The following is a 115,343-nucleotide window of genomic DNA, read 5'->3' as shown; positions in this document are numbered from 1 at the left end:
AATATTATATTTTGAATCGTACATGTTTTTTATATATTTGCCAAGATTTGAAAGCCCAAACTCATGCTTAAACCTATAGTACTCACATTATTTGCCTTATTCGGAATCTCCTCAACTACTGCAAATGCTCAATCTATTGCACAAGAAGTAGGAATTATATTCGGCCCCGTATCTTTTCAGTCTGATTATGGACAAAGACACAATTTTAAAACCAATGTCGGAAATACCGGATTTGGTGTAGGAATTGTTCACTTTATCAATTTTTCGGCCAACAATAACCGGGAACATTTTTTTTCTGAACATTTCAAAGTCAGATCGGAATTGTCATTCAACAAAACTGATTTAAAACATTTTGGAGAAGCAGTTGACAGAACTCCGCCTAAAATAACAACAGAACAACTTAAAGCCATGACCGGCAGTTCTACTTTGTTAAATCTTGGTACCCAACTGGAATTTTCTCCTTTTATGAAAATACATGATTTCGAAAATACGGTCGGCAGCTTTAGTCCTTACGTAAGTTTAGGAGTTCAGGTTAGTTATTATTCAACAAAATCTGAATCATCATTAGGGACTTTAGGAACTACGCAAGCCACGTATCCAAAATACTTAACGCCCTCAGATGGTCGTGCCTTTGGATTTTCTACAGAAACCGGCGTTGTTTTATCTGTTGTAACCGGTGTAGGTGTTCACTACAAATTGGCAGAAATGAGCGATTTAATGTTCGATATCCGTTATCAGGGTTTTAGCTCTGACTGGGTTGACGGATTAAATCCTAACAAAGATCTTTACAAAGAAAACAAATCGAACGATTCACAAGTATGGTTTAACGTAGGTTATATCTACTATCTGGAGTTCTAGAATTGACAAAATAATTTATAAACAAAACCCCAACTCTTTCGAATTGGGGTTTTGTTTTTTTATGCTAATGCCTGCTCTAAATCGGCTATTAAATCTTCTGCATCTTCAATTCCAACACTTAATCGAACTAAGTCATCAGTGATACCTACCTCAGCTCTTTTATCCGCAGGAATAGAGGCGTGTGTCATTAAAGCAGGGTGATTTGCCAATGATTCTACTCCACCCAATGATTCGGCCAGGGTAAAAACTTTAAGTTTTTCCAAAAATTCAACTGAATCTTCTTTTTTACCTGAATTGAAAGTAAAAGAAACCATTCCTCCAAAAGCCTTCATCTGTTTTTTGGCAATCTCATGAAAAGGATGGCTTGGTAGTCCGGGATAGTAAACTGTTTTAATTTTTGGATGTTTCGTTAAGTACTCCACTACTTTTTCCCCATTTTCGCAATGCCTTTGTACTCTTAATGAAAGCGTCTTAATTCCTCTTAAAACCAAAAAGCTGTCCATCGGTCCAAGTGTCGCTCCGGTTGCGAATTGCTGAAAGTGCAATTGTTCACCCAAAGCTTCATCCTTTACAATCAGGGCGCCGGCAATAACGTCAGAGTGTCCTCCCAGATATTTTGTAGCAGAATGCATCACGATATCAGCACCCAGATCAAGAGGTTTTTGCAAGTAAGGTGTTGCAAAAGTATTGTCTACGGCCAACCAGATTTTACGTTCTTTGGTGATTTTTGAAATTTCCTGAATATCGGCCAGTTTCATTAACGGATTTGTTGGTGTTTCAACCCAAATCAATTTTGTATTCTCATTGATCAATGACTTCAGTTTTTCAATATTAGTCATATCCACAAAGTGAAACTTAATGCCTGAATCTTTATAAATTCTCGAGAACATTCTATAGGTTCCGCCATATAAATCATCCATCGCGATTACTTCATCTCCGGCTTTGAATCCTCTCAAAATACAATCTGTCGCTGCCAGACCAGAGGAGAAAGCCAGTCCGCGGGTACCATTTTCAATACTCGCCAAAGCATTTTCCAAAGCCGTACGGGTAGGATTTGCTGCCCTGCTGTATTCATAATCGCCCAATGGCTGTCCCGGACTCGTCTGAATATAAGTTGAAGTTTGATAAACAGGAGGCATAACAGCTCCTGTACTTGGATCATGATGCTGACCACCATGTATTACTTTCGTATTGAATTTCATATAGTTACGTTTTTTAAACCAAATTTAACAGTACAAATTTACCGTTTAATTTATTTTAATCCAGCCACAACTCCTTACCTTTGTATATAATTAACACTTTTAGACATGAAACAGTATACTTTTTTAGTCTTTTTGTTTCTGATATGCATTAGTTGTAACAAAGAGCTTTCATTTGAAAATGAAACATTTGAAAAAAAAACCACCCTGCCCTGCGATAAAGACTGCCCTTCTATTTACATGGATATTCCAATTGCAAAAAATAGTAAAATCGTTGCAGACAGCATCAATAAAAAAATATATTCGACTGTAAAGGAAATTGTCTATTTTGAAGAGACACCATTAAAGTCCTCCGACTACAATACCTTAGCTTCGTCATTTATTGCTTCATATGAAGAAATGCATAAAAAATTTCCGAGTGAAACGTTCGGCTGGGAAGCTAAAATTGTTGGTAATATCGAATTTCAGTCGGAACAGATTCTGAATATAAAAATCGATCATTATACTTTTACAGGAGGCGCTCACGGGTATCAGGGGTTCCGCTCTTTATTGTTCAATCCTAAAACCGGTAAGGCAATTTTTAACGATCAGATTTTTAAGAATTCAAAACAATTTAAGGCTTTCGCCGAAAAAGAATTCCGGGCCAAATACAATATACCGGAGAAAGCCAATATCAATGCCACCGGACTAATGTTCGAAAACGACCAGTTTCAGCTGCCGCAGAATATTTTTTATACCGAAGAAGGATTGCTCTTGTATTACAACTCTTATGAAGCCGCTTCTTATGCAGAAGGAGCAAAGGAAATCCTGTTCCCCTACGATAAAGTCAGGGCCTATTTACGCTATCAATAAAATTAGTTGCTTCGGGCTGCTGTAATTTTGAATCTTACTACTGAACATCATATTTCATTTTCCTTAAAATTCGCAAGGCTTCTTTAAAAGATAAATAAACTTGCCCAAAAGGTTTTAAAAGCACTTTTGAGTCTATTAATCTTTGCCTGGCATCTTCAAAACCATTCAGATAACAAATCATAAAAGTAGACGGCAGATTTTCCAAATCGAACATTTCGCGTTCCGAAAGCGTAAATCCTTTTTGCAATTTCTGAAGCAATGCCACATTCGAATTGTAAATATGATACAACATTCGCCTGTTGAATTCCGGTGGCTGAAAAAGCATTTTGCGGTCAATCTTATAATAGCCGTTATCAAAAAACCGAATCGTTTGTTCCTCCAAAGGATAATAACTCGTTTTATCGTTCAGTCCTAACGGAACATATTCGGTAATGGTAAAACTATCGTCGTCAAAAACAATGGTAACTACATCCAGAGCCGAATAAAAAAGTTTAATCTGTTCGTTGATCAGTTCGATATCCACACGGGATAAAAAGGTTTTATCCCTTGATTTTTTGGGAACTCCCGCCCAGCAGATCACAAACAATTCCTTAAAAACATTGTATTTAGGCGACATGTCTTTGTGCCTGAAATTCATAAAATCAATAACGCCGTCCAGGGTATACTGAATACTGTTTCGGGAACTGTTTTCGATTCCAATAACCGTTTCCGTGTTCTGATAATTCTTTTCAATCTCCCCTTCAACAGGAACCGAATTACTGCCACGCCTCACAAAAACACTATTGGCCACAATGGTATGTATTCCTTTCTTGAAATACGATATTTTATTTTTGGGTTTAATGGTTACCAGACCGATCACTCTATCTTTCGGAAGATTTGGAAAAGGCACATTCTCGTACTGGATTTTAGGCGGGTTTTCTAAAAAAGCATTCACCAGATTCTGAATCCGGCTGTCATCAAAGAAATCATCCCCGACAATTTCATTATCCTGATCTTCAACACCCACGACAATATAGGAATTGTTGGTAGGGTTTGAATTGGATAAGGCACAAATGTGTTTCAGAAACTTGCCCTTTCCTTCACGGGTATGCAGATTCAACTGTCTTTTTTTGTCATAAAAACTGCTCTCGTCATTATGAGCGAGTAAATTTTTTATTAAAAGACGTTTGTTGATCATTTAATTAGACTTCTTAGAGGTTAGATTTTTAGACTTCTTAGACATTCGACTTCTTAAATTTTTAGCTTTAACAATTTTAAATCCCGCTGTCTAAGCTAGTCTAAAATCTAAGAAGTCCAATGTCAAATAATCTAAATATTCTTCTTGACAATTGTTGCCGAGGCTTGCGCCGTCGGATATACAATTAAATCCGCAATGTTTACATGGTATTTTCTCGAAACCACAAAATGAATAATATCCGCAATATCTTCCGCTTGTAAAGCGTCCAAACCTTTATAAACATTCGACGCTCTATCTGCATCGCCTTTAAAACGAACTTCACTAAATTCGGTCTCGACCATTCCCGGATGAATTGCTCCTACTCTAATTCCGTATGGATTCAAGTCCATTCGCATTCCGTTATTAATAGCATCAACAGCATGTTTTGAGGCGCAATAAACATTTCCATTCGGATAAACTTCTTTACCCGCAATAGAACCGATATTGATAATATGTCCCGCTTTTCTTTCGATCATTTGTGGAATAATAGCCTTTGAAACATACAAAAGTCCTTTCACATTAATATCGATCATAGCATCCCAATCGTCAGTATTTCCATTTTGAATTGGATCCAGACCATGAGCATTTCCGGCATTATTAATTAAAACATCTATTTGCGAAAATTCTGCTGGCAATGATTTTATAGCTGAAAAAACTGTCTCTTTATCACGAACATCAAAGGACAAAGAGTGTACTTCCGTAAAAGCCGAAAGTTCTTTTTCAAGTTCTGCCAAACGCTCTTTACGTCTTCCGCAAAGGATAATTTTATAGTTATTTTTTGCCATTATTTGCGCGGTTGCTTTTCCAATTCCGCTGGTGGCCCCAGTAATTAAAACTGTTTTTTTCATGCTGATTTTTTTATTTTTTTTCACACCAATAGAAGCTGAATACTGAATACTGCTACTGAAAACTACGCTACATCATCGCCCATACTTTCTGTCCAGATGGCAAACCAGTCTTCTTTATCCATTTCCAGTTCGACTGCTTTCATCAGGGATTGAATTCTGGCAACATTTACCGTTCCTGCAATCGGAATAACTTTAGCCGGATGTTTCAGAATCCAGGAAAGTAAAAGCGTATCCGAACCGAAATGGTATTTTTCTACTAAAGTCGAAAGCAATTTTTTCAGACGACGTGTTTTTTTCGTATCCTCCCTAAAGACAGTACCAAGCGGATTCCATGACAATGGTCTTATTCCGTGTGTCTGCATATAATCCAGACTTCCGTCCGTCATAGGATCAAAATGTGTTGCCGAAAACTGAACCTGATTGTAACTTACTTCTGTTTTCTGGCGAATTAATTCCGTTTGTGAATTTGTAAAATTAGAAAGTCCAAAATCTATAATCTTCCCTTCCGCTTTTAATTTTTCAACCGCTTCAGCAATTTCATCAGCCTCCATTAACGGACTTGGCCTATGGAGTAAAAAAACATCCACATAGTCAGTTTTTAATTTTTTCAGGGATTCTTCAACAGACCATACAATATAGTCCTTAGAATAGTCATAATATTTGATTTTGTTCTCCGGACGATTTTCAGCAATCATCTGGATTCCGCATTTGGTGATAAGCTGTAATTTTTCGCGTGCAATTTTACTGTTGTGAAAAGCTTTTCCAAAGTCGGCTTCTGTGGTATAAGATCCGTAAATGTCGGCGTGATCAAAAGTGGTGATTTTATTTTCGATACAGATTTGTATCATGTTTTCCATTTCTTTAGGTGTAAGGTTTTTATCCCATACTCCCCAATTCATAGTACCTGAAATTATAGGCGATAATGTTGTTTTGCTCATGGTAATATTGCGTTATTTTTGGTATTAAATATGCTTTTCTAAAGCATAATCACCAAAGTTCTTAAAAATATAAAAATAGATTCACAATTCGTCCTTAAAATTAGGTCATTGGTCGAAGTTTTAACCATTCTTTAACATCTTACTTCTCAAAAAATATTCAATTTGCACTCTCAAAAGTTAGGCACATAAATCAACGTCTTAAAAAGGTTTTAAAAATATCTATATGGAAGAAAATACAACGACTTTAGACATTAGAGCGATAAATGAAAAAATTGAAAGAGAAAGTGCTTTTATAGACCTTCTTACAATGGAAATGAACAAAGTTATTGTGGGCCAGAAACACATGGTCGAACGTTTATTAATTGGTCTTTTAGGACAGGGGCACATTTTACTGGAAGGTGTTCCGGGACTGGCCAAAACTTTAGCCATTAATACTTTGTCACAAGCTGTTCAGGGTTCTTTCAGCCGTATTCAGTTTACACCTGACTTATTACCTGCCGATGTAGTCGGAACAATGATTTACAACATTAAAGCAAACGAATTCTCAATCAAAAAGGGGCCAATCTTCGCTAATTTCGTCCTTGCCGATGAGATCAACCGTGCTCCGGCGAAAGTTCAGTCAGCACTTTTGGAAGCGATGCAGGAAAAACAAGTTACTATTGGCGATACTACTTTCAAACTGGACCGTCCGTTTTTAGTACTTGCTACTCAAAACCCTGTGGAGCAGGAAGGAACCTACCAGCTTCCTGAAGCTCAGGTCGATCGTTTTATGTTGAAAACGGTAATTGACTACCCGAAAATTGATGAAGAACGTTTTGTAATTCGTCAAAACTTAAAAGGAAGTTACGAAAAAGTAAATCCGGTTGTTTCAGTGGAACAAATTCTGCGCGCGCAGGAAGCTGTCCGTGAAGTTTACATGGATGAAAAAATCGAAAAATATATCCTGGATATCATCTTTGCAACCCGTTATCCGGAAAAATACAAACTGGCAGACTTAAAACCTCTTATTAGTTTTGGAGCATCACCGCGTGGAAGTATCAATTTAGCCAATGCGGCAAAATGTTACGCTTTCATCAAACGTCGCGGTTATGTAATTCCCGAAGATGTTCGTGCTGTTGTGCATGATGTTTTACGTCACAGAGTTGGAATCACTTACGAGGCTGAAGCCGAAAACATTACTTCTGTAGACATTATCAACAAAATTGTAAACGAGATTGAAGTACCTTAAAATTTGTTTAATGTTTCAGGTTTAAGGTTGTTGTAAAACGAACCTGAAACTTGAAACTTTTAAACTTTAAACAAATAAAATGGATACAAAAGAGCTTTTAAAAAAAGTACGAAAGATAGAGATCAAAACCAAAAGACTGAGTAATCATATCTTTTCGGGAGAATACCACTCTTCTTTTAAAGGGCGTGGAATGACTTTTAGCGAAGTGCGTCAATACCAGTACGGCGATGATATCCGTAACATCGACTGGAATGTGACTGCGCGATATAACGAAGCTCACGTAAAAGTTTTTGAAGAAGAACGAGAGCTGACCATGGTTTTAATGGTTGACATTTCGGGTTCTGAAGGTTTCGGATCAAAGAGTCAGTTTAAAAAAGACATCGTAACCGAAATAGCGGCAACGATGGCTTTTTCGGCTACACAAAATAACGACAAGATTGGTTTAATCCTTTTTTCAGACAATGTAGAATTGTATATTCCTCCTAAAAAAGGACGTTCACACGTTTTAAGAATCATTCGTGAATTGATCGAATTTGAACCGAAAAGTCAGAAAACAGATATTGCAGCTGCTTTAAAATTTTTATCAGGAACTCAGAAAAAGAAAGCGATTGTTTTTGTAATTTCTGATTTCATGTCTGAAAATTACGAGCAGACTTTAAAAATTGCTTCAAAAAAACACGATATTACAGGAGTTCGTGTTTACGACATCCGAGAAGAAAAAATCCCGAATTTAGGAATGGTCAGCATGCTTGACGCAGAAACCGGAAAGGTGCAACTGGTGGACACCGGATCAAAATCGGTGCGAATGAATTACGAAAAGCATTATCAGGAAAGAGTCAATTATTTCAAAGATATTTTCAGCAAATCCGGAGCTGGTGTCGTAAATACAAGAGTCGACGAAAATTACGTGACCAAATTGCTGGGGTATTTCAAGTCAAGATAATTTTAGATTATTCGGCTTCTTAGATTGTTAGAATATTAGATTTTAAAATATAAATATCCAAAATAAAATCCGCTTCAATTTGTGTCATCCGCGTACCATTTTTAAGCAATCATTTTAGAATAAAATCTGAAATTAAAAAAATCAAATGAAATTAAAGTTTTACATCTTTTTATTTTTACTTTCCTCTGCTATTTTTGCCCAGCAAAAACAAGTGGAGACGAGCATTGATACCACAAAAAACAAAATTGGGGCTGAGTTTAAACTGACGCTGAAAACGGTAGTAAGTTCGAAATCAAAAGTTGTTTTTCCTCAACTAAAAACCATTGGTCCTTTAGAAGTAATTCAATCGTATCCAATTGATACGGTTAAGAAAAATGACACTTATGAGCTTATCAAAAAATACGGTTTAACACAATTTGATTCCGGAAAATATACCATTCCGGGTGTTAAGATTCTGATTGACAAAAAACCTTTTTTATCTGATTCCATCCGTGTTGAAGTGGCCAATGTCAAAGTGGATACTTTGCAGCAAAAAATGTACGACATCAAAGATATTACTGCCGGAGACAGCGGTATTAGCGAATGGTGGCTTTACCTTTTACTGGCAGTTGTGATTATCGGATTTGGTGCTTTTGTGTATTGGTTTGTAAAAAAACGCCAACAGAAAAAAATCGAAGAAGAAGTTTATAAGACACCTATCGAAAAGGCCACCAGCTTACTGAACAATCTGGAACAGAAAGAACTGGTTCAGAAAGGTGAAATTAAAGAATATTATAGTGAACTGACTGATATTGCCCGTAATTATATTGAAGAAGCGATTCACATTCCGGCAATGGAAAGCACCACTTCCGAATTGATACAGGCTATAAGAACGGCTTCTACGAAGAAGAAAATGGCTTTAACACCTGAAACCGTTGAAAACCTGGAGCGAGTTTTACGTCAGGCCGATTTAGTAAAATTTGCAAAATCCAAACCTTTGGATTTTGAAATTACAGAGGATCGAAATAAAATACAAAAAGTAATCCTAACGCTGGATAACGCGATTCCGACAGAAGTTCCGAACGAAGAAGACGAACTACTGAATGAGGCGCAAAGACAAAAGCAAATCAAGATTCAGTTACGAAAAAAACGCAACAAACGCATTGCAATTGCCATAGGATCCGTTTTTCTTTTACTGGCCCTTACAACCGCGGTTTTCATTGCAAATAAAGGCTTCACTTATGTGAAAGACACTATTTTAATGAATCCGACCAAGCGACTTTTAGAAGGGGAATGGGTAAAAAGCGAGTACGGAAATCCTGGTGTTTTAATTGAAACTCCAAAAGTTCTAAAACGTATGGACGCCCAAAAAGTGCTGCCAAAAGAGACAATGGCCCTGATTAAGGAAATGCAGCTTTTTACATACGGAAGCATGATGGACAATTTCTTCATTACGGTTTCTACCAGTAAATTCAAAAAACCTGTGGAGCTGGATTTAGCTAAAACTTTAGAAGGTTCTTTAAAAGTAATTGAAGCTCAGGGCGGACAAAATATAATTGTGAAACAAGAAGATTTCCAGACCAACGAAGGGGTTCAGGGATTAAAAGGCTACGGAACAATGACCATCTTAAACCCTCTTGACAAAACAAGTACAAAAGCATATTATGAAATTTTGCTTTTCAAACAAGACCAGGGTTTACAGCAAATCATGATTTTACATGAAGAAGGTGATTCATATGCAAACGATATCACAACGCGGATTTTAAATTCTGTTGAACTTAGAAAAGCAAGTAACTAATGAGTAAGATAACTTTTTTAAATCCGGAATTTTTTTGGTTGTTTTTATTAATTCCAATGGCAATCATTTGGTTTTTACTAAAACGCAACCAGCAATCAGCTACCCTGAAAATGAGTTCAACACAGGGTTTTAAAAATAGTGAGTCACTATTGACAAAACTAAAACCGTGTTTGTATGTTTTCAGGACGATTGCCTTATCTTCTCTGATTATCGCACTGGCGAGACCAAGAACAGTAGACATCAGCAATCAGACGAAAACAACAAAGGGAATTGATATTGTGATGGCAATCGACGTATCGGGAAGTATGCTGGCCAAGGATTTAAAGCCAAACCGTATGGAAGCTTTAAAAAGAGTAGCTGCAGATTTCGTTGAAGAAAGACCAAATGACAGGATCGGACTGGTGCTTTATGCTTCGGAAGCGTATACCAAAACACCCGTTACAAGTGACAAAGCCATAATCTTAGAAGCCATAAAAGGAATTAAATACGATACGGCTTTACAGGACGGAACCGGAATTGGAATGGGACTGGCCACCGCCGTAAACCGACTTAAAGACAGTAAAGCAAAAAGCCGTGTTATTATCCTGATGACGGATGGTGTAAACAACGCCGGTTTTATTGAACCGGAAACAGCTGCCGATATCGCAAAACAATACGGAATAAAAGTATATACCATTGGTATTGGAAGTAACGGAATGGCAGAATCGCCATACGCCTACGGACCAAACGGAGGTTTTTTGTTTAAAATGCAAAAAGTAGAAATCGACGAGCAGCTAATGAAAAACATTGCACGAAAAACCGACGGAACGTATTTCAGAGCAACAAGCAATGACCGATTAGCGCAAATTTACAGTGCGATAAATAAACTGGAAACAACGGAAATCCAGGAATTGAAGTTTTATGATTACGATGAAAAATACAGAGGTTTTGTTTTACTCGCAGCATTTTTATTACTGCTGGAAATTGGTTTAAGAAATACAGTTTACAGAAGCTTCATTTGATTTTGCAAATCAAAAAAATTCAATTTTAAATTCCAAATTCCAATTTGAATTGGATTTAAAAATTGAAGACAAAGGCAAAAAGTTGGAATTTGGAATTTATCCCCGCAAAGATGGGGATTGGAATTTTAAAAATTATATGGAATTAGACGAAAAAAAATATTTATACCTTTTATTCTTACTGCCGGTTGTGGTGTGTATTTTTCTTTTCAATATGTATTGGAAAAGAAAAAAACAACGTGAATTCGGTGATCTGGAAATAGTAAAAAAACTGAGCCCGGAAAGTTCTGTTTTCAAACCTGTATTAAAAATATCAGTAATGCTTCTGGCGCTGGCATTTTTAATTATCGGATTGGTGAATCCGAAGATTGGAACCAAAATGGAAACCGTAAAACGTGAAGGTATTGATATTGTTTTTGCCGTTGACGTTTCTAAAAGTATGCTGGCCGAAGATGTGGCACCAAGCCGTTTAGATAAAAGTAAGCAATTGGTTTCTCAGATCATCAACAACCTGGGAAGCGACAGAATCGGAATTGTGGCCTATGCTGGCAGTGCTTTCCCTGTTTTGCCGATTACAACAGATTACAGTGTTGCCAAAATGTTCCTGCAAAGTATGACTCCAGATATGGTTTCCTCACAGGGAACTTCGCTTGACGAGGCCATCCGCTTATCGGCTACTTATTTTGATGAAAAAAGCAAAACCAGTAAATTACTGATCCTGATTTCTGACGGGGAAGACCATTCTGAAGGAGCTTCTGCCGCTGCTGAAGAAGCCAATAAACTGGGAATGAAAATCATTACCATTGGTGTTGGAACTGAAAAAGGAGGAACTATTCCGCTGAAAGAAAACGGAGTGGTCAAAAACTACCAGAAAGATCAAAACGGAGCAACTGTCATTACCAGACTAAACCAGGAAGGATTAAAGAGCATTGCAAAAGCTACAAAAGGCGGTTATGTGTATGGCGGAAATACTAAGGAAGTTTTAGAATATGTGAAAAATGCCCTGAACAACATTCAGAAAACCGAATTTGAAGCCACGCAAATGGCCGATTTTCAGTCGCAATTTCAATGGTTTATCGGCTTTGCATTCCTGTTATTGTTTTTGGATATTTTCCTTTTAGAAAGAAAAACAAGCTGGATAAAAGAGTTGAATTTATTTAACGAAAAGAAATAAGACCGTTGTCGGTCAATTGAACGAATTTTTCTCCGAAATAAAGCATTTTAATTATTTCTCGTTTTGAAAAATTCAAATAAAAAAACAACCTGATGAGTGATAATTGGTGTCATTCGTGACAAATAAAAAATTAGAATGAAAAATTTACTTCTTTATATTTTACTAACGTTTTCCTTAGCCGTTTCGGCTCAGGAGAAAGACAAGACATTGCCTGATGCCAATGAAGAATATAAGCAGAATAAATTTGTTGACGCTGAAGCAAATTACAGAATTTCGGAATCAAAATTCCCAAGACGCGGTGTTGCTTCTTATAATTTAGGGAATACCATCTACAGGCAAAACCAGGCTTCTGAAGCGAAGCTTGCTTACGCTAAAGCGATAAAAAATGCTAAAACCAGACCTGATAAACATAAAGCCTATCACAATTTAGGGAATGTTTTCATGAAAGAGAAAGATTATACGCAGGCGGTGGAAGCTTACAAACAAGCGTTGCGTAATGACCCAACTGATGATGAAACGCGTTACAACTATGCATACGCCAAACAAAAACTAAAAGAAAATCCTCCGAAAAACGATAAAAACAAAGACAAGAATAAGGACAAAGACAAGGATAAAAATAAAGATAAGGACAAGGATAAAGATAAAAACAAGGATAAGGACAAAGACAAAGATAAAAAAGACGACAAAGGCGATAAAGACAAGGATAAGAAAGACGGTAAAAACGATCCGAAGAAAGATGACAAATCAGACAATAAAGGAGAGCCAAAACCAATGCCGGGAGGAATTTCAAAAGAACGCGTTCAGAATTTATTAGACGCTGTCAATAACGAAGAAAAGAAAATTCAGGATAAAGTTAACGCACAAAAAGTAAAAGGAAATCCTAAAAAAACAGAAAAAGACTGGTAGTTCTTTTTGGTTTAGTCCTTTAAATGTTCATTTGTAAAATCGAATAATATCTATTAAACAAAAGAACCAATAAACGATTAAACAGTTAAACAAACAACGATTAAACAACAAAATGAAGAGATATTTAATTCTATTACTATTCACTTTTCAGGGGCTTATGGCTCAGGTTCAATTTGAAGCCAAAGTAACTAAAACTACCCTTGGGGTAAATGAAAGACTTCGAATTGACTTTATCATGAATGTTGATGGAGATAATTTTGAACAACCTGCATTTGAGGGATTCAGGGTTGTGGCAGGACCAAGTCAGCAGGTTAGTCAATCCTGGATAAACGGACGCAGTTCTTTTCAGAAAGCATACTCTTATATTTTACAGCCTGTACAAAAAGGAACTGTTACGATCAGACAGGCCTCTATAGAATTTAACGGGCAGGTCTACAAAACAGCCCCGATACGAATTGTGGTTACCAATGCTGTTGCCCAGGAAAGAGATCCTAACGACAGACCGCAGGGAGCCGGAAGTGAGACACTGGATCTTGTTGCAGAAATTTCAAAAACCAACCCGTACCTGAATGAACCCATTACAGTGGTTTATAAATTATACTTCAATAATATCGGCGTTACCGGTTTTAAAGAACTGGCAAAACCAAAGTACAATGATTTCTGGAATCAAAATATAGATATCAGACAGCTGACTACAGAAGAAGGAACTCATAATGGACAACGATGTTATTTTGTAATCCTGAAAAAGACCATTTTATATCCGCAGAAATCAGGAAGACTTACGATTGAGCCACTTTCATTAGATATTGGGGTACAATTGCCGACCAACCGTCGTGACATGTTTGGTCAGATGATATTATCAGAAGACAACAAAATCGTTTCGGCCGGTGCTAAAACAATCAATGTAAAACCACTTCCTGAGACTGGCAAACCTGAAGGTTTCAGTGGTGCGGTAGGTAAATTCAATTTTACCGTTACACCTTCCAAAACGACACTGAAAAACGGGGAAAGTCTGGACTTATTTGTAAGTGCAACCGGATCCGGAAATATGAAATTATTTACCTTGCCAAAACCGGTGGTGCCAAATGCATTAGAAATGTATGATCCGGTACATGACGAAAAAGTAACAACTTCATTGTCGGGAATGTCGGGAAGAATTTCAGATAAGTATACTATTATTCCGCAGTATAAAGGAAAATATGCCATAAAGCCAATGCAGTTCTCTTATTTCGATCTGAGTACAGGCTCTTATAAAACCATTACTTCCAAAGAAATTATGGTTGATGTCCTGGACGGTCCATTGCAGGCCGAGGCAAATACGTCTGCAAACGCATCAAAAAATGTGATAGCGAAAACAGAACAATTCAAGTATATCAGAACTAAAACAACATTGGTTTCGATAGCTAAAAATGATTTCTACGGTTCAAATCTGTATTACGGACTGTTGTTACTGCCTTTTATAATTCTCCCGATTATTATTCTGGCTAAGAAGAAAAAAGAAGCAATCGACAGCGATGTGACCGGAAACAGAATCAGAATGAACAATAAACTGGCTAAGAAATATTTATCTGAAGCGAAAAAACAGCTTACTAATAAAGAGCCGTTTTACATTGCACTGGAAAAAGCGATGCACAATTTCCTGAAAGCAAAATTGCATATTGAAACTTCAGAGATGAGCAAAGACAATATCCGTGAATTGCTATTATCCAGAAATGCCAATCCGGAAACCGTTCAGAGTTTTATCGATTTAACTGAAAACTGTGAGTTTGCCCGTTATGCTCCGGCATCGAGTGCATCAATTCAGCAGGACTATGACAAGGCAGTTCTGATTATTTCCGAACTGGAAAAGCAGATTATCTAACCGCAAAGTTCGCAAAGTTAAAATTTTACAAACCAGGAAAATGAAAAATATACTATATCTCTTTTTATTAATCTCTCAGGTTTTCTTTGCTCAAAGCAGCTTTGAAAAAGGGAATGATTTCTACCAAAATGGAAAATATCAGCAGGCCATTGCCGAATATGAAAACATCATTAAAGAAGACAAACAGCAATCAGCAGAGCTGTATTACAATCTGGGAAATTGTTATTACAAACTCAATAAGGTTGCCCCTTCCATATACAATTACGAGAAGGCTTTGGTTCTAAAGCCCGGTGATCCGCAAACTTTAAACAATTTAAAATTCGCCAAAAAACTAACAATTGATGAAATAAAAGAAGTTCCAAAAGTTGGCTTTGCCAAACTGATCCAGAACTTCACGGGAATTTTTGACTATAATACCTGGGCAAAGATTTCTGTTGCCATTTCTTTTGTTTTTTTACTGAGCTTTATTGGCTATTATTTCTCCCAGCTTACCCTTTCTAAAAGAATTTATTTCATCGGAATGTTTGTTCTTTTGTTAGCTTTACTTTTAAGTGTTGCTGCCGGAATGTCCGAAAAAGATCATTTTGATAACGATCGCCCGGCTATTGTTTTTGCTGAAATCAGCGAAGTGAGAAGTGAACCGCAAAAAGCAGGTTCCGCAATTATTTTATTACACGAAGGTGCAAAAGTCTACGTAATTGAAACATTGGAAAAATGGAAAAAAATTGAATTAACAGACGGTACTGAAGGCTGGATTGATGGTTCGACGGTCAAAGAAGTAAAATAATAAGATTATCTTTTAAAATTCCAAAACCTAAATTCCAAATTCCAATCCTGGAATTTGGGTTTTGTTTTTTGGAATTTGGAATTTGAAACTTCGGACTTAAAATCAGAACGAATACGTTTTCTCCGGTGTCACACAATAATCCAGTTTTATATCTAACTCGAAAACATCCTCAATTTCGTTTTCAGCCTCAAAAAAAGAAAGACCTATTTTGATGGTTTCCGGTTTGCATTCTGCTAAGAATTTATCGTAGAAACCTTTTCCGTAACCCACACGATTTCCCAACAAATCAAAAGCTAAAAGCGGTACAAAAACAACTTCAATCATTTCTGAAGCAACCGGTAATCCGTTTACAGGTTCGGGAATATTATATTCGTTTTTCTTTATTTTAGTATTGTCCGTCAGTAAAAAATGGGACATGCCGCGGGTTTCAAAGTCACTTTTAGAAACCACAATTTCCTTATCCTTTCCTGAAAGCAAGTGCAGGATATATTCGGTATTGATTTCTTTTTGCTCTTCAATAGGAAGAAAAACATGATAATACGTTTTATTCCAAATCGGGAGTTGTAGTAAATTATTGGCTACAGCAAGACTCTTTTCTTCGATGTCATCGGAAGAAAGTGCTTTCCTGAGATTTTTGTAGTATACTCGTAGTTCTTTTTTATTCGTCGGCATTTTCAGGGGCATTTTTAGACATATGATAAATCGCATCTCCTTCATAAACGATAGGCGAATGATTGGCATTAATCACAAAACCATCGTGTGGCGCTTTTACTTTTTGTTCAAATTTACCAAACGGATCTGTAATTATGGCCAGAATAGTCCCTTTGGTTACAAATCGGCTGATCATATTAAAATCATGCAGCAAACCGGAACACTTGGCCCTTAGCCAAACCGAGTTTTTAATATAAATGGACGGATCTTCTGCTTCCTCAACAACCTGTTTCGGGTCAAGCATATCAAGATAATTCAACAAACGTTTTACTCCCAAAACGGCTTCATTTGCAATTTCGTTGTTGATATCCAATGATTTTCCTCCTTCAAAGAGCAGCATTTTTACGTTTGCCTTTTCAGATGTATTTCTAAAAGAACCATTAATATTTTTAGAATATAATGTAAACGGGGCATTAAAAACATCTGCCAAAAGTTTCAGTTCCGGATTATTTTCGGTGATTCTGATCTGAGGCGCATTAAATCTGCTGGCACCGCCGGCGTGAAAATCCACTGCATAATCTAAAATAGGCAGGATTTCAGCAACAATATGAAAAGCAAAACGGCTGGCCAGAGAACCTTTTTTGCTTCCGGGAAAAACGCGGTTCAAATCTCTTCCGTCCGGAAACTCCCTGGATTTATTTACAAAACCATAAATATTAATAATCGGAATACAAATAATGGTTCCCCGGGTTGGCCTGTTGATTTTTTTGCTAATAAGCTGACGTACAATCTCAATTCCGTTTATTTCGTCTCCGTGAATTCCGGCGGAGAACAAAACTACCGGGCCTTCTGCTTTGGAACGACGCACAATAACAGGAATATTAAGCTTCGTAGTGGTATGCAATCTGGCAATTTCAACGTTTATGGTTCTATTTTCTCCCGGCAAAATCGATTCGCCAAAAATAATCATGGGTTTGTTATTTTTCATATAGAATTATAAAATCTAAATATAGAAATTATTCTTTTGATTTCGTAAATTTGAAACTAAATCACTGTTAAGCTTACCTGCAAAACCAGAATCGTTTTCAAAAAAGCTTTTTCAGTCTCTTCAGAAACAAAACAGAATGTCAAAACCGTCTTTAGAACTTCAAATTCAAACCTTGCCGGACAATCCCGGTGTGTATCAATATTATGATAAAGACGATAAAATATTGTATGTCGGAAAAGCAAAAAACTTAAAAAAGAGAGTCTCTTCCTACTTCAATAAAATTCATGACACGAGAAAAACAAATGTTCTCGTCAGGAAAATCGTAACCATAAAACACATTGTTGTCCCTACTGAAAGCGATGCACTTTTACTGGAAAACAACTTAATCAAAACATTGCAGCCGCGCTATAATGTTTTGTTACGTGACGACAAAAGTTACCCGTGGATCTGCATTAAAAGAGAACCTTTTTCCAGAATATTTTCAACACGTAGAATGGTCAAAGACGGCTCGGAATACTTCGGTCCTTATACCAGTTTCAAAACCGTACATACCATTCTGGATTTAATCAAAGAATTGTATCCGCTTCGTACGTGTAATTACGACTTAAGCCAGTCCAATATCAATTCAGGAAAATTTAAAGTTTGCCTTGAATACCATATCGGGAATTGCAAAGGGCCTTGCGAAGGTTTGGAATCCCTGGAAGATTACCAGAAACAAGTCGATGCGATCCGCGAAATCCTGAAAGGAAATTTCAAGGAAAGCATGAAAGACTTCAAGCGTTTAATGAATAAATATGCTCAGGATTTACATTTTGAAGAAGCCCAGAAAATAAAAGAAAAAATTGAAGTCCTCGAAAACTATCAGTCGCGATCCACTATTGTAAATCCAAAAATTACAAATATCGACGTATTTTCGATTGTATCGGATGAAAGCGCTGCCTACGTCAACTTTCTACAGATTTCACACGGATCAATTATACGTTCACATACTTTAGAAATAAAGAAAAAACTGGATGAAAGCGACGAAGAATTACTCGAACTTGCGATAATAGAGCTTCGGGAACGTTTTCATTTATTGTCAAAAGAAATTATTGTTCCGTTTGAAATTGATCTGGGAGAAAATATCAAAACAACGGTTCCGCAGCTTGGGGACAAAAAACAGATACTGGACTTATCGATTCGAAACGCCAAATTTTATCGAATAGAACAACTCAAACAACTGCAGATTGTAGATCCCGACCGCCACACCAATCGTATTATGGCGCAAATGCAAAAAGATCTTAGACTGCCTGTTGAGCCACGCCATATAGAATGTTTTGACAACTCGAACATTCAGGGAACAAATCCCGTTGCGGCCTGTGTTGTTTTTAAAGACGGGAAAGCCAGCAAAAAAGATTATCGCCATTTTAACGTAAAAACGGTTGAGGGCCCGGATGATTTTGCGTCCATGACCGAAATCGTTTATCGCCGTTACAAAAGGTTATTAGACGAAAAAGAACCTTTGCCGCAGCTTATTATCATTGATGGTGGAAAGGGACAATTATCTGCTGCCCTAAAAAGTATAGACGAATTGGGGCTGCGCGGTAAAATTGCCATCATCGGAATTGCAAAACGTCTCGAAGAGTTATTTTATCCCGGAGATTCGATTCCGTTATACCTCGATAAAAAATCAGAAACATTAAAAGTAATCCAGCAGTTGCGAAATGAAGCGCATCGCTTTGGTATTACTTTTCATCGTGATAAACGCAGCAAGGCAGCATTAAACTCCTCTGTGGAAAGTATTCCGGGAATTGGGGAAAAAACAATGCTTACCTTAATCCAACATTTCAAAAGTGTGAAAAGACTGAAACTGGCATCCGAAAAAGAAATATCCGATGTTGTAGGCCCATCCAAAGCAAAAAAAATAGTCACTTTTTACCATAACAATCAATCCTAATCAGATGAGAGTATTTTATTTAAGCCTTATCCTATTCTTTTCATTTCAGTGTTACAGCCAGAAAAATATTGACTTCTCTCAAAAAGACAAAACACAAATAAAAATTAAGATAAGCAATGATTTTGAAAAACTGGAAATTACCAATTCTAAAAATAAGCAAACCCAAATTATAGATCATCTCGGAACTTCTATTACCGGCAAAGAGACGCATTTTGTGACAGAAGATTATAATTTTGACGGTTACACAGATTTTGCAGCCTACAGAACCGATGACGGAATGGGCGTTTATACGATCTACCAGATATTTATTTACAATCCGGCAAACGGACTATTCAGGGAATTAAAAATACCCGATAATGCTGCCCCTGAATGCGATGAATTCTGCGATGTACAAATAAATAAAAAAACAAAAACACTTCAATCCGGCTGCCGGGGCGGTGCAAGATGGCATACTGACATTTGGAAATTTGACAAAAACAAAAATCTGATCTTATTAAAGAAATAATGTTATTAAAAACAAAATTGACCTGTATAGTTCAATAATATTTCCGACTTTTACAAAACAAACCAGCTATTTTTATGAGCCTTATTCAGCTGTCCTTTAAAGATATACAATCAAAAGGATTTTTTCTCTCCAAGTTTTCTATTTCCACCTGGGGCGTAAACGCATATGTTGTACTATTTGCTATACTGTTCTCATTAAATTCATTTTCCCAGGATAAAAAACAAGACAGTGTAAGAAGGCCAAAAATTGGCCTGGTTTTAAGTGGCGGAGGTGCAAAAGGATTTGCTCATATTGGTGTTCTGAAAGTTTTGGAAGAAGCCGGAATAAAAATAGATTATATCGGCGGAACCAGCATGGGATCTGTTATTGGCGGACTTTACGCTTCCGGTTACAATGCTTCACAGATTGATTCTATTTTTAAAAAAACCAATTTCGACGAATTAATAAACGATTACATTCCGCGTTCCTCAAAAAACTTTTACGGCAAAAAAAATGATGAGCTGTATGCTATCGTTTTACCTTTCAGTAATTTCAGAATTGGTATTCCGGAAGCCCTTTCAAAAGGAATGTACAATTATAATTTATTGAGCAGCCTGACCCGAAATGTGCGTCATGTTCGTGATTTCAACAAATTACCTACTCCGTTTTTGTGTATTGGAACCAATATAGAAACAGGAGAAGAAGTTTTGCTTAATAAAGGTAATCTTGTCCAGGCCATGATGGCGAGTGCGGCGTTCCCGTCGTTGTTTACTCCTGTAGAAATTGATGGAAAATTACTGGTTGACGGCGGAGTTGTAAACAACTATCCGATAAAAGAAGTTCGGAACCTTGGTGCCGATATCATCATTGGTGTCGATGTACAGGATGATTTATTAAATCGAAAAGGGCTTAAAAATGCTACCCGGATATTGGTGCAGATCACCAATCTGCAGTCGATTGATAAAATGAAAAGCAAGATAAAAGATACTGATGTTTACATAAAACCGGACATTCGTGATTACGGTGTCATTTCATTTGATAAAGGGGAAGAAATAATCCGTAAAGGAGAAGAAGCTGCCTTTGCCGTTTATGAGAAAATAAAATCACTGACTGATGAAGATCATTTTTATAAAAAGCCGAAATTAAAAATAAGCACGGATACAATTGAGATTAAAAAAATCAACAGCGATCCGTTAGACAATTATACCCGTGAATATATTCGTGGTAAACTCCGTTTCAAACCCGGAAGCACCATAACGTATGAGGACCTGAAAACCGGAATAAACAATCTGAACGCCACGCAAAACTTTAGCACCATATCCTATTGCCTGCAGCCTGATGGAAAACAGGACAACTTAGACCTGGTATTACAGGAAAATCCAACACAGACTTTTTTAAAACTCGGATTGCATTATGACGGGCTTTACAAAAGTGGAATTTTATTAAACCTTACCCACAAAAAAACTTTCTTAAAAAATGATATTACCTCACTTGATATTATTTTAGGTGATAATTTCAGATACGATTTCAATTATTATGTAGAAAATGGTTTTAACATAAGCTTTGGGTTTCAGTCCAAATTAAGTCAGTTTAACCGTAACGTTACCACCAACATCAGTAATTTAGAAACTGAAAATGTAAACCTTATAAATGTTGACTTTTTAGATTTGACCAATCAGGCCTATTTCCAGACCATTTTTGTACAAAAATTTCTTATGGGCGGCGGTCTGGAATACAAATTTCTGAAAATAGATTCTCCAACACTTTCCAACGAGGAGAATATTATCGAGAGAAGCAGCTATTTCAGTGTTTTTGGTTATTTAAAATACGATTCCTTCGACAGCAAAAGTTTTCCGCGTTCGGGATTGTATTTTTCATCCGGTTTACAAACCTATCTGGCTTCATCGGATTATACCAAACAATTCAGGCCTTTCTCTGTTGCGAAGGCCGAAATTGCATTTGCAAACAAACTTTTCAGAAGGGCAACATTCAAAGTTGGAGCCGACGCAGGATTTAATATTGGCAGCGACAGCGTTCCGTTTTTTAATTTTCTGCTGGGAGGATATGGTTACAGTAAAATAAATAACTTCAATTATTTTTACGGATATGACTTTTTAAGTATTGCCGGAAACAGCTACATTAAATCAGACATTACGCTGGATTATGAAATTTTTAAAAAAAATCACGTCAATATATCAGCTAATTACGCCAATCTTGGTGATGACATCTTTACCACAGTAGACTGGATCTCAATGCCTAAATATTCTGGGTATGCGGTAGGCTACGGACTGGAAACTATTATTGGGCCAATTGAGGTGAAGCATTCCTGGTCTCCGGAAATGTCGAAAAGTTTTACCTGGTTTAGTATCGGATTTTTATTTTAATTTGTAATTTAAATCAATAAAAATTACGACATTTGTTATAATGAAAACAAAATGGACAGGTTTATTGGAGTATCTTCAATTTCTCATCAAGAGAAACCCGGAGTAATGCTTTCGAATTGAATAATTAGCCAACTTAGAAAATGAGCTGATTATCTGTTCACAATTTACATTTTCTAATTATCTAATTTATAAATTATCTAATTGAAAAGCCATGCCATTATATCATAAACTTGGAGATTTTCCTCAAAAAAGACACACCCAGTTCGAGAAACCAAACGGAGGTTTTTATTACGAACAATTATTTGGAACCGAAGGTTTCCACGGACATTCCTCATTGTCGTATCATGTTCACAGACCTACGCAGGTTAAGGAAATTATAAACTCCTATTCTGTTGAACCTAAAATCGCAATCGGAAAAAATATAAAATCATTATTATTCAAAGGTTTTGAACTAAAACCGGAGAATGACTTTTTAGACAGCCGCAAAGCAATGATGGTCAACAAAGACTGTATTATTGGTTTGGCAGCGCCTAAGGAATCGCTTCGAAATTATTTCTACAAAAATGCCGATGCCGACGAAATGCTTTTTATTCATAAAGGAAAAGGAAAATTACGCACGATGCTGGGCAACATTCCTTTTGAATACGGTGATTACCTGATTATTCCAAGAGGAATTATCTACCAGATCGAATTTGAAACAACAGAAAACAGACTCTTTTATGTTGAATCGTATTCTCCTTTTTACACGCCAAAACGGTACAAAAACCAGTCCGGTCAGCATTTAGAGCATTCTCCGTTTTGTGAGCGCGATTTTATTCTGCCAAACGAACTGGAAACGCACGATGAAAAAGGTGATTTTTTAATTAAAATCAAAAAGGAAGGAATGATTCACGAAGTAGTTTACGCCACACATCCCTTTGATGTCGTTGGCTGGGACGGCTACAATTTCCCATACGGATTCTCGATTCACAATTTCGAACCTATCACCGGACGCGTGCATCAGCCGCCACCGGTACACCAGACTTTCGAAACGGCAACTTTTGTCGTTTGTTCGTTCTGCCCAAGACTTTACGATTATCATCCGAAAGCGATTCCGGCCCCTTATAACCACAGCAACATTGATTCAGACGAAGTGCTGTATTATGTTGACGGTGATTTTATGAGCCGTAATAATATAGAGCAGGGACATATTACTTTACATCCAAAAGGAATTCCGCACGGCCCGGCACCCGGTGCCATGGAACGCAGTATTGGTCATAAAGAAACCCAGGAATTAGCCGTAATGGTGGATACTTTTCGTCCGCTTATGGTCACGGAAGAAGCCATGGGTCTTGATGATGGACAGTATTACAAATCCTGGACGGAGTAATTAGTGTCCTGATCTAACCGCAAAGTCCGCAAGGATTTTACGCAAAGATCGCGATGAGTACTTAGCGAACCTTGCGAAATCCTTCGCGATCGTTGCGGTTAAAAAAAAAACTTAAACAACACTTCGGTTCATCAAATAAACGATTAACCGATTAAACAAATAAACATCATGTCAAAAGAAGTAAAATCAGTAGAATACGGATTAGAAAAAATCTTCGAAGGAGCACAGGATTTCCTTCCGTTATTAGGAACAGACTATGTAGAATTCTATGTAGGAAATGCAAAACAATCGGCACATTACTACAAAACCGCTTTCGGATATCAGTCATTAGCTTATGCAGGATTGGAAACCGGGGTAAAAGACAAAGCCTCTTATGTGTTGAAACAGGACAAAATCAGAATTGTGCTGACTACGCCATTAACGCAGGATTCACCAATTCACGAGCATCTTAAAAAACACGGTGACGGTGTAAAAGTGGCAGCCCTTTGGGTTGAAGATGCGAGAAGTGCTTACGAAGAAACAATGAAACGCGGCGCCCGTTCTTTTATGGAGCCCACTGTAGAATCGGATGAATTTGGAGAAGTTGTTCGTTCGGGAATTTACACGTACGGAGAAACGGTTCATATTTTTGTAGAAAGAAAAAATTACAACGGTGTTTTCTTACCGGGTTACAAAGAATGGAAATCAGATTACAATCCGGAACCAACAGGATTGAAATATATTGATCACATGGTCGGAAATGTAGGCTGGAATGAAATGAACACCTGGGTAAAATTTTACGAAGAAGTTATGGGCTTCGTCAATTTCCTTTCATTTGATGACAAACAAATCAACACCGAATACTCAGCTTTGATGAGTAAGGTAATGTCTAATGGTAACGGAAGAATCAAATTTCCAATCAATGAACCGGCAGAAGGCAAGAAAAAATCACAAATTGAAGAATATCTGGATTTTTACGGAGGACCCGGAATTCAGCACATTGCCATTGCAACCGATGATATTATCAAAACCGTTTCAGATTTAAAATCGAGAGGTGTTGAATTTTTATCCGCTCCGCCTCACACTTACTATCAGGCAATTCCTGAAAGATTAGGGGTTCATATGGACATGATGAAAGAAGATTTAAACGAAATTGAAAAATTAGCGATCATGGTCGATGCCGACGAAGATGGTTACTTATTACAAATATTTACAAAGCCGGTTCAGGACAGACCGACATTATTCTTCGAAATTATTCAAAGAATGGGGGCAAAAGGATTCGGTGCAGGGAACTTTAAAGCGCTTTTTGAGTCCATTGAGAGAGAACAGGAATTGAGAGGAACTCTATAAAATCGCATTATTTTTACATTATGTAGAAAAATTCTCTGTAAAACAATGCTTTTTATGCAAATGATATGTTAAACTCACTTTTTGCTATTTATTTTTTGAACTTTGTATCTATCTTTGCACTCGCAAATCAGGAAGGGGTGGTTTCCTTCCGAATTGATATAAATTTCATAATTTATAGTTTTTTGGTTAGTTAATAGCATAAAAACTCAGTCATTATTTGACTGAGTTTTTTTGTTTTAGTAACTTTTGGAACAAAATTTGTCATTATCTTTATATATATAACTGTCAAAATTGTCCTATGAAAAAAATTGTCCTACTCCTTATAATCCTCACGACCCTTGGTTTTGATTCATTTAAAGAAGATGCATTCGATGTAGGCGAGTACTTTAAATTTCGAATTCATTACGGAATTGTAAATGCCGGGTATGCAACACTGGAGGTAAAAGATGCTACAATAAATAATAAAAAAGTTTTTCATGCAGTCGGAAAAGGCTACACGACCGGTATGTCAAAATTTTTCTTTAAAGTGGAAGATTTATACGAAAGTTACTTCGACAAACAAAACGGAAACCCCTATCGTTATATTAGAAAAATTAACGAAGGCGGTTATACCAAGAATCAGGAAGGTATTTTTAACCCCTCTGAAAACAGAGTTTTAGTCAAAGATTACAAACGTAAAACAGAGAAAACAATTATTCTTACAGACAATGTACAAGATATTGTTTCCTCTTTTTATTACTTGAGAAACCATCCTAATATCGACAAACTAAAATCAGGAGAATCGATCACGATTGATATGTTTTTTGATGAAGAAATCACAAAATTTAAGTTAAAATATGTAGGTCTTCAGGATATTACAACTAAATTTGGAACCGTTTCTACAATGGTCTTCAAACCATTGGTACAAACAGGAAGAGTCTTTAAAGAAAAAGAAAGTTTAACCATCTGGATAACAGACGACGACAACAAAGTTCCTGTCAGAATAAAAGCAGATCTTGCCGTAGGATCCCTAAAAGCAGATCTTGATGAATACAAAGGATTAAAAAATCCATTTAAAGTAAAAAAATAATGAACACCACAGATAACTCTGAATCAATCCTAAAAGAAATTGACCTTAAATTTCAAGCCATAAATCAAAAAACTGACGTGCAGCTTGAAGGCTTACTTTGGTCAAAACCAATTACCTATTGGGATTATATTCAGACGGATGCTCTTTTAAACCTGCAAATACAACGAACTACGCTTCCTGACGAAATGGTGTTTATCATGTACCATCAGGTGAATGAACTGATTTTTAAAATGATTCTTTGGGAAATTGATCAGATTGCTGATACCGAAAATATTCAGGTTGATTTTTTCAGTGAAAGATTATCCCGAATTACGCGTTATTTCGACATGCTGACCAATTCATTCAGTATTATGGAAAACGGAATGGAAGTCGACCAATACATGAAATTCAGAAACACCCTGACTCCGGCCAGTGGTTTTCAGAGTGCCCAATACCGGCTGATTGAATTTGCTTCTACAGATGTTATTAATCTGACAGACCGCAGATACAAAGCAGATTTTGACGAGAATACCCCTTTAGAAACCAGTTTCGAGCATTTGTACTGGCAGGCTGCGGGAAAAGATTATCACACCGGAAAAAAATCATACTTACTTCAGGAGTTCGAAAACAAATATAAAGAGCAGTTTTTACGTCAGATCAGCACATTCAAGACAAAAAATATCTGGCAGAAATTTACACAGTTACCCGAAATAGATCAATTGAATGAAGAATTGATTAAAGCAATGCGTCATTACGACCATACTGTAAATATTACCTGGGTGATGCAGCACCTCAATACTGCAAGAAAATACATCTTAGAAAGCGGAAAAGGAAATGGTGAAGCCACCGGAGGAAGTGACTGGCAAAAATATATGCATCCAAAATACCAAAGACGCATCTTTTTTCCTAAATTGTGGACCGAAGAAGAATTGTCCAATTGGGGAAACGAAACCATCGTTTAATTTCTCAGTAAAAATTTAAGAGTTTGAAAAAAGCAGTTGTAATTGTTATAATATTGTTTTCAATATTTTCATGTAAAAAAACAGAAGAAAAAGTCGAAACCAAAATTACCAAACCAAAAACTAAAAAAGTAGAATTTGGTTTTAATTACGCAGATTTTAATGTCTTACAGGACACTATACAAAAAGGAGATTCTTTCGGATCCATCTTTCAAAGTCAGAATATTGGCGACAAAAAAGTGTATGATATTGTAGAACAGGTAAAAGATTCTTTTGATGTCAGATCTATTCGCTACAACAAACCCTATACTTTACTCCGATCAAAAAATAAAACCAATAAACTTGAGGTTTTTATTTACCAGCCCGATGCACTAACGTATTATGTAGTCGACTTCAGGGATAGTATCGCTAAGGCTTACAAAAAAGTAAAACCGGTTACCTTTAAACGTAAAATTATTGGCGGTGTTTTAAAAAGTTCGTTATCTGAAACTTTAGGAAACGAAAGCGTGGAAACCGCACTTGCCAACAGAATCACCAAAGTTTTTTCCTGGTCTATTGACTTTTTTAAACTTAAAAAAGGAGACCGTTACGGACTAATTTTCACGGAACGGTTTATAAACAATAAAGTGTATGACGGGGTGGAAGATCTTGAAGCGGCATTTTTTGAATATAAAGGAAAAATCATTTATGCTTTCCCGTTTGAAAAAGATTCCCTTTCCGGAAAAATAGAATATTACGATGATCAGGGAAGAACGCTGAAAAACTTTTTCCTAAAAACACCGATCAAATTCAGCCGAATCACTTCCCGTTTTACGATGAACCGATTTCATCCTGTACAGCATACCTGGAAAGCACATAAAGGAACCGATTATGCTGCTCCTACCGGAACGCCAATTTCAACAACTGCATCAGGAGTTGTAGAAGCTACCGGATACACTGCAGGAAACGGAAATTTTGTAAAGGTAAAACACAACGGCACCTACTCTACTCAATATTTACATATGTCCAGAATTTTAGTACGACGCGGCCAACGTGTGACACAAGGACAAAAAATAGGACTGGTAGGAAGCACCGGATTAGCATCAGGCCCTCATGTTTGTTACCGTTTCTGGAAAAACGGAGTTCAGGTAGATGCCCTCAGACTTAATCTGCCAACCGGAGAATCTTTAGGAGGAAATGACAGAACGCGTTTCTTACATCAAATTGAACCTTTGAAAAGAGAACTCGACAGTATCGGGAATTTATAAAAATTTTATTCAACGAAAAATTCGACATCCTGCTATTTGCAAAACTTTTTCCTGAACTCGGAAGGATTCATGCCTTTATGTTTTCTGAAAACCTTATTCAAATGACTTTCATCTGAAAAATGAAGTTCGTCTGCAATTTCATTAATACGCATGTCACTATTCAGAAGTCTGGCCTCGATTAATCTTAATTTGTAATTCGCGATATATTCCTGCAGCGTTTCACCTGTTTGTTTCTTAAAATATTTCCCCAAATAATGGAGTGATATATTAAAATGCCCACTTATTCTATCTGACTTTAATTCTTTTGGATTAAAAATATTCTCCTGAATATAATGCAATATCTCCAGAACCATTTCGCCTGTACTTTCCTTAATATTCTTTGGTAATTTCAAAGCAATATTCCTGGCAACAACAGTAATAATTGTATTTACGATCTGCTCTGTTATCTTCTGATGGTAAATTTGCTGATTGAGCTGTTCGCTTATTATACTTTCAATAAGCAATGCGATCAATGGTTTGTCGATTTTATTTTTCAGGATACAGCCTGGGCGATGACTTGCATTTTGCAGAATATATTCCATTCGCAAAACGGTTTCCGCCTGTCCATTCTGAGAATTTGTTTTAATATAATATTCGTTAAAACGAAGAAAAAAGAATTTCGTCGGAGTCAGAATTTCAAACGAATGAACATCTTGCGGCGTAACGAGAAACAGATTCCCTTTTTGGTATTGAAATTTATTATTGTTAATAATCTGGATTCCAGTTCCATCAACAACATAAATCAATTCAAAGAAATTGTTTTTCCGTTCTATTTTCGGAAACTGTTCGAATTCTTTAAAATCTACTTCAAAAGGAAGATATAAGTTTTTATCGTTCATCCTGCTAAAATACAATTTTACTGCCGAAAAGTACAATTTTCAATGAAGGTTAACCCGCTAATTTTGTCTCAGATAACAAGTTAAAAATCATAAAATGAAAATACTTTTAATTGGAGCAAATGGCGAAATCGGCCAGATTCTAAAACCGGCATTTACAAAAAATCACGAAATTATTTCTGCCGGAAGAAATAGTGGTGATTTTAGAATCGATGTATCTGACATCGATTCTATTGAAAAAATATTCAAAGAAATTAAAGACATCGATGCCTGCATTTGCGTCGCGGGTGATTGTTATACAGGAGATTTACTTTCGCTTGACGAAGAAAAATTAAACATTGGCATTAAAAATAAACTTTTAGGACAAGTTAATCTGGTTTTAATCGGGCAAAAATATTTAAACGACAACGGATCATTCACATTGACATCAGGAAAAATGGCTGACAAACCGGTGAAAAACAATATCAGCAAAGCAATTGTAAATGGAGGAATAAACAGCTTTGTACTGGCAACTTCACTGGAACTGGAACGAGGCATTCGAATAAATGCAATAAGTCCGGGAAAAGTTTCAGATATCCCTGTCAGTGATTTGGTAGCTGCTTATTTAAAAAGTATCGAAACAACCATAAATGGAGAAATCATTAAAGTAAACTATTAAATTTTCAAAAATGAAAAAACTACAAACAGCAGTACTTATACTGCTCATTACAAATTCTGCCCTTTCTCAAAAAAATAAAAAAGAAGTGTACCCGGAAATTTTGGGCTCCTGGACATTGGTATCTGTTGAAAATATAAATCAGGATGGCAAAAAGACTTTTCCATACGGAACAGACCCCAGAGGAATATTATTTTTTGATGAAAAAGGAAATTACGCTATTCAGATTTATAAAAATGAACGTCCCAAAATAATATCAGGAGACAAAAACAAATGTACCCCCGAAGAAAACGCTTTGATTGTACAGGGAAGCAATACACATTTTGGTAAATTTGAAATTGATGAGGCCAACAAAACGATTATTTTTAAAATAAAAACAGCCTCATTTCCGAATTGGGAAAATGAGGAACAAAAAAGGTCTTTTACAAACAACAGCAACGAATTAAAATATGTTGTTACGAATACCACACAAGGTGGAAAATCAGTTACTGCTGAAGTTGTCTGGAAAAAATTACAATAAAATTACAGCTTTCCAGCTTTATAAAGCACAAAAACGTTTTCGCAACTATTTGTTATATAATCGTGAAGCAATACCCTATTAAAACTAATTTCAGTATTTTTGCGTTATAACCACTTTTATAATTAAACAACAAAATGGCTTTAAACACAACAAACCCAACCGGGACTGAAGCGTGGAAAAATCTGCAAAATCACTATAACGCAATTCACGAAACTACGATACAGGAATTATTTCAACAGGATAACGCGCGTGTTGAAAAATTCAATTTACAATGGAATGACTTTTTAGTAGACTATTCTAAAAACAACATTAGCCAGGAGACTATTTCCCTTTTATTGGAATTGGCCAATTCAATTGGATTAAAAAATGCAATTGCGGATTATTTCAACGGAGAGATCATTAACAAAACCGAAAACAGGGCTGTTTTACATACCGCTTTGCGTGCGCCCGAATCGTCAAACATTAAAGTTGACGGAGAAAATGTGATTCCGGAAGTTTATGAAGTAAAAAATAAAATCAAAAACTTCACTCAGGAAGTAATTTCAGGACAAAGAAAAGGTTTCACCGGAAAAGCATTTACCGATATCGTAAATATTGGTATCGGAGGTTCTGATCTTGGTCCGGTTATGGCGGTTGAAGCTTTACAATTCTACAAAAATCATTTAACTACACATTTCGTTTCCAATGTTGACGGAGATCACGTAAATGAAATCATTAAAAAATTAGATCCTGAAACAACCCTTTTTGTCATTGTTTCCAAAACTTTTACCACTCAGGAAACTTTAACCAATTCTGAAACGATTAAAGAATGGTTTTTAAAATCGGCAACTCAGGAAGACATTGCAAAACACTTTGTTGCTGTTTCGACCAACATTCAGAAAGTAACCGAATTCGGAATTAATCCCGACAACGTTTTCCCAATGTGGGATTGGGTTGGAGGAAGATTTTCGTTATGGAGTGCCGTTGGTTTGAGCATTGCACTGGCCGTTGGTTTTGATAATTATAATGAATTATTAAAAGGTGCCAATGAAATGGACGAACATTTCAAATCGACAGAGTTTGACGAAAACATTCCGGTGATTTTAGCCTTACTAAGCGTTTGGTATAATAATTTCTTTGGAGCCGAAAGTGAAGCCTTGATTCCCTACACACAATATTTACAAAAATTAGCACCGTATCTGCAACAGGCCTTTATGGAAAGCAACGGAAAAAGTGTTGGCCGTGACGGAAAACCGGTAAACTACCAAACAGGAACCATTATCTGGGGAGAACCGGGAACGAATTCCCAGCATGCTTTTTTCCAGCTGATTCATCAGGGCACAAAACTGATCCCGACAGACTTTATCGGATTTGTAAAACCATTGTATGGAAATGAAGACCATCACGATAAATTAATGTCCAACTTTTTTGCGCAAACTGAAGCTTTACTGCATGGAAAAACTGCTGCGCAGGTTCAGGCAGAATTCGAAAAACAAGGTCTTGCTCAGGAACAAGCTGCTTATTTACTGCCGTTTAAAGTTTTCACCGGAAACAAACCAACTAATACGATTCTGATTCAAAAACTGACTCCAAAAAGTTTAGGTTCCTTGATTGCCTTATACGAACATAAGATTTTTGTTCAGGGAATTATCTGGAATATCTTCAGTTTTGACCAATGGGGAGTAGAATTAGGAAAACAGCTGGCCAATTCTATTTTAGAAGAGATCAACACCAAAACAGTAAAAAATCATGATAGTTCAACTTCATTTTTACTGAATCATTTTTTGAAAAATAAATAATTTAATTTTTTCACAACATACTGAAACGTCTTAATTTAACACTAATTAAGGCGTTTTTTCGTATAAAGCACCTATTAAACCGGTATTAACCTGTATTATTTGAACGTTTAAGGCTACAATGCTATTAAGATTATTATGTTTTTAACAAAAAACATCACTGTAAATTCAACAAAATACCATTTTGTTTAGCATAAAAAAGAAAAATCATTTTAATGCGCAACGAATTAGGCAAAACTAGTTTTTCTTAACATTTTGATAACATTATCTGATTTTATTGTTATAATTTTGCCAAAAACAATAAACTAAATAAACAAATGAAGACAATGAAAAATTGGTTACTAACTGGACTATTGTTCATGATAGTTTCAACCGTATTTTCTCAAGGAAAAGTTACAGGTACTATTACCGATGCCTCAGGTGCAACTTTACCTGGTGCAAATGTAGCTGTTAAAGGTTCACCAACTGGAACTTCAACAGATTTCGATGGTAAATTTACAATCGATGCTAAAACTAGTACTGGAGAATTGGTTATTACCTATTTAGGATACGATTCCAAAACTTTACAATTTTCAGTTTCAAACGGTGGAACAACAAACTTAGGCGAAATCGTTTTGTCTGCTAATTCAAACGAATTAAGCGAGATTGTTGTAAAAAGCACTTTAGTAGATATTGCAAAAGACAGAAAAACTCCTGTAGCAGTATCAACAATAAGAGCTGCAGAAATTCAGCAAAAATTAGGAACTCAGGAATTTCCTGAAATCTTAAGAAATACTCCTTCTGTATATGTTACTAAAGCAGGTGGTGGATTTGGAGATTCCAGAATTAACATTCGTGGTTTTACCCAAAACAACATCGCTGTTATGATTAACGGTATGCCGGTTAACGATATGGAAAATGGTTCTGTTTACTGGAGTAACTGGGCTGGTTTATCTGATGTTACTTCTGCAATGCAGGTTCAAAGAGGTTTAGGAGCTTCAAAACTTTCTACTCCTTCTGTTGGAGGTACTATTAACATTGTTACTAAATCTTCTGATTTAAAAGAAGGCGGATCAGTTTCTTCTGGTTTTGGTAACGGAAGATATTTCAAAATTCAAGGATCTTACAATACTGGAAAATTAGATAACGGTCTGTCTGCATCTGTTTTATTATCTCAAACTATGGGTGACGGATATATTCAGGGAACAGATTTTGAAGGAAGTAATTATTATATTGCTTTAGGATATGCTAGTAAAAGTGATAAGCATAACTTTCAGTTAACTGTAACTGGTGCGCCGCAATGGCACAACCAAAGATCTACAGTATCTACGATTGCAACTTACCAAAAATATGGTACTATTCAAGATCCGAATACAAGATACAATCCAGATGCGGGATATTTGAATGGTGAAGCTTATAACATTAGAAAAAACTATTACCACAAACCTGTAGCATCTTTCAACTGGGATTATAAAATCAACGAAACAACTAAATTATCTTCTGTACTTTATGCTTCTATGGGACGTGGAGCCGGAGCAAGTGCTGCCGGAGGAATCAGAGGAAAGTCATATAGTGATTTAGTTGCTTTCAGAACAGCAGACGGATTAGTTGACTACGATAAAATTGTGGCTTATAACTCAGGGCAACCTGTTTTAATTAACGGTTTTACCGGACTACAAACAAGAGCTAAAGTTGGTGGTGTTTATCAAAATACATTCTCAAGCGGATCAAATGCTGCTGCTGGAGCAAGTACTGGTACTTCTGGTATTTCTCAAACTTCATCAATCAATTCACATGACTGGTTTGGTGCTGTAGTTAATTTAAACAAAAAACTGACTGAAACTTTAACATTAGATTTCGGTCTGGATGCAAGAACTTATACAGGATACCACTTTACAGTAGTAAACGATTTATTAGGTGGCGGTGAATTCTACGACGTATCACAAGCTAGTTCTTTACCAGGTGGAAACCATATAACTTCTGCATACCCTACAGATGTTCAATGGAATGTTTTTGATAAAAAAAATTACGACAAAATTTCATTTAACAGTACTGGAAAAGTAAAATGGTATGGCGCGTTTACTCAATTAGAGTACTCTAAAGATAATTTAACGGCATTTGTACAAGGTGCAGTTTCTCAACAAGGTTTCAAAAGAGAAGATACTTTTGTTTACTTACCTACAAATCCATTAACTTCTACACCTTACAAGAACATTGTAGGAGGTAACGTAAAAGGAGGGGCTAACTACAACATTAATGAAAAAAACAATGTGTATGTAAATGCAGGTTATTATAGCAAACAACCATTTTTCAACTCTGTTTATCCTAATAATAAATCTACAATAAATCCTAACCTGACTAACGAAAAGATTACAGGATTTGAAGCAGGATACGGTTTCCGTTCCAGATTCTTCAATGCTACTGTAAACGTTTACAATACGAATTGGGATGACAGATACCTAAAAGGTAATGCACTTCCAACTTCTCCAACAATTCCTGCAAACACTACTTATACAGAATTCGTAGGTCTTAACGAGGTACACTCAGGATTTGAATTAGAAGCAAATTCTAACATTACAGAAAAATTAAGAGTTAACGCTATGTTCTCTTACGGAATCTGGGAATACAAAGGAAATGCAACAGTTAATGCTTACTACCAGGCAGATAACACTCCAGTTCCGGGATTCCAGGGAACTACTATCTACATGGACAAAGTAAAAGTAGGTGATGCTGCTCAAATGACAGCTTCTTTAGGAGCTTCTTACGAAGTTTTAACAAGAGTAACTGTTGATGCTAACTACAACTTTAATGATAAGTTATATGCTGGAATTAACCCGACTAACTTCACATCTCAAAACAATAAAGGATCATTAGAATTGCCTTCTTATGGTTTAGTAGATGCAGGTTTCTCCTATAAAATGTTAGTAGGTCAGAATAAAGACAAATCTGTTAACTTCAGATTAAATGTGAACAACTTATTGAATGAGGTTTACATTGCAGAATCAAGAACTAACACATTTGCAGATGATTTCGTTTCTGGTACATCAGGACCAACTTACGCATCTTCTGGACAAGTTTACAGAGGTGTTGCTACAAACAACCAGGTATTCTTTGGTTTCGGAAGAACTTGGAACTTTAGTTTACGTTACGATTTCTAATATTTAGAATCTTAATAAATACCAAAAACGGCATTGACTTTTAGTCTAATGCCGTTTTTTTATGGCCTTTTTTGTTATATTTGTTTTAATAAAAAAAACAACCTTATGTACTCTTTTTTACAAAAATTCCATTCCGGATGGGCATATTTAGCCTTACTACTTTTATTAATTGCAATTGTAAATGCGATCATTGGATTTACTTCTAAAAAAGAATTTACAGCCAAAGACCGAAAAATAGCATTGTTTGCCTTAATTGGCACCCATACACAATTATTGATTGGTTTAATTCTTTATTTTGTATCTCCTCTTGGAAAAGCAGCATTTGGACAAATGTCTAATGCAGAATTAAGATTAACTTCATTAGAACACCCGTTAATTAATCTTATCGCTATCGCACTGATTACTATCGGATGGTCAAAACATAAAAAATTAATCAATAGCGAGGCTAAATTCAAAACTTTTGCTATTTATTACGGATTAGGATTATTACTTATTTTAAGTAGAATTCCATGGAACCTATGGTTCTAAAAACCAATTAAAGCCCTAGAAAAATAGGGCTTTTTTTATCTCGGCATATTATTTGTACAAACTCCCCAAGTCTGAAAAAAAATAAACCTATGAGAAGTAAAAAACACATTATACTTACTACACTTACCATCACATTTTTAAGTTGCTTTACTTATGTCATAAGCCAGACAAAGCCAACAACAGAACAACCTAAGATTACACAGGATACTGTAAAAACGGCAAGACCTGATTTACTTGCGATTCCAACCGATTCCATATTTACCGACAAAGGTTTAAAATTAAAATTATACAAAAAAACGGCGCATGCCTCTTACTATGCAGACCGCTTTAACGGAAAGAAAACAGCTGACGGAAGCAGGTTCAATAACAGCAAATACACCGCAGCACACAAAAAACTTCCGTTTGGAACAAGAGTAAAAGTCACGAATGAAGCCAACGGCAAATTTGTAATTGTAAAAATCACTGATCGCGGACCATTTGTAAAAACCCGCGAAATAGACCTCTCCAAAAGGGCTTTTATGGAAATCACCAAAAGCAAAGGTGCCGGAGCCATGAAAGTGACGATTGAAGTCATAATGAATTAAAAAAAATCCCGCTAGTGCGGGATTTTTTTTTTAAACATGTTTTCTAATGCCCATAATAATTCCGGTATGAATACCTTCATGATAATTAACAAAATCCAATGCATCCTGAACATTGGTAAGATCAAAGCCCATACTGGTTGTATACGCCGTATAATGGGTAAAAACGTTATTAGCATAATCTTTTTCTGTCTGCTCGAAAGTTTTAAAAAGCAATGCCTTAATTTCATCAGCTTCTGCCTGTGAAACATCGCCTTCCGGCTTCGTTCCTTTTTTATATTTATCGATAAATTCATCTGAAACCAATGTTGGCAAACCCGATAACTTATATACTAAAACCTGCTGCGACGATATGCAGTGTGCCACATTCCAAATCAGATTATTTTTAAATCCTTCCGGAATTTTATTCAATTGTTCTAACGAATGACCTTCCAAAACTTTCAAAAGAATTTCCCTAATCGTTTTTTGCACTTTAAAAACTGAACTCATAATTGTATTTTTTTTATAAAATTAAGCAATTTTGTATTTCAAATGGATTTTCTTTGTAGTCAAATCAATTCAGAGATCATGAACAAAATATACTACCTCGCTTCCTGCGATACCTGCCGAAAAATCATCAAAAGTTTACCGAAAGACAACAATCTGGTTTTTCATGACATTAAGCAAAATCCGATAACCGAAGCAGAATTAGAAGAAATGTATAAACTTTCGGGAAGTTATGAAGCTTTATTCAGTAAAAAAGCGCAGCTGTACAAATCAATGGACCTGAAAAACAAGTCTTTGACGGAAGAAGATTATAAGAAGTACATTTTAGAACATTATACTTTTTTAAGCCGTCCGGTTTTTATTATTGATGATCAGATTTACATTGGCAACACACAGCCTGTGACATTGCAGGTCACGAAAGCTTTGAGCTAGGAATGCTCGACGAATTTCACGAATTACCACAAATTATTTGTTTAACTTAAAACACCACAGATTAAAAGATTCTCACAGATTGTAAAAATCCATACAATCATTTTAATCTGTGGCAAAAAAAAACATTAATTCACACTAATTAAATTCGTGTTAATTCGTGTAATTCATGGCGAAAAAATTTTAAGTCACTCAGTACACAACTGATTAGTGATTTAAAACCCAAGACTGCAAACTTTTATTTATCTTTGCGCCTTTATACTCAATTATATGATACAATCTATGACAGGGTTTGGCAAAGCTTCTTTGCAATTGCCTACAAAAAAAATTACCGTCGAAGTAAAATCCTTAAATAGTAAAGGTTTAGATTTAAACGTAAGAATGCCGTCGCTTTATCGCGAAATGGAATTAGGTTTACGAACTTTTATCTCCACAAAACTCGAAAGAGGAAAAATTGATTTTGCGATTTACATTGAAAGCACTGCTGAACAAACTTCGACTAAAGTAAATGTTCCTGTTGTAAAAAACTATATCGCCCAGCTACAGGAAGTGTATCCTGATGCAGACGAAACGGAATTAATGAAGATGGCCATTCGTATGCCGGACACCTTAAAAACGGAGCGTGAGGAAATTGATGAAAATGACTGGGAACAAATTCAGGTTATCATCGAAGAGGCGCTTCAAAACATCTTAAACTTCAGAAGAGATGAAGGCGAATCACTGGAAAAAGAATTCAATCTGAGAATCGGAAATATCCGCCAATACATGACCGATGCGCTGGCCCTTGATCCGGAACGTGTTCAGGCTATCAAAGATCGTCTACAAACTGCTATTTCTGAACTGAAAGTAAATGTGGATGAAAACCGTTTTGAGCAGGAATTAATCTATTATCTGGAAAAATTAGATATCACGGAAGAAAAAGTACGTCTGACGAATCATTTGGATTACTTTTTAGAAACAATTAAAGGCACGGAAGCCAATGGTCGTAAATTAGGTTTTATTACACAGGAAATGGGCCGCGAAATCAATACCATGGGTTCTAAGTCAAATCACGCCCAAATGCAAAAACTGGTGGTGATGATGAAAGATGAATTGGAGAAAATTAAGGAACAGGTTTTGAATGTGCTGTAAAGGCATTAAGCTTTAAGCTGTAGGCTATAGCAAAAAACATAAAGTAAGAGAGCTTAAAGCGTACTGCCTAAAGCCTAAAGCATAAATTAATGAACAAAGGAAAATTAATTGTTTTCTCTGCACCTTCGGGATCGGGAAAAACAACTATAGTAAGACATTTACTGGGGAAAGAAGATTTAAATTTAGAATTTTCAATCTCAGCAGCTTCCCGCGACCCACGCGGAGAAGAAGAACACGGAAAAGATTATTATTTTATTTCGCTGGAAGAATTCAAAAAACACATTAAAGCCGAAGATTTCCTGGAATGGGAAGAAGTATACCGCGATAATTTTTACGGTACTCTAAAATCAGAAATCGAGCGTATCTGGGCTTTGGGTAAAAATGTAATTTTTGACATTGATGTTGCCGGCGGATTGCGTATCAAACACAAATTTCCGGAGCAGACTTTAGCTGTTTTTGTAAAACCTCCAAGTGTAGACGAACTAAAACGCCGCTTAAAGGAACGTTCTACAGAAAGTGACGACAAAATCAACATGCGAATTGCAAAAGCTTCGGTTGAATTGGCAACCGCACCACAATTTGACACGATTATAAAAAACTACGATTTAGATACGGCAAAAGAAGAGGCTTATCAATTGGTGAAAGCTTTTGTGAATGCTTAAATTATAACACAAAGACGCACCAAGGAGAAAACACAAAACCACACAAAGAGAAATAAATAACTTTGTGAATCTCTGTGAAAACTCGGTGAATCTCCGTGAAACAAAACAACTATGAAAATAGGTCTTTATTTCGGAACGTATAACCCCATTCATGTCGGTCATCTGATCATTGCCAATCATATGGCTGAATTTGCCGACTTAGATCAGGTTTGGATGGTTGTCACGCCGCATAATCCGTTGAAGAAAAAAGCAACTTTATTAGACGATCATCAGCGTTTACAAATGGTTTTTCTGGCTACCGAAGATTATCCAAAAATTAAACCTTCTGACATTGAGTTTAGATTGCCACAGCCGAATTATACGGTAAATACGCTGGTTCATCTGCAGGAAAAATATCCTACTCATGACTTTTCACTGATTATGGGAGAAGACAATCTGAAAACGCTTCATAAGTGGAAAAACTACGAAGTGATTTTAGACCATTATGACATCTATGTCTATCCGCGCATTTCAGAAGAGGAGGAAGATATTGAATTAAAATCACATCCAAAGGTTCATATTATTGATGCTCCGATTGTAGAGATTTCTTCAACCTTTATCCGAAACAGCATTAAGGAAGGAAAAAATATCCAGCCCTTATTGCCTCCAAAAGTCTGGGAATATATCGATCATAATAATTTTTATAAAAAGTAAATGCCTTTTTCTGCTTCGATTTATATTCCGCAAAAACAAAAAGGTCTTAATTTAACGCGATCAGAAAAACTTTGCTGGTACTCTCTTGGAGCATTAGTGCTATATTCATCACCTTTTTTATTCATTGAGAATTATTACGATTACAGATTTCCTCAATGGGCTTATTATCCATCATTTCTTATCTTTCTATTAAATTTTAGCAGTTATTTTATAAGAATAACGGAATTTGAAAATCTTAATGGACATTTTGACGGAACACTTTCATTTGAAGAAGATTTCTTAATGCTAAATAAAACTGAATACAAATATTCAGTTTTAGAAAATTTGGTCATTTACGGAAATTCTTTCTATGGGGAAAAAACAAAAAATTACAGATATGGGCCAATGTATGCAAATGGTGTTGAAAATTTAATATCATTTACTCATAATGGATTTAAAGTTGAAAAATACTTTCAATTAAATTCAGAACGCCATCTTGATAAATTACAGGAAACTTTAATTCACATTATTACCAGTGAAAAAATTCCTTATAAAAGAGAACACCTAAACTTTATTAATGAAGAGTACCGATCATTTATCCTTTTTGAATTATTCATCGGAAAATTGATAAAAGAAAAAAGAATCGACTATCAAGATGGGATTGATTTGATTGGGCTTAAATCAAAACAAGCTGAAGAATTTAAAACAAAATATTTCCTTAAATAAAAAAAGCCTGAATTTTTTAAATTCAGGCTTTTGATTTTTATAGCGTCACACTTACTGGACTTTTAACACGGGATCTGATATCACTTAATGACTGATCAACCAAAAGTTTCCCGTCCCTGAAAACCTCTTTAAGTTCTCCTTTTTGCTCCTCTTCCCACGAAACATTATCTGTTAAATGATATACACCGTCAACTAAATCGATTTTCATTAAACCTTTAGCTGATTTTTTGGTTCCGTCATCCGTAATCGGATCTTTGAAGATAGCTCTGCCCTCTCCGTTTACTTCACCATAAGTTGCTTTCATGGCAAAACCAAAAGTATCCCTTGTATTGTACTGATATGTAAAGGAACCTATTCCAAGAACAACATTCGTTGATGCAAAACCTTTTAACTTTAATTTTTCGCAGATTTGAGTAGCTCTGGCAACCGTAATACTGTCGCCGTAAATAGCGCCAATTTGAGGCACAAGCTCTTTATATCCTTTTGCATTAACTGTTCCTCCAAAAACATCCCAAAGCAGCTCAATTACACCTTTCTTTTCCTGTTCAGTTTTTCCGTTTGGATTTCCACAGATAATATCAACCGGATCACCACTATCAGGACGAATAACTACTTTACCTTCTCTTGCAACAATATCTTCTTTTAAACGTGGTAAATAATCGGTTAGCACTTTCCATAAATCCCAGGTATCCGAAACGATAGAAACAATTCCTTTTGGATATACTTCAGCAATCAATCTTTTGAAAGTTTCATATTCCCCTTCCGTAGTTCCCATGCACATTACCGAGTGCTCTGTAGCTGCTACGGAACCCGCGACTAATTCAACATCTGAATTGGCGTTGTAATATTCTTCGAAAAAATCAATTGCCGGAATGGTATCCGATCCTGTAAAACTCAATAAATGTCCGGCTGCAGACGTTACCGAAGCTTCGATTCCACCCATACCTCTCATAGAGAAATCATGTGCCTGCCAGTCTACAAATTCCGGAACTGAAGAGGTTTCCTCAGCATATTTATCCAGTACTTTTCGATACTCTTTTGCGATTGTAGCAGAATTACAAGGAAGCCACACGACAGCAGAAAGCAACGTTTCAAAGTAATTGGTCAGCCAGAAAAACTCCGGAAGTGTATTGAACATGGTAAACATTGGCACGCGAATCGGCACACTGGTACCTTCCGGCAATGCTTTAAAAACCATAGGAATATAGCCTAAGTCATGTAAATCTTCAATATGTTTGGTTCCTACCAGGTTTTCACCCAGGTAATTATTGATTCTTCGGGCATATTTTTTCACCACTTCTTCTTTGGGCTGTTTGAAGAAATACGCTTCAAAATCATGGATGATATATTTTTTGATAAAATATTGCAACCCGAAAAACACCACTTCGTCTACCCCTTCAATTCTTGATTTTCTTGGTGTCCAGTTAGAATACACTAGTGTTGTGCCTATTGGATATTGTCTTCTGTGGTCTACTTTGTAACCGTCTGTTAATAATAGTGGGTTCATAGGTTTAAATTTATATTTTTTGATAATCTTTCTGCTAAATTTTTTATATCGTTGGTTCTAACCAAATTTTTAATCCATTTTTTTGGAATTTTTTCGATTCCGTAATAAATTCCTGCTAAACCTCCCGCAATTGCAGCAGTAGTATCTGTATCCTCCCCTAGATTAACAGCTTTTAAAACCGTTTCTTCATAAGAATCTGAATTCAAAAAGCACCACAAACTGGCTTGTAAACTATCAAGAACGTATCCCGAGGAATGAATATTTACCTCCGGGTATTTTGATATATCATTTATTAAGACTCTGTCAAACAATTGAATTTCAGCAGGATTATATTTTTTATTTTGCAGAAATTTTGAAAGTATTATCTGCACTTCACTGTAAGCTTCGAATTTATCTTTCTCTTTTAAGATTTCCAAGCAATATACAACATAGACAAAACAAGCAAATACGGAACGAAAATGAGCATGTGTAATTGATGAAACTGCTTTAACCTTTTCATAAATTACTTCAATATCCTCTTCATCTTTAAGATAAAATACTAATGGCAGGATTCGCATCAAAGAGCCATTTCCGTTGTCTTTTTCTTCAAAACCTCCACAAAATTCCGGTTGATGTCCTTTTCCAATATTATGAATTGCATTCCTTGTTGCGATTCCAATATCAAAAACTTGTCCATGTGGCGTCCATAATTCGGTACTATACCATTTTACAAAATTTCTGGCTATATCAAATAAATCAAAACCATTACATAAACTCTCGGCTAAACAAAAAGCTAAAGAACTATCATCGCTCCAGGTTCCTAAAGGCTGATAATGGGTTCCATAACCAATCATGTCAGAAACAGGATTTTCTTTTAGGGAAAACCTGGAATAAAATTCTACCGGAACGCCCAAAGCATCACCAATAGCTAATCCGAATAATCCTGATTCTATTTTATTACTCATCAATTCTTTCATTAAGATTTAAATTCAATATATCTAACAGGAACTTCATCAGTTAGCCAAACATTATTTTCAGACAAATAAAATCTAAATCCGTCTTTGAACATTTCCCCGCTTTTGATTCTTAGGATCTGAGGAACTCCCCTTCTTTCTCCTACTTTAATCGCCGTTTCTCTATCTTTTGAAAGATGAACATGTTGACGGCTCATTTTCTGCAAACCATCTTTTTTAATGCTTTCTATAAATTTTCCAACCGTTCCGTGAAATAAAAATTCCGAAGGTTCTGCTTCACTCAGATTTAATTCCACCGAAATCGAATGTCCCTGACTGGCTCTTATTTTGGTTTTATCTTCATTAAAAGCGAAACGTTTTTTATCGTTGCTTTCTACCACATAATCCAGAAGTTCTGCGGTTAATGGATTTAATGAATTTCCGTTTTTAGAACATTTTTCAATCAATTCTTCTACATCTGCCCAGCCGTTTTCGTTTAGTTTTAAACTAATAGTTTCTGGTGAATGCCGAAGTACAAGACTCAGGAACTTGCTTACGCTTTTTACTGTTTTTTCATTCATTATTTTAGTTTTTAAAGTAGCTCTCTTTCTAATAAACCAGTATAAATTTCGTAACTCTCCTCATCAAAACAAACAAATATTACTTTATCTATTTCTGAAATTTTATAGAAGTCTTTAACTGATTTTATGGCAATTTCAGCAGCTTTATCTTTTGGAAACCTATAAATTCCTGTGCTAATGCCCGGAAAAGCAATGGTTTTAATGTTGTTTTGTACCGCCAGTTCTAAACTATTTTGATAGCAAGCTTTAAGCAAATTATTTTTTTCTTCTTTATCGCCATTCCAAACTGGGCCAACAGTATGAATAACATATTTTGCAGGTAGATTGCCTGCTGTTGTGATGACTGCTTGTCCAACTTTACAACCTCCCTGCTTATTTCTAATCGCTATACAATCATCTAATATGGCTTTACCGCCTTTTCTGTGAATAGCACCATCAACCCCACCACCGCCTAACAAAGAAGTATTAGCCGCATTTACAATTGCATCTACACAAATTTCTGTTATATCGGCTTTTACAAGTTCTAAAATCATTTTTTAAATCTATTTAGCTTATCTCTTAGCTCGCTATTTTCAGATATAAAAGAACGATCTGTAAAATAAACATTAACGACTTGTATTCCATTCACTATATTGGCATTAAACTCGGCTAAATCTTCAGAAGGAATCCAGAGTTCATTATGATTTCTGTCCAACATTTTGAACTTCATATTTTTCTAAAAAGGCATTTTTAACTTCAAAAGCTGTAACAATTCCAATAAACCCGGAAAACTCATCAACGGTATTCCATTCTAAAGCAATTTGTTCAGCATATTCCTGATTTGTTACCGGATAAAAAATAGGTTGCCAATCTAATCTTGGAGGAAATAATTTGTAATCGGTCTCTGCAATTAGTTCCATTTCTTTCAATCCTACCGGACGATATAATTTTGTCGTTTCCATAATTAATTATTTCAATTCATCCCTAACTTCCATCAAAGCAAAGCCTAAAAGATTTAATCCCTTCCATTTTTCGGGATTAGGAGCATCTTTATGGTCAGCCGCCATTCCGATTCCCCAAATGGGGTCAACGGGACTGGCTTCGACCAGAATTCGTTCGTTGGTTTGGATAAGAAATTCTTTTAAAGCCCCATTCTGACTGAACTTGTAAAAATTCCCTTGTCGGACAATATCATATCTGTTTTCCAGCCAAACGGTATCTACATAGTTCTTAACCTCACGGCCTAGTTTTTTAGCTTCGGCCGGAGAATTTGCCTGGATTATTTTCTCGAAAATTACTTTGTCATTAAACAATTCCGCTTTCTTTGCCATCATCCAGTGTTCGGCTGTTTTATACGTTATATTGTCAACTACAAAAGAACTTAACCACCATTGACTGAAACAGGTTTTAGAAATACTTCCGTCTTTGTTCGGCTGGTGTCCCCAGAAAAAGAGGTATTTATTTACCGGACTTTCAGAGCTTAATGTGTCTCTACTATATTTCATATCAATTCACTTAGTTTCACAACCTCCATCTTTTCTCCGTCAAAATCTTTAAAAGAATTCGTTGTGAATATTTTTTCGAAGCAATCTAAAACTTCGAAACCTTTGTTGAAAATTCCGTGACTTACTGCCAGATATAATTTTCCTGCATTTTTATTTTTTAATTCTTCCGCTAAACCAACAAATGTTCCTCCTCCGTCACAAATATCGTCTACAATCAAACAATCGATGCCTTGCAAATCGTCCTCATAGACTTTAAAACCAGATAGTTTTCCGGTTTTTACATCGCGGCTTTTGCTGCATTCCACAACATCAACACCTCCTAAAAATTCAGAAACTTTGTAGATTTTTTTCAGAGCCCCTCCGTCCGGAGAAATTAATTTTACCTCGTTGCCAATCGTTTTTATAACGGTTTGAATAAAAGTATGATTCGGAATCACTTCGCAATTGTTCACCAATGCCGGTGTAACTTCAGAGTGCGCGTCAAAAACAAAAACTTTTTCCAGCTGCATGGCATTTATGATATCAGCATAAACTTTTACAGATAAAGGCTCGCCCTTGATCATTACCCTGTCCTGACGTGCCGCCGGAAAATACGGAATGAAAAGGCTAATAATTTTCACATCCATGCGTCTTAAAGCATCAACAGTCAGGCACAATAATCCTAAATCATTGAATGAATTTAAACGGTGTGTGATGGTTACGGCCTCCTTAGTATCAAAATCAGGATTAATTTTGATGTGCGGTTCTCCTCCGGAAAAAGTAAAATTTTTAAATTCTATTTCTTTCTGACCAGTAAGTGGTTTAAAATTGGGATCTAAATTTAGTATCATAGTTTTTTAGTTTGCGTTAATTATACGCAAATATACATTTAATATTTTATGAAGCAATTTATTTTGTGTAAAAATTACGCAAACATTTATTTTTTATTCTTTGAAGTATTCTTTAGCGACCTTTTGAGCAATTAGTTTTCGCTTTTCTTTCAAGGCTTGCTCTTCACTGTCAAAGGCTTTTACCATTTTTTGTCCTTTGGTTCCTACCCGACCGTACTGAACAATTATATTTTTGCCGTCAGCAGTAATTTCCCAAAACTTATTACTTCCGTTTGAGGTGTTAAGGTATCTTTCGAAATTACGATTCCCTTCAGATTCCCCTTCTACAGTATTATCCGGACTAACATCTTCAATTTCGATATGATTTTCTTCGATTACAACATCATCAAAAAAAGATTCATTTTTTAATGCTGCAGCAATCATTTTTAAAACTCTTGGTTTGTTTTCGATCCAGTCTTTCGAATAAATTTGACAAACCGTCCAGCCATTTGCAATCAGAATCTGAGGCCTTAAAAGATATTGTTCTAAAATATCATCATTGGCGTAATGCAAATCATCGTCGATCATAATTCCGAGCACGAATTCTTCGTCGTCGGCAGCTTTCTTGATTCCCAAGTGGCATTTAAATTTACTTTGCCCAATATTTTTTGTGGCAAAATAGCCGATTTTCTCTATTTCTTCCTGGATTTGATCTGCAATTAAACTTGATGTCTCCACTTTATTTTTACTGTTGATCGCATTCAAAACATTGTTTGCGGCTTCTAATTGTCCCAGACTAATCAACTCCGCATACTGAAGGTATTTCCTGAAATAATTTGCCCCTTCGTTGTATTCATTTTTGATATCTGTATATTTTATAGAACTCACCACACACATACTCCTCTTGGCTCGTGAGAAAATTACATTCAGTCGTTTTTCACCGCCACGTTTATTGATTGGCCCAAAATTCATCAACATTTTTCCTTGCGGATTGTATCCGTAACACGTACTCATAATAATAATGTCACGCTCGTCTCCTTGCACATTTTCGAGGTTTTTGACAAAAAGGCCAACAAACTGGTTGTTTTCAATTCGCTTGTACTCTTCTTCAATCAGGTTTTCGAAAACTTTATCTTCGATGCAAATATTTTCTATTGCGGTTTCAATTTCATTCTGCTGTTCCATTGAGAACGCTACGATTCCGACACTTTGCCCTTTGTTCTGTATTAAAAGTTCGCGCACCATATTGGCTATGTATTGTGCCTCCATGCTGTTAGAACGTGCATTATAAACACCTTTGTGAATGTAATGATAGGATATTGGTTTAGAGAACAAATGATCAAGATTGTTTTTTGCCTCCTTTACATCCTCAACAATGATCGCTTCACCAGTTTTGCTGTGATCTTTTAAATCCGGAATCGTCAGCAATTTACTGTCATAAAAGGATGCATTCGAGAAACCAATTAAGGCTTCGTGTTTGCTTCTGTAATGCCATCCCAGCATAATTGAGGGAAATTTACGGGCGCCCTGCGTCAGGAAACTATCGGCATCTAAAGAGAAATAATCATCTTCATCTGTCATTGCGTCATTCCATAAATCGTCCTGATTTCCGGATGCGCTTCCAAAGAAATTACTCGGCGGCATTTGCATCTCGTCGCCCACAATTATCGTTTGTTTAGCTCTGTAAATCGGCATAAGTCCTTCTTCGAGGGTAATCTGACTCGCTTCATCAAAAATTACTACATCAAAATAGTTTTCATCAACCGGTAAAGTGTCCGAAACGCTTAGCGGACTCATCAGCCAAACGGGTTTTATTTCACGAACGATTTGTCCGGAATCTGCAGAAGCCAATTCACGAATCGATTTAAACCGGATGCTTTTACTGAATTCATTTTCCAGAATTTTTCTGCCTTCGGTAATCGATCTTTTGCTTTCTTTTTCTGCTGCTGTCATTCCCGAAACGGACATTTCAGAAGTTAAAATCAACTCTTTCAGATTGCTGACTTGCTTTGCAATGATGTATTTTCCGTTTAATTCTAATAAATCGGCATACATTCTTTTTACTTTTTCAATGGAGGTATGCAGCAAATCCATGTTGAATTTTTTATGCGTATAATGAATCGCATAATATTTCTCCAAAGATCTTTCCGCCAAAGTAACCTGCAAATCTCCGAGCGGGATTTTCTTCGATTTTAACAATTGGATTACCGATGGATTTACATCCTGAATTTCTTCAAAGAAAGAGGCGTACAAATCAAAATACATCTTCTTTGTATTGATCGCTGCTATTGAATTTTCTATTGCGGATAAACTTAGATTCTCGTAATTTTCAATACTGTCACATAAAGAGGAACTTAGTTTTAAGAACAGGTTTTTAATTTCAGTAACTTCTTTTCGTTCCGCCGGATTCAGGTTTTTAGCAAAATCTAAAATGGTCCCGTCTAATTCTTTTTTAATAGTTTCGGTATGGTATTTTAATTCGAATAAATCACCGAGCCTGTATTTGCTTTCGAAATCACTTTTTAAAGTATTGAATTTTTCTTCCTGCTCAAATTGAGCCACGTAATTTTCCAAAACAACAACTAAACCTGGTTTTACTGTATGTTTATTGATGTCGTAAACGGCAAGAATTTCGCTTCGTGTTTTTTTATAATCCGAATTGATGAAATTAAAAAAGCTGTTTTCGTTTTTTCTGATGATTTCCAGAGCCGTTTTCGCATCCGTTTCTGATATCGCCCTGGTCCAGTACGGATACTGTTGGGCCGATTTTTCAATATCAGATCTCAGTTTCAATAACGTCTGAACATCTTTTTCAAGCAATCTGAAAAGAGCGCTGTCCGGCTCTAATAATTCAGATACACTATTATCGAAATAGATAAAAGTCGCTATTGCTTTGCGCAGCAATTTATGAATCTCAAAAAACGTATCAACTTTTGGCGAAATGGAAACAAAATCCAGTCGTTCTGAAATGTTTTCCAGTATCTCCTGGCTGTTTTCAAGATCTTTCCTTAAATCAGAGATATGTTTGTATTTTCGAAAGGCATCCATCCTTAAAAAACGGAACGGATGCACAGAAAAGAACTCCGATTGGTTGGTTTCCTGATTTATGGCAAATAATTTTTCGAATAATTCGTGATGTTTGCTCCAGTCCTGAAGTCCGGCGTTATCATCCAGCATATTCAGATTATCCAGTAACGCTTTATGCGGATTAGAAACCAAAACATCAAAAAGTGATTTGATCGTCAGGTCCGTTTCATTGTCGATCCTGGCATTCATAAAATCATGAAAAACCGTGACTTTATGGATTTCAGCATCAATCTTCTGAACTAACTTATCTCTATTAGTTGCTACCGCGTGAAAATTATTTTTAGATGCCGTAAAATCGTTAAAAGTCTGTTTCAGATCCAGAATAAATTCTTTTTTATCGGCCTGTGAATCATGAATTAAACAGCATAAATCATCCAGTCCCTGATTTTTAAGGCGGTAAAAAACCACGTCTAAGGCCGCGCGCTTCTCACAGACAAACAAAACCTTTTTATCATTTGCCACATAATTGGCAATTAAATTGGCGATGGTTTGTGACTTCCCTGTTCCCGGGGGCCCTTGTATAATATAACTTTCGCCCGATTCGGAATATTTTACGGCGTTGTTTTGTGTAGGATCGCTCGCTACAACATTAAATGTTTTGGTAAAACTATTGCCGGATTCCAGTTCATTTTTAAACTCTTTTTGTGCCAGTGAATTGAACAAATTCCCGAAAACATTACTTTCAACATTGTTTTCAATAACCTGATTGTAATCGCGAACCAAAGACATTTTTTTATAATTAAAATTGCCTAAGATTAGATTGCAGGTATCAAATTCCCAACGGAAAGGATTTACGTCACCTTCATCAAGCTGGTAAAATTCTCTTTCTATGGTTTTGGTTTCATTGAAAAAATGCGGGTTCTGTTTTATATCGCTGTTGATCAGGTATTCTAAAGAGGAAGCCTGTGTAAAAACATAATTTCGGAACAATTCCAGACCATACGGCTGAAAATTTTCGGGCTTATAAGAATAACTCAGATTTTTTTGATCCTGAATGGCTTCCTTCTTTTTGGAGCGCTTATTAAACTGTGTCAGAATTTGTCTGGCCTGCGAATGAATCAGTTTTATTTTGGGTTTGGCGATATAATCCAAAACAATTCCCGAACTGTTTTTCTCCACTTGTATGCGCAATAATTCATAAACTTCCTCGATTTTGGTTTCCGAAAGCTGAATGCGTTCCGGTAATCGAATGTCATATAAATCTTTTAGCATATTAGCCAAAACAGGATTTATTTCCACTTCAGAATCGAGAAATTCTAAGGAATAATCATCTTTCACCCCTTTTTTCTTCGTCAGCGTCACGGATGCCAGAAGCAAAGGTGAAACTATTTTTTCTGTACTTTCTTCTTTGGTATTAAACCAGTTCAGGTTACACAAAACGAGTTTTAACTGGCTAAAGCCGTATTCGTTAATGTCCTTATTCGCTTCTAAACGAATTTTATCGAGCGTGGGAACGATATAGGTATTGTCCTGAAATTCTAAATATTTGTTGAGTGAAATCGTACTGGTATTGCTGATTTTTTTTGAAATCTCCGCATTCCAGTAAAAAATAGCATCCGGATTTATATTTTCATAATTCAATGCCTGCGGAACCGAAGAAACGGTCAGGTTCAGGAATTTTAAATTCGGCTGAAAATATAAAAGCCGGTTTCGCTTACTATTATCAAATAGCCGGTTTCGAAGTTTTTCGTGAATGAATTGGTTTTTATTCTGAACTTTCGCATCAATTAAACTTGATAAATCATACTCGGTTTCCGGATTGTAATCCCGGTAATTTTGAAGTTTTTCGACTATTTCATTTAAATCTTTCCAGCGATTCTCGCGATTCAGTTCTGTCATTCCCAAAATAATATTGGCAATCGCAGGATTTATTTTGCTGTTCAGGAAATACATTTTCCTGCGATATTCTACAAAACGCTTCACGTCTTCGATATCCGTAAAATCAAATTGCAATGCGATACTGGCCAGAATCATTCCCAGAACAAAAATATCTGTCACCGGATCGTGATGGCCGAATTCAAATTCGAAACAGCTGTAATCTTTTATATAAGCAGGTTTCTTTAGATTCTCAGCATCCTCTTCAGAAACACTTTTATCGCCATATTCTCTTTTTACGCCTTCCCCGATTTCGGTGGTTGTAAAATGTTCGCCAGAAATTTCAAACGCTTTACTTTTACTTTTAAAAAACGCCGCAATTGCTTTCGAATTATCTTTTATGTCGAAAGCATTGTCCGTAATATGGAAATGCTGATTTTCGATATAAATAGTCGAAATATTCTGCAGTGACACGACTTTTCCCTGGTTATGAATAGCGGCGACCGTTTTCAGCAAAGGCATTATTATCGCAATAATATCATCGTTGGCAAAAGTTCCCCGCTGGAAATTTTCGGTGATAAATTGATAAAAAGCGGATTCCTTAATGGGTGTAATCATCTTAATAAGTATTTTCCTGGTCTGATTCTAAAATAGTATTTAAAGTCTTCCTGCAGTTTTCAGCGAATGATTTATAGTTTTTCTCCGTAAGGTTCAATTCCTTTTTCAGAATCGTTTTCATTTCTTCCTGCAGGCTTAATTGTTCGGCAATATCCAGAATATGCCCGATAAATGCTTCTTTCAAATCAGGATCGCATAAGGCAAAGTCGAGCATTACATAGGTATAATATTCTTTTAAGTTTTTCCTGCTGTTTTCTATTTTCAGTTTGAAAACAGCATCAATAAAAGCGTCGGTTCTTATCGCTGAATTCGTAAAATATTGCTTGTAAAGTGCATGGCAATATTCAGATTGGGCCCATTTTGGTTTCAGAATAATGGAGATTAATTCTTTTGTAGTATCAAAAACCAGTTTTTTATTAAATAAATTCAGTTGATGCAAATCGGTTTTTCCCGAAATAATTTTTTCTGTTTTCGAATAGTAACCGGAATTGTCTTTTTCGAAAATTTCCAGAGCTTTCGCGCGAATAAAATTCTCCGGATGCGTTTCTCCATTAGATCCTTTTTCTATTCGTTCGAGAATTTCGTTGGCTTGTTTAAGATAACTTTCTGCCGAAACTTTTTCTAGACCGGTATTTAATTTTACTAAGGTCTGAATCGTAGTTTCCAGACTTCCGCTGACTTTCAAAGCGCCCAGATCACAAAATAATTCGGTATAAAGCTGGTACAGTCTTGCGGTTTCATAATAAAACAATTCGCTGTTGCTGTCACTGGCAATGGTATTGATAATTCTGTTGGTAATTTCAAAATCACCATTTTCCAGACTAAACAATACAATGTGAGACAGTTCATGTCCGAACAAAACCAGCAATTCTTCTTCGTTAAGCAGTTTTAAAATCGTTCCTGATAAAATAATATGCGCTTCGTTTTCAAAAAAAACAACTCCGGCATTATTTCCATCCATACTTTGCGATTGATAAATGGTAATCGGAACAATGATTCCTAATTTATCTTTTGCAACATTCAGGATTTCATACACTTTAGGTTCTGTATCGGGATCTATTCTGTAGGAATTTTTTAATAAATCCGTTTTAAAGGCTTCTTGCTGTTCTGCTTTGATCTTTTCCTCAGAAAACCAGGACCAGGTTTTGTCCTGCTTTTTAAAGTAATCCCTTAAATCGGAATGGAATGGAAATGGTTTAATCATTATAATGTAGTTTAAGCAAATTTTATTTCGAAATGAAAACCTCTTTCTATTAAATCATTATATTTTAATTTATTAAACTTAAATAATTTTGCCGGTCTTCCGGTTTTTACTGCCGAAAAAATTTCCGTTTCTTCTATAAAACCATAACTAAGGATCTTTTTCCTGAAATTTCTTCTGTCAATTTCCTTTTCCAAAATGGTACAATACAAATTTTCAAGTTCCGAAAACAGAAATTCTTTTGGCAGTAAATCAAAACCAATAGGTTCGTAAGTAAGTTTAGCTTTTAATCGTTCGACTGCTTTCTTTAAGATCAAATTATGGTCAAAAGCCAAAGAAGGAACTTCATCTATTTTAAACCATTGTACTTTTTCGGCATCGGTATCCGCCTTAATTTCCAGATTTGAAGCATCAACAAGTGCATAATACGCTACTGAAATTACACGATTTCTGGAATCTCTTTTAATATCATCCCCGAAAGTGTAAAGCTGTTCCATGAAATTCAGCTGTACATTGGTTTCTTCACGCAATTCTCGTATAACAGCATCGCTTAAAGATTCTTCCGGTTTCACCAACCCTCCCGGTAGAGCCCAGTATTTTTCGGCTGAACCAAATTTCTGTTCGATTAAAAGTACATACAAATTGTTGTTTTTATATCCAAAAACAATGGCGTCAACAGCAATTCGAATATTTTGAAAATTTTCCATAATTAAAAAATCATATCTCACAAATATAACGAATGAGAGTCAATTTCATTATTTATGCCTGTGCAATAAATCACGAAATTGACTCTCTTGTATATTTTCTTTTTCTAACTGTTTACTAGTCTATCGTCACCGTTCTCTTTAGAGTGGAAGTACATTCTGAAGCGTCTTTCTTAATGGTAACATCCGCTTTAGCCTCATAAGTTCCCGCCTTAGTATACAAATGGGTAACAACCGTACCCGCTCCGGTGGTTCCGTCACCAAAGTTCCATTTTACTTCCGCTAAAGTTCCTGTCCCGGTGTATTCAACGGAATAATTCATGAGCTTTGGAAAATTGGCATCCGTCGAATTATGTAATTTAATATAAATTGATGCGGCCAGGCAATCAAATATTGCCTCATCCTCATGTTTACTACAGGAATTAATCACGAAAAATACGAGCATACCCATTAAAATCATTGTAAGCTTTTTCATCATTGGGAAGTTTAGTTTGTTGGTCAAAATTATCCTTTTCAAGGATAAACTCAAAACAAAAAAGAAGAATTTTCATATATTTTAAAAGATAACCGAACAGTACCGCATACCCTGATTTCAACTTAAAGCCTGTTACCAAAAAACAATTTTAATTCTTTGGAAATACTATCAAAAAAGGAATTTACATTGTTGTTTTTAGCCGTCAGTACATACACGAATTCCTCGGGCACATGAAAACTATTCCATAACAGCTGCAGCTTATTTTCCTTAATATATCTTCTTGCATTGCAATTCCAGGTTATTGCAACTCCCGAGTTTCTGGACAGCATTTCAAGCATTTCAGATTCTGACGGAATAATGTAATTAGGAACCATAGACGGCCTCTTTTTATTAAAAGCATGTAACCAGAATAATTTTATATGCGAAATTCTCGCGTCATGGCAATACCATTTTTGTTCATTAAGCCATTGTTCGGTTGCCGTGTAATTATCTGTTTTTAAGATCTGACGGAATTTTTCCGCATCTAAATTTAGTGGTGCCACCATAACCAGTTTAATTTTTCCGACGATTTCATAAATTGTATCAAAGGTTTCAAATTGCTTGGTTACGATTGCAAAATCCAGTTTTTTAGCATCGACTAAGGAGAAAAGAGTATCATTATCTCCAAATGTAAAATCTATAAAATCAAATTTTGAAATTAAAGTACTTCCCACGCTATTGAACAAATCTTTTGAAACTCCGACAGAAATTAAGCGAACGGAATCCTGGGCTTTCGCCCTAAAAGTAGTTTCTACATTTTCCAGACGATCAAGTGCATCAATAATTAAATTATTGAGTAACTTACCATACTCGGTAGCTTCTACTCCTTTCGACTTTCGATTAAATAATTTATTACCCACGTGAGCTTCCAGCATTGAAATCTGCTGACTTACAGCAGGCTGGCTCATAAACAATTCTTTGGCGGCAATAGAAAAATTGCCGTTTTTATAAACCGACTTAAAGGTTCTGTACCATTCGAGATTTACCATGATATAAATAAATTTATAACAAACATAGTTTATTTTATTTTTACTGATATCACTATTACCGTAAATTTGTATAAAAATTAAACAATATGAAAAAAATAGCATTACTCGTAACTATAGTATTCACAGCCGTTAGCTTTTCTGCTACCGCTCAAAAATCAAATAAAAAAGGTATGAAAAAAGTATTATTTGTTGTGACCAGTAATGATAAACTGGGCAATACAGGAGAAAAAACAGGATTCTGGTCAGAAGAATTTGCCGCACCTTATTATGAATTACTAGACAAGGGGATCGAAATCACCATTGCATCACCACTGGGAGGCCAGCCGCCAATTGATCCTAAAAGTGCCGATCCATCTTCTGCAACCGAAGACACCAAACGTTTTGATGCCGATAAAGCATTACAGGAAAAACTAAAAAACACGCATAAACTTTCTACTATCAACCAGAAAGATTATGATGCGGTATTCTATCCGGGAGGTCACGGACCACTTTGGGATTTAGTAGAAGACAAAAGTTCAATTGCACTAATCGAATCTTTTTACACGCACAATAAACCGGTTGCTTTTGTTTGTCACGCTCCTGCAGTTTTGAAAAACGTAAAAGTAAAAGGCGAATATTTAGTGAAAGGTAAAAAAGTAACCGGATTTACGAATACAGAAGAAGAAGCGGTTGGTTTAACAAAAGTAGTTCCCTTTTTACTGGAAGATGCTTTAACACAAAATGGCGGTAAGTTCTCAAAAGGGGAAAACTGGCAGCCTTATGCAGTTGAAGACGGCCTTTTAATTACAGGACAAAATCCGGCTTCGTCTAAATTAGTAGCAGGTAAATTATTGGAGCAATTAAATAAATAAGGGACTAAGATTTGGTATCTTTTAAAAACTTAGAGACTTAGTGCCTCAGAACCTTAGCACCTAAAAACAAAAACATGATACTGAGATTCTTAGACTTAAGTTTGAAAAAAAACTTAGTACCTCAGAACCTTAGCATCTTAGAAACTATAAAAAAATTATGCTAAACTTTGAATTATACAATCCGACGAATTTAATCTTCGGAAAAGGACAAATTGAAAAACTTTCGACTTTAGTTCCAAAAGATGCCAAAATATTATTGGCTTATGGCGGTGGAAGTATCTTTAAAAACGGAATTCACGAACAGGTAATCCAAAATTTAAAAGGTTTTGAAATCGTGGAATTTGGGGGAATTGAACCCAATCCGCATTTTGAAACGCTGATGAAAGCGGTTGAAGTTATCAAGGCCGAAAAAATCGATTTTATTCTGGCTGTTGGCGGCGGCTCTGTTATTGATGGTGTGAAATTTATTTCGGCGGCTGTTAACTTTGAAGGAAATCCGATTGATATCCTGCAAAAACGTCTTCTGATTAAAGAAAATGCAGTGCCATTTGGAACTATTTTGACATTGCCTGCCACGGGAAGCGAAATGAATTCCGGATATGTAGTAACAATTAAAGCAACTCAGGAAAAATTAGCTTCTGGCGGAAGTGCTTTATTTCCAAAATTCTCTATTTGTGATCCAACGGTTATTGAATCTTTGCCAAAAAGACAAATTCAAAACGGTGTTGTTGACGCTTATACACACGTTATGGAGCAATACTTAACCTATCCGCACGAAGGTTATCTGCAAGACAGGATTGCCGAAGGAATTTTACAGACTTTGATTGAAGTTGGTCCAAAGGTCGTTGAAAACCCAACAGATTACGCTTTGGCTTCGAACTTTATGTGGAGCTGTACAATGGCCTTAAACGGATTGATTCAAAAAGGAGTTCCTTCCGACTGGGCGACACATATGATTGGTCATGAATTAACCGCTTTGTACGGTATCGATCATGCCAGAACCCTGGCAATTGTAGGTCCAAGCTTATACCATGTGATGTTCGACACCAAAAAAGAAAAATTAGCACAATACGGAAGACGTATCTTCAACTTAACCGGTACTGATGACGAAGTAGCGAAAGAAGCGATTAATCAAACGGTAGCTTTCTTCCACATGATGGGAATGGATACCAAATTATCGCAGTACACCAACGACTACGATAAAACCGCTGATTTCATTGTAAACCGTTTTGAAGAAAGAGGCTGGAAAGGTCTGGGAGAAAAACAATTGGTTACTTTAGACAAAGTAAAAGCTATTGTGGAGATGAGTTATTAGTTAGTTTTCAGTTCCAGTGTTCAGTCTCAGTTGAAACCAGACTGAAAACTGTAACTTGAATACTGCGACTGTAAACTGAGTAGTGCGACTTAAAGATAAAGTACAAAAAAGGCGTTCTTAATTTATTTAGGAACGCCTTTTAAAATACTAAAACAAAACTAACTAACTCAATTTTTGCTAAACTCATTAAAATTCTAATTTATAATTACTTACAACGCGGGGATTACAAAATTATTGTGTACTTGTTAAAATATTTTTCCTCTTATCCGAAAGTACCTGAAAACCATTGAAATGACAGGCTGTATTTAAATTTCTTAAATCAGTTTTTGTATTATTACTACATTATTAAGTACTTTTGTTTTAAATTATTAAAATAATGAGCGAAAAATTAAAATTTGCAGTAATTGGAGGAGGAAGTTGGGCGACGGCGATTGCAAAAATGCTTTGCGTAAATCTTTCCGAAATTGCCTGGTACATGCGCAACGATGCTGCCATAGAACACATTGAAAAATACAAACACAATCCAAATTATTTAAGTTCGGTGGAATTTGACACCACAAAACTTAAACTGACCAATAATATAAATGAAGCTGTTGCATATGCAGATTATGTAATTTTTGCTATTCCTTCTGCTTTCCTGGATGCTGAACTTAAAAATTTAACGGTTTCTTTAACCGATAAAATTATTTTCTCTGCTATTAAAGGTATTGTTCCGGAAACCAGTTTAATTGTTGGTGAACATTTCCACATTCAATACGACATTCCCTATTATAACATTGGTGTAATTACAGGTCCTTGTCACGCAGAAGAAGTGGCATTAGAAAGACTTTCCTACCTGACCATTGCCTGTGGTGATCCCGATAAAGCCAGTATTGTTGCCAAATCACTTTCCGGAAACTACATTAAAGCAAAAATTTCAGATGATATTATCGGTACCGAATATGCTGCCATGCTTAAAAACATTTACGCTATCGCTGCCGGAATTGCACATGGCTTAGGTTATGGAGATAATTTTCAGTCAGTTATGATGAGTAACGGAATTCGCGAAATGAAGAAATTCATCAGAAAAGTACATAAAATGAAGCGTAACATCAATGATTCCGCTTATTTAGGCGATTTATTGGTTACGGGATACTCTGTATTTTCAAGAAATAGAATGTTCGGAAACATGATCGGAAAAGGATACACCGTAAAAAGCGCGATGATGGAGATGAGCATGGTTGCCGAAGGGTATTACGCAACCAAAAGTGCCTATAAACTAAATCAGGGTTATGGTGCGAAAACGCCAATTATCGACGCCGTTTACAGCATTTTATATGAGGGTAAAGATGCTAAATCGGTTTTTAAGAAACTTACTGAGTCTTTGGATTAAATTTTTAAGAATATAGAACATAGAGTATAGAATAAAGATTCTTATCTCTGAACATAAAAAAAGAGTCAGGACTTATTAATTTCGTCTTGACTCTTTCTTTTTTTATCTATTTCTAAAGTCTATTTTCTTTATTCTATACGCTGAACATAAAAAAGAGTCAGGACTTATTAATTTCGTCTTGACTCTTTATTCTTTTATCTATTTTCTAAAGTCTATTTTCTAAAGTCTATTTTCTTTATTCTATACTCTATTTTCTCTACTTCACCATCACCCCATCCACAAACAAAATCGGCACTTCTTCCGTATTGTTTTCGCTGATTAAATTAGATTTGAAAATGAATTTCTTGTCGTATAACGTATTTCCGATAAAGAAAGTCACCATAAATTCGTTGTTTAGCACCAGCAGGCTTTTTTCAATCATTTCGATTTTTACCACAGAAACAGCAGGAACTTCCACAAAAGCATGGCGTAAAACAGACGTTTTTTTCATTTCGCCGTCTATTGTACCAAATGCTTTGGAAACGACCATTACACTGTCTAAATTAAAGTCACTGTCGTTTACCAGATAAGCGTACCATACTTTCTCCATAAAATCGTCACTCCATTCCTGAACGGCAGCAAGAAAAACGTTTTCTACTTCCGGGATCGTTATATCTTTTTTCATTTTTATTAAAAGCTTTAAAACCTTTGTCAAAGTCTAAACTTCAACAAAGGTTTATTGTATTATAATTAATAATGATTAACAATTTTAGATCTTTCCAGAGTAATCTGAAATCTAAAATCTTCAATCTAAAATTATATATTCGATTTAAACTGCTCTAAGAAACGAACGTCATTTTCGTAAAACATACGGATATCACCAATTTGATACAGTAACATAGCAATACGTTCTACTCCCATTCCAAACGCAAAACCGTTGTATTCATCAGGATTGATGTCGCAGTTTTTAAGAACATTAGGATCTACCATTCCGCATCCTCCAATTTCAAGCCAGCCTGTTCCTTTTGTGATACGATAATCGGTTTCGGTTTTCAGACCCCAGTAAATATCAATTTCAGCACTTGGTTCTGTAAACGGGAAATAAGACGGACGCAAACGGATTTTTGATTTTCCGAACATCTCTTTCGTAAAATAAAGCAACGTCTGCTTCAAATCTGCAAACGAAACGTCTTTATCAATATACAATCCTTCTACCTGATGGAAAATACAGTGTGAACGTGACGAAATCGCTTCGTTACGAAAAACACGTCCCGGAGAAATCGTACGGATTGGCGGTTTGTGATTTTCCATATAGCGTACCTGAACAGAGGATGTATGCGTACGCAACAACACGTCAGGATTGGTCTGAATGAAAAACGTATCCTGCATATCACGTGCCGGATGGTATTCCGGTAAGTTTAATGCGGTAAAATTGTGCCAGTCGTCTTCGATTTCCGGTCCTTCGGAAACATTGAATCCTATGTTGGCGAAAATATCAATAATTTGGTTTTTAACAATCGAAATAGGATGACGTGAACCAATAATTACCGGTTCAGCCGCACGTGTTAAATCACCAAAAACCCCTTTGGATTCTTCTTTACTTTCTAATGCTTCAACAATTACTTTTACTTTCTCTTCAGCAGTTGTTTTCAGTGCATTTATAACTTGTCCGAATTCTTTCTTCTGATCATTTGGCACGTTTTTAAATTCGGCAAAAAAGTCATTCAAAACGCCTTTTTTTCCTAAGAATTTAATACGGAATGCTTCCAGCTCTGCAGCATTTTCTGTTGAAAAAGCTTCTGCTTCGCCAATATAGTCTTTTATCTTATCTATCATTTTCATTCAATAATTGAGAATACAAATTTACATAATTTGTTTCAAGTTTAAAGTCTAAAGTTCAAAGTTTCCTTTGCAAGCCATGATATTCATTCATAACTATTTTATCAGACTTATTTTGCTTTCTGTTTCCTGCACTTTTTTGAGCCAAAAATCTATTCCATCCTGATTCTTAAAATCAATATTTTTAAGATTGTTTTCTTTTAAAGCAGGAAGTTCAGTATTCAGTATTCAGTCGCAGTTTACAGTACGGTGTAAACTGCGACTGAAAACTGCGACTAATTTTCACTCAATAACTTCTCTTTCTAAAAAATAATTCACAATCGCTTCTTTCATTAAAACCGATTGTTCCCCTGCTTTTAGTGGTGGTAATTCTTCTTTTACCCGGTAATGTGGCCAGCCGTCTTCATCGAAATATTCGAATTCGTAAAATCCGTATGGTTCCAGTAATCGGCAGATGGCAATGTGCATCAGGTTTAATTTTTCGTCTTTTTTGTATTCACGGTGTACCTTACCGTATTCCTGAACTCCGATTAGGTAAATAATCGCATCCAAATCAAGGTCTTCGCCTTGTGAGAATTGATTTGAAAGTATATCGACGAGCTTTTCCCAGCGCTCTTTTAGTTGTGTATCTCTTGACATTATAATTTGTGATTTTAGATTTTAGATTTTAGATTGGGCAATGATTTAATGATTATTTAAATCTAAATCAACAATCTGAACCCTAAAATTATTAGTGCAAAGATAGGAACTTCAATCCAAAGACCTAGAATTAACTGCTTCTGGTATTGTATTGAATAAATTACCGCTGATTTAACGGGTTTAACGGATTAACACCGATTATTTTTTGTTTGTGTATTCTTTTAAATTAAAACGAATAAAAAACCAAACCTCTGAACCTTTGTATCTATGAACCTTTGCCCCTTAAAAACTAGATATTTCTTTTATATTTGCGCCTCAGTAAAACAACAGAAATATGAGTTTTTTAGATATTATTTTAGGAGCCCTTTTAGCTTTTAGCTTGTACAAAGGGATTAAAAATGGGCTTTTTGTCGAAATCGCTTCTTTTGTTTCTTTGCTGCTGGGCATTTATTTAGCGATAAAATTCTCTTCTTTCATGAAGGACCTGATCGCAAAACATGTCAGCTGGAATCCGACTAACATTCAGATTACCGCTTTTATCCTGACTTTTATCCTGGTTGTGATTGCGGTCTATTTACTGGCTAAATTCCTAACCGGAATTGCTGATTTTGCAATGCTGGGCTGGCTGAACAAATTAGGCGGTGGGTTTTTCAGGGTTTTGAGGACCATCCTGATTCTGAGTATCGTAATTGCCCTTTTTGAAAAAATAAACTTCGACAATACGTTCGCCAAAAAGGAAACGCTCGATAAATCTGTTTTTTATAATCCGATTAAAAAAGTAGCGGCTTTCGTTTACCCTTCTATTGAAAAATGGTACGAGGCTTTTAAAGAAAGTCAAAAGAAAAACGATAAAGAAAAAGAAACTGAAGCTTCTCCGAAAGAATAACATCCTTAACGATTAAACCCGACAGGTTTTAAAAACCTGTCGGGTTTAATTTTTTGTCAGGCTGAGCGAATTCGACACCCTTCCCAATAAACAAGCCTTCGACTCCGCTCAGGGTGACATTCGTTTTCAAAAGTAGTAGTTATCGGTTATTTCTTAAAGCCGACAGGTTTTAAAAAACTGTCGGCTTTAATTTTTTTTGTCCGGCTGAGCGAAGTCGAAGCCCTTCCCAATAAACAAGCCTTCGACTCCGCTCAGGGTGACATTCGTTTTCAAAAGTAGTAGTTATCGGTTATTTCTTAACCCCGACAGGTTTTTAAAACCTGTCGGGGTTAATTTTTTGTCAGGCTGAGCGAAGTCGAAGCCCTTCCCAATAAGCAAGCCTTCGACTTCGCTCAGGGTGACATTCGTTTTCAAACGTAGTAGTTGTCGGTTATTTCTTAAACCCGACAGGTTTTAAAACCTGTCGGGTTTAATTTTTTTTGTCCGGCTGAGCGAAGTCGAAGCCCTTCCCAATAAACAAGCCTTCGACTCCGCTCAGGGTGACATTCGTTTTCAAAAGTAGTAGTTATCTGTTATTTCTTAACCCCGACAGGTTTTAAAAACCTGTCGGGGTTAATTTTTTTGTCCGGCTGAGCGAAGTCAAAGCCCTTCTCAATAAGCAAGCCTTCGACTCCCCTCAGGGTGACATTCGTTTTCAAAAGTAGTAGTTATCGGTTATTTCTTAACCCTGACAGGTTTTAAAAACCTGTCGGGGTTAATTTTTTTGTCCGGCTGAGCGAAGCCCTTCCCAATAAGCAAGCCTTCGACTCCGCTCAGGGTGAGATTCGTTTTCAAAAGTAGTAGTTATTGGTTTATTTTTAGAACGGTGGCTTCGACTCAGCTCAGGGTGACATTCGTTTCAAAAGTACTCCTTACCAGTTTATTTCTTTCTTTTCTCCTTTTTTCAAGACGACATTTTCTTTTTTATCTCCGCTGATTAAGGTTGTTTTCCCTCCTGTTTTTGAAGAAACTGAAACTTTTTTCAGCCTTTTATTCTGCCATTCCATTTCAATTTCGAATCCGCCGCGGGCACAGATTCCTTTTACGGTTCCGCTTTCCCAAGCGTCAGGTAAAGCCGGCAATAATCTGATTTCGTTTTCATCCGATTGTACCAGCATTTCTGCTACGGCAGCGGCACCACCAAAATTCCCGTCAATCTGGAAAGGCGGATGCGCATCGAATAAATTCGGGTAGGTTCCTCCTCCTCTTCTGGGTATTTTCGTTTTTTTACCGTCCGGATCTACGTATCGCAACAACTCCCTGAACATTTTGTACGCGCGATTGCCATCCCAAAGTCTTGCCCAGAGGTTAATACGCCAGCCTTTTGACCAGCCTGTTGTTTCATCCCCTTTTATTTCGAGTGTTTCTTTGGCAGCATTGACTAAATCCGGTGTTTTTAAAGGTGTAATATGATCGCCCGGAAAAAGTCCGAACAATTGGGACTGGTGACGGTGTTTCGGGTCTTCGTCATTCCAGTCGAAATACCATTCCTGCAGGTTTCCTTTTTTACCAATCTGGTACGGATACATTTTTGAAAGCGCTGCTTCCAGCTTTGTCCTGAAATCGGAATCAGTATTCAAAACCTTCGCTGCTTTAATGGTTTTCTCAAAACATTCGCGGATCATGGCCAGATCGGCTGTTCCGCCATACATCGTTGCCCCGATAAAACCATCAGGAGCGATGTATTTATTTTCGGGAGACGTAGATGGCGATGTAATTAATTTGCCGTTTTTATCGGTAGTCATCCATTCCAGAAAAAATTCCGAGGCGCCTTTCATTATCGGATAGCCTTCTTTTTTCAGGTATTCTTTGTCCTGGGTAAAAACATAATGTTCCCAGATATGCGTACTTAACCAGGCTCCAGATAATGGCCAGCAGGCCCAGCTTGGATCTTCTTTTCCGAATTGCCCTACCGGATTTGACATCGCCCAGATATCCGAGTTATGAGCCGATGCCCAGCCTTTGTTCATGCCATAAAAAGTCTTTGCCGTTACTTTTCCGGTTACGGACAGGTTCTTTATAAAACTTAAAAGCGGCAAATGCATTTCTGAAAGATTGGTGTTTTCGGCCAGCCAGTAATTTTCCTCCAGATTGATATTCATCGTATAATTACTGCTCCAGGGCGGATTGAGATAAGGATTCCATATGCCTTGCAAATTGGCCGGGACACCCATTGTCCTTGAACTGCTGATCAGCAGATAACGTCCGTACTGAAAATACAGGATTTCTAAGTTTTTATCTTCTTTTCCGTCAGCGTAGCGCAATAAACGTTCGTCTGTCGGAAGATCCGGTGCAGTTGTTTTTCCTAAATCGAGATTTACGCGGTTATAGAATTTCTGATAATCTGCAATATGATTTTCTTTTACTTTATCGAATGGCTTAGCAAAGGTCTTATTGAGGTTTTGCAATGCAATGGCCACATCGTCTACCCCTTCGGTGGCCGGATTTTTGTCAAAACCATTAAAACTGGTGGCCACAGAAACGTAAATAATAGCTTCGGTTGCTTCTTTGAGGCTTAAAGTTTCTCTGGAATTTGTAATTTTTCCGTCTGTTTTTTTAATTTGGATTAAGGTAGTAAATCGCGTCCCTCTTTCTTTTACGTCTTTGTATTTTGGCAAAAGCGTGTATCCTTCGTTTTCATGAATGGGTGCAAAACCAGTCATGACCAGTATATTATTTCTTACCTCAACCGTTGATTTCAGTAAACTCTTTAAATTAATGTCAAAATTTAAAGCTCCTTTCTGATCGCTTGTCAATTTGATCACCATAACCTGATCGGGAGCTGAGACAAAATATTCGCGTGTATATTTGATGCCGGCCATTTCATAACTTACTTTTGATATGGCATTCGAAATATCCAGTTCGCGGCGGTAATTGACTGCTTTTCCTTTCTCGGAATTATTGATTTCCAATGTTCCCAAAGGCGCAAAGGACTCGGAGTTTTTACCCTGAATTTTTTTATTTAACTCATCGGCCACTTTGTAGTTTTCATTTTTTAATGCTTCGCGAATCGCCGGAATATTTTTGTACGCTTCGGGATTCATATTCGCATTTACAGGCTCTCCGGACCAAAGTGTGGCGTCGTTCAAATAGATTTTATCGGAATTGGCGCCTCCAAAAACGGTAGCTCCCAATTTTCCGTTTCCTAAAACCAGGCTCTCTTCGAAGAATTCAGCCGGCTGATTGTACCACAAAACATGAGTGGACTGAGCTGTAGCTTTGATACAGAAAGAAGTGAGCAGTAAAATGAAAAATGTTTTTTTTATGATGGTTAGATTCATAAGCTGGTATTTTTTTGCTTTTTGATATTTTTTTAGCTTCTCGTATTGCTACAATTTATCGATTTACGATTGTTTACTTCGTCTGCTCGTTATCGCCCGGTTTTTCTCGTCGAAGGACAAAAAACGAATTTTCCTGTTTGGCCGCGTGAGGGATAGGAGCTAACTACCGAAGTAGTGCGGATAGCCCGACTGCATCACGATAAGAGGGCGCCTGTACACCCTGTATGTTTGCCCTCTTATCGGGATGTGGTCACGCCCAAATATCTTATTTACTAACTTTATATTTCTCACTGGCTGTTATCATTTCCCAATTATCTGTTCGAAATGGCGATGCCGGAAATTTTTCTTTATTGAAAAGATTGATTTCGGTATCGTCGTCTGCCCAGCCGTAATGAACAGCAACTGGATTTGGAACTTCGCTAGCGGAAACGATTATTTTGTTGTTTTTTATAATGGCTTTCGCCGGATGAAATACTTTGTCGGCACCTGCGATTTCGAAACCTTTTAGATTTCCTGAAGAATCGGCGGTTGTTAATCCTGATCCGGTATGATCGAAAGTCAGAACGATTTCATTTCCTTTTATTTCCATTGATTTATACAAAGGACCGCTGAAAACCTGTTTTTTGCCATAGACATTATTCATTGCGATTGCTGCCAGACGCAGACCAACGTCCTGTTTGTTGGTTGGATGAATATCTTTTGCATTTCCGATATCGGTCGTTACGGCCATTCCGGTGTTGGGTAGTTTTAACGTTTCGGTTTGTGCTTCGCGAAGTTCTGCCCAACGGCTTCCTTTCTGACTGTTTCCTCCAAACTCGTTGAAGGTGGATAATTGTACAAAATAGAAAGGAAAATCACCCTGATTCCATTTTGTTCTCCAGTCCGCAATCAGCAGCGGGAATGCTTTTTTATATTCTTTTGCTCTCGAAACATTGGCTTCACCCTGATACCATAAAACACCCTGAAATGCGTATGGAACCAACGGATTTACCATGGCATTGTACAATAAGGATGGATAACTGTTTGGCGAAACTTCGATTTTTACTTTTATCACATTAAATTTCCAAAGTCCTTCAAGCGGCAGGACTACATCTTTAAAATCGATTTTTAAGTCGGCCGGATCACCGTAAATTCCGCCACCGCCGCTGTAATCTGTAATTCTGACTGAAATTACGTTTGTTCCTTCTTTCAAAACATTTGCAGGGATTTTGTAAACTCTCTGTTTGTCCCAAAGATTGTTCGTTCCTACTTCAACTCCGTTCACATACGTCTGGTCTTCATCATCAACTTTTGACAAATACAAAACAGCCTCTTTTTTGGCTTGTTCTGCTGTTAAAACAATGGTTTTTCGCATCCAGACAATGCCGTCCATATTCCCCAGCTGCTGATTTTCCCAAAGTGAAGGGACTTTTATTTCCGGCCAGTTTTTATCATTGAAATTTGGGTCTTTAAACTGGTTTTCGTTTTCCATTGAAACTTCAAAACCCTGAACTTTTCTAACATTTTCCAGAACTGATTTTTTATAGCTTTCAAAAATCTCGTCCATATTAACAGACGGAACATCAGCAATCATGGCCTTAAAATCATCGCTGTTTTGAAATGCTTCGTGACTCGTCCAGGTTTCTACGTTGGTTCCGCCCCAGGAGGTATTGATGATTCCGATCGGGATTTTTAATTCGGCATATAGTTTTTTAGCGAAATAATATCCGACAGCGGTAAAATTACCTACTGTTTCCTTGCTGCTGACTTCCCATTTTCCTGCTTTTAAATCGCTTTTTGGCGAACCGCTTAAATCCTGTGCCACTCCAAAATGACGAATCATCGGATAATTGGAATCTTCGATTTCTTTCTGGGCATTCGTTGTTTTAAAAACCTGAAATTCCATGTTGGATTGTCCGCTGCAAATCCAGACTTCACCAACCAAAACATTTTTGATCGTGATTTTATTTTTTCCTGTAATGGATAATTCAAAAGGACCACCCGCTTTTTCGGGGCTTAGATTAACGGTCCATTTGCCGTTTTTGTCGGCCTGAACGGTTTTGGCCTGTTTGTTAAAATGAATTTCTACTTTTTCACCGGGATCGGCCCAGCCCCACACCGGAATTGGTTTATTGCGCTGCAGTACCATTCCGTCAGAAAACAACAGGGGCATCTTCACATTGGCATTGGTGATTATACTGAAAACCAGAAAGAGAAAGATGATATTTTTCTTCATTTTTTTTTATTTAAAATTAAGCATAAAAAATTACCGCAAAGTCACAAAGCAATCACAAAGTTCGCTCTAGTTTGCGTCCCTGCGGTAATCCCTGTAACTTTGCGGTAAACTATTTTTTATTGCAGTCCTTCGATCAGTGCGCTTAACGCCTTCGCGTCGAAAACCGTATTATTGGATCTGTTAAAGATTCCGAAACTATTGTCTCCGGTACTTCCTTCATCCCAGTAAAAAGGTAATAATCCGTTTGCTTTTGCTTGTTTTACTACTGTTTTCAGATAATAGGCTCTTGAATTCAAATGTAAGGTCAAAGCGTCTCCCGTTAAAGAAGTTCTGCGGATTGCTCCAAACTCTCCCAGTAAAACAGGAATTCCTTTGTCTACAAACTGCGTTTTCATCAATTTGAAATTATTGGCTAAATCGGTTTCTTCTCCCCAGGTAGCATTGCGCTCTGTGTCTGTTGCCGAATGAAATCCGGTTCCCCAGTAATAGAACATTTTCCCCCAGCTTTCATCTTTGGTCAGGCCGGCAAAATTCCACGGAGAATAATAATGCACCTCCACCATCATTCGGTTGGCGATTTTATCTACAGGCAGGTTAAGCATTAGTTTGTTTGTTTTTTCGATATCGGTTGCCGGTCCCTGAACTACTAAGGTACGATAGGCATTTTTACCTCCGGTTGCACGAACGGCATCGATAAAAGTCTGGTGATAGGAGGTTAAAACGGCCATTTGTCCTGCATCTTCAACATTGGGTTCGTTGGCACTGGCAAAAAGCAAATGCTCATCGAAACCTCTGAAGTGTGTTGCTATTTGTTCCCAAAACGCCTTTTGTTTGGCATTGTTTTCTGCTTTTTTGGCTTCGGTAATGTTATTTTCCAGCCATCCACCGTCCCAGTGAATGTTAATGACCACATACATATCATTATCTACGCAATATTGCACGACTTCTTTGACCCTGTTTAACCAGTCCGTTTTTATTTGTGCTGTGGCGGTATTGGCTACATACTGATTCCACGAACACGGAATTCTGATGGCATTGAATCCATTGGCCTTAACCGCATCAATTAATGCTTTTGTCACTTTTGGATTCCCCCAGGCTGTTTCTCCGTTGGTGGCTTCCATTGTATTTCCGATATTCCAGCCCAGTTTTATTTTTGCTGCGAGTTGTACTGCGGTACTGCTCATACCTGAAGCATCTGCTGCGACCGGATTGGTATTGTAACTTGGATATAGCCCCTGCCCGACTGCGACAGCACCAGCCTGAGAAACCGAAACCTGTAACGGTGCCGCTTCTGCTGAACTGATTTTGATTGTAGCTGTTCTGGTGTCTTTTGTTTTGTTTTCTAAAGCTGTAATGGTTACCAGACTGGTTCCCTTACTTCCGGAAGTCTTGCTCAACTGAATCCACGTGGCATCTGAAGCACTTATGGTCCATGAGGTAACTTCGGCCGAAATGACAACATTGGCAGCACTTTCTTTGGCTTCGAAATCTATTTTGTTTGTATTTACCGTAAGCGTTTTTCCGATCGTGTTTTCCGGTACGTCTTTTTCTGAGCTACAGGCAAAAACGCCGCTTACAGCGATACAAAGCAGGGCCGTAATAAGGTAATTTTTTATACTCTTTTCCATTTTATAAAATCAAAATTCGTTAAGAAGCTCCTGACCCTCAGGCAACCCATTCTATTTCATTTATTAAACATTTCAGACTATTCGAATGAATTACCATATAAGTCATATAAGTATTTCATTTAAGCTAAACTTATATTTCCTCACATCACTTATATGGTCAAAACCGCTTTCCTGTTATTTTTTTACTTAATGCTAATGGTAATTTCTTTTTTGATGTCTCTCGAAGAATTTCCTACTTTCAAAATATATTTTCCCGGTTCAACGGTCCATTTTTTTGCCGTTACATCATAATACGCCAGTTCTTTTACCGGAACTTTGATGGTTACGGTATTCGAACTTCCTGACTTAACGGCTGTTTTTTTGAAACCTTTTAATTCCTGTGCGGCACGTGTAATTTTCGAATCGGTTTTTGAAGTATACAATTGTACGACTTCTTTACCATCGACTTTTCCGGTATTTTTTACCTCAACCGAAACGGTAATGGTTTCGTTCAACGCATATTCCGATTTATCTGCTTTTGCATTATCGAAAGCAAAAGTGGTGTAGGATAACCCGAATCCGAAAGGATATAAGGGCGCAATATTTTTAGTATCAAACCAACGGTAGCCTACTAAAATTCCTTCTGCATAGTTCACTGTTTTTCCTCCCGGGAAACTGTTTGTGGCATGGGCAGGGGAATCCATGATTTTTTTAGGCATTGTCCATGGTAATTTTCCGGATGGGTTTACTTTTCCAAGTAATACATCTGCCAACGCATTTCCACCTTCAGAACCGTTAAACCAGCTCCACACTAAAGCGGACGTTTTTTTGCTCACAGCATCAATATCGAAAGGCGCTCCGGCTACCATAACCACAATAGTCCTTGGATTTACGGCCAATACTTTCTGAATTAATTCTTCCTGTCCGAATGGAAGGTTTAAATTCCTGCGGTCAGAAGCTTCAGTTTCGTAATCACGGTTGGAACCTGCAAAAATGATGGCAACATCCGATTTTTTAGCGGCTTCAATGGCTTCCTGCAATTTAGCCGGATCTAACTGGTCTATCGTAACCGGTCCGTTGGAAGTGATGTTTCCTAAATTTCCTTTGTTTTTTTCATCGTAACGTTCCAAATAACCTTCTGCATAATTGATTTTAATAGAGGAAGGCAATCTGTTTTTCAGACCTTCTAACGGAGTAACTTCTCTTTTGGTTTTTACACCGGCTCCGAATCCGCCCAGGGCATTTTTCTTCGTGGCGTTGTTTCCGATTACTGCGATCGATTTTACACCGTCCAGTTTTAACGGAAGTGCATTGTTTTCATTTTTAAGCAATACGATATCTTCTGCTGCAATTTTGTAGGCATCCTGATAATGTGCTTCTGTTGCAATACTTCCTTTAGCACGTTCTCCGCCACCCATTGCCTTTACCTGAAACAACATTCTAAGAATACGTTTTACATGCAGGTTGATTTCAGCTTCCGAAACTTCTCCGGACTTCACGGCAGCAATTAATTTGTCTGCCAGGAAAAATTCATTGAAAGGTTTTGGTGTTCCCATTTCAATGTCCAGACCATTTTTCAATGATTTTGCTGTTGAATGCACCGCAGCCCAGTCTGAAACTACAATTCCTTTGAATCCCCATTCGTCACGAAGGATTTTATTCAGCATATAATCATTTTCACATAAATATTCGCCTCTGAATTTGTTATAAGCGCCCATGATACTGTAGGATTTTCCTTCTTTTACTGCCGCTTCAAAAGCCGGTAAATAAATTTCACGAAGCGTACGTTCGTCAATTTGCACATCGACAAAATCACGGTTCGTTTCCTGATTGTTTGCTGCGAAATGTTTCACGCAGGCCATTACATCTTTTTCCTGTAAACCCACAATTAACGGCACTGCTATTTTTTTGTTCAAAAACGGATCTTCGGACATGTATTCGTAGGTTCTTCCTCCCAGTGGTGTTCTTACCATATTGATGGCTGGCGAAAGCAGCATATCCTTATCCCTGGCGCGTAATTCTTCTCCTAAACTGCTTCCGAAAGTATGGGCCATCTCTGTATTCCAGGTAGCGGCCAAACCTCCTCCGGCAGGATAATAGGTAGCAAAATCGTTCGTTAAACCAGCGGGTGCCCAATTGTCACGTGAAATTTCTTCACGAACTCCCAACGGTCCGTCGGCCATTTTTAATTCCGGAATACCCAAACGTTTTACGCCACCGGTACTAAACATACTGTTACCGTGCAGCATTCCGATTTTTTCCTCAATGGTCATTTGACCAATCAGTTTATCTATTTCGGCATCATGTGTGGTGTCTATTTCTTTTCCCTGATATTCTTCTGTCTGAGCGGAAGCAGCACCTGAACTCTGAACATCGTTTTTACAAGATGCAAATGCGATAAAAGCCAAAGCTGCCGACAGAAATAGTATTTTATTTTTCATGCTTACTAAATTTATTATGGTTTTGTATGTTCGTTATTTCAGCGGTTATTGTTTTACGAGATTCAACAGAAAAACATCATTTTCATTGATTTTGAAATCTTTACTGTAAGTTCCTTTTGAATCTATCACTACTTTTTCTGATGCAACTAAAGCACCACTATTTTTCTCTTTAATCTGATGTACCTGCTCTGCTGTGAGTTGTTTTGGTCTTCCCATCGCAAGATAGTCTGCGTAAGCATCATTTACTTTATAGCCTACCTTATAAATTTCCAGAATATATTTTCCTTTCTGCAGTCCGTCGATTTCAATTTTTACCTTTCCTTTTTCCCGGGATGGTAAATCCTGAATGTAATAGGTTTGATTCAGCACTTTGTCTCCGGGATGTGTATTGGTGAAATCCCAGAATAAAAGCTGAACATCTCCTTTTGAGTTTTTACAAACCCATGATGAAGTATCTTTATTTTGGAGTTCTGTTTCTCCTAATTTATTCAGAAAAGAATAGGAGAAGTAAGCCGGTTTTTTAATTCCCTGAAGATTCAGCAATCCGAAACCGCCATGAAAAGGTGTGTACCTCGGGCCTGCTTCTTCGAAAATATCGGTAAAAACCCAATACGACATGGAGTTCGCTGCATTTCCCACCTGTTTTAGTTTCTGCAGAATATAAGCTGCCGAGTGATAACTATCGTGAATGGGATCGGCCGGTGTATAGGAGGAACTCCATTCTGTATAATGCAATTCAAGATTTGGCTTAGCGGAATTCGCAATCTGCTGACGTGAATTCAGAACATCACTACTTACACTGGTATCGTCTTTATTCAGGATGGTTCCGGAAATTCCGAATTCATCTAAATACCCGCTTTTTACGCCGTAGCTATGCGTCGAAATAAAATCGATCGGCACCTTATTTTTAGCACAAAAATCAATAGTTTCCGGAACCCATGCCGCTCCCGCTGTTGCAGGGCCTCCGACTTTGTACGCTGTATTTACGCTTTTTATGCCGCGGGCTGCATATTCATACAATTTAAAATAATCTTCCTGGGTTCCTGTCCAAAATCCGGGTGAAAGATTTGGTTCATTCCAGACTTCAAAATACCAGGTTTTTACTTCTTCTGCTCCGTAACGCTGGGTGAAATGCGCGGTTAAGTTTTGTATAAAGTCTTCCCATTTTTTATAATCTTTGGGAGGTGTAACATTTCCTTTCCACCAAAAAATGGTCTGATTTCCACTGGCAAGCCCCGATGGCATGAATCCTAATTCTACAAAAGGTTTCATTTTGATACTTACAATAAAGTCGAACAAAGCATCTACATACTGGTAATTGTATTGTGGGTTTCCTTTTTCATCTTCATAATAAACGGCCATATCATCTGATAATAAACCGTGCATTCTGATGTATTTAAAATCACAGTCTTTTTTCAGCATTGCCAGTTGCTGCTGCCAGTCTGCCCGTAAGCCTTCATTGGCTCTTCCGGCTCCGACACATTGTTTAAACATAGTATTGAATGCTCCTGCCGATTTAGTATAATCGACTTTTATAATCCGGTCTTCAGCAGCTTTCTGAGCAGCGGAATTCTGTCCGAACAATTGACCATTGATCAGACTTATTAAAATAAAGAGCAGTATTACATTTTTTTTCATAGTATTTATTCTACTGTGATTACGATTGTTGCCGGTTTTAATCCGTTTGCTTTGGCGGTTAGTTCTAGTCTTCCGGTTTCATTACCGGACTGAATTACGACTAGGCATTTTCCGTTCAGTGCTGTATGTTTTGTTCCTTTATACGATTCATGACTTACCGGATCTCCGCTGCAGACCCCGACAATCTTTCCATTTCCTTTTAGGGAGAAATTGATTTCGTTGTTTGCATTTGGTGCCAAAACTCCTTTTTCGTCCAAAATATCAACCGTTACAAATGACAAATCATTTCCGTCGGCATTGATGGTACTTCTGTCTGCCGTTAATTTTAAGTTGGCTGGATTTCCGGCTGTTTTAACTTCCGTTTCTAAAACAATCTTCCCGTTTTTACGCGAAACTGCTTTAAGTGTCCCGGCCTGAAATGGAATTCTCCACATCACATGCAAATCATCTCCTTTTTTACTTCTGATTCCGACTGATTTTCCGTTAAGGAAAAGTTCAACCTCATCTGCTTTATTGTAGTATGCCCAGACATCCACATTTTGTCCTGCCTTCCAGTTCCAGTGTGGCAGGATATGCAGCACGGTTTTGTCTGTCCATTCGCTTTGGTACATATAATACACATCTTTTGGGAAGCCGGCTAAATCTACAATTCCGAAATAAGAACTGATCGACGGCCATTCGTACGGTGTGGGTTCACCGATATAATCGAATCCGGTCCAGATGTACATGCCCGAAAGGAAATCGTATTTTTTGATGACTTTCCAGGTGGCTTCGTGCGTAGAGCCCCAGGGAGCCTGCACCTGATCGTAAGCCGAAACGGTATTGCCCGGATTTCCTCCTGTAAATTTAAGATCCCATCGTACCGGCCATTTTTTTAGGGTGTCTGAAACTGCATCATAATATCCGCGGGTTTCCAGGGCGGAAGTTGTTTCGGTTGCTATAAATGGTTTGCCAGGGAAATTTTTCTGATGATATTGATAGGTCTGATGCGCATAATTGTATCCGATAAGATCTAAAACTCCAGATTTTGCGATGGCATTAAACTGAACATTCTTTTTTTCGAATTGTAACGTTACCTCATCAATATTCATGTTTACCGGCGGATTCATCGCTGCGGTCAACGGACGTGTTTTGTCGTACTGACGTGTAATGGCGGCCAGTTCTTTGGCAATTGTCACCCCGTTTTCGTTCCATTGTTCGGGAATTTCATTTCCGATACTCCAGATAAATATACTTGGGTGGTTTCGGTCACGCAATAACTGATCTGTTAAATCTCTTTTGTGCCATTTGTCCCAGTCATTGGCATAGTCGTATTTGGTTTTGTTTTGTTTCCACATATCGAAAGCTTCATCCATGACAATGAAACCCATTTTATCGCAAAGATCCAAAAGTTCCGGAGCAGGCGGATTATGGGAGGTTCTGATCCCGTTTACGCCCATTCCTTTCAGAATTTCCAACTGACGTTCGATAGCTCTTGTGTTAATGGCTGACCCTAAAGGACCTAAATCATGGTGCATACAAACGCCTTTTATTTTCACCTGTTTTCCATTCAGGATAAAACCTTTATCTAAATCAAATTTAAAATCCCGGATTCCGAAACTGGTTTTATAGGCATCAATAATGGTATCGTCAAGTGAAATTTCCGTCACTGCCGTATACAGTTCCGGTTTTTCGACAGACCATAAAATCGGTGTTTCAACCTGTACTTCCTGTTTAATCGTTTGATTGGCATTTCCACCAATTGTTATATTTTGGGTAACCGATGTTACTTTAGTGTCTTCTTTAAAAATAGTAGTGGTTACGGTTGCTTTTTTCGAATCTGAATATTGATTCTGAATGGTCGTTTCAACTTGTACCGAAGCTTTTTCGGCCGTAACTTTTGGGGTGGTAATATAAGTTCCCCATTGTCCTACGTGAAGTTTGTCGGTAGTTTCGATCCAGACATTTCTGAAAATTCCGGAACCGGAATACCAACGTGAATTGGGTTGTTTTGAATTGTCAACCTTTACAATTATTTCATTGTTTTGATCTCCGTACTTTAGGTAAGGAGAAATTTCATATTGAAAACCAATATACCCGTTAGGGCGTTTTCCTAAATAATGTCCGTTGATCCAGACTTCGCTGTTTTTATAGACACCATCGAAAATGATTGAGATTACTTTGCTGCTGTCCGCAGCGGCAACTTTGAATATTTTTTTATACCAGCCTAAACCTCCGTTTAGTGCTCCGCCTCCATATCCGGCAGGACTTTTTTCATCAAATTTTCCTTCGATACTCCAATCGTGCGGGACATTTAAAGTCCGCCACTTTGTTGCAGTTCCGATGGTATCTTTATCAGTAATACTATCATTCAAATGAAAGCTCCAATCTGAATTAAAGGAAACTTTCCGGTTCTTAAATTTTTGATCACCCGATGTATGGCATGCCGTCAATACAAGAAAACATCCAAAAAGCAATCCTATTTTTTTATATAAAGTTAGCTGAAGCATAGTATTGTAAATTTTAAAATAACCTGAAAGCGTTGAAACTTTCAGGTTATTGTTAAACTAAAAAACTGTAATATTTAAGGGATGATGTAATGGAAAACAAACCATTCATCCTTAGTCGCATCGTAAGATGTTCCTAACCAAATACCTTTAGTAAGAAAACCGGTATTATAGGCTTTCACTACTTTGATCACATTCGTGGTAGGATTCATCCAGCTGGCTGCATTTTGAAGCAGTGTATTTGTTCCAAGATTAATTTCGTTGGTTGCGGCATTTATGGTAAATAAACCTGTAGTAACTACTCCGTTTTGGCTGCGGGTATAGTTCAGTTTACCTTCCCACTGATCAAAACGTATCCATGAATTACCGGCAATTGCTGCCCAGTCATCGTTCCATCCCCAGTTATAAGAATCATTAGGTCCTTTGGTCCATCCAATACCTTTTCCAACCCAGTCCACCGGGTTTCCTGCTGCATCTAATTTCCATACTCTTCCTGCACCGGCTCCTCCTGTTAACATGGTCAGCAATTCTCCAGGGGCAAAAGTTGGATTGTAACCTTCGTCAAGAACAGGGTCCGTAACTACAGGAACATAGTTGTCTGCATATTCTTTAGAAACGAAATTCCAGATATACCACCATGGGCCTTCACTGTTGGTTCTCTTAATAGCAATTCGCAACTGATTATCCGTAAGTGTTAATACTTTAATATCCGTGTTCCAGTTACTTGCATTTGCAATGTAATTGTCCGGTCTTAAAATAGTTGCCCCTGTTGTAGTTATCGTATGAGCATTAATATCAAGGAAATAAGATCCGCTTTCGATACTTGTTCCATTTGCTTCATGAACGGTCATAAAAGGTCCTCCATCAAGGCTGAATGTCATGTATCTTCCCCAGTGCATATCAGCATCTGTACTTGAATTTGCATTTCCTGCAGGTTCCCAGTTTGGAGAAAATTTACCCCATTCTACTACTGTGCTTGGATCTGCAAAAGACATCGCACCCGGAGCTAAACCATACTTACCATTATCAGCAATCCATGATTTTTTATGACCTACTCCACCAGATAATGCAGTCCATAAAGGATCATTAACATAATTTAAGTTATCCTTACTTACCGTAATGGTTACCGGATCTAACTCAACGATACCACCATCTGTAACAGCTGAAATTTTAATGGTATAGTTCCCTTTAAAAGCATATTGCACTTTTTGTTCTGCTTTATTAGATTTTCCGGTAACATAATCCCAGTTTAATACCACTCCGGGAGTTGTATTTTTTAATAGTACTGTATTTCCTCCCGGATCTGTAACCAGATCCTGGGTAATTTCAAAATGTATATCCGATTTAGCCATCGGCTCTTCCAGAGAATAGGTGTCCGGAGAACAAGAGGATATCAGCAATGCTGCTAACATCACAAATGATGTCATTAATAATTTAATATTTTTCATTTCTTTTCCTTTTAAGTTAAAATTACCAACCCGCATTTTGCTTCAAAACCCCACCTGATAATGTGATCTGAGTATTTGGAATTTGTATCAGTCCTTTTGTTTCCTGAATTTTACCTGCAGAAATTGTTTTTGTTGCCGGTACTCCTCCATTTAGTAAAGTTGTTGTTTCTGCAATTGTAGAAGAAGCTTTTCCAACACCCTGACGTAATAAATCATAGTATCTTATCCCTTCAAGAGCAAACTCCAGACGTCTTTCATTCAAAATATTTTCAGGACTTACCGGTAATGCTACAAAATTTTCTTTGTACGCTCTTTGTCTAACTTCATCAAAGTAAAGCTGAGCACTTCCGCTTCCCAATTCTGCAGCCATTAATAAAACGTCTGAATATCTTAACACCACATAATCCTGAAATTGACTGATGTCCCAAAACTGACTTCCCATAGCAATCGGAAGATCTACTCCGTCTTTATTCACCATTGGAGAATATTTTTTGTTGTAGTAACCTGTGTATTCTCTCTGGCTGTTCTTTTTATCAAATTTGATCTTTTCTTCGTCAACTCCGATGATACTTGCTGTACGTCTTGTATCTGTTGCGCTGTAAGCATTCCATAATTTTGAATTTACGGTAACACCCCAACCACGGCCATACGGATAAGAGGAGAATTCTCTCATTCCAAACATTACCATCCATTGGTTACTGTCTGTATTTCCGTTATAATCACTTGTATAGGTGTATTTAATAGAAAAAACAAATTCTTTATTGGCTTCGCCTGCATACTTTTCTACTGAAGCTGCCGGCCATAAAGTAGAAAAATCAGCTACTAAACCATGACCACTGGAAGCGATAACATCTTCTAAATGTGCTAAGGCCTGAGTTTTGGTTACGACACCGGCTAAATCCGTTTTTCCGTAATATCCTGTGTAATATAAATAAACGCGTCCCAGTAAAGATTTTGCTGCCCATTTTGTAATGCGTCCGTTTGGTTTCGCATTATAGGCTTCTGTAGGTAAATTGTTTGAGGCAAATACTAAATCTTCTGCAATTACTTTATAAATTTCTTCCGGAGTTGCCTGCGGTACGTTCTCAGAAGAAGGTGCTGTTAACAAAGGCACACTGCCCCACAAACGGGCCATTTCAAAATACAGATAGGCTCTGATAAATTTAGTTTCAGATTCGTATGTATTTCTTAAGGCAGTATCCCCGTCCCATTGAATCTGATCCATTTTGGACAATAGCATATTACAACGGTAAATTCCTTTGTAATAAGCAATCCAGTTGGTGTTCAGTAAATCAACATCTGCAGGAGATCGTGTAATATCAAACTCATCTATGGCTGCATAATTGTAACCATCTGAATTTCCGGTACCTCCAAAACAATCATCAGACATTACTTCGCTTAATACCGGAACTCCCATTCCCGCACCACCTGTTGCCACCTGCATTCCGTCATAACAACCTACTAATGCTACATAAGCATCCTCTTTTGTTTTGTAAAAACTTGTATCTATTGGTGTCATCGGCTCTGTTTCTAAACTACAAGAACCCAGAGATAATAAACTCAAACAGAAAATATATAAATATGTATTTTTCATCTTTTTATTATTAAAGTTTAACATTTAATCCCATCATGAATGTTCTTGGGCGTGGGTAATATCCAACATCTACACCTGATGAAAATTTTTGGTCATCGTTTGAAGAGCCAAATCCAATTTCAGGATCCATACCGTTATACTTTGTAAAAGTGTAAAGATTTAATACTGAAAAGTAAAGTCTGAACTGGCTTGCAAAAAACGGTTTTGACTGTTTCATTTTTGCCAAATCAAATCCTAATGTTACCGTGCTGATTCTTAAGAAATCTCCATCCTGAACATACAAATCTGAAAACTGTGTAAAGTTTCTGTTGTCTTCTGTTACTCTTGGTGTTGTGTTCGAAGAACCTTCTCCATGCCAACGATCTAATATGGCAGAAGTATAATTTCCGTATGCACCCGATTGGTTTCTGTAGGATTGTACAATTTGGTTTCCTGCCACTCCATTCGCCAAAACCGAAAAGTCAAATGCTTTGTAGCTACCTGATAAAGAGAATCCATAAGTAAAGTCAGGATTAGGATTTCCGATACTGGTTTTATCAGTAGCGTCAATTTTATCATCTCCGTTTGTGTTTACATAAATAAGATCCCCCGGAGCTGCAGTAGGCTGTAATACTACGCCGTTTGCCGATTTGTAATTGTCAATTTGTGCCTGGTTTTGAAAAACACCTCCGGTTTTATATCCCCAGAAATAGCCTAACGGGTATCCGTTTTGTGCTCTGTAGAATTCGCTTGAATTGTCATAAAGTTCATTAGGCAATCCATGAATAATTCCATCTGCTGTAGGTATCGCACCCACTGTATTTTTGTTGTAAGCACCATTTGCACTAATATTGTATTTAAAATCTCCAATATTGTTTTGGTAATTTAAACTCACCTCAACCCCTTTATTTACTACGTCTCCTCCGTTAATAAATGGTGCGTCAGCTCCTCCTGTTGCCAAAACAGGCGCTAATATCAACCAGTCTTTGTTGGTTTTCTGATAAAAATCAACCGTAAAGTTTAAGGCATTGTTTAAAAATCTGGCATCCAGACCAAGGTCAACCTGCTCTGAAGTTTCCCATTTCAAATCGAGATTAGATAGTCTGTTTGGATAGGCTCCGGGAGTAAGAGCCCCTTCTTCTCCAAAATTATAATTGGTATTATTTACTTTTATTGGTGATAAGTATTGAAAAGCTCTTGCGTTCTGGTTTCCTACTTGTCCCCAGCTTGCTCTCAATTTAAGAAAATTGATCACTTTCGAATCTTTTAAAAATTCTTCGTTTGACGCAATCCAGCCTCCGGAAACGGATGGGAAATAGCCCCACTCATTCTGTTTGGCAAAAATGGAAGATCCGTCAACTCTAAAAGTAGCATTTAACAAATACGTTTCCTTAAAGCTGTAATTTAATCTTCCAAAATAAGACATTCTTTTTGTCTGTTGCTTGATACCATTTAATGCTATTTTGGCGCCGTCTTTATTGGTTGTATTGTCTAACCAGGCATGTTCGAGGTCACTAAAAAACGAATCTGCATTTGAAGCCTGTATCGTAGTTCCGTCAAAATTTATAGAGGATGTTCCGACCATGGTCTCAAAACGGTGCGTTTCGGCAACATTAAACTTATACGTCAATAAGTTATCCCAGGTAAGTGTTTTACCTTTGTTCATGTTTTGAGTTACTTTATCAAAAGCGCTGTTGGCATAGATCGATAATTGATATTTAGGGAAGTATGAATGTCCTTCACCTGCATAATAATCAAGGCCTAAAGTAGTTTTGAACGTTAAGTTTTTTATTGGCTCTATCTGTAAGTAAACATTTCCAAGCAATTTTTGGTTATTGCTTTCATTCTGATTATTATACACCATTAATGCGTAAGGATTTGCCTGACCTGCCAACCACGGCTCACTGTTTTTGGTACTGTCGTAATAATTACCATTGGCATCGTACATTGGTAATAATGGTGATACCTGAAAAGCGCTTCTTAAAGAATTGCTGTACTGATTTCCAACTCCGATTCCGTTTTTATTGATGTAAGCAAAACTTAAGTTCTGACCGAAAGTCACTACATCTTTGTATAATTTATGTTCTGAATTGAATCTGAAATTATAACGCTCATAGTTCGATAAATCTTTACCTCCTACGACTCCTTCCTGCCCTAAATAAGACAAGGATGCAGAATAAACAGAAGTATCCGAACCACCGGAAGCCCCAAATGAGAAGTTTTTAGTCGCGGCATTATCCGTTAACATATGATCCATCCAGTTGGTTCCTTTTCCTAATCCTGCAATTTGTGCATTCGTAAAATAGGGATTTTTACCAGAGTTTACGGCAGCTTCATTTAATATCGTTGCATATTCTTTAGCATCCAGTAAATCTACCTTTCTGGCTACCGATTGTACACCGTAATACTGATCAAAAGTCATTTGTCCTGCAGCACCTTTCTTACCCTTTTTGGTGGTAACCAAAACAACTCCGTTAGAGGCCTGCGAACCATAAATTGCAGCAGATGCAGCATCTTTTAATACAGAAATAGATTCTATATCTGAATTGCTTAAATAAGAAATATCACTTGTAAGGATTCCGTCTACCACATATAGCGGACTGCTTCCTGCTGTTGACCCCACACCTCTGATCACCACATTTAATCCTTCTCCCGGTTGCCCTGAAGTAGACGTAATCTGGATTCCCGCTGCCTGACCCTGAAGAGCCTGTAGTGCATTTGTCGTATTTGTTCTGGCAAGATTTTCTCCACTAACCTGAGTAACAGCATTCGTTACCAGTGTTTTTTTCTGTGAACCATACCCAATTACGACAACCTCCTTAAGGTCTGCCGCTTCTGTTTGTAAAGTAACCGCAATTGTTTTCTGGGTTCCAACAGTGATACGCTGTGTTTTAAATCCCATAAAACTAATGACAAGTACGTTGCCCGTTTTTGCTTCCAGTTTAAAGTTCCCGTCAAAATCTGTCGAGGTTGCCGTTTTTGTTCCCTCAATTCCAACGGTAGCACCCGGAACGCCCATACCGTCTTCTGCTGATTTTACATTTCCGGTTACAACCTGCGATTGTTCCTGTGCAAAACCAGATTGTATTGTAAAGACGCTTAGCAGCAGCGCCATACAAAACGGAAGCATTGTTGTTTTTATACAATATTTGCTTTTCATAATAATTAAGAATTGGTTAAATTTATAGTTAGTTACCTTATAATTTAATTTAGTATGCATTCGAAATAATCTGTTCGAATAATTCCTGTCTTCCACTTAAGGGCTGAGGTTCTCCACTTGCACGGGCAATTTTGCTAAGATCTTCCAGAGACAATTCCCCGTTTTCGAACTTCGCTCCGTTTCCGCCGTCAAATGAACTGTAACGCTGTGTGCGTAATTTTCTGTAATCTGTATTTTGTAAAATATGATCGGCACAGATTAATCCTCTTGCAAAAACATCCATTCCTGAAATGTGCGCAATAAATTTGTCTTCTAAATCAATTGAATTTCTTCTCACTTTGGCATCAAAGTTTACACCGCCGCCCTGAATTCCGCCACCTTCAAGGATAACCAGCATCGCCTGGGTAACTTCCTGAAGATTAATCGGGAACTGATCGGTGTCCCAGCCATTTTGGTAATCCCCTCTGTTGGCATCAATACTTCCTAACATTCCCGCATCGACAGCAACCTGCAATTCATGCTCGAAAGAATGTCCGGCAAGCGTCGCGTGGTTCACTTCAAGATTTAATTTGAAATCATCCTGAAGTCCGTATTTATTTATGAACCCTAATGAAGTCGCCGCATCAAAATCATATTGATGTTTGGTAGGCTCCATAGGTTTTGGTTCAATTAAGAAGTTTCCTTTGAAACCTTCTTTACGGGCATAATCTTTACACGTATTTAAAAACCTTCCTAAATGGTCCAGTTCTCTTTTCATGTCTGTATTCAAAAGGCTCATGTATCCTTCACGGCCTCCCCAGAAAACATAATTTTCACCCCCCAGAGCAATAGTAGCATCGATCGCAATTTTTGCCTGAGCTCCTGCATACGCCAAAACATCAAAGTTTGGATTCGTGGCTGCACCGTTCATGTAACGCGGATTGCTGAATAGGTTCGATGTTCCCCACAACAATTTAATTCCGGATTCCTGTTGTTTTTGTTTGGCGTACTCCACCATAGTCTGGATGCGGGTTTCAAATTCTGCCAGAGTCGGTGCATCATCCACCACATCTACATCATGAAAACAATAATAAGGCAAACCTAACTTGGTCATGAATTCAAAAGCGGCATCCATTTTGTCTTTCGCTCTTAGAATTGCATTTTCGTTTTTATCCCATGAAAAAGTTTCCGTCGAAGCCCCAAACGGATCGCCTCCTGTATTACACAGCGTGTGCCAGTAAGCCATTGAAAAACGCAAATGTTCTTTTAAGGTTTTACCTGCAACGACACGATTTTCATCGTACCATTTAAATGCTAACGGGTTATCACTTTCTCTGCCTTCGAATTTAATCGTGTCTATGTTTTTGAAATAGGTTTGTTTTGTTGTGCTCATTATTGTTGTTCGATTTTAATGTGATTTTTCCATTCCTGATATAAATCCTGATATTGACTGGTCAGGATTGTATTGGGTTCAATACGGTCTAAACATTGTAGTCCCTGAAAAGCTTCTTCCAGCGAACTGTAATATCCGTAACCATAAGCAGCGCCTCTTGCGGCACCTTCAGCTCCTGAAGTATTGTATAATTCTAAAGTAGTTTGTGTCGTATTGGTAAAGATTTCCCTGAAAACCGGACTTAAAAACAGGTTTGAATTTCCCGCTCTCACCACAGTTCCTGAAACTCCTACTTCTTTCATGACATCAAAACCGTAGTTCATGGCAAACACGATTCCTTCACAGGCCGCACGAACCAAATGAGAAGGCTGATGGATATTGAAGTTTAGATTCTGAATTCCGGAAGTTGCATTTTTATTATTAAAAATACGTTCCACGCCATTTCCGAAAGGGTAAAAACGAAGTCCGTTGCTACCGGCTTCCACTTTTGCCGCTTCAGCATTTAGTTTTTCGTAAGCGATCAGTTCGGCTTTGTCTACCGACATTATTTTTCGCAGCCACTGGTATAAAATTCCGGAACCGTTAATACACAACATTACACCGTTGCGTTTTTCGGTTTCTGAATTATTAACGTGTAAAAAAGTATTGATTCTGTTTTGTTTGTCATAGGCATCCTGATCACTCACGGCATATACAACTGCCGAAGTTCCGGCTGTTGTGGCTATTTCGCCGGGTTTCAAAACGTTCAGTGATAAGGCATTGTTCGGCTGGTCTCCTGCGCGATAGGTTATTTTTACAGCTGAATTCAATCCCAATTCCTCAGCAATTTCTGCGTGAACAGTGGCCTGAATTCCGAAATTTGAAACAATTTCCGGAACAATTTCTTCCGATAATCCCATCCGGGACAGAATTTCAGTCGCCAGTTTTCCTTCTGAGAAATTCCACAAAGCAGCTTCCGATAATCCTGAAGTACTGATTTGGGCTGTTTTTGATAATTTCGCAGCAATAAAATCACCCGGTAACATCATGTATTTTGCTTTCGCGAAAATTTCCGGCTGATGGTCTTTTACCCATTTTAGTTTTGAAGCGGTAAAATTTCCAGGGCTTCCCAAAATTTGTCGCTGGCAATTTTCAGCTCCGATCTGATCATAAATCGTATCTCCAATAATCGCCGCACGGCTGTCGCACCAGATGATTGAAGAACGAACCGGATTTAAATTCTCATCGGTCAAAACCAATCCGTGCATTTGATATGCGATGCCGATTCCGGCAATTTTTTTTAAATCAATATTTGATTTTGAACCTAATTGCTGGATTCCGTCTTTTACATACGTCCACCAGGATTCCGGATCTTGTTCGGCCCAGCCAAATTCCGGGGCAATAATTGGCATTTCAAAATCAGGAGCGCTAACCGCACCAATAGTTGTTCCTTTTTCCGGATCAAATACAGAGAGTTTTACAGATGAGCTTCCTAAATCAATTCCTAAAAATAACATCAGCTATATTGTATTTAATTAAAGAATTATTGTTGTTTTGCAAACTAATAGTCAAATTGAACTTATCTTATGGTAAATTTGACTACAAGTGTAAAACATTTTTTCTATATTAACAAAATATTAGATATTTTTTTTGGCTATTACGATTAATGTATAACGATTTTTATTAATACGCTAAAAAAGAGGACTAAACTGAAATAAAATTTATTAAAAAAATATCGAATCAGCGATTTGACAATCAGACATTTAAGAAAAAATAAAATTGAAAGAATAAATCAGCACTAAAACAACCCACTGATTATCAAAAAATTGCTGCGTTAAAAAAAATATAAAAGATTTATGGCGTCAATTATTCATTTTATTTATTTAATTTGTCAAAATTTAAAGTAGGTTATGGTTAAAAATGAAGATGATGATTCCCTTTTGAAAAGCGAACAGACTGCCATGAATGCAATCACGATTGACTGCGTCATTTTTGGTTTTGACAAAGGAAGCCTGGAAGTACTTTTGGTGCAACACGGCGAAGGAATCAGTAAAGGGAAATGGGGACTTCCGGGAGGGTGGATCTATAAAAAAGAAAGTACCGATTCTGCTGCCCACCGTTTACTGAACGAACTTACGGGTCTTGACAATATCTACTTAGAGCAATTGAAAGCGTTTGGGGATCCGGATCGTTTCCCGCTGAGACGTGTTATTACCATTGGCTACTATGCTTTGGTAAAGCGCGAAGACTATAATATTAAAGCCGGTTTTACAGCTGCTGATGCCAAATGGTATAAAATAAACAGCATTCCCGACTTAATTTATGATCACAACGAAATTTTAGGCTACAGTCTGAAACACCTTCGCAACAGGGTTCGCCAGGCACCATTGGGATTCAATCTTCTTCCGGAAAAATTTACCTTACTGCAATTGATGCATCTTTATGAAGAAATTCTGGGTGTGGAAATGGACAAATCAAATTTCAGGCGTAAAATACTTCACATGAAATTACTGGTGGCGCTTGATGAAAAACAACAGGATGTTTCGCACAGAGCTGCAAAATTATACAAATTTGACCCGGACATTTACAAGAAACTGACCGAAAAAGGATTTAATTTTGAGTTTTAAACCCTAGTCCTTTTGCATAAATGACATCTTTACCTTTTAAAAACGACCTTAAAACCAATTCCGAAATAACGGAGGATATCAACACCAACGTTATTGACGGAATAACGATCGACTGCGTCATCTTCGGATTTAACAGGCAAAACCTCGAAGTACTTTTGGTACAACACGCAGAAGGAGAAAGTGCCGGAAAATGGGGACTTCTCGGAGGATGGATCAAAACAGAAGAAAGTACCGATCATGCCGCACACCGAATTGTATACGAACTAACCAATCTGGACCATCTTTATCTCGAGCAGTTAAAAGCTTTTACGGATCCGGAACGTGTAAGCTTCAAAAGGGTGATTACCATTGGCTATTATACTTTGCTAAACCGGGAAGATTATAATATCAAAGCAAGCTTAAAGGTAATTGAAGCAAAATGGCATAAAATCACTGATATTCCGGATTTAATCTTTGACCACAATGAAATTTTAAAATTCAGTCTGATGCAATTGCGCAACAGAGTCCGTCAGGCTCCGATTGGTTTTAATCTTTTACCTGAAAAGTTTACCTTATTGCAATTAATGCATCTTTACGAGGAAATATTAGGAGTCGAACTCGACAAGTCCAACTTTCGCAGAAAAATTCTGCACATGAAGTTACTTCTTGAACTCGAAGAAAAACAAAAAGCGGTTTCCCACAGGGCCGCCAAACTATACAAATTTGATCCCGAAGTTTACAAAAAGCTGACCGAAAAAGGATTCAATTTTGAATTTTAAAAACGATTTTGAATTGCAGCATCTAACATTCACTCATCTTCATTCCAGAATCCAAAACTTTCCGTTATCTTTGCGCCTTAATAACACGCTCTGCAGCAATTGCCAAAGCGTAAATTTATACCCGAAAAAATACTTAAAACTCGTATAGAGAATTGAAATAGAAAATGAAGAAGATACGTAACTTTTGCATTATTGCACACATTGACCACGGTAAAAGTACATTGGCAGACCGATTACTTGGTGCCACACAAACCGTTACAGCCCGTGAAGAAAAAGCACAATTGCTTGACAACATGGACCTGGAGCGTGAGCGTGGAATCACCATAAAAAGTCATGCCATTCAGATGGAATACACCTATAAAGGAGAGGAATACATCTTAAATTTAATTGATACTCCCGGTCACGTTGACTTTTCATACGAAGTTTCACGATCTATTGCTGCCTGCGAAGGTGCACTTTTGATTGTTGATGCGGCACAAAGTATTCAGGCACAAACGATTTCAAATTTATATCTAGCTTTAGAAAATGACCTGGAAATTATTCCGGTTTTGAATAAAGTAGATTTACCAAGTGCCAATCCGGAAGAAGTGAGTGATGATATTATTGATTTGCTTGGCTGTAAATTAGAAGATATTATTCATGCTTCGGGAAAAACAGGTTTCGGTGTCGAAAACATCCTGGCTGCCATTATTGAAAAAATTCCGCCGCCAAAAGGAAATGTTGACGAACCTTTACAAGCATTGATTTTTGATTCCCATTACAATCCGTTTCGTGGAATTGAAGTAATCTTCAGAGTTGTAAACGGGGAAATCAGAAAAGGGCAAAAAATTAAATTCATGGCTACCGGCAATGAGTATTTTGCCGATGAGGTTGGAACTTTAAAACTGAACCAGGTTCCTAAAAATGTTATTTCTACAGGTGATGTTGGTTATTTAATTTCCGGAATTAAAGAAGCCAAAGAAGTAAAAGTTGGTGATACACTGACCGATGCCAAAACACCTACCACTAATATGATTACCGGTTTTGAGGATGTAAAACCAATGGTTTTCGCCGGAATTTATCCTGTAGATACCGAAGATTATGAAGATTTGCGTTCTTCTATGGAAAAACTGCAGCTGAATGATGCTTCACTGGTATTTACTCCGGAAAGTTCTGCGGCGTTAGGTTTTGGTTTCCGTTGCGGATTCTTAGGAATGCTTCACATGGAAATTATCCAGGAACGTTTAGAGCGTGAATTCGACATGACTGTAATTACTACAGTTCCTAACGTTTCGTATCTGGCGTATACTAAAAAAGATCCTGAAACTGCTTTTGTTGTAAACAATCCGTCCGATTTACCGGAGCCATCAAAACTGGACCGTGTTGAAGAACCGTTTATTAAGGCTACCATTATTACAAAAGCTGATTTCGTTGGAAACGTAATGAGTTTATGTATCGAAAAGCGTGGCCAGATTACCAATCAGACCTATTTGACAACAGAACGTGTTGAACTGAATTTTGACATGCCTCTTGCGGAAATTGTATTCGATTTTTACGATCGTCTGAAAACGGTATCTAAAGGATATGCTTCTTTTGACTACTCTCCAATCGGAATGAGAACTTCTAAATTAGTAAAACTGGATGTACTTCTGAACGCACAGACTGTGGATGCACTTTCTGCCCTGATTCACGAAGACAACGCCTACAATATCGGTAAAAAAATGACCGAAAAACTACGCGAACTAATTCCGAGACAACAATTTGATATTCCGATTCAGGCGGCAATTGGTGCTAAAATCATTGCCCGTGAAACCATTAAAGCACTTCGTAAAGACGTTACCGCAAAATGTTACGGTGGGGATATCTCCCGTAAACGTAAACTTTTGGAAAAACAGAAAAAAGGTAAAAAACGTATGAGACAGGTAGGAAATGTTGAAATTCCTCAGGAAGCTTTTATGGCTGTTTTGAAATTGAACGACTAAGTTTTTTTTTAGAAAATAGAATAAAGAGCAAAGAATATAGATTGAACCCGATGACGAAAGTTGTTGGGTTTTTTGTTTTTAAAATCTATATAACAAATATTATATTCTCAAGGTATATTGTAGAGGCGCACAGCAGTGCGTCTCCTCGCAAAGAATTGCAACAATTTATTAAAATATGTACGCATTCTTTTAACGGAACGGACATAGTTTGCGTAGACGCACTGCTGTGCGCCTCTACGAAAAATGCAAATTTCGATTAATGTTTTTAACCCATAAATCTGTCCTAATTTGGAACATATTTTTTACTTCTCTAAACGCTGAACCTTTGTATCTTTGAACCTTTGCACCTCAAAAAGAAAAAACCTCAGCAACTCAGAACCTTAGTAACTCAGCACCTTCAAAAGAAAAAAAATGGACGAAACCCCAAAACGATTTGACCGGATTGTCGCTATCCTGATTCAATTACAATCCAAAAAAATTGTAAAGGCACAGGAATTGGCGGATCGTTTTGAAGTTAGTTTACGAACGATTTATCGTGACATCCGAACTTTGGAAGCGTCGGGAGTTCCGATTTACAGTGAGGCCGGAGTGGGTTATGCGCTGATGGAAGGCTATAGATTACCTCCGGTTATGTTTACGCGCGAAGAAGTAGGCAGTTTTATTGCTGCCGAAAAACTGATGCAGAAATTCACCGATCCGGCCCTTGGATCGCATTATGCATCGGCAATGTACAAATTGAAATCGGTTTTGAGAGGTACCGATAAGGACTGGCTTTCGAACATTGAATCAAGAGTCGTTATGCAAACTGCTGAACCGCTGTTTCATGATAAATCACCCAACACACTGTCGGTTTTGTTTGAAAGTATTGCCGAGAAAAAGCAAATCATTTTATGTTATAAAACGGCAGAAGCCGAAGAACCCACTAACAGAAACATTGAACCTGTAGGCGTTTTTCACGATCATAACAACTGGTATTTCCTGGGGTATTGCCATTTGCGAAAAGATTATCGCCAATTTAGGACCGACAGAATTCAGGGCATTAAAAAAACCGAATGTGATTTTACAATTGAGCACGATTCCCTGGAGACTTATTTAAATAAAAATGAAACCATTCCGACGATCAAAGTCAGAATTCTGATTGAGAAAAAAATTGCCCGATACCTCGAATTCGAAAAAAAATACCACGGTTTTGTCTCCGAAAAAGAAATTGACGGACAAATCGAAATGACCTTTATGTGCCGCGATATCGAAAGTGGTTTCCCGCGTTGGTTTTTAATGTTCGGGGATTATGCTACAATTCTGGAACCGGAAATCCTTAAAGTCAGGACTTTAGAATTACTTGACACCAACAGACAAAGACTTTTATAAAAAAACTCCTTAAAGGGAATGCTACATTCATCTTCAGGAGTTTTTTTATTTGGCCAATCTTCAGGAATGTTATCTTTCCCAGAAAAAAGGAGGCTCAATGCCTAATGCTCTCAAATACACATATCCTTGTCCGCGGTGGTGTATTTCGTTATCAATAAAATACAGGATATTCTGAATCACCGGAAATTCGTATTGTCCGAAAAGATTAAAAGTTTCATTAAAATCTTCAATCGATAATTTTTCCCAATACTGATTAATTTCTGAAGTGGCTTCGTCCCATTTTTCCAGGTATTGTGCTTTAAAAATCAGTTTATCCGATTCTTCGGCGAACCCTTTCACTTCTTTATTGACAATTCCTTTTAAGCCCGGAACCGCGATCGCTAAAAGTTCATCGGTTAATTTGGCAAAGGTTCTCATACCTCCTATCGAAAATTCAAAGAAATCTTTTTCAGGAAAAAGTTCAATTACACGACGGGTCAGTGCGCGGTGTCCTTGCCAGTGTTTCAACAAATCTTCGGGAGTAATTACTTGTGCAGCTAATGTTTTCATGGTTTTAAAGTTTTAATTATTTTAATACTTCAAAATTATGGAGGGCCAGTGACAACAGTTTGTCAGCAGGAAAAAAATAATTTATTTTTCCATTAAACCCGACAGGTTTTAAAAACCTGTCGGGTTTAATACACAAAGCATTTCTATTAAAATTAGACAAAACCTTTACATCTTTGTACCTTTGCACCTTAAAAACTTTTCACCTTTAAAGAAAATGATCGAAGATAAAAATCCACAACGTACCAGTATAGCGCAATTAGGGGAATTTGGCCTGATTGAACATTTAACCAAAAACTTTGATGTTACCCAGGAATCTACTTTGAAAAGTATTGGAGATGATGCAGCTGTTCTTGATTTTAAAGACAAAAAAGTAGTCATTTCTACCGATTTGCTGATTGAAGGCGTACATTTTGACCTGGCTTATATGCCGCTTAAACATTTAGGATATAAGTCTGTCGTTGTAAATCTGTCTGACATTTGCGCGATGAATGCACGACCAACGCAAATAACGGTCTCTGTGGCTGTTTCTAATCGTTTTCCACTGGAAGCCTTAGAGGAATTATTTGAAGGGATTACACACGCTGCAAAAGAATATAAAGTGGATGTTATTGGCGGAGACACCACCTCATCACAAAAAGGACTGATTATTAGCATTACAGCAATAGGAGAAGCTAATGAAGAAGAGCTTGTTTACCGAAACGGTGCCAGGCAAACCGATTTGCTTGTTGTTACCGGAGATATCGGTGCCGCTTACATGGGATTACAGGTTTTGGAACGTGAAAAGCAGGTTTTTCAGGTGAACCCAAACAGCCAGCCGGATCTGGATATGTACAGCTATCTGATCGAGCGCCAGCTGAAACCTGAAGCGCGAAAAGATGTCCGTACTTTATTACATGCCCTTGAGATCAAGCCCACTTCAATGATTGACATTTCGGACGGATTATCCTCTGAAATTATTCATTTGTGCAAACAGTCAAAAGTGGGTTGCAATTTATACGAAGATAAACTTCCTTTAGATCCGCAATTTATTTCGACTTGTGAAGAATTCAATATTGACAGTACCACCGTAGCGATTAATGGCGGTGAAGATTATGAATTGTTATTTACGATTGACATTAATGATTTCGATAAAATAAAAGGAAATCCGAATTTCTCTGTTATTGGTCATATGGCAGATGAAAGTGAAGGCATTCATTTAGTGACGCGCGCAAATACGAAAATTGCCTTAAAAGCCCGTGGCTGGGACGCTTTAAGCGAATAAACTTTAAAAAATATCAAATAAAAAATTCCAAATTCCAATGCGTCACGTTATTGGAATTTGGAATTTTTTTATTGGAATTTCACATTAGAAAAGCGATTTGTTTTTGGCTTCCTTTACCAGATCCTCGTCAGTTCCGGATTTTATTTTGAGCAGTTCTTTTAAATTGGCTCTTCTCTTTTCTATCGCATTTAAAGAAATGGGAATATATTGCGGCATATCGGCCACGGAGGTTCCTTTTGATAAATGGAACAAAATCTGCTTGTCAAATTCATCCACTTCTATCGAATTATGAGGTGCCTGACTCAACATTTTCTGCACCGACTGGCTGTAGTATTTTTCATTTTTCATTACCCTGTCGAATGCAAACAGCAGTTCATCAAAAGTCAGGTCATTTTTAATAATTAAACCATTGGGGCTTATGGTCCTGATTATCGTTTTAATTTTAAGCAATTCGGTATACATCGTCAATAAAACGATTTTACAGCCGGGCATTTTTTTTGAGATTAATTTGGCGAGATCTTCTCCCGAAAAAATATCTTTTTCTTCATAGGAAGGCATACTGATATCTAAAAAAGCAACATCGAACTTTGGTGCTGCCTCATCCTGTATCAAATCATACCCTGACCTGCAATCGTAGGCCTGTGAAATAACAAATTCGTATTGTTTGGTATTATAACGTGTGATCGCATTTTTGTATCCTTCAATAATAAAAGGATGATCATCGACAATTAATATGTTTTGTTTAATTAATTGTGAAACTAAAGTGTTGGGGTCAGCTGTCATTTCTTGTGTAGGTTAATTTTTTGATCTATGGGTATTTTTACCAAAAGAAGGGTTCCTTCTCCTTTGGCAGATTTTATGGTTACGGATCCCTTACATTCTGCAGCTCTGTATTCGATATTATGCAATCCAATCCCGTTTTTTGTTCTTTGTGGATTAAATCCAACTCCGTCATCAAAGACAGATACTATCAAATAATTTATTTCACTTTTAAATTCGACTGTAATTGTCTTTGCTTTTGCATACTTATTACAATTCTGCAACGCTTCCTGAACAATCCTGTATAAATTAATCTTCACTGCATTGCTGACCAGTTCCCATTTGATTTGGGAGTCAAAAGCAGTAATCAGTTTGGAAGGATAGGTGTTTTGTTGATTATCAAACAATTTGTTCAGAATCAAAACAAAATTATTAATTAATTCTGATTTTTCCCTATTTAGATCATGTGAAATTTCACGTATGTCTTCCTCGATGTTTTTAAGTTCTGTTAAATACTTTTTTCTTTTCAGGGCGGCTTCCGCTTCATCTATTTTATCTAAGCTGTCCAGACTGATCCGAACTCCAAACATCCTTCCTAAAACACCGTCGTGCAGTTCCTGGGCCACTTTTTTCTTTTCCCTGATACGGGTCATTTCGATATCGTTCTGCTGGGAGATCATCAAATTATAAATATCCTCATTCGCTATCTGCTGCTGTTGCTTAAAAATTAGCTCCCTGTTTTTGGCCTGCTGGGTTTTGTACACGTAAAAGAACAAACCAACCAAAGTACAAATACTAAAAACATACACCAGGGTTTTATTCTTTTCCTGCAGATTCGAGTTTTGGTCTTTTATTTCACTGGTTTCATATTCAATGCGCGAGAATTTTTCGCCCATATTCCGCTCTGCTTTCAGCATTTTATCGTTGAGCTGAATGTACTCCCGTGAATAAGCAGAAGCGTTTACAGGGTCGACAACGGCAATTTGTTTGAGAGCTTCTAATATGTTTCTTATCTTGTTTGAATTTTTAGATAAAGCCAATGCCTGTTTTGAATACTGAATTGCCTTAAAAGTATCTTTCTTGAAAGCATAATATTCCGATAAATGTATTTTATTCAATATCACACCTGATTTTAACCCCAGACTGTCCCTTATTTTCAAAGCTTCAAAGAATTGTTTCGGCAGCCCGTCAGACTCCTTTAATTTAAATTTAGAATACGCTAAATTATCCAGTACAATAGCATAAAGAGTCGTATTTTCTTCGAATAAATTTTTTTGGTTTAAACTTTTCTGAAAATACGATTTGGCTTTACTATAATTTTGCATTCTTAAATAAACAAACCCTATATTGTTTAAAGACGTGGCCTCTAACTGGAAATCGGCCGGGATAGATTTGTCTGCCAGCGTATTTAAAGCCATTTCGTGTAACTCCAGCGCCTTGCCATATTCCTCTTGTTCATTGTATAAGATGCCAAGTAAATTATAACAGTCGTAAAGTACATCATTGACATTATTTTCCTTTTTTAAAATACGAAGTGCTTTAAAAACACTGATTTCACTCTCGAAGTAATCCCCTCCGTTATATTGAAGATTTGCTTTATCGAGAAAGGTTTTCGCTAAATTATTCCGGTCATTGATCTTCAGATAAATTTTTTCAGCTTTAAAATAATTCAGAAACGAACTGTCTGATATCGATTGGGATCTGTAGTAGTCCCCTAAATAGCTATAGGATTTAGCCATATGGATGGAATCCCTGGAATTCGTTGCTCTTTCTAAAATTAATTTTGTAGTTTGGAGATACGATTTCCAATCGTTCATATTATAATACCGATTGGCGACTTTGAAAAGATTTACTTTATTTATAGAATCGTCTTTCTGTTCTAAAATAGTGTTCATCGCTTTTTTATTGTATTGCTGCCTGTACTTAAAAGGCAGATTTATATCACTTGCTAATGACAAATACGTAGCGAGGCTATCTTTTGACAAACTTACATTTTTATCTTTTTGATTTTTTTTGGTACAACCAGAAAAAACAACACATAAAAAGAATAATATTAAATAGTTATTTTTCAACGGCTTTCTTTGAATTTTACCAAAAATAGTAAAACTAAAGGCGAAAAAAAAGGCTGTCAAAAAAATGACAGCCTTTTCTTAAATTTTTAACTTTTATGTACTTAATCTAATTTTACACTCATTCTTAGAGACTGACCATCAGCACTTAAGCTGCCTGAATGATTGTAACTCAAATGTGCGTGACTTCCACTTCCGGTATAATCATGTTTTTGTCTTCCATCTCTTGTACCAACCTGACCGTCAATTGGTGTTATAACACTTGATTCGTTATTAGCAATATCCTTTGTAATGTCAGGAGTCGTAAAAGAAGTTGCTACCATTACTAAAGAAAATAATCCGATTGTTAAAGCTGCTTTTTTCATGTTTTTGAGGTTTTTGTTTGTGATTTTTATTTGGGGGCATATGACTGCTGTTGCAATCATGGGGACAAATCTACGTTGAGAACCAAAAAATATTGTACGAAAAAAACAGTTTGTGGTAGAACATACCCAATTGATAGTCACTGAGCCTCAATTGTATGTAATTACTTAGTTTTTAGACTTCTAAGTAATTACCTTCAGAAAAATTAGCAATAATTAAATCTACATTTGATTTGTAGGTTTTTGAGAAAGGAATTTTTTTGGAAGAGTTTTTTATGTAACAAACTGAGTTTCCGTTATGAATACGTGCTACATAATCTCGGTTAATGATGTAACTGTTATGAATTCGGAAAAAAGGATACGAAAGTACATTCTCAAAATACTTGAGTGTTTTAAAAGCCGTAACCATTTCACCCGACTTAAGATAAATATCGGTTGAATTATTATCGGCCTGAAAATAACTGATATCAGCTGCATTTAGATAGCGGTAATCGCCGTAAGATTTTATACAGATAATCAGGGGGGCCTCGATATTCGGGTTCCTTTTAGCAAAGGGAATCGCGGCAGCATTAAACTTGTCTCCCCGTCTCACAAATTGTGTCTCCGGGACTATCTTATCTAATTTGAGAATAGTCTTTAGCAAATCCCCTTCTAAAACGGGTTTCAGTAAGTAATCAAAAACGCCATACTGAATGGCATCGTAAGCCAATTCTTTTTTTAAGGTCGTAACAATTATTTTAGGTATAACGGACAAATACCGATAGAGTTCATTGATGAAAGAAAGCGATAAATCACCTGCTGTATCTTTGGGATCAATTTCTAAAAAAACAAGTGACGGCCGGTGCTCTAAAATCAAGGTTAATCCCTGTTGACAATCTGAAGCTGAGGCCACAAAAGTTAGTTCCGAAAAACCTTCTGCAACCGTTTTGGTCTTCAGGGTGCTTTCGGCATCATCATCAATAATAATATATGAATACTTTTTCAATATTGGAATGTCTTGATTTTATCTCTCCCTAAAATTACGAATAACAACGATTTAAAAATTGAATTGTTGATACATTCCCCGCAAATGTTAACATAAAAAACAACGCATGAAAATACCCGGCTGAATAATGGCCAAAATTAAAAAAATCCCAAACTCCTAAGCTGGAATTTGGGATTATTTGTAGAATTTATTTAAAAAATTACATTTTCATTAACCAGTTTTTCATCGAAACTTCGTTTTCGATAATATCTTTTAACTCCGTAATTTTTACACGATCCTGTTTCATAGTATCTCTATGACGAATGGTCACGGTTTCGTCCTCGATAGTCTGATGATCTACCGTAATACAAAACGGAGTCCCTAAAGCATCCTGTCTTCTGTAACGACGGCCTACTGCATCTTTTTCATCGTAAGCCACATTGAAATCCCATTTTAAATCATCTATGATTTTCTTAGAAATTTCAGGTAATCCGTCTCTTTTAATTAACGGAAGAACGGCTGCTTTTGTTGGTGCCAAAACCGAAGGTAATTTCAGAACGGTTCTTGTTGATCCGTCTTCCAGGGTTTCTTCTTGTAATGAAGTAGCAAAAACAGCCAGAAACATACGATCTAAACCTACAGAGGTTTCTACAACGTATGGAACGTAGTTTTCATTCAATTCCGGATCAAAATATTGTAATTTTCTACCGGAATATTGTTCGTGTGCTTTTAAGTCAAAATCGGTACGAGAGTGAATTCCTTCTAATTCCTTAAATCCGAATGGGAAGTTAAATTCAATATCGGCAGCTGCATTTGCGTAATGGGCTAATTTTTCGTGATCATGAAAACGGTAGTTTTCTTTCCCTAATCCTAAAGATAAGTGCCAGTTTAAACGTGTTTCTTTCCAGTGGTGATACCATTTCATTTCTTCACCCGGACGCACGAAAAACTGCATTTCCATTTGTTCGAATTCACGCATGCGGAAAATAAATTGTCTGGCAACGATTTCGTTTCTGAAGGCTTTACCTGTTTGGGCAATTCCAAAAGGAACTTTCATACGCCCTGATTTCTGAACATTCAGAAAATTCACAAAAATACCCTGAGCTGTTTCCGGACGTAAATACAAATCCATTGCAGAATCTGCAGAAGCACCTAATTTCGTTCCGAACATTAAATTGAATTGCTTCACATCTGTCCAGTTTCTTGAACCCGTTTCAGGATCAGCAATTTCTAATTCTTCGATCAGAGCCTTTACATCCTGAAGATCATCCGTCATTCCTTTTGCAAGCCTTGATAAAATTTCTTTGTATTTTGAAAGATATTCTCCAACGCGGGCATTTGTGGCAACAAATTCTTCTTCATTAAATGCATCTCCAAAACGAGCTCTCGCTTTTTCGATTTCTTTTTGAGCTTTTTGATTGATCTTTTCAGCATGATCTTCTACTAAAACATCAGCTCTATATCTTTTTTTCGAATCTTTATTATCAATTAACGGATCATTGAAGGCATCAACGTGACCTGAAGCTTTCCAGGTTGTCGGATGCATTAATATTGCTGCATCAAGGCCGACAATATTATCATTCATCTGAACCATTGATTTCCACCAATATTCACGGATATTCTTTTTTAACTCGACGCCATTTTGTGCGTAATCATACACTGCACTCAATCCATCGTATACTTCGCTTGACGGAAAAATAAATCCGTACTCTTTTGCGTGCGAAACCACATTCTTAAATATATCTTCTTGTTTTGCCATAGTGATGCAAAAATATAAAAAGTACGTTTAAAAAAAAGAAAAATAATAAAGTTTGAAGCGTGGATTTCGTTATTTTTGTAACTAAATTCTTTCTATTTGTGTTTAATTATATCATTGACCTGTTTTTTCCTAAAGTTTGTGCCGGATGCCATGCCGTTTTAATGACTTATGAAAGTGTATTGTGCAGTACATGTCGTCACGAAATGCCTTTGACCCAATATCATCAGGATCCTAAAAATGAAGCCGTCAAAAAGTTTTATGGAAAAATTGACATTGAGCATGCATCTGCCTTTTTATATTTTAATAAAAAAGGAATTGTCCAGGAACTCATTCATAACCTAAAATACAAAGGACGGGAAGAAATCGGAACCATTCTCGGAAACTGGTACGCAGAAGATCTGAAAAACCTGAAATTACAAACCCCGTTTGATGTTGTAATTCCGGTCCCGCTCCACAAACGAAAATTCAGGGAAAGAGGTTATAATCAGGTCGCTACTTTTGGAAAAGCCTTAGCGGAAAATCTAAATATTCCTTATAATGACGCCGTTTTATATCGAAAAATTTATTCGAAGACACAATCAAAAAAGAATCTTTCAGGAAGATCAGAAAATATAGAAAACATATTTGATGTCATTTTCTCAGAAGAAAACCATCATAAACATTTTTTAATTGTTGATGATGTTCTGACTACGGGAGCCACACTAGAAGCCTGTTCCCGTGCCCTGTTAAAAATTCCGGGAGCTAAAATCAGCATTGTTTGTATGGCAATGGCGCACTAAAAATATAAATTTGAGAAAAATATCTTTATTCTTTTAGAAATCAATGTTACCTAAGCGAAGTCGAAGGCTTTTTTAAATGGAAAGAGCTTCGACTCCGCTCAGCCTGATACTGATTTTGAATTACATCCGGGGAGTTAGTAATTAGTTTATTACTATTTTCTTCACCGTTTTTCGGTTACCATCCATAACGCTTACCAGATAGATTCCCGAAGAAACATTGGAAAGCTGGATGTTTTCATTAAACACAGCTGAAGGTTCAAAAGCTTTTGCATACACGGTTCTTCCCAGAATATCAGAGACTACAACTTTAACTCCTGAAGCAGATTCCGGTGAAAACTGAATCGTAAAACTTCCTTTATTTGGATTTGGAAAAAGCGCAAAATCAATAGCCGTTGCCACCTCATCAGTCCCTAATGTAAATTTTTGAGCCTGAATGGTAATCGATGCCGAGTTTATCGTTCCTGTTTTTCCGGCGTCAATATCTCGAACCATTAGTGTCCAGTCACCGTAAGGGCTTTCACCATTAAAAGCACTTAATTTACCGGCCGGAAAAACGGTTTGCAGCGCTGTCATTCCACAGGAGATGGCACTTCCGGCATCATCATACTTTAAAGCCAGGGTGTTTGAGGCACTGCTGCAACTTCCGTCAAACAATTTAACAACAGTTCCTGACGGACTCATGATACTGATCTCAACATCTGATAAATAAGTATGTGTGAAATTAAGGTTCAGATCCACATCACTAATAGCTGTTCCATCCGGAGCTGCAGTATTTTTTGCTGTTTTCTGAGTATCACCCATAGTTGCCGTAATGCTGTTTTTAGCAGTAGAAAAAGGAGCAGTGACCGTAATTATTCTTGTTGTATAGGTCAAATTCCCATCCGGAATTACAATTGGTGTACTGAAGGTGTAGGTATTTGAATTTGATGTAACGGTATAACCGATCGCAAACGCATTGCTGTTTACAGCGTAATAAATATTAGCCGTTGGTTCGATCAGCAATCTACAGGCTGTCGCTTTAATGTCGGCCGGAACCGTAATGATTTCCGAACCGTCATTTGGTGTGTTGGCTACTAATGTGGTTGGAAACGTTACCCCACCATCTGTAGACAGTTTAATATTTACGTTAGCAGAACCTGCTAAAGCAGTTGTATTATTAACACTCCAGGAAATCGTTTGCTGGCTTCCGTTTGCCCAGCTAATATTATCTGTGTTTTGAGAAGTAACTGCAAATGGTCCTGCATTTGCATTCACCACCACGACCATAGCATCTGTTCTGGTCTGCGCTGTTCCCTGAGCAGCATTGTCACGTCCCGTTAAAGTAAAATTCAAAGTTCTGGCAATATTGGAAACAGATTCCCAGGTAGAGGATAATTTATTTTGCAGCACTGCATCTAACTGCGGCATATACCGAACAGGCGAGCTAACCGGCAGAAAAGAACGGAATAAGGCTCCGTCGGGCTTTGTTGCGTAAGCTTTACTGGTTTCACCGGATGTACTTGTTGCATTATCATTTTCTTCCCAGCAATAGGTTATTGTATCTCCTTCTGCATCAGAACCTGTTCCTTTTAGAACAAAGGCAGTTCCTTTCGGAATGGTGTAATCCGGACCTGCACTTATGGTCGGCGGGTTATTGGTTAAAGTCGTACTTACAGGGCAGCTTACACTGGAAAGTGTATTTTGGATTTGTAAAATACTCACATAGGCAAAATAATCATCGGAGTTATTTTGCACATCATACCCTTCAGAAACTCCGGCGTATCCCATAATGGTAGAACCACTTCCCGGCTCCACATTTACATTTGATCGCTCACCTGAATCAAACGAAAAAGTATGATTGGCTCCTAGTTGATGTCCAAATTCGTGAATCACGAAATCAATATCAAAAGTATCTCCTTCCGGTTTTGCATTAGAAGGTGACGTGTAACCACTTCCTTTCCCCGCAGGTTCAGAGCTTGTCGGATTGACACAAATACAACCTACACATCCCGCATTTCCTCCTCCACCTGAAGCGCCGAATAAATGTCCGATATCATAAGCGCCATTTCCAATTACATTCGTCAAAGTAGTTTGAACTTCGTCATTCCACGCACCCTTCGTTCCTTGGGAGGCAATGGAATACGGGTCAGTAGCCGCGTTGGTATAAATTAAGGCATCATTGTTCGCAATCAGCTCTAATTTGATCGCAAGGTCTCTGTTAAAAATTCCATTTACTCTCGTCAATGTGGCATTCATTGCCGCCAGTGCTCCTGCTTTAGTTCCTCCAAAATAAGCCGTATATTCTCCTGTACAGGAAAGGGCCAGTCTCAAAGTTTTAAAAACTTTATTGTTGGCGGTTTCTTTTGCGGCAAGCGTGTTTTTTGCTGTTTTCTGATTGCCGGAAATTTCTTTTGTAGAACAGTTTAATTTGGCTTTCCCAAGAGTGCTTTTGGAAGCAAAAACGACATATTGCGCTTTATCATCAGGATTACTTTCTATAAATTCCGGACTTTTATCGGTACGAAGTACCATGGATTGCAATCCGGCCGGCGAAAGACTAAAATGAATTTTTGCCGATTTATCGTCAATCCCTGCTCCTTCATACGCTCTGATGTCCGGGTATTTTGCCTGTAATTCCGGATCAAAATTAGAAGATTCCCAAATGGTAAAACGTTCTAAAACTCCGTTTTGATTTGGAAAAGTAATTTGCGAAGCAGAATTTTTTGATTGTTTACCTGTTGCTGCCGAAAGTTTTTCTCTCAGTAAATCTGCATTTAATTTAAAATACACCTTTTCTGAATCTTCAGCCGTCACTTTTCTGTTAAAAACAGAAGCTGCGTTCACTTTTTGCCACAAACCACCGTTTTGAGCATTCACATTGGCACAAGAGAAAATAATTGCTATAAAAAGTAATAGTTTTTTCATAAATTCAGGGGTATTTTAAGGTATCAAAAATAAACCAATTAAATTAAATTCTTACATATGTTAGACATTTAATTGCTTTTCATCGACGAGTGGCCTGTTTTTAACAAAAAGAAACTAAATTTCATTAAAAAATCAATTCCGCTGAGCATCAATTTTAAAATAGATAGTATAAATTTGCACCATCTTAAATAATTTGCTTTGAAGCTTTTTCATTCTATAAACGATTTTCGGTCAACCAAGAAAACTATTTTAACTCTTGGCACCTTTGATGGTGTACATATTGGTCATAAAAAAATTCTGGAACGAATTACACAAAACACTGAAAACGGCAAATACGAAAGCTTAGTCCTTACTTTTTTTCCGCACCCGAGAATGGTCCTTCAGGAAAAATCGGAAATAAAACTTTTAAATACGATTTCCGAAAAAACAAAACTTCTGGAAGAAACGGGAATTGAAAACCTTGTAATTCATCCGTTTAATGAAAGTTTTTCACGATTAACAGCCGAAGAGTTTGTGCATTCTATTCTGGTGGATCAATTTCATATCCAGAAAATAATTATCGGTCACGATCATCGTTTTGGCAGAAACAGGACTGCCGACATTAATGACCTGATTGCTTTCGGAAAAGAATATGGTTTTGAAGTAGAGCAAATTTCAGCTCAGGAAATTCAGGATGTTTCGGTAAGTTCGACTAAAATCAGAAAGGCTTTAGACGAGGGAAACATTCCCCTGGCTAATGATTATTTGGGGTATTCCTATTTTCTAAGTGGTGAAATTGTAAAAGGGAAACAACTGGGCAGGACTATAGGTTTTCCGACAGCCAACATTCAGATTGAAGAAGATTATAAAAAAATTCCAAAAAATGGTGTGTACGTCGTTCGTACTTTCATCAATAAAAAAGAAGTCTTTGGAATGATGAATATCGGTTTTAATCCAACGGTAAATGGAGAAAAACAAACCATAGAAGTACACCTTTTTGATTTTGATGCCGATATTTACGGGCATAGAATTGAAATCTCTTTATTGAACTATCTTCGTGAAGAACAAAAATTCGGATCTGTAGCACTGTTAAAAGAGCAGTTAAACCAGGACAAAAAAACAGCATTGGCTTTTATTAATCAGCTTTAGAAAACTCCACTCTACTTTTTGCAGTTTTTAAATCATCGTAGTTATTTTTTTAGTAAATTTGATATACAACACTGTTTGTCAATCGCTTACTATTAACTTCTTTAAAAATAACCACTATGAAACTACCTAAAGAAATCACCAACGGTTTTTTAATATTCCTTGGAATTGGCATTTATTTTTTATTGATGAACCTGTTAGGGCTTGCCGATTTGTTTTACCTGCGTACCCTGAATGTATTTTTTATATTCTATGGTGTAAACAAAACCATGCGAATGAACCTTCAGGAAGGCGAGACCAATTTTGTATCCAATGCCGTTTCTGCTATGGCAACTTCGGTAGTCGGTGTGGCATTGAGTGTTTTCGGGCTGCTTGTTTACAGTTATGCAAGAGGTGGTGATGCTTATGTAAAAACCCTGTCGTCTACTTTTATGTTTGGAGGAGATCCTTCTGTACCGACTTATTGTATCTGCTTACTATTTGAAGGAATAGCTTCCTCGGTAATTGTGACGCTAATGATGATGTTATACTGGAATAATAAATATGTGGCGGATTAGTTTTTCAAAATAAAACAAACAATTTAGCACTCTAAAATCATAAAAAAATATAATTCTATGGTTTTAGAGTGTTTCTTTTTTGAAAAAACCTGCTAAATATTCATTTACAGAATACATCATTGGTGGATTAGAACAATTTAACTACTTTTGAAGCATCAAAAAAATGTATCAATGAGCATTACAAAACACAACTGGACAAAAGACGAAATAATCGCCATATATAATAAACCTATGATGGACCTGCTTTACGAGGCAGCGACGATTCACAGAGAAAAACACGATCCGAACGTAGTACAGGTTTCTACTTTACTTTCTATTAAAACCGGAGGCTGTCCTGAGGATTGCGGTTATTGCCCACAAGCTGCCCGATACAACACGGGTGTTGAAGGAAATGATTTAATGAGTGTAAGTCAGGTAAAAGCGCAGGCTTTGCGTGCAAAATCCAGCGGATCCTCACGCGTTTGTATGGGAGCGGCCTGGAGAAATGTAAAAGACGGAGAAGAATTCGATCAGGTTTTAGAGATGGTACGTACCATCAATAAACTGGATATGGAAGTTTGCTGTACTTTGGGAATGATTACCGAAAACCAGGCACATCGTTTGGCAGAAGCAGGCTTATATGCGTACAATCACAATTTAGATACTTCTGAAGATTATTATAAAGATGTAATTTCGACGCGTGCTTTTGAAGACCGTTTAGAAACAATCGAAAATGTGCGTAAAACCAATGTTACGGTTTGCAGCGGAGGAATTATCGGTATGGGAGAAAGTATCGAAGACAGAGCAGGAATGCTTGTAGCGCTTTCGACATTAAACCCTCAACCGGAATCAGTGCCTATTAATGCACTTGTCGCCGTTGAAGGAACTCCGATGGAAGACGAAAAACCAGTTGAAATCTGGGAAATGATCCGTATGGTGGCTACCACAAGAATTGTAATGCCGGAAACACAGGTTCGTTTATCTGCCGGAAGAACCAATATGAGCCGTGAAGGACAAGCCATGTGTTTCTTTGCAGGGGCAAATTCTATTTTTGCAGGAGATAAATTACTTACTACTCCAAACCCTGATGTACATGAAGACATGAAAATGTTTGAATTGTTAGGATTGAATCCGCAGAAACCATTTACTAAAGTTTCGCAGCCAAAAACGGTTGAAGCAACAGATTCTCAATTCGCTCCATTAGGTGAAAAACCAAAATGGTCAAGACCTGGACATTCAATTGAAAGAAATCTTGAGGCTTCGATCAAAGCAAAAAATTAATTAAAAGAGTTAATAAATCTCAACAAATATTTTTAAATTGCTTATAACACAGAGTTATAAGCAATTTTTTTATTTAAAGAGATGAAGTTAAAACAAATCGAAAGGGTAAAGAAAATCTCCAAAACTGATTTTATTTCCCAATATGTCAAAAATCAAATTCCAGTTGTTATTGAAGAGCTGACCGAAGACTGGCCGGCTTATCACAAATGGAAATTATCCTATATAAAAGAAATCGCCGGTACTACAATCGTTCCTTTATACGATAACAGACCCGTAAATCATGAAGATGGTTTTAATGAAGCCCATACCAGCATGAAAATGAGCGATTACATTGATCTTTTAGAACAAAGACCTACCAACTACCGTATTTTCCTTTATAATTTAATGAAACAGGTACCCAGTTTGAACAACGACTTTTTATGGCCGGATATCGGTTTGAAATTAGTACGGCAAATGCCTATGCTGTTCTTTGGCGGACAGGATTCGAAAGTCTTTATGCATTATGATATCGATTATTCCAACATTTTACATTTTCATTTTCATGGAGAAAAACAATGTATGCTGTTTGCACCGGAACAGTCAAAATATATGTACAAGGTGCCACATGCTCTGATTTCAAGAGAAGACATCGATTTTGACAATCCTGACTATGAAAAATGGCCGGCACTTAAAAATGCAGAAGGTTATATTACAAATCTGAAACACGGTGAAATGTTGTACATGCCTGAAGGTTACTGGCATTACATGAAATATCTGACACCGGGATTTTCCATGAGCCTGCGCTCCTTCCCCAAAAACATCTCCAATTTATCAAAAGCCTTTTATAATGTTTTTATTATGCGTCATTTCGATATTATGATGCGAAAATTCAAAGGTCAGAAATGGATTGATTACAAAAATGAAAAAGCTATCCGTAATACACACGAAAATTTATCCAAAACGTTTTAAGCATATTAAAAAAAAAAGCAGTTTTACCCGAAAAGTAAAACTGCTTTTTATACGTATTATTAAAATCTAAAATATAACTTTCTGAGTGCTTATCGAGTTGTCGGCTAGCTTCACCTTTACCAAAAGTACCTGATTTTGAGATCTTAAATTGACAATTTGAAAGGCCGGATCATTAAGATTTGCCTTTCTGTAAATCAGGTTTCCTGTCATATCATAGATCAGAATCTCATTAATCATTTTATCGGATGCGTTAATACTGATTATTTTATTCTTCATACTTATTACAAGTTGTTTTCCTGAATTTTCAAATTCATCTGTTCCTAATGATGTATTGGTGTAACGTAGTATAAAGCGATCGTCAAAAGTACCCACGACACTTGAAAACGTATAATTGCTGTCTCTTAAGTTGTGTACCAGTCCTGTTACTTTATCTTCGATATAAATAGCCTGATATTCCAGATCACCATCTGAATCATCTATAGCAATCGTAAAGTCGCTTATAATAGCCGACCGGTATCCTAAAGGAACTACATCTTTATCTGAAAAAGGCAAGGCACGGCCCTGAATAACATATTTGTAAGTTCCATTGATACTATAAAAATCCAGATACGGATTGGCATCCAGCGTTATTCCGTCGAATCTGTTGTCGTTACCATTTGTTGCTTCTTCGATATAACCTACTAACAATTGCTTAAAAGCTCCTCCTTCGTTTGTCATATTAAGCCACAAGCGATGTCTCTCTAAATCTGCTTTTTTAGACGTATTTGCTGTTTTAAAGAACTGATTGTTACTTGCACCTCCTATTCTCATAGTATTATTAAAAGTAGCCAATCCGGAAGTAGTAGCCTGTGCAAAAAATGATTGTCCCGCGGCAATATTGCCGGTTGGTTTTACTCCGGCATCTGTTGCCGGATTGTCTGTGTGTCCCGGAGAACTTTTTGCAGATGTTCCGACACCTCCGCTGGTATTATAACTGGCATAATCATCGTCGCTATACTGATATTGGGCAGTAGTTCCCACAGGAGTGTTGTGATTCCATAAAAAGATGGTTCCGTCTAAAAACAAGTTGGCATCCAAAAACAGATCGGCATCCAAAGCAGAAGGGTATGGATTACCGATTAAATAGAATTTGCCGGCAGCCATATTCTCACCAGACAGATTCCCATTGTTCGGAACACCGGTAAAAGAAGCCGTGTAATCTTGCCTTAGTGAAGTCGAATAAGTTTGTGGTCCGCGAATAATGTATCCTTTCCCTACCGTCATAAAATCGTTTGGGCTGGTTATAACCCAGTTGTCGCCATTGAAACCAAAGAATTTATCAGATAACGTTAATGGCGACAAATCAATTAATTTTTGCGGGCTTACGGGTGTAGACCAATATACATAATCTCCCCAAAGCATCTGCTTGGCGGTACGCTTGTAGGTAATATTACCGGAATTCATAACAGGATTATTATTGATTTGAATCAAACTCGAATTATTTTCAAATATCAATTCCGTTCCTGCTGCTGAATCAACGATTAATGCATTATTTATGGTTAAAGTATTTAATGCGGTCACCGTTATTTTTATCCCCGGATTCACTTTACAGGTGCAGCTGTTTAAATCTCCTGTTATACTATAATTATCAGCAAAAACAACATTCTGATTTATTGTCGGTGTTCCGTTTGACCATCCTCCAAGAGTAGTGTAAGTATTAGTTATAAGCGGATTTATTGTGATATTAGATAAAGGCGGTGAAACACAACTACCCGCATACTGCACAGTAAAGTTATAAGTTCCGGCCGGAAGTCCTGTAATAACATACGTTGTTGGGTCAGGACCACTAACTCCTGTGTAATTGTTTAAAGAAGATCCAGTTTGTACGATCGTATAATTGCTTATGTTGGGTAATCCTGTTAAAACTAACGTACCTGTCTGAACTGCACATGTTGGCTGAGTAAGTCCGGAATTAATCGGAGCGGTCGGTAAGGGACTAATGGAAATTGCGGCTGAACCACCAGTAAATGCACTATTCCGGGCACAAGTATTTGCTCCCGTAACAGAAACCAGGGTATACGTTGTTGAAGTGATAACCGGAGTCGTGAATGTTGCAAAAGGAGTTCCACTGGTGACATTTGTTGCCGTTTGGTCAGCTCCTCCATTTTCTTTGTATACTATGGTATAAGGACCGGTTCCTGCTGTCGCGGTAAAGGTCAGTTGTCCTGCTCCTGTTCCGCAAAATGGGCCATTGGCCGTCAGGCTTCCCTGAGGTAGCGGATTTACGGTTATGGTCGCAGAACCTCCGGTAAATCCGGAATTTCGGAAACAACTTAATGCTCCTGTAACAGAAACCAAAGTATAAGTTGTGGAAGTGATAACCGGAGTCGTGAATGTTGCAAAAGGAGTTCCACTGGTGACATTTGTTGCTGTTTGGTCAGCGCCTCCATTTTCTTTGTACACTATGGTATACGGACCTGTTCCGGCTGTCGCAGTAAAGGTCAGTTGTCCTGCTCCTGTCGCACAAAAGGGACCGTTGGCCGTCAGGCTTCCCTGTGGTAGCGGATTTACGGTTATGATTGCAGAACCGCCGGTAAACGAAGCACTTCGGACACAGGTATTTGCTCCTGTAACGGAAACCAAGGTATAGGTCGTTGATGCAGTAACCGGAGTTGTAAAAGTTGCAAAAGGAGTTCCACTGGTGACATTTGTCGCTGTTTGGTCAGCGCCACCATTTTCTTTGTACACTATGGTATAAGGACCAGTTCCGGCAGTTGCGGTAAAGGTCAGTTGTCCTGCTCCTGTCGCACAAAAGGGACCATTTGCAGTTAAACTTCCCTGTGGGAGCGGATTTACGGTTATAGTCGCAGAACCTCCGGTAAACGAAGCACTTCGGACACAGGTATTTGCTCCTGTAACGGAAACCAAAGTATAAGTTGTTGAACTGATAACCGGAGTCGTGAATGTTGCAAAAGGAGTTCCACTGATGACATTTGTTGCCGTGCGGTCTGGTCCTCCATTTTCTTTATAAACTACAGTATACGGACCTGTGCCGGCTGTCGCAGTAAAGGTCAGTTGTCCTGCTCCTGTCGCACAAAAGGGACCGTTGGCCGTCAGGCTTCCCTGTGGTAGCGGATTTACGGTTATAGTCGCAGAACCTCCGGTAAACGAAGCGCTTCGGACACAGGTATTTGCTCCTGTAACGGAAACCAAGGTATAGGTCGTTGATGCAGTAACCGGAGTTGTAAAAGTTGCAAAAGGAGTTCCACTACTAATATTTGTTGCAGTCCGGTCAGCACCGCCATTTTCTTTGTACACTATAGTATAAGGGCCCGTCCCTGCTGTCGCGGTAAAAGTCAGTTGTCCTGCTCCTGTCGCACAAAATGGACCATTGGCAGTTAAACTTCCTTGCGGCAACGGATTTACGGTTATTGTAACAGGAGTTGAAGGAGAGGAAGCACATGGCCCATTTTGAACTACTGCTCTAAACTGAGTTGTAGCAGTAAGTGGCCCTGAAGTATAAGTTGAAGTTGTATTAACAATATTGGTCCAGGTTGAAAACGGACTGACTGATGACTCCCAATTTAAGATTGTTCCAGTATGACCGCTTAAGGTTAATAAGCCGCTGGTTGCTCCGGAGCAGACTGGCGAAGTACCCGTTACAGCTCCTCCTGCTGTTGGTCCAAAAACAGTTACATTTCCTATGTTATTTGACCCTATTGTAGAGGTGCATTCCCCTGCTGCCAGATTTGTAACCGTAATAGTAGGTGTTCCGGCAGCAGTTAAGCCAACTGCAGTAAAAGTACCTGTTCCTGCCACAGCAACAGTCAAAGTTGCGGTAAGTGCGGTACCTGCCGGACTACTGCGGTTATACGTTACGGTGTAAGTTCCTATGGGTAAAGAAGCAGCACTTCCTGTTAGTGTGACCAAAGAGGTTCCTGCTGAAGTACAAGCATTCGCGGCTGAAACTCCGGTAATACTGTAAGTCGGGCAAGTATAGTCAATTTTAATTTGTCCGGGAGCACCTGCACCTCCAGCCAATGGTCCGCCTGTACCCGCGGTCATAGCACCGCCACCGCCACCGCCAGGGCCGGCTCCATCATTACCCACACTATTTACACCTAAAACCACACTGGCAATAGCAGCTCCTCCCGCTCCACCACCTGGAGCACCACCAGCTCCTCCTTTACCGGAAGAAAACAAAAGACTTAAAAGAGAAGTTCCGCCAGGATCACCGTTTCCTCCCGAAGTCTTGGTTGCGGGATTACCAACTGAGGCAGAAGCCTGGCCTCCCGTACCGCCAGCCGGTGTACCACCTGCCGTATTTGCTGTACCGCCTGATCCTCCAACTGCTAAAATTACGGATTCAAAACCTGTAATTGTTGAGCTGCCTCCATTTGCACCAATACCTGTTGTACCGGCTGTTTGTGCCCCTACAACTGCATTTATATTGGTATTGGTCAGGGTCGAAACTGATATCGTAGCTGTTGCATATGCGCCACCACCACCACCGGCTCCTCCTCTTCCAAAACCAGTTCCGGGAACACTGGAACCACCTCCGGCTCCTCCGGCTCCCCATGCCTGGACAGTCATCGTACTTAAGCCAGGGGGAACAAATACGGAAGTATTAGTTGTGTAGGTATGAGATATGTTCTGCGCCATGGAAGATGCAAAAACAAATAAGAACAAAAGAGAAAATTTTGTCTTAAAAAATGAAATTTCTTTATTATGCAAATTCGTTTGAGAAGAACAACGCAACAAAGGCAGGATAGATGGTAATTTTTTTTTCATCACACTAAATTTTTAAGTTAAAAAGAAAAAATCAACACCAAACAATGGGGGAGGTCTGGTAACATTAAATTCTAAATACCATAAAAAAAACGGATTTACAAATGCATCTTATCGTTAAAATAAAATACTAAAAATGTTAGTTTTTATTTAGTGGTATTTAAAAATATTAATCTGTATTGTGGCAGGTATTAACAGAAATAAAAATATACGCTGTGGCTTATAAGTACGTTAGTTGTACAAGGATAACAACAAGGTACGATTTTATTTACATGAAAGTTAAATATTTCAATATTAAATGTAAGAATTTAACACTTTTACGTCTTATACACCACTCAAAACAAGTCATTTAGCCCGTAAAATAAGCAACTAGCAACAAAAAGTGTTTTGTGTATGACCGCAATACTGTATTCACAAAACAGCAAAATTTTTAATTTCACGGATAAAAAAGGGTGCTCTTTTAACATTTGGAATGAAGCTAAAAGTTATTTACTTCATTTAAAAATCCATATCGCTCAGCGATTAACAGTAACTTTTTATTAGTGCAATATAAATTTTCTTGCAATCCTGTCGTTATTTTCAAAAGTAATCTGTAAAAACAAAATCTGTTGGTTTACTTGTAAATCCGGTAAATGTACCTCTGATTCATTAATTGTATTTTTCCTATAAATGAGCTTACCTGAAATATCAAAAACTTCAATTTTGTTGATTTTTTCTTTTGTTGATTTTAGCCTCACAGATCTGTTTCGTACTGATATGAAAATGGAATCTTCGGATTTTTCGAAATCTTTATTTTTTAAACTCTTGTCGCTGTAATGTATTAGAAAGCGCTCCTTAAAAATACCTTTTGATGTTCTGAAGAAGTAGGGACTGTCCTTTAAATTATGGATTACTTTTAAAGTTTTATCCTCGATGTAAACATTCAGGTTTTCAAACAGGCCATCAACATGATCTATTCGGATCGTAAATTCTCCTTCCACGGCTGTATCATAGCCAAGTGTAACAGAATCAGATATATCAAAGGATTTAACCGAGCCCTGAATCGCAAGATTTTTATTGTCAAGAATACTATAAAAATCTACATATTCATTTCCTTTAAGAGATTCGGCATTATAGTTATCGGGTGTTAAATCAGATGCTCCCTGAATATAACCGATCAAAATTTGTTTAAAAGCACCTTTCGAATTCTCAAGATCAAGCCAGATACGATGTTTTTCAATTGCTGTTTTTTTATTCTTTTTATTCTTGGTCTCCGACTTAAAAAAAGTGGAGTTCCTGCCGATAATTCGCATGCTGTTATTAAATTCAACTAGGCCTGCATTTTTACTCACCGCAAAAAAAGCCTGTGCAGAGGCAATTGTTCCATCCGGTATAGTTTCATTTACTCCCGGTGATAATGCTGCTCTTGTCCCCGTACCTCCCAGCAAATTATAAATTGCATAATCGTCTGAAGCATATTCATAGTTATTAATTGGCGTATTGTGTGTCCAGAAATAAAGGGTTCCTTTAATATTTTCATTGTTTTGGTCTAAAAATAAATCTGCATTTATAGCCGATGGATAAGGATTTCCAATCAAATTAAAAGTATCCTGCTCTCCTATATTTAAACTAATTTTTCCATTATTGGGAATCCCTTTAAATATGGCTTCAAACTTAGAAACAGATATTGGAGAAAAATCCTGGGGACTACGAATAATATATCCTTTACCCAAAACCATGGGGTCTGAAGGATTTTCAAAAGTCCAGTCTCCCAATAGATAATTAAAGGAGAAAAACTTATCGGTTAATGTATTTGGGGAAAAATCCGTCAACTTTTGATTTGCGACAGGAGAAGACCAATAGGTATAATCAAATTTTAAGACAGGAGACGATTTTCTGATAACATGCACAGTTCCATTGTTTATTATTTCATCATCATCCTGATACAAACTGGCTGCATCGTTTAAGATCAGAGTTCCCAAACCGCTATAGCCAAATTGAATTCCTAAGGTATTTCCACTTAGAAGATTAACCGTTTTTCCTTCGTTAATTGTGCAATTGCAGCTATTCGCCGTTATCAGGTTTGCATAATCTTCGGTAAAAACAACTTCTTTCCCTTGTGATGGGAAGCCATTCGACCATGATACACCATCCCAGACTGTTTTATCAAGGCAACTCTTTAATCGGGCAATTCTATGTTTGGATATTCCTGAGACAGAATTAAAATCTCCTCCAATCATCAGTTTATGATCAGCTGTAAAACTCATACTATGTAATTTATTGTTTAAAGCCGCCTGAAAACTGCCGTCATATTCTCCCGTTTTTAATAACCTGATAATTCTTAAAGAAGGTATTGTTTTATAAGTCCCCGAGAAAGTTCCCCCTAACAAAATTCGATCATCGGGCTGTATGAGAATACTTAAAACATCTCCTTTACTAAAGCCGGTGCCTGAGTCAAAAGTAGAGTCTAAATCCCCGTTTGGATGTAATCTGAGAATCCGTTTTTGAGAAATACCGTTGTACATTAGGAAAGATCCCCCAACAATTATTTTCTGATCTGACTGTAAATTCAGTGCATATACATTTTTATCGAAACCTGTTCCTGTATTAAAACTGGAATCGATGCTTCCATTAGTATTCAGACGTACTAAACCAGATACCGGATGATCGTCAAAAGAAGTAAATCGCCCTCCAACCAGTATTTTCCCATCGGGTTGAAGTAAGATCGCATAAATAATTGCATTAGCCCCCAGGCCAACATTAAAACTGGCATCAGGTAAACCACTTGGCAGCAACCTGATTATTCTGTTCGCGGGTGCACTATTATACAAACTGAAATTACCTCCTACAATAATCTTTTGATCTGGCTGAATTGCCATTGCATATACCTGGCTATTGAAACCAGAGCCTGTATTAAATTTCTCATCAACAGTTCCGTCAGCTAAAATACGTGCGATTCTACTGCAGGCCGATTCGTTATATCTGGTAAAATTTCCTGAAAAAATAATTTTACCATCCACTTGCTGAACTGCTGTTTTTATAACATTATTTGCACCTTGCTGCCCGACGTTAAAAGTATCATCCAAAGTACCATTTTCCAGAAGCCTTGCTATTTTTGAAGAGTACTTTCCATTGAATTTATTGAAATTTCCAAACACCATCGTCTGTTTATTTTCTAATGCCAAAACTTGTAGAACAGAATTATTAAAACCAATTCCTGCTGATAAATAACCTGTATCATATTCTCCATCTGCATTAATTTTGGCTAGTCTCCCCTGATTCTGACCATCAAAAACAGAGAACGATCCTCCAATATACCAAGATCCCTTAGCACTTTCCAACGCCAGGACTGACGCCGATTCAGGACCTGAACCGTTGTAAAAGTCATTTTTCAGAGTTCCGTCCTGATTTAAAAAAAATAAGCGGCTGACCTCGCTATTATTATAAAAGCCATTAAATGATCCGCCAATGGTAATAGTGCCGGAAGCATCAATTTTAATGACCTGAACTGCATCTTTACTCAGGCCTGAACCAGAAAGAAAAGTCGTATCAGGAGTTCCGTCGGGATGTAGCCGAATAATTCTGTTGGCAGTAATTTCATTATAAGCCGTAAATTTTCCTCCTGCGATAATTTTTCCATCCGCCTGTATTGCTATTGCGTTTACATCATCATTAAAAGCCGTTCCTGTATTAAAACTCTGATCGACTTGTCCGTCAGGAAACAAACGAACAATTCTGTTCGCTGCAATTCCGTTAAAAACAGTAAAATTTCCAGTTAGCAGCATTTTATCATCCGCTAAAATTTTAACGTCTGTAATACTTAAAGGCGAACCTGTTCCTGTACTAAAAGAAGTATCTAATGCTCCGTCCGGCAAAATACGGGCAATTCTGTTGACTGTAACATTATTGTATTTTGTGAAACTTCCGACAAGGATAATTTTTCCATCCGTTTGGGGACAGACTTTATAAATGATTCCGTTTGTAGCCCCAATTGTTGTATTGAAGGACGTATCCGCCGAGCCATCCGCATTTAAGCGAATCAGTCTTCCTGCACTTACGCCATTATAAGCTGTAAAACTTCCGCCAATGATAATCTTTCTATCCGGAAGTATAGAACAGCTATAAACTTTTCCATTGAAACCTGTTCCTGTATCAAAACTCTCATCAATTGAACCGTCCACATTCAGACGGGTCAGATAGGGAGATGATATTCCGTTGAGATTCAGATAATCCCCACCAACAATGAGCTTTTCGTCAGATTGTAGAGATAATGTTCTTACGGTATTGTCGAATCCGTCACCGATTGACCCGTCGTCCGTTGTATTAAATGTCGGATCTACCTTTCCTTGTTGTGGATATAGTTCAGCGGAATTCAATAAACTAATTACTATTATTAAAAAAAACATCTTTCTCATCAAAAGCAGATACATTAAATAAATTATAAGATTTTACTGCAATTTATTAATCTTCTACTTATGTCACAATACCCACTTCAGGTGATATTTAGTTTATTCAAAATCAAAAAAGAAAGGCATAAAAAAATCCATTTGCCTACGCAAATGGATTTTTTTATGGATAAACGAAGTGTTAGGTCTTATTGAAATATAACTTTCTTCGTAAGGGTATGCTCATTGTCCAGGGTTACTTTTACCAGTAAAACCTGATTGGCAGACTGTAAATTTGTTATTTGCAATTCAGTTGCACTTACTTTCTTTTTGCTGTAAAGCAGTTTTCCTGAAATATCATATATCGTAACTTCTTTGATATTCTCTTTTGCAGAAGTCACTTTGACGGCTTTGTTTTTGACACTAACCAGAATGTTGTTTTCCGTGTTTTCAAAATCACCAGTTCCCAGGGTTTTATCCGTATAACGCAATACCAGACGATCACCAAAAGTTCCCGCTTTTGTGGTAAAGGTGTATTTACCGTTCTTCAGGTTGTGGATGATACCGGTTGCCTTGTCTTCAATGTAAACGGGCTGATTCACTAATTCACCATCGGTATGCTGTATCGAAATGGCAAAATCACCTTCGATAGTGCTACGGTAACCCAAAGGAACGATATCGGTATCCGTAAAAGGCAGGGCACGTCCCTGGATCACATAATTCAGGTCATTGTTGATGCTGTAAAAATCAAGATATGGGTTGGCATCAAAAGATTCTCCGTCATATCTGTTATCAATCCCATTGGTTGCTCCGTCTATATATCCTACAAGCATTTGCTTAAAAGCACCTTTGTCATTGGTGATGTTAAGCCAGATACGGGATTTCTCTGTTTCTTTTGCTGTTTTACCAGGTTTGAAAAACTGGCTGTTGTTGGCCCCTCCCTCTCTCATTTTGTTGGTAAAGACAACTGTTCCCACATCATTGGTACTGGCAAAAAAGGATTGTCCGGCTGCGATATGGCCCTGAGGGATAAAAGGATTATTGCCCGGGGCATCGTCACCGGTTGGTGCGCCTTCGGTGGCCACTCCGCCTGTTAAATTAAAAACGGCATAATCGTCTGCATCATAGTCTTTTTTTGAAATGGTTAAAGGCGTATTGTGCGTCCAGAAATAAAACGTTCCGTTTATAAAATTATTGGCTTTTAGGAATTCATTGGCACTCAAAGCCGATGGATAAGGATTACCGATCAGGTAAAATTTGTTCTTTTCCAGGGTTTCACCGGACAAATTACCATTGTTCGGAACGCCTTTAAAAACAGCCGTAAAATCAGCCCTTACCGTATTGGAATAGTTTTGCGGACCACGAATAATATATCCTTTGCCTATGGTCATCACATCGTTTGGACTGGTTATTACCCAGTTGTCGCCGTTGAAACCAAAATATTTATCCGATAACGTTAACGGGGAAACGTCAACTAATTTCTGAGGTTTTACCGGTGTAGACCAGTATTCAAAATCAGAAAGACGCATCGAGCTTGTACGTTTGTACGTAATATCTCCTGTATTGACTACCTCACTGTCCTGCATTAAACTTGAATTATTTTCGAAAGTCAGTGTAGCACCGCTGTTAACAGTCACGGCATTAGTCACTGTTAAAGTGTTTCCATCACTAATCACAACATTAA

At 37.3% G+C, this 115,343-nt stretch carries 87 protein-coding genes (1 of these 87 only partly in view); 43 read left to right on the top strand and 44 right to left on the bottom strand.

From position 1 onward, the window contains the following. The first annotated feature begins 63 nt into the window (after positions 1-63). Complete coding sequence (locus tag LPB89_RS04500) at positions 64-858, top strand: glutamate dehydrogenase (RefSeq protein WP_230700453.1); 795 nt, start codon at positions 64-66, stop codon at positions 856-858. A gap of 59 nt (positions 859-917) precedes the next feature. Here the strand turns inward: LPB89_RS04500 and LPB89_RS04495 are convergent, their stop codons facing one another. Beyond that, positions 918-2,060 carry a cystathionine gamma-synthase gene (locus tag LPB89_RS04495; RefSeq protein ID WP_230700452.1) on the bottom strand — a complete coding sequence of 381 codons (1,143 nt, stop codon included), beginning with the start codon at positions 2,058-2,060 and terminating at the stop codon, positions 918-920. A gap of 105 nt (positions 2,061-2,165) precedes the next feature. Here LPB89_RS04495 and LPB89_RS04490 point away from each other — a divergent pair, with 105 nt between their 5' ends. After that, positions 2,166-2,909: a DUF3298 and DUF4163 domain-containing protein gene (locus tag LPB89_RS04490; RefSeq protein WP_230700451.1), complete on the top strand. Its 744-nt coding sequence runs from the start codon at positions 2,166-2,168 to the stop codon at positions 2,907-2,909. A gap of 37 nt (positions 2,910-2,946) precedes the next feature. Here the strand turns inward: LPB89_RS04490 and LPB89_RS04485 are convergent, their stop codons facing one another. The 3 genes from LPB89_RS04485 to LPB89_RS04475 form a co-directional block, all read right to left on the bottom strand. Continuing rightward, a complete protein-coding gene (locus tag LPB89_RS04485) occupies positions 2,947-4,086 on the bottom strand; it encodes an ATP-binding protein (protein WP_230700450.1) in 1,140 nt (379 codons plus the stop codon). Between the two features lie 131 nt (positions 4,087-4,217). Continuing rightward, positions 4,218-4,973, bottom strand: coding sequence for an SDR family NAD(P)-dependent oxidoreductase (locus LPB89_RS04480; RefSeq protein WP_230700449.1), 756 nt, complete (start codon positions 4,971-4,973; stop codon positions 4,218-4,220). Between the two features lie 62 nt (positions 4,974-5,035). Then, a complete protein-coding gene (locus tag LPB89_RS04475; protein ID WP_230700448.1) occupies positions 5,036-5,911 on the bottom strand; it encodes an aldo/keto reductase family oxidoreductase in 876 nt (291 codons plus the stop codon). 223 nt (positions 5,912-6,134) lie between these two features. Between LPB89_RS04475 and LPB89_RS04470 the strand changes: the two genes are divergently transcribed. The 8 genes from LPB89_RS04470 (at position 6,135) to LPB89_RS04435 (ending at position 15,585) form a co-directional block, all read left to right on the top strand. Beyond that, positions 6,135-7,139, top strand: coding sequence for a MoxR family ATPase (locus LPB89_RS04470; protein ID WP_007807095.1), 1,005 nt, complete (start codon positions 6,135-6,137; stop codon positions 7,137-7,139). A gap of 79 nt (positions 7,140-7,218) precedes the next feature. Beyond that, positions 7,219-8,082 carry a DUF58 domain-containing protein gene (locus LPB89_RS04465; protein ID WP_230700447.1) on the top strand — a complete coding sequence of 288 codons (864 nt, stop codon included), beginning with the start codon at positions 7,219-7,221 and terminating at the stop codon, positions 8,080-8,082. Between the two features lie 145 nt (positions 8,083-8,227). Then, positions 8,228-9,859: a hypothetical protein gene (locus LPB89_RS04460; protein ID WP_230700446.1), complete on the top strand. Its 1,632-nt coding sequence runs from the start codon at positions 8,228-8,230 to the stop codon at positions 9,857-9,859. Beyond that, on the top strand, positions 9,859-10,860 hold the full coding sequence (locus tag LPB89_RS04455) for a VWA domain-containing protein (RefSeq protein ID WP_230700445.1): 1,002 nt from the start codon (positions 9,859-9,861) through the stop codon (positions 10,858-10,860). Before LPB89_RS04460 ends, LPB89_RS04455 begins: the two co-directional genes overlap by 1 nt. A gap of 136 nt (positions 10,861-10,996) precedes the next feature. Beyond that, positions 10,997-12,031 carry a VWA domain-containing protein gene (locus LPB89_RS04450; RefSeq protein WP_230700444.1) on the top strand — a complete coding sequence of 345 codons (1,035 nt, stop codon included), beginning with the start codon at positions 10,997-10,999 and terminating at the stop codon, positions 12,029-12,031. A 135-nt stretch (positions 12,032-12,166) separates the two neighbouring features. Next, positions 12,167-12,937 (top strand): tetratricopeptide repeat protein, encoded by a 771-nt coding sequence (locus LPB89_RS04445; RefSeq protein ID WP_127339046.1) that lies wholly within the window; start codon positions 12,167-12,169, stop codon positions 12,935-12,937. Between the two features lie 112 nt (positions 12,938-13,049). Beyond that, on the top strand, positions 13,050-14,798 hold the full coding sequence (locus LPB89_RS04440; protein ID WP_230700443.1) for a BatD family protein: 1,749 nt from the start codon (positions 13,050-13,052) through the stop codon (positions 14,796-14,798). Positions 14,799-14,838: 40 nt separating this feature from the next. Further along, positions 14,839-15,585, top strand: coding sequence for a tetratricopeptide repeat protein (locus LPB89_RS04435; protein WP_230700442.1), 747 nt, complete (start codon positions 14,839-14,841; stop codon positions 15,583-15,585). 102 nt (positions 15,586-15,687) lie between these two features. On the opposite strand, the gene LPB89_RS04430 is transcribed toward LPB89_RS04435, so the two are convergent. Beyond that, positions 15,688-16,257, bottom strand: a complete 570-nt coding sequence (locus LPB89_RS04430; protein WP_230700441.1) for a 5-formyltetrahydrofolate cyclo-ligase — start codon at positions 16,255-16,257, stop codon at positions 15,688-15,690. Beyond that, positions 16,244-17,224, bottom strand: a complete 981-nt coding sequence (locus LPB89_RS04425) for a succinylglutamate desuccinylase/aspartoacylase family protein (RefSeq protein WP_230700440.1) — start codon at positions 17,222-17,224, stop codon at positions 16,244-16,246. The genes LPB89_RS04430 and LPB89_RS04425 overlap by 14 nt, the downstream gene beginning before the upstream one ends. Before the next feature lie 136 nt (positions 17,225-17,360). On the opposite strand from LPB89_RS04425, the gene uvrC reads away from it, so the two are divergent. From uvrC to LPB89_RS04385, 8 genes are all read left to right on the top strand, one after another. After that, positions 17,361-19,160, top strand: coding sequence for an excinuclease ABC subunit UvrC (gene uvrC, locus LPB89_RS04420; RefSeq protein WP_230700439.1), 1,800 nt, complete (start codon positions 17,361-17,363; stop codon positions 19,158-19,160). A 4-nt stretch (positions 19,161-19,164) separates the two neighbouring features. Beyond that, positions 19,165-19,665 (top strand): hypothetical protein, encoded by a 501-nt coding sequence (locus LPB89_RS04415; protein ID WP_230700438.1) that lies wholly within the window; start codon positions 19,165-19,167, stop codon positions 19,663-19,665. Positions 19,666-19,739: 74 nt separating this feature from the next. Then, positions 19,740-22,028 carry a patatin-like phospholipase family protein gene (locus tag LPB89_RS04410; protein WP_230700437.1) on the top strand — a complete coding sequence of 763 codons (2,289 nt, stop codon included), beginning with the start codon at positions 19,740-19,742 and terminating at the stop codon, positions 22,026-22,028. Between the two features lie 211 nt (positions 22,029-22,239). Continuing rightward, positions 22,240-23,397: a homogentisate 1,2-dioxygenase gene (locus LPB89_RS04405; protein ID WP_230700436.1), complete on the top strand. Its 1,158-nt coding sequence runs from the start codon at positions 22,240-22,242 to the stop codon at positions 23,395-23,397. A gap of 168 nt (positions 23,398-23,565) precedes the next feature. Continuing rightward, complete coding sequence (gene hppD, locus LPB89_RS04400; RefSeq protein ID WP_230700435.1) at positions 23,566-24,726, top strand: 4-hydroxyphenylpyruvate dioxygenase; 1,161 nt, start codon at positions 23,566-23,568, stop codon at positions 24,724-24,726. Positions 24,727-25,024: 298 nt separating this feature from the next. Beyond that, entirely contained in the window at positions 25,025-25,795 is a 771-nt protein-coding gene (locus tag LPB89_RS04395; protein ID WP_230700434.1) for a DUF3108 domain-containing protein, read from the top strand. Continuing rightward, complete coding sequence (locus LPB89_RS04390; RefSeq protein WP_230700433.1) at positions 25,795-26,736, top strand: tryptophan 2,3-dioxygenase family protein; 942 nt, start codon at positions 25,795-25,797, stop codon at positions 26,734-26,736. The genes LPB89_RS04395 and LPB89_RS04390 overlap by 1 nt, the downstream gene beginning before the upstream one ends. Before the next feature lie 23 nt (positions 26,737-26,759). Then, entirely contained in the window at positions 26,760-27,980 is a 1,221-nt protein-coding gene (locus tag LPB89_RS04385) for a peptidoglycan DD-metalloendopeptidase family protein (protein ID WP_230700432.1), read from the top strand. A 32-nt stretch (positions 27,981-28,012) separates the two neighbouring features. On the opposite strand, the gene LPB89_RS04380 is transcribed toward LPB89_RS04385, so the two are convergent. Next, positions 28,013-28,858 carry an AraC family transcriptional regulator gene (locus tag LPB89_RS04380; protein ID WP_230700431.1) on the bottom strand — a complete coding sequence of 282 codons (846 nt, stop codon included), beginning with the start codon at positions 28,856-28,858 and terminating at the stop codon, positions 28,013-28,015. A gap of 94 nt (positions 28,859-28,952) precedes the next feature. Here LPB89_RS04380 and LPB89_RS04375 point away from each other — a divergent pair, with 94 nt between their 5' ends. From LPB89_RS04375 to LPB89_RS04350, 6 genes are all read left to right on the top strand, one after another. Continuing rightward, positions 28,953-29,513, top strand: coding sequence for a short chain dehydrogenase (locus LPB89_RS04375; RefSeq protein WP_230700430.1), 561 nt, complete (start codon positions 28,953-28,955; stop codon positions 29,511-29,513). Between the two features lie 10 nt (positions 29,514-29,523). Then, positions 29,524-30,030 carry a lipocalin-like domain-containing protein gene (locus LPB89_RS04370; RefSeq protein ID WP_230700429.1) on the top strand — a complete coding sequence of 169 codons (507 nt, stop codon included), beginning with the start codon at positions 29,524-29,526 and terminating at the stop codon, positions 30,028-30,030. Positions 30,031-30,164: 134 nt separating this feature from the next. Continuing rightward, positions 30,165-31,808 carry a glucose-6-phosphate isomerase gene (gene pgi, locus LPB89_RS04365; RefSeq protein ID WP_230700428.1) on the top strand — a complete coding sequence of 548 codons (1,644 nt, stop codon included), beginning with the start codon at positions 30,165-30,167 and terminating at the stop codon, positions 31,806-31,808. Positions 31,809-32,122: 314 nt separating this feature from the next. Next, positions 32,123-34,942: a TonB-dependent receptor domain-containing protein gene (locus LPB89_RS04360; protein ID WP_230700427.1), complete on the top strand. Its 2,820-nt coding sequence runs from the start codon at positions 32,123-32,125 to the stop codon at positions 34,940-34,942. A 105-nt stretch (positions 34,943-35,047) separates the two neighbouring features. Beyond that, a complete protein-coding gene (locus tag LPB89_RS04355) occupies positions 35,048-35,470 on the top strand; it encodes a hypothetical protein (protein ID WP_230700426.1) in 423 nt (140 codons plus the stop codon). A gap of 89 nt (positions 35,471-35,559) precedes the next feature. Further along, positions 35,560-36,054 carry a septal ring lytic transglycosylase RlpA family protein gene (locus LPB89_RS04350; RefSeq protein WP_127339027.1) on the top strand — a complete coding sequence of 165 codons (495 nt, stop codon included), beginning with the start codon at positions 35,560-35,562 and terminating at the stop codon, positions 36,052-36,054. Positions 36,055-36,084: 30 nt separating this feature from the next. Here the strand turns inward: LPB89_RS04350 and LPB89_RS04345 are convergent, their stop codons facing one another. After that, positions 36,085-36,540 carry a DinB family protein gene (locus tag LPB89_RS04345; protein ID WP_230700425.1) on the bottom strand — a complete coding sequence of 152 codons (456 nt, stop codon included), beginning with the start codon at positions 36,538-36,540 and terminating at the stop codon, positions 36,085-36,087. 78 nt (positions 36,541-36,618) lie between these two features. On the opposite strand from LPB89_RS04345, the gene LPB89_RS04340 reads away from it, so the two are divergent. The 5 genes from LPB89_RS04340 to LPB89_RS04320 all read left to right on the top strand — a co-directional run bounded on the left by LPB89_RS04340 (position 36,619) and on the right by LPB89_RS04320 (position 40,157). After that, on the top strand, positions 36,619-36,969 hold the full coding sequence (locus tag LPB89_RS04340; protein WP_230700424.1) for an arsenate reductase family protein: 351 nt from the start codon (positions 36,619-36,621) through the stop codon (positions 36,967-36,969). A gap of 267 nt (positions 36,970-37,236) precedes the next feature. Then, positions 37,237-38,097, top strand: a complete 861-nt coding sequence (locus LPB89_RS04335; RefSeq protein ID WP_171568262.1) for a YicC/YloC family endoribonuclease — start codon at positions 37,237-37,239, stop codon at positions 38,095-38,097. Between the two features lie 89 nt (positions 38,098-38,186). After that, positions 38,187-38,759, top strand: a complete 573-nt coding sequence (gene gmk / locus LPB89_RS04330) for a guanylate kinase (RefSeq protein WP_127339023.1) — start codon at positions 38,187-38,189, stop codon at positions 38,757-38,759. A gap of 111 nt (positions 38,760-38,870) precedes the next feature. After that, complete coding sequence (gene nadD, locus LPB89_RS04325; protein WP_230700423.1) at positions 38,871-39,452, top strand: nicotinate (nicotinamide) nucleotide adenylyltransferase; 582 nt, start codon at positions 38,871-38,873, stop codon at positions 39,450-39,452. Continuing rightward, positions 39,453-40,157 (top strand): hypothetical protein, encoded by a 705-nt coding sequence (locus tag LPB89_RS04320; protein ID WP_230700422.1) that lies wholly within the window; start codon positions 39,453-39,455, stop codon positions 40,155-40,157. 37 nt (positions 40,158-40,194) lie between these two features. On the opposite strand, the gene LPB89_RS04315 is transcribed toward LPB89_RS04320, so the two are convergent. The 12 genes from LPB89_RS04315 to LPB89_RS04260 all read right to left on the bottom strand — a co-directional run bounded on the left by LPB89_RS04315 (position 40,195) and on the right by LPB89_RS04260 (position 54,398). Beyond that, positions 40,195-41,664, bottom strand: coding sequence for a nicotinate phosphoribosyltransferase (locus tag LPB89_RS04315; protein ID WP_230700421.1), 1,470 nt, complete (start codon positions 41,662-41,664; stop codon positions 40,195-40,197). After that, positions 41,661-42,608, bottom strand: coding sequence for an ADP-ribosylglycohydrolase family protein (locus LPB89_RS04310; RefSeq protein WP_230700420.1), 948 nt, complete (start codon positions 42,606-42,608; stop codon positions 41,661-41,663). Before LPB89_RS04310 ends, LPB89_RS04315 begins: the two co-directional genes overlap by 4 nt. Before the next feature lie 11 nt (positions 42,609-42,619). After that, on the bottom strand, positions 42,620-43,177 hold the full coding sequence (locus LPB89_RS04305; protein WP_230700419.1) for an RNA 2'-phosphotransferase: 558 nt from the start codon (positions 43,175-43,177) through the stop codon (positions 42,620-42,622). Positions 43,178-43,188: 11 nt separating this feature from the next. Continuing rightward, complete coding sequence (locus tag LPB89_RS04300; protein ID WP_230700418.1) at positions 43,189-43,710, bottom strand: O-acetyl-ADP-ribose deacetylase; 522 nt, start codon at positions 43,708-43,710, stop codon at positions 43,189-43,191. 144 nt (positions 43,711-43,854) lie between these two features. Beyond that, positions 43,855-44,118: an ADP-ribosylation/crystallin J1 gene (locus LPB89_RS04295; RefSeq protein ID WP_230700417.1), complete on the bottom strand. Its 264-nt coding sequence runs from the start codon at positions 44,116-44,118 to the stop codon at positions 43,855-43,857. 6 nt (positions 44,119-44,124) lie between these two features. Beyond that, positions 44,125-44,661, bottom strand: a complete 537-nt coding sequence (locus LPB89_RS04290) for an NADAR family protein (protein WP_230700416.1) — start codon at positions 44,659-44,661, stop codon at positions 44,125-44,127. Continuing rightward, positions 44,658-45,491 (bottom strand): ribose-phosphate diphosphokinase, encoded by an 834-nt coding sequence (gene prs, locus LPB89_RS04285; protein ID WP_230700415.1) that lies wholly within the window; start codon positions 45,489-45,491, stop codon positions 44,658-44,660. The genes LPB89_RS04290 and prs overlap by 4 nt, the downstream gene beginning before the upstream one ends. 93 nt (positions 45,492-45,584) lie before the next feature. Beyond that, positions 45,585-50,990: an AAA domain-containing protein gene (locus LPB89_RS04280; RefSeq protein WP_230700414.1), complete on the bottom strand. Its 5,406-nt coding sequence runs from the start codon at positions 50,988-50,990 to the stop codon at positions 45,585-45,587. 1 nt (position 50,991) lies between these two features. Further along, positions 50,992-52,194, bottom strand: coding sequence for a M48 family metalloprotease (locus tag LPB89_RS04275; RefSeq protein WP_230700413.1), 1,203 nt, complete (start codon positions 52,192-52,194; stop codon positions 50,992-50,994). Positions 52,195-52,205: 11 nt separating this feature from the next. Next, complete coding sequence (locus tag LPB89_RS04270) at positions 52,206-52,898, bottom strand: NUDIX domain-containing protein (protein WP_230700412.1); 693 nt, start codon at positions 52,896-52,898, stop codon at positions 52,206-52,208. A 115-nt stretch (positions 52,899-53,013) separates the two neighbouring features. After that, positions 53,014-53,370, bottom strand: coding sequence for a PKD domain-containing protein (locus LPB89_RS04265; RefSeq protein ID WP_230700411.1), 357 nt, complete (start codon positions 53,368-53,370; stop codon positions 53,014-53,016). A 122-nt stretch (positions 53,371-53,492) separates the two neighbouring features. Continuing rightward, complete coding sequence (locus tag LPB89_RS04260) at positions 53,493-54,398, bottom strand: LysR family transcriptional regulator (protein WP_230700410.1); 906 nt, start codon at positions 54,396-54,398, stop codon at positions 53,493-53,495. Positions 54,399-54,484: 86 nt separating this feature from the next. Between LPB89_RS04260 and LPB89_RS04255 the strand changes: the two genes are divergently transcribed. The 3 genes from LPB89_RS04255 (at position 54,485) to LPB89_RS04245 (ending at position 57,936) form a co-directional block, all read left to right on the top strand. Then, positions 54,485-55,249, top strand: a complete 765-nt coding sequence (locus tag LPB89_RS04255) for a type 1 glutamine amidotransferase domain-containing protein (RefSeq protein WP_230700409.1) — start codon at positions 54,485-54,487, stop codon at positions 55,247-55,249. A 157-nt stretch (positions 55,250-55,406) separates the two neighbouring features. Next, entirely contained in the window at positions 55,407-56,564 is a 1,158-nt protein-coding gene (locus tag LPB89_RS04250; RefSeq protein WP_230700408.1) for an iron-containing alcohol dehydrogenase, read from the top strand. A 376-nt stretch (positions 56,565-56,940) separates the two neighbouring features. Further along, complete coding sequence (locus LPB89_RS04245; protein ID WP_230700407.1) at positions 56,941-57,936, top strand: NAD(P)H-dependent glycerol-3-phosphate dehydrogenase; 996 nt, start codon at positions 56,941-56,943, stop codon at positions 57,934-57,936. 256 nt (positions 57,937-58,192) lie between these two features. Here LPB89_RS04245 and LPB89_RS04240 read toward each other — a convergent pair whose 3' ends face one another. The 3 genes from LPB89_RS04240 to LPB89_RS04230 form a co-directional block, all read right to left on the bottom strand. Further along, on the bottom strand, positions 58,193-58,600 hold the full coding sequence (locus LPB89_RS04240; RefSeq protein WP_230700406.1) for a hypothetical protein: 408 nt from the start codon (positions 58,598-58,600) through the stop codon (positions 58,193-58,195). Positions 58,601-58,731: 131 nt separating this feature from the next. Then, positions 58,732-59,751 (bottom strand): phenylalanine--tRNA ligase subunit alpha, encoded by a 1,020-nt coding sequence (pheS, locus tag LPB89_RS04235; RefSeq protein ID WP_230700405.1) that lies wholly within the window; start codon positions 59,749-59,751, stop codon positions 58,732-58,734. Between the two features lie 285 nt (positions 59,752-60,036). After that, positions 60,037-60,393: a hypothetical protein gene (locus LPB89_RS04230; protein WP_127339003.1), complete on the bottom strand. Its 357-nt coding sequence runs from the start codon at positions 60,391-60,393 to the stop codon at positions 60,037-60,039. A 334-nt stretch (positions 60,394-60,727) separates the two neighbouring features. On the opposite strand from LPB89_RS04230, the gene LPB89_RS04225 reads away from it, so the two are divergent. Beyond that, positions 60,728-61,279 (top strand): CvpA family protein, encoded by a 552-nt coding sequence (locus tag LPB89_RS04225; RefSeq protein WP_230700404.1) that lies wholly within the window; start codon positions 60,728-60,730, stop codon positions 61,277-61,279. Positions 61,280-62,190: 911 nt separating this feature from the next. Here LPB89_RS04225 and LPB89_RS04220 read toward each other — a convergent pair. The 11 genes from LPB89_RS04220 to LPB89_RS04170 form a co-directional block, all read right to left on the bottom strand. Continuing rightward, positions 62,191-64,599 carry a glycoside hydrolase N-terminal domain-containing protein gene (locus LPB89_RS04220; RefSeq protein WP_230700403.1) on the bottom strand — a complete coding sequence of 803 codons (2,409 nt, stop codon included), beginning with the start codon at positions 64,597-64,599 and terminating at the stop codon, positions 62,191-62,193. 265 nt (positions 64,600-64,864) lie between these two features. Further along, the gene (locus LPB89_RS04215; protein WP_230700402.1) at positions 64,865-66,814 is read right to left on the bottom strand and encodes a sialate O-acetylesterase; all 1,950 of its coding nucleotides are present in this window, start codon (positions 66,812-66,814) and stop codon (positions 64,865-64,867) included. Between the two features lie 116 nt (positions 66,815-66,930). Next, complete coding sequence (locus tag LPB89_RS04210) at positions 66,931-68,442, bottom strand: cellulase family glycosylhydrolase (RefSeq protein ID WP_230700401.1); 1,512 nt, start codon at positions 68,440-68,442, stop codon at positions 66,931-66,933. Between the two features lie 182 nt (positions 68,443-68,624). Then, entirely contained in the window at positions 68,625-70,862 is a 2,238-nt protein-coding gene (locus tag LPB89_RS04205) for a glycoside hydrolase family 3 C-terminal domain-containing protein (protein WP_230700400.1), read from the bottom strand. A 45-nt stretch (positions 70,863-70,907) separates the two neighbouring features. Then, complete coding sequence (locus tag LPB89_RS04200) at positions 70,908-72,500, bottom strand: glycoside hydrolase (RefSeq protein ID WP_230700399.1); 1,593 nt, start codon at positions 72,498-72,500, stop codon at positions 70,908-70,910. A 5-nt stretch (positions 72,501-72,505) separates the two neighbouring features. Beyond that, entirely contained in the window at positions 72,506-74,989 is a 2,484-nt protein-coding gene (locus LPB89_RS04195) for a glycoside hydrolase family 2 TIM barrel-domain containing protein (RefSeq protein WP_230700398.1), read from the bottom strand. A gap of 74 nt (positions 74,990-75,063) precedes the next feature. Beyond that, positions 75,064-76,434 carry a hypothetical protein gene (locus LPB89_RS04190; protein WP_230700397.1) on the bottom strand — a complete coding sequence of 457 codons (1,371 nt, stop codon included), beginning with the start codon at positions 76,432-76,434 and terminating at the stop codon, positions 75,064-75,066. Positions 76,435-76,456: 22 nt separating this feature from the next. Next, complete coding sequence (locus LPB89_RS04185) at positions 76,457-78,028, bottom strand: RagB/SusD family nutrient uptake outer membrane protein (RefSeq protein WP_230700396.1); 1,572 nt, start codon at positions 78,026-78,028, stop codon at positions 76,457-76,459. Between the two features lie 10 nt (positions 78,029-78,038). Then, positions 78,039-81,167 (bottom strand): TonB-dependent receptor, encoded by a 3,129-nt coding sequence (locus LPB89_RS04180; RefSeq protein WP_230700395.1) that lies wholly within the window; start codon positions 81,165-81,167, stop codon positions 78,039-78,041. A 49-nt stretch (positions 81,168-81,216) separates the two neighbouring features. Then, positions 81,217-82,539 (bottom strand): xylose isomerase, encoded by a 1,323-nt coding sequence (gene xylA, locus LPB89_RS04175; protein ID WP_230700394.1) that lies wholly within the window; start codon positions 82,537-82,539, stop codon positions 81,217-81,219. Then, complete coding sequence (locus tag LPB89_RS04170) at positions 82,539-84,035, bottom strand: xylulokinase (RefSeq protein WP_230700393.1); 1,497 nt, start codon at positions 84,033-84,035, stop codon at positions 82,539-82,541. Before LPB89_RS04170 ends, xylA begins: the two co-directional genes overlap by 1 nt. A gap of 393 nt (positions 84,036-84,428) precedes the next feature. Here LPB89_RS04170 and LPB89_RS04165 point away from each other — a divergent pair, with 393 nt between their 5' ends. The 4 genes from LPB89_RS04165 (at position 84,429) to LPB89_RS04150 (ending at position 89,232) form a co-directional block, all read left to right on the top strand. Continuing rightward, positions 84,429-85,145 carry an NUDIX domain-containing protein gene (locus tag LPB89_RS04165; protein ID WP_127338991.1) on the top strand — a complete coding sequence of 239 codons (717 nt, stop codon included), beginning with the start codon at positions 84,429-84,431 and terminating at the stop codon, positions 85,143-85,145. A gap of 20 nt (positions 85,146-85,165) precedes the next feature. Next, positions 85,166-85,903 (top strand): NUDIX domain-containing protein, encoded by a 738-nt coding sequence (locus tag LPB89_RS04160; RefSeq protein ID WP_230700392.1) that lies wholly within the window; start codon positions 85,166-85,168, stop codon positions 85,901-85,903. Positions 85,904-86,067: 164 nt separating this feature from the next. After that, complete coding sequence (gene lepA, locus LPB89_RS04155; protein WP_230700391.1) at positions 86,068-87,864, top strand: translation elongation factor 4; 1,797 nt, start codon at positions 86,068-86,070, stop codon at positions 87,862-87,864. Positions 87,865-88,275: 411 nt separating this feature from the next. Further along, on the top strand, positions 88,276-89,232 hold the full coding sequence (locus LPB89_RS04150; protein ID WP_230700390.1) for a YafY family protein: 957 nt from the start codon (positions 88,276-88,278) through the stop codon (positions 89,230-89,232). A 69-nt stretch (positions 89,233-89,301) separates the two neighbouring features. Here the strand turns inward: LPB89_RS04150 and LPB89_RS04145 are convergent, their stop codons facing one another. After that, complete coding sequence (locus LPB89_RS04145; protein WP_230700389.1) at positions 89,302-89,781, bottom strand: DinB family protein; 480 nt, start codon at positions 89,779-89,781, stop codon at positions 89,302-89,304. Positions 89,782-89,995: 214 nt separating this feature from the next. Between LPB89_RS04145 and thiL the strand changes: the two genes are divergently transcribed. Continuing rightward, complete coding sequence (gene thiL, locus LPB89_RS04140; protein ID WP_230700388.1) at positions 89,996-91,042, top strand: thiamine-phosphate kinase; 1,047 nt, start codon at positions 89,996-89,998, stop codon at positions 91,040-91,042. Positions 91,043-91,126: 84 nt separating this feature from the next. On the opposite strand, the gene LPB89_RS04135 is transcribed toward thiL, so the two are convergent. The 5 genes from LPB89_RS04135 to LPB89_RS04115 form a co-directional block, all read right to left on the bottom strand. Beyond that, complete coding sequence (locus LPB89_RS04135; protein ID WP_230700387.1) at positions 91,127-91,825, bottom strand: response regulator transcription factor; 699 nt, start codon at positions 91,823-91,825, stop codon at positions 91,127-91,129. Then, a complete protein-coding gene (locus tag LPB89_RS04130) occupies positions 91,822-93,786 on the bottom strand; it encodes a sensor histidine kinase (protein ID WP_370635456.1) in 1,965 nt (654 codons plus the stop codon). Before LPB89_RS04130 ends, LPB89_RS04135 begins: the two co-directional genes overlap by 4 nt. 188 nt (positions 93,787-93,974) lie before the next feature. Continuing rightward, positions 93,975-94,235: a hypothetical protein gene (locus LPB89_RS04125; protein ID WP_230700385.1), complete on the bottom strand. Its 261-nt coding sequence runs from the start codon at positions 94,233-94,235 to the stop codon at positions 93,975-93,977. Between the two features lie 172 nt (positions 94,236-94,407). Continuing rightward, on the bottom strand, positions 94,408-95,217 hold the full coding sequence (locus LPB89_RS04120) for a LytTR family DNA-binding domain-containing protein (RefSeq protein WP_230700384.1): 810 nt from the start codon (positions 95,215-95,217) through the stop codon (positions 94,408-94,410). A gap of 199 nt (positions 95,218-95,416) precedes the next feature. Further along, positions 95,417-96,955: a glycine--tRNA ligase gene (locus tag LPB89_RS04115; RefSeq protein WP_230700383.1), complete on the bottom strand. Its 1,539-nt coding sequence runs from the start codon at positions 96,953-96,955 to the stop codon at positions 95,417-95,419. A gap of 161 nt (positions 96,956-97,116) precedes the next feature. On the opposite strand from LPB89_RS04115, the gene LPB89_RS04110 reads away from it, so the two are divergent. Then, complete coding sequence (locus LPB89_RS04110) at positions 97,117-97,734, top strand: ComF family protein (RefSeq protein ID WP_255667679.1); 618 nt, start codon at positions 97,117-97,119, stop codon at positions 97,732-97,734. Positions 97,735-97,875: 141 nt separating this feature from the next. Here the strand turns inward: LPB89_RS04110 and LPB89_RS04105 are convergent, their stop codons facing one another. Further along, positions 97,876-100,638, bottom strand: a complete 2,763-nt coding sequence (locus LPB89_RS04105) for a reprolysin-like metallopeptidase (protein ID WP_230700381.1) — start codon at positions 100,636-100,638, stop codon at positions 97,876-97,878. 198 nt (positions 100,639-100,836) lie between these two features. On the opposite strand from LPB89_RS04105, the gene LPB89_RS04100 reads away from it, so the two are divergent. The 4 genes from LPB89_RS04100 to LPB89_RS04085 all read left to right on the top strand — a co-directional run bounded on the left by LPB89_RS04100 (position 100,837) and on the right by LPB89_RS04085 (position 104,528). After that, entirely contained in the window at positions 100,837-101,766 is a 930-nt protein-coding gene (locus LPB89_RS04100) for a bifunctional riboflavin kinase/FAD synthetase (RefSeq protein ID WP_230700380.1), read from the top strand. 116 nt (positions 101,767-101,882) lie between these two features. Further along, the gene (locus LPB89_RS04095; RefSeq protein ID WP_230700379.1) at positions 101,883-102,320 is read left to right on the top strand and encodes a hypothetical protein; all 438 of its coding nucleotides are present in this window, start codon (positions 101,883-101,885) and stop codon (positions 102,318-102,320) included. Between the two features lie 171 nt (positions 102,321-102,491). Next, positions 102,492-103,580 (top strand): biotin synthase BioB, encoded by a 1,089-nt coding sequence (bioB, locus tag LPB89_RS04090; RefSeq protein ID WP_230700378.1) that lies wholly within the window; start codon positions 102,492-102,494, stop codon positions 103,578-103,580. A gap of 81 nt (positions 103,581-103,661) precedes the next feature. Then, entirely contained in the window at positions 103,662-104,528 is an 867-nt protein-coding gene (locus LPB89_RS04085) for a cupin-like domain-containing protein (RefSeq protein WP_230700377.1), read from the top strand. Positions 104,529-104,594: 66 nt separating this feature from the next. Here LPB89_RS04085 and LPB89_RS04080 read toward each other — a convergent pair whose 3' ends face one another. The 3 genes from LPB89_RS04080 to LPB89_RS04070 form a co-directional block, all read right to left on the bottom strand. After that, positions 104,595-109,298, bottom strand: a complete 4,704-nt coding sequence (locus LPB89_RS04080; RefSeq protein ID WP_230700376.1) for a T9SS sorting signal type C domain-containing protein — start codon at positions 109,296-109,298, stop codon at positions 104,595-104,597. A gap of 536 nt (positions 109,299-109,834) precedes the next feature. Further along, the gene (locus LPB89_RS04075; RefSeq protein ID WP_230700375.1) at positions 109,835-113,680 is read right to left on the bottom strand and encodes a T9SS sorting signal type C domain-containing protein; all 3,846 of its coding nucleotides are present in this window, start codon (positions 113,678-113,680) and stop codon (positions 109,835-109,837) included. A gap of 188 nt (positions 113,681-113,868) precedes the next feature. Beyond that, positions 113,869-115,343: the 3' portion of a T9SS sorting signal type C domain-containing protein gene (locus LPB89_RS04070; RefSeq protein ID WP_230700374.1), read on the bottom strand. 3,697 nt of this gene lie beyond the right edge of the window; the window shows 1,475 of its 5,172 coding nt (coding positions 3,698-5,172); its start codon lies beyond the right edge, outside the window; the stop codon is at positions 113,869-113,871.

Source organism: Flavobacterium sp. ENC (assembly GCF_020991415.1).
Lineage (GTDB): Bacteria > Bacteroidota > Bacteroidia > Flavobacteriales > Flavobacteriaceae > Flavobacterium.
Note: the sequence above shows the minus strand (reverse complement) of the source record. Positions and strands in the feature narration are given on the sequence as shown.

Bases quoted from the DNA above. Each gene is read 5' to 3' on its own strand.
- LPB89_RS04500 (WP_230700453.1), top strand. From the start codon at position 64: ATGCTTAAACCTATAGTACTCACATTATTTGCCTTATTCGGAATCTCC.
- LPB89_RS04495 (WP_230700452.1), bottom strand. From the start codon at position 2,060: ATGAAATTCAATACGAAAGTAATACATGGTGGTCAGCATCATGATCCA.
- LPB89_RS04490 (WP_230700451.1), top strand. From the start codon at position 2,166: ATGAAACAGTATACTTTTTTAGTCTTTTTGTTTCTGATATGCATTAGT.
- LPB89_RS04485 (WP_230700450.1), bottom strand. From the start codon at position 4,086: ATGATCAACAAACGTCTTTTAATAAAAAATTTACTCGCTCATAATGAC.
- LPB89_RS04480 (WP_230700449.1), bottom strand. From the start codon at position 4,973: ATGAAAAAAACAGTTTTAATTACTGGGGCCACCAGCGGAATTGGAAAA.
- LPB89_RS04475 (WP_230700448.1), bottom strand. From the start codon at position 5,911: ATGAGCAAAACAACATTATCGCCTATAATTTCAGGTACTATGAATTGG.
- LPB89_RS04470 (WP_007807095.1), top strand. From the start codon at position 6,135: ATGGAAGAAAATACAACGACTTTAGACATTAGAGCGATAAATGAAAAA.
- LPB89_RS04465 (WP_230700447.1), top strand. From the start codon at position 7,219: ATGGATACAAAAGAGCTTTTAAAAAAAGTACGAAAGATAGAGATCAAA.
- LPB89_RS04460 (WP_230700446.1), top strand. From the start codon at position 8,228: ATGAAATTAAAGTTTTACATCTTTTTATTTTTACTTTCCTCTGCTATT.
- LPB89_RS04455 (WP_230700445.1), top strand. From the start codon at position 9,859: ATGAGTAAGATAACTTTTTTAAATCCGGAATTTTTTTGGTTGTTTTTA.
- LPB89_RS04450 (WP_230700444.1), top strand. From the start codon at position 10,997: ATGGAATTAGACGAAAAAAAATATTTATACCTTTTATTCTTACTGCCG.
- LPB89_RS04445 (WP_127339046.1), top strand. From the start codon at position 12,167: ATGAAAAATTTACTTCTTTATATTTTACTAACGTTTTCCTTAGCCGTT.
- LPB89_RS04440 (WP_230700443.1), top strand. From the start codon at position 13,050: ATGAAGAGATATTTAATTCTATTACTATTCACTTTTCAGGGGCTTATG.
- LPB89_RS04435 (WP_230700442.1), top strand. From the start codon at position 14,839: ATGAAAAATATACTATATCTCTTTTTATTAATCTCTCAGGTTTTCTTT.
- LPB89_RS04430 (WP_230700441.1), bottom strand. From the start codon at position 16,257: ATGCCGACGAATAAAAAAGAACTACGAGTATACTACAAAAATCTCAGG.
- LPB89_RS04425 (WP_230700440.1), bottom strand. From the start codon at position 17,224: ATGAAAAATAACAAACCCATGATTATTTTTGGCGAATCGATTTTGCCG.
- uvrC (WP_230700439.1), top strand. From the start codon at position 17,361: ATGTCAAAACCGTCTTTAGAACTTCAAATTCAAACCTTGCCGGACAAT.
- LPB89_RS04415 (WP_230700438.1), top strand. From the start codon at position 19,165: ATGAGAGTATTTTATTTAAGCCTTATCCTATTCTTTTCATTTCAGTGT.
- LPB89_RS04410 (WP_230700437.1), top strand. From the start codon at position 19,740: ATGAGCCTTATTCAGCTGTCCTTTAAAGATATACAATCAAAAGGATTT.
- LPB89_RS04405 (WP_230700436.1), top strand. From the start codon at position 22,240: ATGCCATTATATCATAAACTTGGAGATTTTCCTCAAAAAAGACACACC.
- hppD (WP_230700435.1), top strand. From the start codon at position 23,566: ATGTCAAAAGAAGTAAAATCAGTAGAATACGGATTAGAAAAAATCTTC.
- LPB89_RS04395 (WP_230700434.1), top strand. From the start codon at position 25,025: ATGAAAAAAATTGTCCTACTCCTTATAATCCTCACGACCCTTGGTTTT.
- LPB89_RS04390 (WP_230700433.1), top strand. From the start codon at position 25,795: ATGAACACCACAGATAACTCTGAATCAATCCTAAAAGAAATTGACCTT.
- LPB89_RS04380 (WP_230700431.1), bottom strand. From the start codon at position 28,858: ATGAACGATAAAAACTTATATCTTCCTTTTGAAGTAGATTTTAAAGAA.
- LPB89_RS04375 (WP_230700430.1), top strand. From the start codon at position 28,953: ATGAAAATACTTTTAATTGGAGCAAATGGCGAAATCGGCCAGATTCTA.
- LPB89_RS04370 (WP_230700429.1), top strand. From the start codon at position 29,524: ATGAAAAAACTACAAACAGCAGTACTTATACTGCTCATTACAAATTCT.
- pgi (WP_230700428.1), top strand. From the start codon at position 30,165: ATGGCTTTAAACACAACAAACCCAACCGGGACTGAAGCGTGGAAAAAT.
- LPB89_RS04360 (WP_230700427.1), top strand. From the start codon at position 32,123: ATGAAGACAATGAAAAATTGGTTACTAACTGGACTATTGTTCATGATA.
- LPB89_RS04355 (WP_230700426.1), top strand. From the start codon at position 35,048: ATGTACTCTTTTTTACAAAAATTCCATTCCGGATGGGCATATTTAGCC.
- LPB89_RS04350 (WP_127339027.1), top strand. From the start codon at position 35,560: ATGAGAAGTAAAAAACACATTATACTTACTACACTTACCATCACATTT.
- LPB89_RS04345 (WP_230700425.1), bottom strand. From the start codon at position 36,540: ATGAGTTCAGTTTTTAAAGTGCAAAAAACGATTAGGGAAATTCTTTTG.
- LPB89_RS04340 (WP_230700424.1), top strand. From the start codon at position 36,619: ATGAACAAAATATACTACCTCGCTTCCTGCGATACCTGCCGAAAAATC.
- LPB89_RS04335 (WP_171568262.1), top strand. From the start codon at position 37,237: ATGATACAATCTATGACAGGGTTTGGCAAAGCTTCTTTGCAATTGCCT.
- gmk (WP_127339023.1), top strand. From the start codon at position 38,187: ATGAACAAAGGAAAATTAATTGTTTTCTCTGCACCTTCGGGATCGGGA.
- nadD (WP_230700423.1), top strand. From the start codon at position 38,871: ATGAAAATAGGTCTTTATTTCGGAACGTATAACCCCATTCATGTCGGT.
- LPB89_RS04320 (WP_230700422.1), top strand. From the start codon at position 39,453: ATGCCTTTTTCTGCTTCGATTTATATTCCGCAAAAACAAAAAGGTCTT.
- LPB89_RS04315 (WP_230700421.1), bottom strand. From the start codon at position 41,664: ATGAACCCACTATTATTAACAGACGGTTACAAAGTAGACCACAGAAGA.
- LPB89_RS04310 (WP_230700420.1), bottom strand. From the start codon at position 42,608: ATGAGTAATAAAATAGAATCAGGATTATTCGGATTAGCTATTGGTGAT.
- LPB89_RS04305 (WP_230700419.1), bottom strand. From the start codon at position 43,177: ATGAATGAAAAAACAGTAAAAAGCGTAAGCAAGTTCCTGAGTCTTGTA.
- LPB89_RS04300 (WP_230700418.1), bottom strand. From the start codon at position 43,710: ATGATTTTAGAACTTGTAAAAGCCGATATAACAGAAATTTGTGTAGAT.
- LPB89_RS04295 (WP_230700417.1), bottom strand. From the start codon at position 44,118: ATGGAAACGACAAAATTATATCGTCCGGTAGGATTGAAAGAAATGGAA.
- LPB89_RS04290 (WP_230700416.1), bottom strand. From the start codon at position 44,661: ATGAAATATAGTAGAGACACATTAAGCTCTGAAAGTCCGGTAAATAAA.
- prs (WP_230700415.1), bottom strand. From the start codon at position 45,491: ATGATACTAAATTTAGATCCCAATTTTAAACCACTTACTGGTCAGAAA.
- LPB89_RS04280 (WP_230700414.1), bottom strand. From the start codon at position 50,990: ATGATTACACCCATTAAGGAATCCGCTTTTTATCAATTTATCACCGAA.
- LPB89_RS04275 (WP_230700413.1), bottom strand. From the start codon at position 52,194: ATGATTAAACCATTTCCATTCCATTCCGATTTAAGGGATTACTTTAAA.
- LPB89_RS04270 (WP_230700412.1), bottom strand. From the start codon at position 52,898: ATGGAAAATTTTCAAAATATTCGAATTGCTGTTGACGCCATTGTTTTT.
- LPB89_RS04265 (WP_230700411.1), bottom strand. From the start codon at position 53,370: ATGAAAAAGCTTACAATGATTTTAATGGGTATGCTCGTATTTTTCGTG.
- LPB89_RS04260 (WP_230700410.1), bottom strand. From the start codon at position 54,398: ATGGTAAATCTCGAATGGTACAGAACCTTTAAGTCGGTTTATAAAAAC.
- LPB89_RS04255 (WP_230700409.1), top strand. From the start codon at position 54,485: ATGAAAAAAATAGCATTACTCGTAACTATAGTATTCACAGCCGTTAGC.
- LPB89_RS04250 (WP_230700408.1), top strand. From the start codon at position 55,407: ATGCTAAACTTTGAATTATACAATCCGACGAATTTAATCTTCGGAAAA.
- LPB89_RS04245 (WP_230700407.1), top strand. From the start codon at position 56,941: ATGAGCGAAAAATTAAAATTTGCAGTAATTGGAGGAGGAAGTTGGGCG.
- LPB89_RS04240 (WP_230700406.1), bottom strand. From the start codon at position 58,600: ATGAAAAAAGATATAACGATCCCGGAAGTAGAAAACGTTTTTCTTGCT.
- pheS (WP_230700405.1), bottom strand. From the start codon at position 59,751: ATGATAGATAAGATAAAAGACTATATTGGCGAAGCAGAAGCTTTTTCA.
- LPB89_RS04230 (WP_127339003.1), bottom strand. From the start codon at position 60,393: ATGTCAAGAGATACACAACTAAAAGAGCGCTGGGAAAAGCTCGTCGAT.
- LPB89_RS04225 (WP_230700404.1), top strand. From the start codon at position 60,728: ATGAGTTTTTTAGATATTATTTTAGGAGCCCTTTTAGCTTTTAGCTTG.
- LPB89_RS04220 (WP_230700403.1), bottom strand. From the start codon at position 64,599: ATGAATCTAACCATCATAAAAAAAACATTTTTCATTTTACTGCTCACT.
- LPB89_RS04215 (WP_230700402.1), bottom strand. From the start codon at position 66,814: ATGAAGAAAAATATCATCTTTCTCTTTCTGGTTTTCAGTATAATCACC.
- LPB89_RS04210 (WP_230700401.1), bottom strand. From the start codon at position 68,442: ATGGAAAAGAGTATAAAAAATTACCTTATTACGGCCCTGCTTTGTATC.
- LPB89_RS04205 (WP_230700400.1), bottom strand. From the start codon at position 70,862: ATGAAAAATAAAATACTATTTCTGTCGGCAGCTTTGGCTTTTATCGCA.
- LPB89_RS04200 (WP_230700399.1), bottom strand. From the start codon at position 72,500: ATGAAAAAAAATGTAATACTGCTCTTTATTTTAATAAGTCTGATCAAT.
- LPB89_RS04195 (WP_230700398.1), bottom strand. From the start codon at position 74,989: ATGCTTCAGCTAACTTTATATAAAAAAATAGGATTGCTTTTTGGATGT.
- LPB89_RS04190 (WP_230700397.1), bottom strand. From the start codon at position 76,434: ATGAAAAATATTAAATTATTAATGACATCATTTGTGATGTTAGCAGCA.
- LPB89_RS04185 (WP_230700396.1), bottom strand. From the start codon at position 78,028: ATGAAAAATACATATTTATATATTTTCTGTTTGAGTTTATTATCTCTG.
- LPB89_RS04180 (WP_230700395.1), bottom strand. From the start codon at position 81,167: ATGAAAAGCAAATATTGTATAAAAACAACAATGCTTCCGTTTTGTATG.
- xylA (WP_230700394.1), bottom strand. From the start codon at position 82,539: ATGAGCACAACAAAACAAACCTATTTCAAAAACATAGACACGATTAAA.
- LPB89_RS04170 (WP_230700393.1), bottom strand. From the start codon at position 84,035: ATGTTATTTTTAGGAATTGATTTAGGAAGCTCATCTGTAAAACTCTCT.
- LPB89_RS04165 (WP_127338991.1), top strand. From the start codon at position 84,429: ATGGTTAAAAATGAAGATGATGATTCCCTTTTGAAAAGCGAACAGACT.
- LPB89_RS04160 (WP_230700392.1), top strand. From the start codon at position 85,166: ATGACATCTTTACCTTTTAAAAACGACCTTAAAACCAATTCCGAAATA.
- lepA (WP_230700391.1), top strand. From the start codon at position 86,068: ATGAAGAAGATACGTAACTTTTGCATTATTGCACACATTGACCACGGT.
- LPB89_RS04150 (WP_230700390.1), top strand. From the start codon at position 88,276: ATGGACGAAACCCCAAAACGATTTGACCGGATTGTCGCTATCCTGATT.
- LPB89_RS04145 (WP_230700389.1), bottom strand. From the start codon at position 89,781: ATGAAAACATTAGCTGCACAAGTAATTACTCCCGAAGATTTGTTGAAA.
- thiL (WP_230700388.1), top strand. From the start codon at position 89,996: ATGATCGAAGATAAAAATCCACAACGTACCAGTATAGCGCAATTAGGG.
- LPB89_RS04135 (WP_230700387.1), bottom strand. From the start codon at position 91,825: ATGACAGCTGACCCCAACACTTTAGTTTCACAATTAATTAAACAAAAC.
- LPB89_RS04125 (WP_230700385.1), bottom strand. From the start codon at position 94,235: ATGAAAAAAGCAGCTTTAACAATCGGATTATTTTCTTTAGTAATGGTA.
- LPB89_RS04115 (WP_230700383.1), bottom strand. From the start codon at position 96,955: ATGGCAAAACAAGAAGATATATTTAAGAATGTGGTTTCGCACGCAAAA.
- LPB89_RS04110 (WP_255667679.1), top strand. From the start codon at position 97,117: ATGACTTATGAAAGTGTATTGTGCAGTACATGTCGTCACGAAATGCCT.
- LPB89_RS04105 (WP_230700381.1), bottom strand. From the start codon at position 100,638: ATGAAAAAACTATTACTTTTTATAGCAATTATTTTCTCTTGTGCCAAT.
- LPB89_RS04095 (WP_230700379.1), top strand. From the start codon at position 101,883: ATGAAACTACCTAAAGAAATCACCAACGGTTTTTTAATATTCCTTGGA.
- bioB (WP_230700378.1), top strand. From the start codon at position 102,492: ATGAGCATTACAAAACACAACTGGACAAAAGACGAAATAATCGCCATA.
- LPB89_RS04085 (WP_230700377.1), top strand. From the start codon at position 103,662: ATGAAGTTAAAACAAATCGAAAGGGTAAAGAAAATCTCCAAAACTGAT.
- LPB89_RS04080 (WP_230700376.1), bottom strand. From the start codon at position 109,298: ATGAAAAAAAAATTACCATCTATCCTGCCTTTGTTGCGTTGTTCTTCT.
- LPB89_RS04075 (WP_230700375.1), bottom strand. From the start codon at position 113,680: ATGTTTTTTTTAATAATAGTAATTAGTTTATTGAATTCCGCTGAACTA.